At 41.5% G+C, this 115,343-nt stretch carries 87 protein-coding genes, 26 tRNA genes and 3 pseudogenes (2 of these 116 cut by a window edge); 67 read left to right on the top strand and 49 right to left on the bottom strand.

The features are described 5' to 3' along the window. The 3 genes in view from NSTC731_RS05585 to phoU are tightly spaced (at most 53 nt apart) and all read left to right on the top strand, a layout consistent with a single transcriptional unit that may run on beyond the window. Nucleotides 1–509 carry the 3' portion of a winged helix-turn-helix domain-containing protein gene (locus NSTC731_RS05585; RefSeq protein ID WP_094349166.1) on the top strand. It extends 244 nt beyond the left edge of the window, so the window shows 509 of its 753 coding nt (coding positions 245–753); the start codon falls outside the window, past its left edge; its stop codon occupies nt 507–509. Between the two features lie 53 nt (nt 510–562). After that, on the top strand, nt 563–1,882 hold the full coding sequence (locus tag NSTC731_RS05580; protein WP_445629943.1) for a sensor histidine kinase: 1,320 nt from the start codon (nt 563–565) through the stop codon (nt 1,880–1,882). Nucleotides 1,883–1,910: 28 nt separating this feature from the next. Beyond that, on the top strand, nt 1,911–2,579 hold the full coding sequence (gene phoU / locus NSTC731_RS05575; protein ID WP_445629942.1) for a phosphate signaling complex protein PhoU: 669 nt from the start codon (nt 1,911–1,913) through the stop codon (nt 2,577–2,579). Between the two features lie 95 nt (nt 2,580–2,674). On the opposite strand, the pseudogene NSTC731_RS05570 reads toward phoU, so the two are convergent. Then, nucleotides 2,675–3,574, bottom strand: a pseudogene (locus NSTC731_RS05570) (IS982 family transposase). 546 nt (nt 3,575–4,120) lie between these two features. Between NSTC731_RS05570 and NSTC731_RS05565 the strand changes: the two are divergent. Together NSTC731_RS05565 and NSTC731_RS05560 are read left to right on the top strand one after the other, a co-directional pair. Further along, nucleotides 4,121–4,750, top strand: coding sequence for a Crp/Fnr family transcriptional regulator (locus NSTC731_RS05565; protein WP_445629941.1), 630 nt, complete (start codon nt 4,121–4,123; stop codon nt 4,748–4,750). Between the two features lie 132 nt (nt 4,751–4,882). After that, entirely contained in the window at nt 4,883–6,562 is a 1,680-nt protein-coding gene (locus tag NSTC731_RS05560; protein WP_445629940.1) for an iron uptake porin, read from the top strand. 419 nt (nt 6,563–6,981) lie between these two features. On the opposite strand, the gene NSTC731_RS05555 is transcribed toward NSTC731_RS05560, so the two are convergent. The 3 genes from NSTC731_RS05555 to NSTC731_RS05545 form a co-directional block, all read right to left on the bottom strand. Further along, nucleotides 6,982–7,398 (bottom strand): hypothetical protein, encoded by a 417-nt coding sequence (locus NSTC731_RS05555; RefSeq protein ID WP_445629939.1) that lies wholly within the window; start codon nt 7,396–7,398, stop codon nt 6,982–6,984. A gap of 146 nt (nt 7,399–7,544) precedes the next feature. After that, the gene (locus tag NSTC731_RS05550) at nt 7,545–8,111 is read right to left on the bottom strand and encodes a hypothetical protein (RefSeq protein WP_445629938.1); all 567 of its coding nucleotides are present in this window, start codon (nt 8,109–8,111) and stop codon (nt 7,545–7,547) included. 433 nt (nt 8,112–8,544) lie between these two features. After that, on the bottom strand, nt 8,545–10,464 hold the full coding sequence (locus NSTC731_RS05545) for a cation:proton antiporter (protein ID WP_445629937.1): 1,920 nt from the start codon (nt 10,462–10,464) through the stop codon (nt 8,545–8,547). A gap of 326 nt (nt 10,465–10,790) precedes the next feature. Between NSTC731_RS05545 and NSTC731_RS05540 the strand changes: the two genes are divergently transcribed. Continuing rightward, nucleotides 10,791–10,863, top strand: a tRNA-Glu gene (locus NSTC731_RS05540). Between the two features lie 93 nt (nt 10,864–10,956). Here the strand turns inward: NSTC731_RS05540 and NSTC731_RS05535 are convergent. The 3 genes from NSTC731_RS05535 to NSTC731_RS05525 form a co-directional block, all read right to left on the bottom strand. Continuing rightward, nucleotides 10,957–11,544 (bottom strand): SRPBCC family protein, encoded by a 588-nt coding sequence (locus NSTC731_RS05535; RefSeq protein ID WP_445629936.1) that lies wholly within the window; start codon nt 11,542–11,544, stop codon nt 10,957–10,959. A gap of 8 nt (nt 11,545–11,552) precedes the next feature. Beyond that, on the bottom strand, nt 11,553–13,571 hold the full coding sequence (locus NSTC731_RS05530; protein WP_445629935.1) for a GAF domain-containing sensor histidine kinase: 2,019 nt from the start codon (nt 13,569–13,571) through the stop codon (nt 11,553–11,555). 984 nt (nt 13,572–14,555) lie between these two features. After that, nucleotides 14,556–14,891: a hypothetical protein gene (locus NSTC731_RS05525; RefSeq protein ID WP_094347436.1), complete on the bottom strand. Its 336-nt coding sequence runs from the start codon at nt 14,889–14,891 to the stop codon at nt 14,556–14,558. Nucleotides 14,892–15,328: 437 nt separating this feature from the next. Here NSTC731_RS05525 and NSTC731_RS05520 point away from each other — a divergent pair, with 437 nt between their 5' ends. After that, the gene (locus NSTC731_RS05520) at nt 15,329–15,835 is read left to right on the top strand and encodes an HNH endonuclease (protein WP_445632024.1); all 507 of its coding nucleotides are present in this window, start codon (nt 15,329–15,331) and stop codon (nt 15,833–15,835) included. 16 nt (nt 15,836–15,851) lie between these two features. Further along, on the top strand, nt 15,852–16,241 hold the full coding sequence (locus NSTC731_RS05515; RefSeq protein ID WP_445629934.1) for an alr0857 family protein: 390 nt from the start codon (nt 15,852–15,854) through the stop codon (nt 16,239–16,241). A gap of 175 nt (nt 16,242–16,416) precedes the next feature. Here the strand turns inward: NSTC731_RS05515 and NSTC731_RS05510 are convergent, their stop codons facing one another. Together NSTC731_RS05510 and NSTC731_RS05505 are read right to left on the bottom strand one after the other, a co-directional pair. Then, nucleotides 16,417–17,262: a polysaccharide deacetylase family protein gene (locus tag NSTC731_RS05510; RefSeq protein ID WP_445629933.1), complete on the bottom strand. Its 846-nt coding sequence runs from the start codon at nt 17,260–17,262 to the stop codon at nt 16,417–16,419. A gap of 200 nt (nt 17,263–17,462) precedes the next feature. Beyond that, the gene (locus tag NSTC731_RS05505; RefSeq protein ID WP_322678625.1) at nt 17,463–17,585 is read right to left on the bottom strand and encodes a hypothetical protein; all 123 of its coding nucleotides are present in this window, start codon (nt 17,583–17,585) and stop codon (nt 17,463–17,465) included. A 187-nt stretch (nt 17,586–17,772) separates the two neighbouring features. On the opposite strand from NSTC731_RS05505, the gene NSTC731_RS05500 reads away from it, so the two are divergent. From NSTC731_RS05500 to NSTC731_RS05385, 24 genes are all read left to right on the top strand, one after another. Beyond that, a tRNA-Asp gene (locus NSTC731_RS05500) sits at nt 17,773–17,846 on the top strand. Nucleotides 17,847–17,850: 4 nt separating this feature from the next. Continuing rightward, nucleotides 17,851–17,927: transfer RNA gene (locus NSTC731_RS05495), tRNA-Glu, on the top strand. A gap of 3 nt (nt 17,928–17,930) precedes the next feature. After that, a tRNA-Cys gene (locus NSTC731_RS05490) sits at nt 17,931–18,003 on the top strand. 4 nt (nt 18,004–18,007) lie between these two features. Then, nucleotides 18,008–18,083 (top strand) — tRNA-Met (locus tag NSTC731_RS05485). 3 nt (nt 18,084–18,086) lie between these two features. Continuing rightward, nucleotides 18,087–18,158, top strand: a tRNA-Trp gene (locus tag NSTC731_RS05480). A gap of 9 nt (nt 18,159–18,167) precedes the next feature. Further along, a tRNA-Glu gene (locus NSTC731_RS05475) sits at nt 18,168–18,239 on the top strand. A 7-nt stretch (nt 18,240–18,246) separates the two neighbouring features. Further along, nucleotides 18,247–18,329: transfer RNA gene (locus tag NSTC731_RS05470), tRNA-Tyr, on the top strand. A gap of 4 nt (nt 18,330–18,333) precedes the next feature. Next, nucleotides 18,334–18,423, top strand: a tRNA-Ser gene (locus NSTC731_RS05465). 4 nt (nt 18,424–18,427) lie between these two features. Beyond that, nucleotides 18,428–18,502 (top strand) — tRNA-Arg (locus NSTC731_RS05460). A gap of 81 nt (nt 18,503–18,583) precedes the next feature. Beyond that, nucleotides 18,584–18,658 (top strand) — tRNA-Phe (locus NSTC731_RS05455). A gap of 6 nt (nt 18,659–18,664) precedes the next feature. Beyond that, nucleotides 18,665–18,739: transfer RNA gene (locus NSTC731_RS05450), tRNA-Asn, on the top strand. Nucleotides 18,740–18,744: 5 nt separating this feature from the next. Next, nucleotides 18,745–18,817, top strand: a tRNA-Gln gene (locus NSTC731_RS05445). A gap of 3 nt (nt 18,818–18,820) precedes the next feature. Then, nucleotides 18,821–18,896, top strand: a tRNA-Gln gene (locus NSTC731_RS05440). A gap of 6 nt (nt 18,897–18,902) precedes the next feature. Further along, nucleotides 18,903–18,979 (top strand) — tRNA-Leu (locus NSTC731_RS05435). Between the two features lie 6 nt (nt 18,980–18,985). Continuing rightward, nucleotides 18,986–19,063: transfer RNA gene (locus NSTC731_RS05430), tRNA-Leu, on the top strand. 1 nt (nt 19,064) lies between these two features. Beyond that, nucleotides 19,065–19,137: transfer RNA gene (locus tag NSTC731_RS05425), tRNA-Pro, on the top strand. An 84-nt stretch (nt 19,138–19,221) separates the two neighbouring features. After that, nucleotides 19,222–19,292, top strand: a tRNA-Gly gene (locus NSTC731_RS05420). Between the two features lie 10 nt (nt 19,293–19,302). Next, nucleotides 19,303–19,374, top strand: a tRNA-Gly gene (locus tag NSTC731_RS05415). Nucleotides 19,375–19,379: 5 nt separating this feature from the next. Further along, nucleotides 19,380–19,455 (top strand) — tRNA-Val (locus NSTC731_RS05410). A 6-nt stretch (nt 19,456–19,461) separates the two neighbouring features. Continuing rightward, nucleotides 19,462–19,535, top strand: a tRNA-Arg gene (locus NSTC731_RS05405). 84 nt (nt 19,536–19,619) lie between these two features. Beyond that, nucleotides 19,620–19,693 (top strand) — tRNA-Ala (locus NSTC731_RS05400). Between the two features lie 9 nt (nt 19,694–19,702). Beyond that, nucleotides 19,703–19,776: transfer RNA gene (locus tag NSTC731_RS05395), tRNA-His, on the top strand. Nucleotides 19,777–19,783: 7 nt separating this feature from the next. After that, nucleotides 19,784–19,866: transfer RNA gene (locus NSTC731_RS05390), tRNA-OTHER, on the top strand. Nucleotides 19,867–20,003: 137 nt separating this feature from the next. Next, nucleotides 20,004–20,074 (top strand) — tRNA-Lys (locus NSTC731_RS05385). Nucleotides 20,075–20,191: 117 nt separating this feature from the next. Here the strand turns inward: NSTC731_RS05385 and NSTC731_RS05380 are convergent. Next, the gene (locus NSTC731_RS05380) at nt 20,192–21,280 is read right to left on the bottom strand and encodes a glycoside hydrolase family 3 N-terminal domain-containing protein (RefSeq protein ID WP_445629932.1); all 1,089 of its coding nucleotides are present in this window, start codon (nt 21,278–21,280) and stop codon (nt 20,192–20,194) included. 437 nt (nt 21,281–21,717) lie between these two features. On the opposite strand from NSTC731_RS05380, the gene pds reads away from it, so the two are divergent. From pds to NSTC731_RS05360, 4 genes are all read left to right on the top strand, one after another. After that, nucleotides 21,718–23,157, top strand: coding sequence for a 15-cis-phytoene desaturase (gene pds / locus NSTC731_RS05375; protein ID WP_445629931.1), 1,440 nt, complete (start codon nt 21,718–21,720; stop codon nt 23,155–23,157). Further along, a complete protein-coding gene (gene crtB, locus NSTC731_RS05370) occupies nt 23,141–24,073 on the top strand; it encodes a 15-cis-phytoene synthase CrtB (RefSeq protein WP_322660204.1) in 933 nt (310 codons plus the stop codon). The genes pds and crtB overlap by 17 nt, the downstream gene beginning before the upstream one ends. 204 nt (nt 24,074–24,277) lie before the next feature. Continuing rightward, nucleotides 24,278–24,369, top strand: a tRNA-Ser gene (locus tag NSTC731_RS05365). A 193-nt stretch (nt 24,370–24,562) separates the two neighbouring features. Beyond that, entirely contained in the window at nt 24,563–25,885 is a 1,323-nt protein-coding gene (locus NSTC731_RS05360; RefSeq protein WP_445629930.1) for an ABC transporter substrate-binding protein, read from the top strand. Nucleotides 25,886–26,017: 132 nt separating this feature from the next. On the opposite strand, the gene NSTC731_RS05355 is transcribed toward NSTC731_RS05360, so the two are convergent. Then, on the bottom strand, nt 26,018–26,839 hold the full coding sequence (locus NSTC731_RS05355) for a hypothetical protein (RefSeq protein ID WP_445629929.1): 822 nt from the start codon (nt 26,837–26,839) through the stop codon (nt 26,018–26,020). Between the two features lie 543 nt (nt 26,840–27,382). Here NSTC731_RS05355 and NSTC731_RS05350 point away from each other — a divergent pair. Then, a complete protein-coding gene (locus NSTC731_RS05350) occupies nt 27,383–27,700 on the top strand; it encodes a hypothetical protein (RefSeq protein ID WP_099102821.1) in 318 nt (105 codons plus the stop codon). Between the two features lie 237 nt (nt 27,701–27,937). Further along, a complete protein-coding gene (locus NSTC731_RS05345) occupies nt 27,938–29,665 on the top strand; it encodes a succinate dehydrogenase/fumarate reductase flavoprotein subunit (protein ID WP_445629928.1) in 1,728 nt (575 codons plus the stop codon). A gap of 82 nt (nt 29,666–29,747) precedes the next feature. Here the strand turns inward: NSTC731_RS05345 and NSTC731_RS05340 are convergent, their stop codons facing one another. Beyond that, nucleotides 29,748–29,948, bottom strand: a complete 201-nt coding sequence (locus NSTC731_RS05340) for a DUF6887 family protein (RefSeq protein ID WP_445629927.1) — start codon at nt 29,946–29,948, stop codon at nt 29,748–29,750. 118 nt (nt 29,949–30,066) lie between these two features. Here NSTC731_RS05340 and NSTC731_RS05335 point away from each other — a divergent pair, with 118 nt between their 5' ends. Continuing rightward, a complete protein-coding gene (locus tag NSTC731_RS05335) occupies nt 30,067–30,252 on the top strand; it encodes a DDE transposase family protein (protein ID WP_445629926.1) in 186 nt (61 codons plus the stop codon). A 78-nt stretch (nt 30,253–30,330) separates the two neighbouring features. On the opposite strand, the gene ctpC is transcribed toward NSTC731_RS05335, so the two are convergent. The 3 genes from ctpC to NSTC731_RS05320 form a co-directional block, all read right to left on the bottom strand. After that, the gene (gene ctpC, locus NSTC731_RS05330) at nt 30,331–31,614 is read right to left on the bottom strand and encodes a carboxyl-terminal processing protease CtpC (RefSeq protein ID WP_445629925.1); all 1,284 of its coding nucleotides are present in this window, start codon (nt 31,612–31,614) and stop codon (nt 30,331–30,333) included. Nucleotides 31,615–31,885: 271 nt separating this feature from the next. Continuing rightward, entirely contained in the window at nt 31,886–33,112 is a 1,227-nt protein-coding gene (gene ispG, locus NSTC731_RS05325) for a (E)-4-hydroxy-3-methylbut-2-enyl-diphosphate synthase (RefSeq protein ID WP_445629924.1), read from the bottom strand. A gap of 391 nt (nt 33,113–33,503) precedes the next feature. Further along, nucleotides 33,504–34,397, bottom strand: a complete 894-nt coding sequence (locus tag NSTC731_RS05320; RefSeq protein WP_445629923.1) for a pentapeptide repeat-containing protein — start codon at nt 34,395–34,397, stop codon at nt 33,504–33,506. A 137-nt stretch (nt 34,398–34,534) separates the two neighbouring features. Between NSTC731_RS05320 and NSTC731_RS05315 the strand changes: the two genes are divergently transcribed. From NSTC731_RS05315 to NSTC731_RS05305, 3 genes are all read left to right on the top strand, one after another. Beyond that, entirely contained in the window at nt 34,535–34,753 is a 219-nt protein-coding gene (locus NSTC731_RS05315; RefSeq protein WP_445629922.1) for a hypothetical protein, read from the top strand. After that, nucleotides 34,753–35,034, top strand: coding sequence for a type II toxin-antitoxin system RelE/ParE family toxin (locus NSTC731_RS05310; protein ID WP_445629921.1), 282 nt, complete (start codon nt 34,753–34,755; stop codon nt 35,032–35,034). Before NSTC731_RS05315 ends, NSTC731_RS05310 begins: the two co-directional genes overlap by 1 nt. 73 nt (nt 35,035–35,107) lie before the next feature. Beyond that, a complete protein-coding gene (locus tag NSTC731_RS05305) occupies nt 35,108–36,145 on the top strand; it encodes an isochorismatase (RefSeq protein ID WP_445629920.1) in 1,038 nt (345 codons plus the stop codon). Nucleotides 36,146–36,209: 64 nt separating this feature from the next. Here NSTC731_RS05305 and NSTC731_RS05300 read toward each other — a convergent pair whose 3' ends face one another. Continuing rightward, entirely contained in the window at nt 36,210–37,100 is an 891-nt protein-coding gene (locus NSTC731_RS05300; RefSeq protein ID WP_445629919.1) for a LysM peptidoglycan-binding domain-containing M23 family metallopeptidase, read from the bottom strand. Between the two features lie 325 nt (nt 37,101–37,425). Here NSTC731_RS05300 and NSTC731_RS05295 point away from each other — a divergent pair, with 325 nt between their 5' ends. Further along, nucleotides 37,426–38,634, top strand: a complete 1,209-nt coding sequence (locus tag NSTC731_RS05295; RefSeq protein ID WP_445629918.1) for an HhoA/HhoB/HtrA family serine endopeptidase — start codon at nt 37,426–37,428, stop codon at nt 38,632–38,634. Between the two features lie 97 nt (nt 38,635–38,731). Here NSTC731_RS05295 and NSTC731_RS05290 read toward each other — a convergent pair whose 3' ends face one another. The 3 genes from NSTC731_RS05290 to ispD form a co-directional block, all read right to left on the bottom strand. Continuing rightward, nucleotides 38,732–39,079, bottom strand: a complete 348-nt coding sequence (locus NSTC731_RS05290) for a DUF760 domain-containing protein (RefSeq protein WP_094347414.1) — start codon at nt 39,077–39,079, stop codon at nt 38,732–38,734. A 217-nt stretch (nt 39,080–39,296) separates the two neighbouring features. Beyond that, nucleotides 39,297–39,839 (bottom strand): SMC-Scp complex subunit ScpB, encoded by a 543-nt coding sequence (gene scpB, locus NSTC731_RS05285; protein ID WP_322710665.1) that lies wholly within the window; start codon nt 39,837–39,839, stop codon nt 39,297–39,299. Between the two features lie 292 nt (nt 39,840–40,131). Then, nucleotides 40,132–40,815, bottom strand: a complete 684-nt coding sequence (gene ispD, locus NSTC731_RS05280) for a 2-C-methyl-D-erythritol 4-phosphate cytidylyltransferase (protein WP_445629917.1) — start codon at nt 40,813–40,815, stop codon at nt 40,132–40,134. A 69-nt stretch (nt 40,816–40,884) separates the two neighbouring features. On the opposite strand from ispD, the gene NSTC731_RS05275 reads away from it, so the two are divergent. Then, a complete protein-coding gene (locus tag NSTC731_RS05275; RefSeq protein ID WP_445629916.1) occupies nt 40,885–41,844 on the top strand; it encodes a glycosyltransferase family 9 protein in 960 nt (319 codons plus the stop codon). Nucleotides 41,845–42,199: 355 nt separating this feature from the next. Here NSTC731_RS05275 and NSTC731_RS05270 read toward each other — a convergent pair whose 3' ends face one another. Then, a complete protein-coding gene (locus NSTC731_RS05270; RefSeq protein ID WP_445629915.1) occupies nt 42,200–42,928 on the bottom strand; it encodes a class I SAM-dependent methyltransferase in 729 nt (242 codons plus the stop codon). 578 nt (nt 42,929–43,506) lie between these two features. Next, on the bottom strand, nt 43,507–43,977 hold the full coding sequence (locus NSTC731_RS05265) for a CRR6 family NdhI maturation factor (RefSeq protein ID WP_445632023.1): 471 nt from the start codon (nt 43,975–43,977) through the stop codon (nt 43,507–43,509). Nucleotides 43,978–44,783: 806 nt separating this feature from the next. Here NSTC731_RS05265 and NSTC731_RS05260 point away from each other — a divergent pair. After that, complete coding sequence (locus NSTC731_RS05260; RefSeq protein ID WP_322660180.1) at nt 44,784–45,230, top strand: Fur family transcriptional regulator; 447 nt, start codon at nt 44,784–44,786, stop codon at nt 45,228–45,230. 225 nt (nt 45,231–45,455) lie between these two features. On the opposite strand, the gene NSTC731_RS05255 is transcribed toward NSTC731_RS05260, so the two are convergent. Beyond that, nucleotides 45,456–48,452 carry a pentapeptide repeat-containing protein gene (locus tag NSTC731_RS05255; protein ID WP_445629914.1) on the bottom strand — a complete coding sequence of 999 codons (2,997 nt, stop codon included), beginning with the start codon at nt 48,450–48,452 and terminating at the stop codon, nt 45,456–45,458. Nucleotides 48,453–48,595: 143 nt separating this feature from the next. On the opposite strand from NSTC731_RS05255, the gene NSTC731_RS05250 reads away from it, so the two are divergent. From NSTC731_RS05250 to NSTC731_RS05235, 4 genes are all read left to right on the top strand, one after another. Next, nucleotides 48,596–50,365, top strand: a complete 1,770-nt coding sequence (locus tag NSTC731_RS05250) for a DUF3685 domain-containing protein (protein ID WP_445632022.1) — start codon at nt 48,596–48,598, stop codon at nt 50,363–50,365. Nucleotides 50,366–50,515: 150 nt separating this feature from the next. Then, on the top strand, nt 50,516–51,223 hold the full coding sequence (locus NSTC731_RS05245) for a diacylglycerol/polyprenol kinase family protein (RefSeq protein ID WP_445629913.1): 708 nt from the start codon (nt 50,516–50,518) through the stop codon (nt 51,221–51,223). 684 nt (nt 51,224–51,907) lie between these two features. Beyond that, nucleotides 51,908–52,501 carry a DUF4360 domain-containing protein gene (locus tag NSTC731_RS05240; RefSeq protein ID WP_445629912.1) on the top strand — a complete coding sequence of 198 codons (594 nt, stop codon included), beginning with the start codon at nt 51,908–51,910 and terminating at the stop codon, nt 52,499–52,501. A gap of 111 nt (nt 52,502–52,612) precedes the next feature. Beyond that, nucleotides 52,613–53,176, top strand: coding sequence for a hypothetical protein (locus tag NSTC731_RS05235; protein ID WP_445629911.1), 564 nt, complete (start codon nt 52,613–52,615; stop codon nt 53,174–53,176). 554 nt (nt 53,177–53,730) lie between these two features. On the opposite strand, the gene NSTC731_RS05230 is transcribed toward NSTC731_RS05235, so the two are convergent. The 9 genes and pseudogenes from NSTC731_RS05230 to pilM form a co-directional block, all read right to left on the bottom strand. Beyond that, nucleotides 53,731–55,182, bottom strand: coding sequence for a dihydrolipoyl dehydrogenase family protein (locus NSTC731_RS05230; protein WP_445629910.1), 1,452 nt, complete (start codon nt 55,180–55,182; stop codon nt 53,731–53,733). Nucleotides 55,183–55,253: 71 nt separating this feature from the next. Then, nucleotides 55,254–56,363 (bottom strand): threonine-phosphate decarboxylase CobD, encoded by a 1,110-nt coding sequence (gene cobD, locus NSTC731_RS05225; protein WP_445629909.1) that lies wholly within the window; start codon nt 56,361–56,363, stop codon nt 55,254–55,256. A gap of 26 nt (nt 56,364–56,389) precedes the next feature. After that, the gene (locus NSTC731_RS05220; protein ID WP_010998076.1) at nt 56,390–56,674 is read right to left on the bottom strand and encodes an HU family DNA-binding protein; all 285 of its coding nucleotides are present in this window, start codon (nt 56,672–56,674) and stop codon (nt 56,390–56,392) included. Between the two features lie 702 nt (nt 56,675–57,376). Beyond that, nucleotides 57,377–58,021, bottom strand: a pseudogene (locus NSTC731_RS05215) (Uma2 family endonuclease). A gap of 59 nt (nt 58,022–58,080) precedes the next feature. Then, nucleotides 58,081–59,145 (bottom strand): annotated as a pseudogene (locus NSTC731_RS05210) (ISKra4 family transposase). Nucleotides 59,146–59,638: 493 nt separating this feature from the next. Beyond that, the gene (locus NSTC731_RS05205) at nt 59,639–61,822 is read right to left on the bottom strand and encodes an AMIN domain-containing protein (RefSeq protein ID WP_445629908.1); all 2,184 of its coding nucleotides are present in this window, start codon (nt 61,820–61,822) and stop codon (nt 59,639–59,641) included. A gap of 280 nt (nt 61,823–62,102) precedes the next feature. Beyond that, nucleotides 62,103–62,867, bottom strand: a complete 765-nt coding sequence (locus tag NSTC731_RS05200) for a pilus assembly protein PilO (RefSeq protein ID WP_445629907.1) — start codon at nt 62,865–62,867, stop codon at nt 62,103–62,105. Continuing rightward, complete coding sequence (locus tag NSTC731_RS05195; protein ID WP_445629906.1) at nt 62,864–63,640, bottom strand: PilN domain-containing protein; 777 nt, start codon at nt 63,638–63,640, stop codon at nt 62,864–62,866. The genes NSTC731_RS05200 and NSTC731_RS05195 overlap by 4 nt, the downstream gene beginning before the upstream one ends. Nucleotides 63,641–63,644: 4 nt before the next feature. After that, nucleotides 63,645–64,751, bottom strand: coding sequence for a type IV pilus assembly protein PilM (gene pilM / locus NSTC731_RS05190; RefSeq protein WP_445629905.1), 1,107 nt, complete (start codon nt 64,749–64,751; stop codon nt 63,645–63,647). Nucleotides 64,752–64,903: 152 nt separating this feature from the next. Here pilM and NSTC731_RS05185 point away from each other — a divergent pair, with 152 nt between their 5' ends. After that, nucleotides 64,904–66,202 (top strand): ABC transporter substrate-binding protein, encoded by a 1,299-nt coding sequence (locus NSTC731_RS05185; RefSeq protein ID WP_445629904.1) that lies wholly within the window; start codon nt 64,904–64,906, stop codon nt 66,200–66,202. 65 nt (nt 66,203–66,267) lie between these two features. On the opposite strand, the gene NSTC731_RS05180 is transcribed toward NSTC731_RS05185, so the two are convergent. From NSTC731_RS05180 to NSTC731_RS05170, 3 genes are all read right to left on the bottom strand, one after another. Beyond that, a complete protein-coding gene (locus NSTC731_RS05180; RefSeq protein ID WP_445629903.1) occupies nt 66,268–67,566 on the bottom strand; it encodes a bifunctional folylpolyglutamate synthase/dihydrofolate synthase in 1,299 nt (432 codons plus the stop codon). A 245-nt stretch (nt 67,567–67,811) separates the two neighbouring features. Next, nucleotides 67,812–67,937 carry a photosystem II protein Y gene (locus NSTC731_RS05175; RefSeq protein WP_322671746.1) on the bottom strand — a complete coding sequence of 42 codons (126 nt, stop codon included), beginning with the start codon at nt 67,935–67,937 and terminating at the stop codon, nt 67,812–67,814. 209 nt (nt 67,938–68,146) lie between these two features. Beyond that, on the bottom strand, nt 68,147–68,674 hold the full coding sequence (locus NSTC731_RS05170; protein WP_445629902.1) for a gamma carbonic anhydrase family protein: 528 nt from the start codon (nt 68,672–68,674) through the stop codon (nt 68,147–68,149). A 242-nt stretch (nt 68,675–68,916) separates the two neighbouring features. Between NSTC731_RS05170 and NSTC731_RS05165 the strand changes: the two genes are divergently transcribed. The 5 genes from NSTC731_RS05165 to map all read left to right on the top strand — a co-directional run bounded on the left by NSTC731_RS05165 (nt 68,917) and on the right by map (nt 74,835). Further along, entirely contained in the window at nt 68,917–69,426 is a 510-nt protein-coding gene (locus NSTC731_RS05165; RefSeq protein WP_445632021.1) for a TIGR02652 family protein, read from the top strand. A gap of 155 nt (nt 69,427–69,581) precedes the next feature. Then, nucleotides 69,582–70,025 (top strand): VOC family protein, encoded by a 444-nt coding sequence (locus NSTC731_RS05160; protein WP_445629901.1) that lies wholly within the window; start codon nt 69,582–69,584, stop codon nt 70,023–70,025. Between the two features lie 273 nt (nt 70,026–70,298). After that, nucleotides 70,299–73,151: a M16 family metallopeptidase gene (locus NSTC731_RS05155; RefSeq protein ID WP_445629900.1), complete on the top strand. Its 2,853-nt coding sequence runs from the start codon at nt 70,299–70,301 to the stop codon at nt 73,149–73,151. Nucleotides 73,152–73,254: 103 nt separating this feature from the next. Then, nucleotides 73,255–73,779 carry a plastocyanin/azurin family copper-binding protein gene (locus NSTC731_RS05150; protein ID WP_445629899.1) on the top strand — a complete coding sequence of 175 codons (525 nt, stop codon included), beginning with the start codon at nt 73,255–73,257 and terminating at the stop codon, nt 73,777–73,779. A 228-nt stretch (nt 73,780–74,007) separates the two neighbouring features. Then, entirely contained in the window at nt 74,008–74,835 is an 828-nt protein-coding gene (gene map, locus NSTC731_RS05145; protein ID WP_445629898.1) for a type I methionyl aminopeptidase, read from the top strand. Nucleotides 74,836–74,973: 138 nt separating this feature from the next. Here the strand turns inward: map and NSTC731_RS05140 are convergent, their stop codons facing one another. Beyond that, nucleotides 74,974–76,452 carry a hypothetical protein gene (locus NSTC731_RS05140; protein ID WP_445629897.1) on the bottom strand — a complete coding sequence of 493 codons (1,479 nt, stop codon included), beginning with the start codon at nt 76,450–76,452 and terminating at the stop codon, nt 74,974–74,976. Nucleotides 76,453–76,661: 209 nt separating this feature from the next. On the opposite strand from NSTC731_RS05140, the gene NSTC731_RS05135 reads away from it, so the two are divergent. After that, a complete protein-coding gene (locus NSTC731_RS05135; RefSeq protein ID WP_445629896.1) occupies nt 76,662–78,065 on the top strand; it encodes an amidase in 1,404 nt (467 codons plus the stop codon). Nucleotides 78,066–78,067: 2 nt separating this feature from the next. Beyond that, nucleotides 78,068–78,769, top strand: coding sequence for a Crp/Fnr family transcriptional regulator (locus NSTC731_RS05130; RefSeq protein WP_445629895.1), 702 nt, complete (start codon nt 78,068–78,070; stop codon nt 78,767–78,769). Nucleotides 78,770–78,874: 105 nt separating this feature from the next. Here the strand turns inward: NSTC731_RS05130 and NSTC731_RS05125 are convergent, their stop codons facing one another. Next, nucleotides 78,875–79,366, bottom strand: coding sequence for a hypothetical protein (locus NSTC731_RS05125; RefSeq protein WP_445632020.1), 492 nt, complete (start codon nt 79,364–79,366; stop codon nt 78,875–78,877). A 180-nt stretch (nt 79,367–79,546) separates the two neighbouring features. Here NSTC731_RS05125 and NSTC731_RS05120 point away from each other — a divergent pair, with 180 nt between their 5' ends. Further along, on the top strand, nt 79,547–80,446 hold the full coding sequence (locus NSTC731_RS05120) for an IS982 family transposase (protein ID WP_445628068.1): 900 nt from the start codon (nt 79,547–79,549) through the stop codon (nt 80,444–80,446). A gap of 299 nt (nt 80,447–80,745) precedes the next feature. On the opposite strand, the gene NSTC731_RS05115 is transcribed toward NSTC731_RS05120, so the two are convergent. The 3 genes from NSTC731_RS05115 to NSTC731_RS05105 form a co-directional block, all read right to left on the bottom strand. After that, on the bottom strand, nt 80,746–81,285 hold the full coding sequence (locus tag NSTC731_RS05115) for a GNAT family N-acetyltransferase (RefSeq protein ID WP_445629894.1): 540 nt from the start codon (nt 81,283–81,285) through the stop codon (nt 80,746–80,748). 171 nt (nt 81,286–81,456) lie between these two features. After that, nucleotides 81,457–82,323 carry an aldo/keto reductase gene (locus NSTC731_RS05110; RefSeq protein ID WP_445629893.1) on the bottom strand — a complete coding sequence of 289 codons (867 nt, stop codon included), beginning with the start codon at nt 82,321–82,323 and terminating at the stop codon, nt 81,457–81,459. Between the two features lie 836 nt (nt 82,324–83,159). Next, nucleotides 83,160–83,360, bottom strand: coding sequence for a heavy-metal-associated domain-containing protein (locus tag NSTC731_RS05105; protein ID WP_292785349.1), 201 nt, complete (start codon nt 83,358–83,360; stop codon nt 83,160–83,162). A gap of 985 nt (nt 83,361–84,345) precedes the next feature. Between NSTC731_RS05105 and NSTC731_RS05100 the strand changes: the two genes are divergently transcribed. Beyond that, nucleotides 84,346–84,609, top strand: a complete 264-nt coding sequence (locus NSTC731_RS05100) for a DUF3146 family protein (RefSeq protein ID WP_069070640.1) — start codon at nt 84,346–84,348, stop codon at nt 84,607–84,609. 77 nt (nt 84,610–84,686) lie between these two features. Here NSTC731_RS05100 and NSTC731_RS05095 read toward each other — a convergent pair whose 3' ends face one another. The 3 genes from NSTC731_RS05095 to ntcA all read right to left on the bottom strand — a co-directional run bounded on the left by NSTC731_RS05095 (nt 84,687) and on the right by ntcA (nt 87,595). Further along, nucleotides 84,687–85,121: a pre-16S rRNA-processing nuclease YqgF gene (locus NSTC731_RS05095; protein ID WP_445629892.1), complete on the bottom strand. Its 435-nt coding sequence runs from the start codon at nt 85,119–85,121 to the stop codon at nt 84,687–84,689. A gap of 143 nt (nt 85,122–85,264) precedes the next feature. Next, nucleotides 85,265–86,755 (bottom strand): DUF3084 domain-containing protein, encoded by a 1,491-nt coding sequence (locus NSTC731_RS05090; protein WP_445629891.1) that lies wholly within the window; start codon nt 86,753–86,755, stop codon nt 85,265–85,267. Nucleotides 86,756–86,923: 168 nt separating this feature from the next. Continuing rightward, a complete protein-coding gene (ntcA, locus tag NSTC731_RS05085) occupies nt 86,924–87,595 on the bottom strand; it encodes a global nitrogen regulator NtcA (protein ID WP_292854711.1) in 672 nt (223 codons plus the stop codon). Between the two features lie 379 nt (nt 87,596–87,974). On the opposite strand from ntcA, the gene fabI reads away from it, so the two are divergent. The 5 genes from fabI (at nt 87,975) to NSTC731_RS05060 (ending at nt 94,900) form a co-directional block, all read left to right on the top strand. Beyond that, complete coding sequence (fabI, locus tag NSTC731_RS05080) at nt 87,975–88,751, top strand: enoyl-ACP reductase FabI (protein ID WP_322671731.1); 777 nt, start codon at nt 87,975–87,977, stop codon at nt 88,749–88,751. 131 nt (nt 88,752–88,882) lie between these two features. Then, a complete protein-coding gene (hisB, locus tag NSTC731_RS05075) occupies nt 88,883–89,524 on the top strand; it encodes an imidazoleglycerol-phosphate dehydratase HisB (protein WP_445629890.1) in 642 nt (213 codons plus the stop codon). A 208-nt stretch (nt 89,525–89,732) separates the two neighbouring features. Then, entirely contained in the window at nt 89,733–90,716 is a 984-nt protein-coding gene (locus NSTC731_RS05070; RefSeq protein WP_445629889.1) for an ABC transporter ATP-binding protein, read from the top strand. Nucleotides 90,717–91,214: 498 nt separating this feature from the next. Continuing rightward, a complete protein-coding gene (locus NSTC731_RS05065; RefSeq protein ID WP_445629888.1) occupies nt 91,215–92,684 on the top strand; it encodes an SLBB domain-containing protein in 1,470 nt (489 codons plus the stop codon). 830 nt (nt 92,685–93,514) lie between these two features. Further along, on the top strand, nt 93,515–94,900 hold the full coding sequence (locus NSTC731_RS05060) for a choice-of-anchor Q domain-containing protein (RefSeq protein WP_445629887.1): 1,386 nt from the start codon (nt 93,515–93,517) through the stop codon (nt 94,898–94,900). Between the two features lie 263 nt (nt 94,901–95,163). Here NSTC731_RS05060 and NSTC731_RS05055 read toward each other — a convergent pair whose 3' ends face one another. The 6 genes from NSTC731_RS05055 to NSTC731_RS05030 all read right to left on the bottom strand — a co-directional run bounded on the left by NSTC731_RS05055 (nt 95,164) and on the right by NSTC731_RS05030 (nt 105,043). Then, nucleotides 95,164–97,392 carry a GumC family protein gene (locus tag NSTC731_RS05055; protein WP_445629886.1) on the bottom strand — a complete coding sequence of 743 codons (2,229 nt, stop codon included), beginning with the start codon at nt 97,390–97,392 and terminating at the stop codon, nt 95,164–95,166. A gap of 639 nt (nt 97,393–98,031) precedes the next feature. Beyond that, nucleotides 98,032–99,228, bottom strand: a complete 1,197-nt coding sequence (locus tag NSTC731_RS05050; RefSeq protein WP_445629885.1) for a glycosyltransferase family 4 protein — start codon at nt 99,226–99,228, stop codon at nt 98,032–98,034. A 277-nt stretch (nt 99,229–99,505) separates the two neighbouring features. Beyond that, entirely contained in the window at nt 99,506–100,717 is a 1,212-nt protein-coding gene (locus NSTC731_RS05045) for an O-antigen ligase family protein (RefSeq protein ID WP_445629884.1), read from the bottom strand. A 17-nt stretch (nt 100,718–100,734) separates the two neighbouring features. Then, nucleotides 100,735–101,835 carry a glycosyltransferase family 4 protein gene (locus NSTC731_RS05040; RefSeq protein WP_445629883.1) on the bottom strand — a complete coding sequence of 367 codons (1,101 nt, stop codon included), beginning with the start codon at nt 101,833–101,835 and terminating at the stop codon, nt 100,735–100,737. Between the two features lie 91 nt (nt 101,836–101,926). Further along, the gene (locus tag NSTC731_RS05035; RefSeq protein ID WP_445629882.1) at nt 101,927–103,360 is read right to left on the bottom strand and encodes an oligosaccharide flippase family protein; all 1,434 of its coding nucleotides are present in this window, start codon (nt 103,358–103,360) and stop codon (nt 101,927–101,929) included. 240 nt (nt 103,361–103,600) lie between these two features. Continuing rightward, nucleotides 103,601–105,043, bottom strand: a complete 1,443-nt coding sequence (locus NSTC731_RS05030; RefSeq protein WP_445629881.1) for a sugar transferase — start codon at nt 105,041–105,043, stop codon at nt 103,601–103,603. A gap of 975 nt (nt 105,044–106,018) precedes the next feature. Between NSTC731_RS05030 and NSTC731_RS05025 the strand changes: the two genes are divergently transcribed. Beyond that, nucleotides 106,019–106,921 carry a methyltransferase domain-containing protein gene (locus NSTC731_RS05025; protein WP_445629880.1) on the top strand — a complete coding sequence of 301 codons (903 nt, stop codon included), beginning with the start codon at nt 106,019–106,021 and terminating at the stop codon, nt 106,919–106,921. Between the two features lie 245 nt (nt 106,922–107,166). Next, nucleotides 107,167–113,145 (top strand): amino acid adenylation domain-containing protein, encoded by a 5,979-nt coding sequence (locus NSTC731_RS05020; RefSeq protein ID WP_445629879.1) that lies wholly within the window; start codon nt 107,167–107,169, stop codon nt 113,143–113,145. A gap of 146 nt (nt 113,146–113,291) precedes the next feature. Here the strand turns inward: NSTC731_RS05020 and NSTC731_RS05015 are convergent, their stop codons facing one another. Continuing rightward, nucleotides 113,292–114,407: a hypothetical protein gene (locus tag NSTC731_RS05015; RefSeq protein ID WP_445629878.1), complete on the bottom strand. Its 1,116-nt coding sequence runs from the start codon at nt 114,405–114,407 to the stop codon at nt 113,292–113,294. A gap of 742 nt (nt 114,408–115,149) precedes the next feature. On the opposite strand from NSTC731_RS05015, the gene NSTC731_RS05010 reads away from it, so the two are divergent. Next, nucleotides 115,150–115,343: the beginning of an aldo/keto reductase gene (locus NSTC731_RS05010; RefSeq protein WP_445629877.1), read on the top strand. 988 nt of this gene lie beyond the right edge of the window; the window shows 194 of its 1,182 coding nt (coding positions 1–194); the start codon lies at nt 115,150–115,152; the stop codon falls past the right edge of the window.

Below are 115,343 nucleotides of genomic sequence, written 5' to 3'. Positions count from 1 at the left end.
TCAATGGGCTAGATATTTGCCGTTTGCTGCGTCATCAAGGCAACCCAGTACCTATTTTAATGCTCAGTGCCAAGGGTAGTGAAACTGACCGTGTTTTGGGGTTAGAGGTGGGTGCAGATGACTACCTGACCAAACCCTTTAGTATGCGCGAGTTAGTGGCTCGTTGTCGCGCTTTACTCCGCCGCCAACGCTTAAGTAATTTACCACCAATACCAGTATTAAAATTTAAGGATGTCTCTTTAAATCCCCAAGAATGTCGCGTGCTAGTTCGCGGTCAAGAAGTGAGTCTTTCTCCCAAAGAGTTCCGTTTGCTGGAATTGTTTATGAGTTACGCCCGCCGGGTATGGTCACGAGAGCAATTACTCGATCAGGTTTGGGGGCCGGATTTTGTCGGCGATAGTAAAACTGTAGACGTTCACATTCGGTGGTTGCGCGAAAAATTAGAGCAAGACCCCAGTCATCCTGAATATATTGTGACTGTAAGAGGTTTTGGCTATAGGTTTGGATAATTAGTTGGGATAGTTGTTAGTTTTTAGTAGTCACCAAGAAACTAACAACTCAAATGCTTTTATTGGGATTTTTTTTGGGTTTAGCGGTAGGCATTGGGTTTTGGATTTGGCAACAGATTCAACTTAACCGCTACCTGGGGCGCTTACTGCGACCGTTAACCTCGCATTCTGACAAGATGGGACTGCTGCTGATTCCTGGATTGCAGCAGAAAATAGCAATGGTGAAGCAGCAGCGACAAGATTTGCAGCAGTCATTGCAAACTTACCAAGACCTGCTAGATTTTGCTCCAGTGGGATATTTGCAGGTGGATGAGGAAAATCAACTGCTGTGGTGTAATCAACAGGCACAGGAAATTTTGTATCTGCAAAGGTGGCAACCAGAACAGGTGCGCTTGTTATTGGAGTTGGTCAGGTCTTATGAACTTGACCATTTAATTGAGCAAACTCGCGATCGCCAAAAACCCCAGACGGGAGAATGGGTATTTCATCCATCTTGTGATGATGCAGCAGAGATGGCAACAATCAAATCTCTGGCTTTGCGGGCTTCTAGCTTGCCTTTACCCAATGGACAAGTGGGAGTATTTTTAGAAAATCGTCAACCCCTATTAGATATAAATCAAGTACGCGATCGCTCTTTTTCCGATCTAGCACACGAACTTAGAACGCCGTTAACTTCGATTCGCTTAGTTGTAGAAACTTTACAAAACCGCTTAGAACCGCCTTTAAATCGCTGGGTTAACCGCCTGATGCAAGAAGTTGACCGACTAATTAACTTAGTGCAAAGCTGGTTAGACCTTACCCAAATGGAAGCAAACCCAAATATGCAATTGCAAGCCAAAGCTGTAGAATTGCGATCGCTGATTGCATCTGTTTGGGAAACACTAGAACCCTTGGCACAACGCCAACATCTGTCTTTTTCTTATTCTGGCCCCGAAAATCTGTGGATTAAGGCAGATAAACCCCGGATTTACCAGGTTTTTCTGAATTTGCTAGACAATAGCATTAAGTACAGTCCTCCTTGCACAAGTATTCATGTTGAAGCGAAAATATTATCAACAAAGGATAACGATCCTGCTTCCTCAATCTTGGAAATAAATCTTATTGATTCTGGAGTCGGCTTTTCTGAGGTAGATTTACCCCACGTTTTTGAACGATTTTATCGAGGAGATAAAGCGCGAACCCATTCCCCCCAAGATAGTAACTCCATAAGAGCGATTGTCGGCAATGGATTAGGATTAGCGATCGTTGAGCAAATTCTAATCGCTCACGGTGGTTCAATCAAAGCGATGAACCATCCAGAAACTGGTGGTGCGTGGATGCAACTCCAATTTCCTGAAGTTATGGCAAACTCCCTAAGCCAAGACTATAGTTAGTAATATCTTCACCTTTGAGACAACAAGTGTGAAAGCCGTCGATAATACTCCCAATCCTCAAAGACCACAACTCGCACGCGCTATTAGGCGCTTAGAACGGGATGTATTACGCATGGGTGCTTTGGTAGAACAATCATTTCGCCTCAGCCACCAAGCGTTATTTGCTCGTAACTTAACAGCAGCTGAAGAACTTCCCCGATTAGATAAAAAGATCGATCGCTTTTATCGTCAAATCGAATCAGACTGTACGGCGATTATGACGCTACAAGCGCCTACAGCTTCAGATTTGCGCTGTTTAAGTGCCTTTATGCAGTTGGTGCGAGACTTAGAGCGGATTGGCGATTATGCTGAGGATTTAGCTGAAATTGCGATTAAAATTTTTCCTTATGCGCCTCATACGTCTTTACCCGACATTGAAGCTATGTCCCTTCACGCGCAGGCGATGCTGGCAACTAGCTTAAAGGCTTTAGGAGATTTCGATGAAGCCGGTGGACGCCGTTTAAAGCATCTGGATGATACTGTAGACGATGCTTACGATCGCGTTTATCAGACTTTAGCCCAACAACGAGATGTGCCTGGTGTAGTCGAGCCAATTATACTGCTAGCACTGGCAATTCGTTGTTTGGAACGTATGGCAGATCACGCTACGAATATCGGTCAAAGGGTAGCATATATTGTCACCGGTCAACGCTCCTAATTGATATGCTGCAAAGATCCCCGACTTCTACCCTCCAGATGTCTGTAAGAAGTTGGGGATCTAAATCCAGCGATTTAGTATAACCTGAGTTCGGGTTAAAGATAAGGAGGTAAAAGCCACTCCAGTTGAAGGCTAGGTTTCTTAGGTTGATGACAATAAGCGATTAATCCGCAAAGAACGTTAACGCAAAAATTAACGGGGCTTCGGTGTCGAGAATGTTCAATCTGAGAAATATTTTTGAGTTGATCATTAATCGTTTCAATAATTGAGCGTTTACGGGACAAAAGTTTGTCATGAAGACGCATCAGCCTATTCTTCATATTGCGACGGGGTTTAGCGAAAAATTGGATTCCGAACTCTTCCAAAAGCTGAGAAGCAAGTTTTTCAGAAACATAGCCGCGATACCTTCGGTAAGCTTCGCTAACGCCAAATATTTTGCCAAAAAGCTTACACAGTAAATCTGGTACGGGTTTACGGTCATCAATATTACCAGGAGTAAGAGTCACATTTAAGAGTTGACCAAGCTCATTGACAACAATATGAAGCTTAAAACCAAAAAACCAATCCACGGAAGTCTTGCCACGAGCGGCTAAACCTTTAAATACCTTATGCCGAGAAATCCGACGATTATGACATACCTTCAAGCAGGTTGAATCGATAAAGCCGATACCCGTACATTGTCCGAAACAATGCTTCAGATAGACGCATAAAGGTATTAAAGTTGATGGTATCCATTCAATAAATCGTTGATAAGAAGGAAGACCTGGAAACGCAGAACTCCACTGCTGTTTCACCTGATTCAAATAAAAATGTTTGAAATTCCGGTAGTGATTTTGATGAAAAGCGATGATAATTGTCATTATTTCACTTAAACACAAGCTTTTCGCTCTTACACGTTTTATTCATCCATGATTTAACAGTTTTCTGTGCCATTGAGCTTCAAACGCTTTACAGAAATCATCTACATGACAGAACAAAGCATCTAAACTAAACATAGGACAGGTTGCTGGATTTGTTGTTATTTTCAGCTTACTACCTGTCCTTTTCCTTATCCCGAACTCAGGTTAGTATAGCCGTAGCCACATGGGTTAGGACAATGTTGATTGCTAAAAGCCACGATCTAACTGGGTTTCTACTCAGCACGGGCTAAACGCCGAGCTTCGCTAACAGCACTCAGTACTTTGCTATAAGTGCCATTCCACCCTAATATCTTCATAATTTTTGCGCCTACATACTTACTTAGTCTTCAGAAAATACCAAATAATAAAAAATAAGTTAACCGAATATTTTACTAAAAGCTTACCTATTCTTAAACTTACACAATTAAAGTAGCGGATAAACAACTAAAAATTTTGGCTATATCTCACTGATAAATCCCTTAAGTAAAAGTTGTTACCATCAGAAGATTTTGAGTTAGTTCCTAGCTCTGAATTGAGAAGAATAGACTTTCAGTTAAAATAGGCAAATTTTGATACAAATTATTAGAGATTCTTAATCATTGTAAATAGCGAGATTCCCTAATAATTATGTAGTTACGGTTAATGATGTATTCCCCAATTCCTACTTCAAACTCTTCTACCGTGTCAAATGGTTCTGCTTTGGGCGGACAATTACCCCAACAGATATTTACCCGTCGGGAAGTAATTCCACCATACAATGACGTAATTTGGCGAATTGAATATGGTGCAGTTCGTACCTTAACGTGGAGTGAAGATGGCACATTCATCACTCTTGGTTATTGGGGACTAGGGGATCTGATTGGCTATCCTTTGTCTAAAGTGAAACCCTACCAGATTGAATGTCTCACGGGCGTAGAAGTAAGCATTGTGCCACCTCATTTGTGGCATCAAGATATTAATGCTTTGTTGTCTCATATTCAACAAGCAGAGGATCTACTAAGCATTGTGCATCAAAAACCAACTTCGCTACGCTTATGGCAGTTTTTAGTCTGGTTAAGTGAAAAATTTGGACGTGACATAGATAAGGGCAAGCTAATTGATTTAAATATTACCCATCAGGATATTGCTGAAGTTTTAAATACTACGCGAGTAACTGTTACCCGACTCTTACAGCAGTTAGAAGAAGAAGGAACAGTTTTACGTCACAAACGCCGCATTATCTTGCGATTACCTAATCAATTAATTAAAAACTATAGTTCAGCAGCATGTTAAATGAATTGCTTGTAATAATCACAGGGGAAAGGTATAATCGTTGCTGTGATTGTGTGTGAAATCCACAAAAAAGAAGTGTTAAAAGCATTTTCTCATGGCTGGATTATTGTAGGTGTGAGTGAAACAAAAAACATGACAAAACGATTCTGGAATCTTTTTAAGGTTAGTCCACTTGTATTAGCAGCTACATTTTTCGTTGCTAATAGTGCCTTAGCTGCTGAAGTTAACGAACAGGTAACAAATGTTGGCGAGTTATCTGAAACTCAAGAGTCTAACGAAATGAGTCAGGTAACATCAGTTTCTCAGTTTTCGGATGTGCAGCCTACAGATTGGGCATTCCAAGCTTTACAATCTCTAGTTGAGCGCTATGGCTGTATTGCAGGTTATCCTAACAGTACCTATCGTGGAAACCGTGCTTTAACCCGTTATGAATTTGCCGCAGGTTTGAACGCCTGTTTAGATCGGGTTAACGAACTGATTGCTACAGCTACTGCCGATTTGGTCAGCAAACAAGATTTAGCTACTTTACAGCGCTTGCAAGAAGAATATTCTGCGGAACTAGCAACTCTGCGCGGTCGTGTAGATGGATTAGAAGCCCGCACTTCTGAGTTGGAAGCTAATCAGTTCTCCACTACCACCAAGTTGGTTGGAGAAGCAATTTTCGCCGTGTCTGATGTTTTTGGTGACAGTAGAGCAGTTCCTGGTGGTGCTCCTACTCAAGACTTGAATTATAACACCACTTTTAGCGATCGCGTTCGTTTGAACTTACTCAGCAGTTTCACTGGTACAGACCAGTTGCAAATCCGTTTGAATGCTAACAATACCATTTCTAATGTTGGTAGCGTTGTTGGTGGTGTTGCAACCGGTACTGGTACTAACATGACCCGCTTGGCTTTTGATGGAGATACCGGCAATGGTGTTGCGATTGATAAAATCAACTATGCTTTCAACTTTTCTGACGCGGTGCGTGTCAAAGTTGATGCTAGTGGTGGTGAATTATACGAAAACGTAAACACCTTCAACCCTGACTTTACAAGCTCTGCTAGAGGCGCGCTCTCTCGCTATGGACGTTTTAGCCCGATTTACCGTCAAGGTCAAAATTCTGCTGCTTTGACTGTTACTTTAAATCCTAACAAAGCTATCAGTTTGACTGGTGCTTATTTAGCACCTTCAAGTGGTACTGGTAATATCTTTGGTGCTAATAATCCCGGTATTAATAATGGGCTGTTCGATGGTGATAACACCATCTTCGGTCAATTAACTTTCAAACCCAGCAAAGCCTTCAATATTGGTCTAACCTACGCCCGTAGTTACTTCGCTGGCAATGCAGCTAACAGTCTCTTCCAAGGAACAGGTAGCGCTTTTGCCAATAACCCCTTTGGAGTTGGTACTCGCACTGAATCCAATAACTACGGTATAGAAGCTTCCTTGCAACTTGGCTCTACCTTGACTATTAGTGGTTGGGGGGGTTATACAACTGCTGATGCTTTGACTGGTGCAAATGCGGGTACAGACGCAGATGTTTGGTACTGGGCTGGATCGCTTGCTTTGAAAGACTTTGGTGGAGAAGGCAGTGTTTTAGGCGTGATCTTTGGTCAACCACCCAGAGTTACTGGTGGTAGCATCAAAAATGTTGCCGGCAATACTACCTTTGACGACAGTACTTCTTATCACTTAGAGGGTCTTTACAAGTACAAGGTTTCCGATAATATTCAGGTAACACCTGGCTTGTTGGTAATTTTCAATCCAGAGCACAACGACGCTAACGACACTGAATACGTAGGTACTCTACGTACTACTTTCACCTTCTAAAATTACGTGAGTTCGACAGACCTCTCCCGGACAGCCTCCCTCTCCTAAAAGGCGAGGGAGGAGAGTTTTTGCTCCCCTCTCCTACTAGGCTACCGTGTATACACAAGTCCACCCTGAGCAAGTTTCCAGCCTAAAAAGATGGATTCAAATTGCCTCAAACCTCGAACGAGGGTATGCATCCCCGGAGGTCTTTGAGAGAAGTAACCAGACCATCCACCCAGGCGAGCTTTTGGATCAAGTTAGGACTTACGCACTGTACAAAATAACTATCTTATGTATCAACGTAAATACGTTGTTTCAGGCTTTTGTCAATCACCCTTGATTGGGTGCGATCGCTAAAATTTTATTGAAAAATCTAGCTATAAGCCTTGAAAAGTATACTTGTCATTTTGGCTTTTCTGTCAATGCGTAAGTCCTAATCAAGTAGCCCAGGGTAAACAACCCAGGGGATAAGGATTTTGCAGTTTTTCGCTATCACCTTCAACAGAAGATTGAATTACTCCTAAGCATTGTTGCTGCTTTTCACAAAAGGTAAGCGCAGCCGAAAGCTGAGTATTGTCGCGCCCTTCAACCATTTGTAAGGTTCGGACAGCTACGGACAAAGCCAAGATTGTCAGGCGTCGAATAGCGATCGCAGACTCTAACTGAGTAGCTTCTAAATTTAATCCTGCTGTTTTGAGGGTGGCAAAGAGTTGTTCAATCTTCCATCGCCACCCGTACCATTGAATCACTCGCAGTGCCTGTTCTAAGCAAACAACTTCGTGTGTGGTTAGTAACCGCCAATGAATCGGTTCTTGTCCTGCGGGTGGTTGGACTTCCAAAGCTTCAACAGCCAACTTGGGTTACGCTAGTGGGATAGCCAAAAACGCTTAATTTATCTGGGCGTTGAATCTCAACTTGTCCACAACGAACAATAAGCATTGCTTCTCTTGGCATTCGCTTTCGACGTGAGTCTGTAGGTATGTTAATGATATAAGTACCTTCACATGGTTGCTCCCCTTAAGTAATCGAACAGTGATTGAGATCGCCCTAACAATCGACGGTCTTGGCAAGCGCGGATCAGTAAATGATTGTTTTTGTTGGGTACAGTGGCAAATTCCTCAAATAGATCGGATTCGCGATCGCCAATGTGAGTTCCCATCTTTGCCCTACCCGCTTCAAAGCATTTCTGGCTCTCCGATGCCGATGCTAACCATTTGTAGGATTCTTTCTCCTCAATTGGTAAATTTTTATAGCCCCGTTCATATTTATCTGCATGGTCAATATCTCGGCTGCACAATTGTATGGTGCTTAATCCCAAAGTAAATCCACTCTCACCATCCAATACCAGTGTTGGATGAATATAAAACCCTACATCTGTGTTGTTTCCTACTACTCCTAATCCTGCTGGTGACAGCCTACCTAAATGAGACTGCAAGTTGATTTCGCTACTATCACTTATCGCTAATACGTGCTTTTCTGCTACACGAAGCTGGCAATCAACCGCAATCCTACGTACTAGTTCTGATACTGTGATATTTTCATTCTCCAAAAACCGATAATAACCCATCTGTTCTGCCCAATTTCGACTTATTTGCCGGATCTTTATCGATTGGTGTTTTTGTATCGCTTCATATAATGCTGCCCCCTTTTTATCAACCGAGCGTCTCCAAATGCCTTTGCTGGTATCATCGCAGCGTGAATTAAGATTGGATTATCCATGTTTTTGCTTCTCAAAAATCCTCTGCACCTACTTTACATCCGACTTGTGTATACACGGTAGAGGGGGCAGGAAGAAAAGCCCATAAATAAATTTAGGCGCTTGATTTAAGACGCATTATTTCTTGTGCGATGCATCTCGAAATAAATATTTAACATTAAGCAGAAATAAATTTATTTGTTCTGGAACCCTCTATTGCTGGGAAACTACAGCATCTTCTCCCTGCTCCTCTGCCCCTCTTCCCCCTGCTCCTCTGCTCCCCTGCCTCTCTTCCCCAATCCCCTCATCCTCCAGAAGCCTCACTAGTAGAAAGTTGAGATAATTGGGCCAGGGATAGGTCTTCAACCTCTGGTAACTTTTCTAAAGAGAGGGGAGTGGATTGGGTGGCACCAGATAAGCGTTTTAAAAGGCTAGGTCTGGGGTCATGTAACAGATAAATAATGCGATCGCCAATTTCCCAATCTTGGTTCGCTGGCATTACCTGTAAGCGTTCTGCTCGTTCTAGCAATAAGGGTATCAAAAATCCAGTCCGAATCTTTTCTTGGATGCGATCGCATTGAGTCGAGAATTCCAACTCATCTAGCGTAGTTGTCCCCAACTTCACTCGCCCATCGTTCAAATATTCATTCCAAGTTTTAATTGCTAAGTCTGGAATAAAAGCTTGATTAACTTTATTACTAGTCGAGGTACTCGCTTGCGGATCGCGGGGAAAAACAGCTAAGACGCGCGGAGGTTTAAACTCCTCAGCTGCTCTTTGAGCCAAAACAAAATTCACCTCGCCATTACTTGTCATCGCCAAAAAAGTACCTATAGAGGCAAGTCCGGCCTCTTCTAAAACCGCAGCATCTAGCGCACTGCTGGCAATTACCCGGAGATTTTGCGCCTCGGCTTGCACAAGACAATCGGGATCGGTATCAATCATCACCACGTTTTCTCCCCGTTCTTGAAAGAAACGAGCAATCACAAGACTCAAGGGATTACAACCCACAATCACTGCCCCAGTTACGTCCTTAGAGGTGATTTGCAGCCATTTAGCAACCCAGCCAGCTGTTAGCCCCTGGCAGACAACAGTCATGATAATTGTTAGGAAAACTAAAGCTTTGATGGAATCACCGCCGTTAATGCCTCGCTGTGTCAACGAAATCGCAAAAAAAGAAGCTACAGAGGCAGCAACAATTCCTCTCGGAGCAACCCAGCTTAAAAACAGTTTTTGTCGCCAGTTGAGGTCACTGTTCCAGGTACACAAGAGGATATTGATCGGGCGAACGACAAACATTAGTACCAAAACGGTGAATAAACTACCCCAACCCAAAGCAAACACACTGGCAATGGATAGGTCAGCAGCTAATAAGATAAATAGCACCGAGACGCTGAGAATTGTCAGCTGACCCTTAAAGCTGCGTAACAGACGTTCTTCCGGGACTGAGGAGTTAGCAAAGACTGCCCCTGCAACTACTGTTGTCATGACTCCCGATTCACTGCGGATCATCTGCGATAAGGTAAACAAGCTCCAAAGTATCGCTAACACCACTAAGTTTTTTAGCTCAAATGACAGAAAGGTGGCGCGTTTAAAAATCAAACTCATCAGATAACCGCCAGCACCACCAATTGCTGCTCCCACACCCAGGCGCATCAGTAAGCCGACGATCGCATTGAGCGGGTCAGCATCGCCGTTCAAAATCGTATCAAGGACAACGAAGGCGAGGATAGCCCCTACAGGGTCAATTAAAACTCCTTCTCCTTCCAAAAGTGTTGCCACTTGTCGATCTACATTGATTTGTTTGAGCAATGGGCCAACGACGGTTGGGCCTGTCACCACGACTATGGAAGCATAGAGAAAGGCTATGTTCCAGGGAAATTCACCCAGCCAGTGAGCAGCCATACTCCCGCCAAGTAGGGTAATTAGCGTTCCTTGAGTGACGAGCAATTGTAAGCTGACAGAAACTCTACCTAACTCACGCAGATCCAAGTTAAGTCCACCTTCAAACAAAATAATTGCCGTTGCGAGGGCGACTATAACTTCCAGTCCAGTGCCTAGCGAATGGGGATGCAATAGCCCTATACCATCGGAGCCAAACAAAATGCCCAACAGCAATAACAAGACGATGCTGGGTACACGAAGGTATGCAGCCAGCACTTGGGCGCTAATGCCTGCAAAGACGGCGATCGCCATCTGTATGGTGATTTCAAAAGATGCTTCCATATTGTAGATTTTGAGCGATTTATTTCAAAATCTTTTGTAAAAAACCGTAGATATCAACTCTACAGGGTACAACATCATACCCTTTGTTCCTTGCTGTCTTCAGCGTTTTTTAGATATGTGTATACTTCAAAATTCCCAGCGCCCAAGGCTGACGCACCTTGCGGCTGACTACAAAAGCATCTACAGACTTTTTTATGTGTCTCCATATCTTTGTATCTTCTTCAAGCTTTTGCTTCCACCCAGTTTAGCTGCCACAAACTTTTTTTGGCAAAACCTGTTGACAACGGCAAGGAAATTGGTTAACTTATAAAAGGTCTGAGTCCGATGCCCCCATCGTCTAGAGGCCTAGGACACCTCCCTTTCACGGAGGTAACGGGGATTCGAATTCCCCTGGGGGTACTTAAAAACAATAAAAAGCAAAAGCTTTTTTATTTGAAATGTAGCAATAAAAACCATCATTCAGAAATACATCTGAATGATGGTTGGTTGTTGTTATGTATACGGTTCTTTGCTGGCTAGTTCTTCTACACGTTGGTGAATAGCCAGAAGATTTAACCGCAAATCTTTGCTCAGACGATTTTCAATAATTCCCACTGGCATAGTGAGTTTAGGCCAAACTTGAATTGTGTAGGACAGATTTGTTCCGAAAGACTCACCGAAAGCATAAGGCTCTAAGCACCAGCTACCAGAAAAGCCTTTAAAATCTCCCTCTACCATGCGGAAATTAATAGCTTTAGGGAAGCATTCTTCCAAATCTAGAACTACCCGCGCACAAAAGTTGAAATTCAGTAAGCGTTGGGAGCCTATTTGCTCCAGTCGAATTCCACCATCGGGATGCTCGATTAGACAACTCTTAGCAAGGTTGGGGAGGAAGTCTGGTAAGGCTTCATAATTTGTCAGAACCTTCCAGATTTGCTCCACTGGATGGGGAATTTGGACTTTAGCACTGATTTGCCGCTGTCGCTCTGCTATTTTCTCAATTTGAACTTCTACCTGAGCAAGCAAATCTTCTTCTAGGTTGGTGATGTCAGTGGAAGATTGCAAGTCAGGGTTCTCTGTTGTGTTCTGTTTTTTAGTCACTTTGAGAATTATGGTTTGCTTTCGTCAGAAAATTGGGGCAGAGTCAAGGTGAAGCAAATTTCACTCTGTTCAGAATCCGAAATTGGCAGACTTTCAACAGCGATCGCTCCATTCAGATGCTGCACTAAAGACTTGACTAAAGCAAGTCCCAAGCCAGTCCCTGGAGTCCAGCGCCCTTTTCCACGACGGAACTTATCAAAGATGTAGGTCGCTTCTTCTTCAGAGATGGCACGTCCTGTATTCGTCACCTTTATGATAACTCGATCGATTTGCTGCTCGACTCGGTGAGCCGCTTCAAGGCGCACTATTGTATCAGGCTCTGAGTATTTACAGGCATTGGTTAATAATTCTTGCAGGATGCGGTCAAAGCTCTCCAGTTCAGTTTGCAGTTTCAGCGATTCTTCTGGCAAATCTATAGAAATTTTTAATCCTTTTTCGCCAAGTTTTTTCTCGAAAGATGCTGCTATATCCTGAATTCTAGTATTTAAATCTATAGATTCTAATTGCGGGGCTTCGTGAGGCGACTCTAGCTTTTGGAGTGTCAACAAGTCATTAATCAAGTTGATTTCTTTTGAACATTCTTGCTCAAGAATATCTAGATATCTACCCTGACGTTCTGGTGCTATTCCTGGCAACCGCAAGTTTTTGATTGACATCAGCATATTTGTCAAAGGATAGCGTAGGCGATCGCTCATGTTACTCAAAAATTCATCTTTGAGTTCATTAAGTTTCCGCAGCTGTTCGACATACTGCCGGGTTCTTTCATGCAATTTCGCTTGGAGTTCTAGACTACTTTGGAGTTTCGCCGTCCGTTCATCTACCAACATTTGCACTTGGCGCAATGTCTGTGACTGAATTATGGCGTTACTCACTTGAGCGCAAACCATTTCCACAAGATTTAATTCTTCTGGTTGCCAATTGCGAATCACAGCTTGCTGTAGCACCACGAATCCTAAAATTTTACCTTGACTTTCCAATGGCACTAAAAGTACCGCAGGCAATTTCTCTATCGCAAATAATGGAGCAGAGGTCAAGGTATCGTTTTGATCTGTATAGTCATCAAAGATTACTGGTTTTCCAGAATCCATGAAGGCACGTTGGCATAAACCACAGTCTGAAATCAAGAAAGACTCAGCTAAGGTGTCTAGTTTACTAGTGCCAGAATTTTGTGTTTCTCTAGCCCATTGGGCGATTACACTAGCTTTCGCTTTGGGGATTTGTTTTTTAGCTTGAGTCTTAAATAGCGGATCTGTATATTTTAGTAAGATGAGCAAACCCCGATCTGCCTGTAGAGATTCGGCTGTCGAGGCGATAACTAACTGAAGCATTTGATTCAGCTCCAAGTTGCTACGACTCAATATGGTTAATTGTTTGATCAAGCTTTGATGGTGCTTACTTTTTTGCAGGGACTGCTCTTGATGAGTAATTTGTTGAGCTTGTGCCACTCCAGAAAAAGCGATCGCGCAAGCCGACTCCACTTCTTTGAGCAATTGTTTTTCTGATTCACTCCATTCATAAGGTTGGAATTTAATCAGATTAATCACTCCATTATTATTGCCACCAAAGCGAGTGGGAATTGCCAAAACCGCTTTTATCGGTAGTGGTAAATATTGACACCCAATTACCAGACTATTCTGAATGATGGAAATGTCTTCAATAGTCAATGGTTGGGCAGCACATTGTAACACTGGCGAGTGCATAAGCAACTGTTCCATCGAAAACATTTCTTCTGGGTGTGGCAACCCTAGAAACTCATCAGCACACCAATTAGTAGTAGTTGCTTCGTCTGATGTCTCATCTGCCACTGAAACTAAGCAGCAGCAATCTACTTGAAACGCAACTCCTAGCAATTGGGCAATCTCTTGCAGCATCAAAGCCGTAGCAGAGCCATTAGCAATGATTTGGTTAATCTTTTGTACCAATTCGCGGGCAGGTTCTTCCTGATGCTGCATCAGCTTGACTTGGTAAGGTTGTAGTCGATCTATGTCATCTACGTAATGTGGCGGCGATGATAAAGGCTTTTTCATTTTTGGCACGCCCTCGGATAGTAACCCCATTGTTCTTGCACCCAACCTCTTGGCATATTCTTCACCGTTAGTTGTGTTGCTACACCCTGATAATTGACAAATTTTGTGTGAATACTTTCTCTCACCTGTTATAGCCCTTTTCTATATCAGATGGCCAAATTTCCACTACATCAAGCAAATTGCTACATTGGGACATAAGTAATAAAATACTCAAAATATCCTATAAATGCTTAAGTTAGCTTATTTTTAACTGCACTGTCTTGAAATAATTTATTAACTTTATCCTGTCTGTAAGTATACATAAACCGTAATTTCTCTGGAATCACAGCAAAATTCCCCTTTTGAGCGCGTAAAATTACGTAACTTGCTTTATAAAGCTTTATTACATTTATTGAAAAAACTAGTAGGTTTAACAAGCTACTCCTCGATCTCCGTAACTCTCAGTAAAATATCAACAAAAGTAAAGGAAACACGAGGAGGTTGTTCTTGCAGTGTAGGCTTCTCTTGTCTAGGAGAGGCTGCATCAACGAGACGCACTTGTGTTCAGACCCGATCTACATTGATAGCGTAACTATGGTAGCGAGTTCGTAAACGTCTTGTTTCCAACCTATGGCAGAAATTTGGAGTAGAGCCAATACTGCTCGGGTTTTGGATTTTTAACTCGGAATTGGATTTGGGGGAAAAGGTTACTGGGTTTAGGTTAAAGGTTTTTTCTTTCCCCTTTTCCAAAACCCGACAAGTATTGGGAGTAGAGCTTAAATTTAAATAAATTCTTGTTCACTAGGGCTTGCGGCAGTTCTAGCTAAATTGTGAATGCAGCCCAGTTATTAGTAAAAATAACTAGGCTGCATTCGTTTGAATATAAAAAAAAACCACATCTATTTTCAGAAGTATATTTTTTAAAGTAGTAAGAGCATTTTGTACTCCCTGCTGGTAGGGCGAGCTAGATGCCCTCCCTACACCAGGTTTCAAAATAGACGAAGTTTATCCAGCCAAGCTCTCGACACTCAGAGGAACCATATCGCCATTCCTCGTTAGTCCTAACAACATCGGTTCTTGGGGTTGAATTAGTTGACCTGTAAGCACACAGCGTTCTTCTTGTTGAGCTGTGGCAGCTATGCTAGCTCGAATGTCGGATCGCGAAAATCGAGGTTTCCACTCACCTGATTTTTGCTGGACATAATTCCAAAGGATATCTCGGATTAGAGCTTGATATCCCTGATTTCCAGCTATTTCTTTGAGCTTATCTTTGAGCTCCCGCTCTAGACGAATGCTGGTAACTTCCATATCGGTGGTTGGAGTGCGAGCGATCGTATGCATCAGTTTTTCTCCTTGAAGGTATAGACAGGATAGTAATACAAGTGTAGTATGTTTAAAGGAATGTTCAATAGGTGAAATTTTCTGTGAAATCTATTTACCCCATCTCTACTTCAATTTTGTGCCCTACCAATTGCCGAACCAATTGGGAATCAGCTGCTATGGAAGTGGAGTATTTATTTATGGGCGATGGTAGCCAAAATCATAGGCAAATCACAGAAGGTAATGATGATTATAAGTATGTAGCCATTAGTGCACTAATTGCAAAACCACAACTAAATCAAAAAAGCGGGGGGTACAGGCAAACCAATCCTGTACCGATATGAGACCAGAAAATTTTCCGGTCAATTCTAACCCCCGCTTCACCGAAAACTTGAAGCGGGGGTTTTTTTATAAGGAGTTAAGCTGTGACGATATCTTCCATGCGCGGCGCGAACGCAATGCAAGTGTTAGAGCAATCTGTGGTGGTGTTTTCTCAAAATTACTTGCCACTATGTCGGGTCAATATCAAGCGGGCGATTGTGCTGTTAGTAACGAACAAGGCGCAACCGCTGGGTTTTACCACAGAAGGCGGCTGGCAAGTTCACTCACCCAATTTGGTAATTGATGTACCAAAACACATTCGCTTGACAATCACTTCTAATGAGCGGATGTGGAAAATTCCGCCAGTTAATCGGCGGGAAGTGTTGCGGCGAGACCATCACAGTTGCCAATATTGCGGTAGTGGCAAACATCTAACGCTAGATCATGTGATGCCGCGTTCTAAAGGCGGTTCTCACACTTGGGATAACGTAGTCACAGCTTGTGAAAGATGTAACTCCCGTAAAGGCGATCGCACTCTGTTTGAAGCTGGTATGCAACTGCGTACCAAACCAAAAGCGCCAATCCACCCCGCGATTTCTTTTGCTGAACAGTTTTGGATAGATATGCAAGCAAACCTGGAATAACAGGAGAGCATAAGGAATGCTGAAATTAACTTACACTGAAAGCAGTTTTGATTTAGAATGTATCACTCTGTCGCTAGAAGAATGGGTAGCGCAACGAGTGATTTTAGCCCTGCGAGTTGGGCAAAGTTTGTGCATTGAACCGAGTACCGCTTCCTTTTTGCTTCCTGTTGATTTGCCAGGAGTAGAAGTACTGAGGTCTGAGGTAAAAAGAGATGACAGAGAAATCATTGCTCTGTGTGCGTGCGATGCCGAATATATGGAAGTCACCCTGCGGGGTTCTTGGCTATCAGTTAGTTCTAAGGATTCTGTTGGTGTGTTTGTTACCACGATGAGCGATCGCGCTGAGTTCTTTTTGCACAAACTTTGGCAAGAAGCTCAATCTTGTGCCTCTGTCATGAGTGAATAAACGAAATAGTCGGGTGACTCAATTTTGAATTTTGGATTTTAGATTTGTTCTCACGTTGAAATTCGGGGGTAACTCTTGGAGACGCTGCGAGAACAAACATTTTGGGATTTTGGATTACTCAATCCAAAATCCCAAATTTAAAATCTAAAATCAGGTGAGGAGAATATCTCACCCTTTATTGCGCCATTTTGAGTAGTTCAGGGATTGTCACAAATCGGTAGCCTTGCTGTTTGAGTCCGTTGATGATTTGTGGCAAAGCTTCTACAGTTCTGTGGCGATCGCCACCACCATCATGCATTAAAACAATGAAACCAGGTTTCGCGCCTTTCAGGACATTATTTACAAATGCCTGCGGTTTGGCGTGAGGATCGGTATCAGCTGAAGTTAGCGACCACATAATTACAGCATCTTTCCGGCTTTTGGCGTAAGCGGCTAGTCCGTTATTTAAAAAGCCTCCAGGAGGACGAAACAGAGAAGTTTTGACTCCTGTAATTTTGTATATCAGATCGGCTGTGCGATCGATTTCACTCTTGGCTGTGGCTTCATCCATTCGCCGATACCAATGATGCCAAGTATGGTTGCCAATGGCGTGTCCCTCGGCTACTTCACGCTTGGCTAAGTCTGGATTTGCTTCTAAAGCTTGTCCTACCCAAAAGAATGTTGCTTTAACATCATTTTGCTTCAAGATATCCAGCATTTCTAGGGTTGTTTTTGGCCAGGGCCCATCATCAATGCTGAGAGCAATAACCTTTTCGTTGTTATTGGGTTGTACCTTATAAACTGTTTTTCCCTGAAATTTATCTGGGACTGTAAAGGTAGGGTTTTCTACTTTGACTGATGGCGGTAGATGGGCATTAATTTGGCCCTTTGCTGGATCTTGAAGTGCAGTATGGATTTTGCTTATTGGCTGGTTCAATCCCGATTGTGGGGAGATACCTGGAGCAATACTACAAGCTGTAACACTAGAGGCGATCGCGACGATACTAATTATCTGTTGTCGCTTAAAGGAGTTATCTGTCACGTCAGGCTTTTAAAGATTCACACAATCATAAGCTGTAGTTTGATTTTTCAGAGAGTTTAGCAAGCTCAAATATAAGTGCAGCAGCTTGTATAGACAATTTCAAAAAAACTTTCTAAAACCCCTTGACACCTTTTGTAGTATTTTGTAGTATATTTGTAGTGAGGCGAAAGACAAAGCTTCTCAAGAGTCAAATTTATGTTCTACATCCAACTAAAGGACAGGCGTTGGAATAAACCAGAGTCCCCAGTCAACAAAACTGCTCCTACTTGCAAACCATCGGTAGTAGAGGCAATAAACGAAAAAAGTTCTAAGTTTGCACTCATCAAAACCACTGAATACATCCGTAATACACAACAGGCTTGCTACCTAGAGTTTCGGTTGTTTTCTTAACAGTTTCTAACAGTAAAAAGTAATTTTTCTGAACCTTGAAAACTAAATAATAAATGGGCAAGTTCACCAACAAAATTTGTGTTTAAAAACCTAAAATTTTAGGCACAGATTCTCAAAAATCGGGGTGTAGCTCAACTGGCTAGAGCGTTCCGTTGTCTGCGGAAATGTTGCGGGTTCAAGTCCCGTCACCCTGGTTGCAGTCCTGTAGGCGAATAGTTTAAGCCGTCAGTTTCTCAAGCTGAAGATTGCGAGTGCGAATCTCGTCGGGACTCCCAAATGGTCAGGTAGCCAAGTTGGTAAGGCGTTGGTCTGCAAAACCAATTAGCGCGGGTTCAAATCCCGCCTTGACCTCTGTCGCAGCGTAGCTTAATCAGCAAAGCCCCAGGTTCATACCCTGGTATATGCGGGTGCAAATCCCGCTGCTGCCACCAAATGCAGGGATGGTGTAACGGCAACACCTCGTGACTCCAAATCCGATGTTCTGGGTTCAAATCCTAGTCCCTGCGTCAATCATGCCCCTGTGGACGAATGGTTAAGTCGCTGTTCTTTCAAAGCAGAAATTGCGGGTTCAAGTCCCGTCAGGGGAATCATTTTGGGTCGGTGGCCGAGTCTGGTTGAAGGCGACAGTCTGTAAAACTGTTCTTTTTTGCACGCAGGTTCAAATCCTGCTCGACCCACTGTGGAGAGGTGGCTGAGTGGCTGAAAGCGTCCTCCTGCTAAGAGGAAACGGGTAGTTAATATCCGTCGCAGGTTCAAATCCTGTTCTCTCCGTTTTGAGAGTGTGGTGTAACTGGATAACATCTCAGTCTACGAAACTGAAGACGTGAGGGTTCAAATCCCTCCACTCTCGTTACATGGGAGAGATGATGGAGTGGCTGATTCGAGTTGAATTAAACCAGTCCACTGGGTAAAACCCATCTCTCCTCCTTATCCCCCGGTAGCTCAGTTGGTAGTTAGCGCCTGTCTGAAGAACAGGAGGTCGTCGGTTCGATTCCGACCTGGGGGGCTTCGTTGCCTCATAGCTCAATGGTAGAGCAAGCGGCTGTTAACCGCGCGGTTGTAGGTTCGAGTCCTACTGAGGCAGCCATTCATTGCCGGGTGGACGAATTGGTAAGTCGCATCGCTCTGAACGATGAGGTTGCAGGTTCAAACCCTGCCCTGGCAATAAAGCCCTGTGGTGTAATTGGCAACATAGCGCCCTTTGAAGGCGAAGATTCCAGGTTCGACCCCTGGTGGGGCTGCCAAACTTTGCTCTTGTAGCCCAACTGGAAGAGGCTGCCGTCTCAAAAACGGTATGTTGTGGGTTCAATTCCCACCAAGAGTACCAAAACTTGCTCCTGTAGCCCAATTGGAAGAGGTGGCAGACTTAAAATCTGTTTAGTTGTGGGTTCGACTCCCACCAGGAGTACCAACGGGATGTAATTCAGTGGCCAGAAGCCATGCTTTGGGAGCATGGAGTCGCAGGTTCAAATCCTGCCATCCCGATATACCCCTGTGACGGAACTGGTATACGTGCTGGAATCAGAGTCCAGATTTTGCAGGTTCAATTCCTGTTACCAGCTCCAGAATGCGGATATGGTGTAACGGTAGCATCTGAGTCTTCCAAACTCTAGGCACGAGTTCAAGTCTCGTTATCCGCTTTAAAAATTTGCGGGTGTGATGTAATCGGTAGCATCTGAGTACGCCATACTCAGTGCGTGGGTTCAAGTCCCTCCACTCGCTTGCGTAGTCCTGTAGCTTCAACGGTAGAGCAAGTGCCTTACAAGCAAGAGGTTGCAGGTTCAAATCCTGCCAGGACTACCAAATGTTGGGAGTGTAGCTCAATGGAATAGAGCTTCGAGCTTCTACCTCGAAAGTTGTGGGTTCGAGTCCTACCACTCCCGCCTTAACAAGTCAAAAGTCAAAAGAATGAATTTAATATTTTTCTTTCTTTTTAGTTTTTACTTTGCTCTTTTTACTTATTTGATGGGGTCATAGCTCAAATGGCTAGAGCGCCTGCCTTGCAAGCAGGAGGTTATGGGTTCAATTCCCATTGATTCCACTGATGATGGTGTCTGAAGCCAAAGTGGTCGATGCGCTGGTTTGTGGAACCAGTCATAGCGGGTTCAAGCCCCGTCAGGCACCCCTGAATGGAAGATGCCGCTGAATGGACGGCAACTGGTCTTGAAAACCAGGGTATGGGCAACTGTAGGGGTTCGATTCCTCCATCTTCCACCTATCCACCTGGAGCCGAAAAGCGAGGCGCTGTGCTGATAACACAGAAATAGGAGGGGCAGTACCTCCCTGGTGGATTTATATCTAAATGTTGGTATTACAAATCGCACCAACTCATTTCTTATTTAAATTAACTAGGGTGGTTGGCATACCGGCTGTGCAGCGGGCTTTTAACCCGCAGAAATAGGTTCGACCCCTATACCACCCACTAAACAATTCAAAATTCAAGTTGCGCTTCTAGCGCACCAAAGGTGCGACTCAAAATTCAAAATTACGGAATGCCATTCTAGCTATTAGCTAATATGCAACTTGAATGCGCGTTGGGTTATGAATAGCAACCAGCGATCGCTAGTTGAGCATGTTGCAATAATACATCTTTATCCAAAGCATGTATAGGATATTGCGGTGTTACTGCCAGTAGTTTCTCTATTCTTTCTCTAGCTGCTTCTACGACTGCTTCATCTAAGCTACCGTTACTGAGCGAATCAGCAAAATCTTCAGCAATCCGATAAGTTCTTTCAATAGATGATGAATTAATATTACGAGACACAATAAACAAGTCGCAGCCTGCATTAAATGACCGCGCTACAGTACCAGCCTTCATAAACATATCTGAAATCGCTTTCATATCCAAATCATCAGATACAACTACTCCCTCAAAGCCAAGTTCGTCTCTAAGTATGGTTTTGAGGATAGTCTGAGAAAGCGTTCCTGGCACATCAGGATCTATTTTGGGAAATAAGATATGGACAGTCATAATCAAAGGAATCTGTACTTCGATTAAAGCTCTGAAGGGTATAAGTTCTCGAAGTCGCAGGTCTTCTAGAGTTAAATTCAGTATTGGTAGCTCAATGTGAGAGTCCTTGCTGGTGTCTCCATGCCCAGGAAAGTGTTTAGCGCATCCCAAAATTCCTGAATCTCGAAGTCCAAGATAATAGTCACGAGCACCTTGAGTGGCAGTTTCGGGAGTGTTACCAAAGGCGCGCGGCCCAATCACGGGGTTGTCGGGATGAGAAAAAATATCTGCTACAGGTGCCCAAGATAAATTGATTCCCAATGATTTTAGTTCTACTGCTGTGGCTTTTGCTACTTCGTAAGCGTGCGATCGCAGCAAATAAGCGTGAGGAAAGCGGGTAATTGGCAGTGGTGTACGAATTACACGCCCTCCTTCATGATCGAGAGTGAGGAACATGGAATCACGTTCAGTATATTCTCGTATCTGCCTGTTTAAATCCTTGAAGCTTTCCAGCCAAAGCTGATACGGGGTGCCATCCAAAAAGTTTTTAGCAAAAAAGATCGCCCCAATCGGTTTTAATTCATTGAGTGCGCGTTTATCGTCATCGCTTAATGTCGTGCCGGAAATACCTAAAATTAAGTGATGTCCAAAACGCCTTAGCTCCTGCGATACACCCATAATCTTTTACCTATAAGTTGTGCGGTAAACAACTTGGTTGTTCAACCTAGAGGACATAAACATTTATCCTACACCCTTATAGGGAGAGGAAAGTTTTCTTTTAAGTAATGCCCCAGATATTTCCTGATAGCAAATACACAAATTAGCCAAGAAATCAACTACTTTAAGACAACTTTTAAAATTAGCTATTTTCAGTCAAAGGAAATACTTTTGTTTCCCTAAATCACTTGCATGTAAATATAGATAAAGTGCGTGCCGCAAAGCTATTGCCAACAATGGTATTGGCAATTTGTTTGGGCAGGTGCGCGTAGGTAAAATTCCCTTTGGCAAAAGTTTTTTGGGGAAGCGATCGCACAACAACTGCCAAATGTAACGGATTGCAACGTATAATGAAAACGATAAAACGGTTAAGAAATATTGAAGAGCAGTAGGGTTACATGCGAGTAGCGATCGCGGGAGCGGGACTAGCAGGACTTTCCTGCGCGAAATATCTTACAGACGCAGGTCACACACCCATTGTCTTGGAACGTCGAGACGTTCTAGGCGGTAAAGTGGCCGCGTGGAAAGATGCTGACGGAGACTGGTACGAAACAGGTCTGCACATCTTTTTTGGCGCATATCCCAATATGTTGCAGTTATTCAAAGAACTAGACATTGAAGATCGATTGCAGTGGAAAGAACACACAATGATCTTCAACCAGCCGGATGCACCAGGTACTTACAGTCGCTTTGATTTCCCAGATTTGCCGGCACCAATTAATGGTATAGTGGCAATTCTGCGAAACAACGACATGCTGACATGGCCAGAAAAAATCCGCTTTGGGATCGGATTATTGCCGGCCATGATTCAGGGGCAAAAGTACGTTGAAGAAATGGACAAATATTCCTGGACAGATTGGCTGCGTAAACACAAAATTCCAGAACGGGTCAATAAAGAAGTTTTTATTGCCATGGCCAAGTCGCTGAATTTCATTGGGCCAGATGAAATTTCAGCAACCATTCTTTTAACTGCCCTCAATCGTTTCCTCCAAGAAAAAAAAGGCTCGAAAATGGCCTTTCTGGATGGTTCGCCAACAGAACGATTGTGTCAGCCGATAGTAGATTACATCACCGAACGCGGTGGAGAAGTCCGCTTGAATGCCCCTTTAAAAGAGATTTTGCTAAACGCCGATGGTAGCGTCAAAGGTTACTTGATGCGGGGGTTGAATGGAAATGAAGATGAAGTTTTCACGGCGGATTTGTATGTATCGGCTATACCAGTTGATCCTCTGAAGGTGATTTTGCCAGCACCTTGGAAAGAAATGGAGTTTTTCCAAAAGCTAGATGGGTTGGAGGGCGTACCTGTAATTAACGTGCATTTGTGGTTCGATCGTAAACTTACGCAAATTGATCACTTGCTATTCTCGCGATCGCCCCTCCTAAGCGTTTATGCTGATATGAGCAATACCTGCCGTGAATACGCCAACCCCGATCGCTCGATGCTGGAATTAGTTCTAGCCCCGGCAAAAGATTGGATTGCCAAATCCGATGAGGAGATTGTGGCTGCAACTATTGCCGAGTTAGAAAAACTCTTCCCCGACCACTTTGGGGGAGACAATCCAGCAACATTGCTGAAATCTCATGTGGTGAAAACGCCCCGTTCAGTTTACAAAGCGACCCCTGGTCGTCAACAGTACCGTCCCTCGCAAACAACTCCCATTAGTAATTTCTATCTTAGCGGGGATTACACCATGCAACGCTACTTAGCCAGTATGGAAGGTGCCGTACTTTCTGGTAAGCTGACAGCGCAGGCGATTTCTGAGGCCCTCCCGGTAGCAAATTCCTCAAACCTGCAAACGCTCACCCGACCGCCCGCAACGAATGCTGCAACTGCCTGATTCCCCGCCGCGCATGAAAACGCTGGTCTCTGTAGACGAGTCATACAAACTTTGTCGGCATCTCACAGCAAAGTATGCCAAGACCTTTTACCTGGGTACTTTGCTGATGAGTCCGGTAAAACGTCAATCTATTTGGTCAATATACGCTTGGTGTCGCCGTACAGATGAATTGGTGGATGGTCCCGCATCTGCTATTACCACGCCAGAAACCCTAGACCTATGGGAACAGCAGCTGGAATCGATTTTTGCGGGGCGTCCATTAGAAAATTACGATGTAGCTTTAGTTGATACCCTCCAGCGCTTTCCGATGGACATTCAACCATTTCGGGATATGATTGCCGGTCAGCGCATGGACTTATATCGTAGTCGTTATGAAACCTTTGAGGATTTATACCTCTACTGTTACCGCGTTGCTGGCACTGTTGGCTTAATGTCAACATCCGTTATGGGTGTGGATAACACCATATATGCAGCACCGTGGCAACAGAACAAACAACCTTATGTTCCCATAGAAGAAGCGATCGCTCTCGGAATTGCCAATCAACTCACCAACATCTTGCGGGATGTGGGAGAAGATGCCAAACGGGGACGGATCTACATTCCCCTGGAAGACTTGGCAAAATTTAACTATACCGAGCAAGACTTCTTCAAAGGTGTGGTAGACGATCGTTGGCGGGCATTGATGCGCTTTCAAATTGACCGCGCCCGCCAATTTTACACCACATCCGACCAGGGAATTACTTATTTAGCATCCGATGCCCGTTGGCCTGTATGGGCAGCATCAATGCTGTACGGTCAAATTTTGGAGGCGATTGAACGCAACGATTACGATGTATTCAGTCAGCGGGCTTTCGTTCCCCAGTGGAAAAAGTTACGCACCTTGCCCATAGCTTGGATGCGATCGCAAGTCCTTTAAAAAATTAGTCATTTGTCCCTAGTCCTTAGTCCTTAGAGTTTTATAAATGACTAATGACCCTTCGGGTGACGCTCCTGCGTCGCTAGCGCTGCGCTAACGCCAGTTGCTCATGGGGGAAACCCCCAAGACCGCACTGGCTCACCAATGACAAATGACTATTGACTCTTAATGGCAAGTCTGGTAACATTGATATTCGTGAGTCATGGAGAGGTGGCTGAGTGGTCGAAAGCGGCAGATTGCTAATCTGTTGTACGGCAGGCAACTCCGTACCGAGGGTTCGAATCCCTCCCTCTCCGTTTTTCAAGTTTTGATACACGGAATAAACTCCGTGTTTAAAAATAAATACCAATCCAGACGTAAACACTTCTACTCCCAAAGATGGATGATATGATTTATGCTTTGGAGTCTTGCTAAGATCCAGCTAGTTAGAAACCTAGTTTGACTCTTAAGTTTTAGGCTTCCTAGATATCTGAGGAGTATAAGCAATTTATGAAAAAATTTAGTGCCGCCTTAACTTTAAGTATAGCTACCCTAGCAACTGGGTTTCTAGTTGGAGCTTGTGGTGATAGCAGTACGCCCAATGGCACAGCTAACAACGCAACTACCGCTACCACAGCAGCAAACTCAACTACTACAAGCAGTGCTAAAGGGCTAAAAATTGGTTCTCTGTTACCGACGACAGGCGACTTGGCTTCTGTAGGACAGCAAATGCTAGGTTCCATCCCTTTACTGGTCGATACGGTCAACGCTTGCGGTGGGGTAAATGGCGAACCTGTTACTTTGGTGCAAGTAGATGACCAAACCGACCCGAAAGCTGGAGCTGCCGGTATGACCAAACTAGCAACTTTAGATAAAGTAGCAGGTGTAGTTGGTTCCTTTGCCAGTAGCGTTTCTAGTGCAGCAGTCTCCATTGCCACACCGAATAAAGTCATGCTGGTTTCCCCTGGTAGTACCAGTACCGTGTTTACCGAAAAGGCACAAAAAGGCGACTTTAAAGGCTTTTGGGCGCGTACTGCTCCCCCCGATACCTATCAAGCACTAGCCTTAGCCCAACTTGCTAACAAAAAAGGTTTCAAGCGAGTTTCTACAGTCGTGATTAATAACGATTATGGCGTAGGCTTTGAAAAAGCATTTGTGCAAACTTTTGAAAAATTGGGTGGAACTATAGTTAATAAAGATAAGCCTGTCCGCTACGACCCGAAAGCCCAGACATTTGATACAGAAGCGTCTGCTGCTTTTGCTGGGAAGCCAGATGCAGTCTTGGCTGTAATGTATGCGGAAACTGGTAGTCTGTTCCTGAAAGCCGCTTATCAACAAGGTGTGGCCAAGGGAGTACAGATTCTGCTGACAGATGGGGTAAAATCACCTACTTTTCCCGAACAAGTTGGCAAAGGCGGTGATGGTAAATATATTTTAACAGGAGCGATCGGTACAGTACCGGGTTCCGATGGTAAAGCATTAGAAGCTTTCAACAAGCTGTGGAAGGATAAAAAAGGTGGTGCGCCAGGGGAATACGCTCCTCAAGCTTGGGATGCAGCTGCTTTATTAACATTAGCGGCGCAAGCTGCTAAGGAAAATACAGGCGTTGGTATAGCCAGCAAAATCCGGGAAGTTGCTGATGGCCCTGGCACAGAAGTTACTGATGTCTGCGAGGGATTGAAGTTACTTAAAGATGGTAAAAAGATTAACTACCAAGGAGCTAGCGGCAACGTAGATGTTGATGCTAACGGCGATGTCGTCGGTGTATACGATGTTTGGACAGTAGGAGACGATGGCACAATCAAGGTGATTGACAAAGTTACCCCTAAGTAGAAATTAGGAGTGAAGAGTGAAGAGTTATGAATTATGAATTAAGAATTAGGAGTTAGGAGTGAAGAGTTATGAGTTATAAGTGAAACATTACGAACTCTTAACTTCTAACTCATAACTCCTAACTCTTAACTTTTAAAGCCCACTGAAGTTGTAACCAACTCCTAATAACAAGCCCACATCAGTTTGATCGAAGAATCCGGCATTGATAGCAGCTGTTGCCGTAAATTGAGAAGTTAGAGGCACATCTATCCCACCAGACACCAAAAAGGCAAATTGCGAATCATCACCAGTTTTGTAAGCTGCACCCACTCCGACGTAAGGTGCGATCGCTAATGGTTCGCTAAAAGCATCTGCTGGTTTAAAGGTAAAATCGTAGGTGATCGGAAGTAGAACTGTGGTGTTATCTCCAAATACGGCTGAGGGTCGTATTGATATAGAATTTGTCAGTCCGATTTTGCTAACTACCGCAAAGTTACCGTCGCCCAAAGACGTGTCACCACCACTCAAACCAATGTTAGCAGCGACGCCCAGATAGCTACTACCACCATTGGTAGTTCTACCTAAATCAATATCTGATTGCGCCACTTTGGTAGCAGATGGTTGAGCAGGAGTTTGAGAAGTCGGTTGTACAGGTTCAGAGGTTAGCGTTGCAGATGAGGTTGCCACTGTGCCTGGAACAGGTATGGGTGTTACACTGGCGTTTTCTTGTATGGCAGCGTTAGGCGATTGCTCTACCTGAGTTAAATTTGTGACTGCAAAAGTTTCAGTTGTTTCTGTAGAGAGGTTTTGGCTAAACTCTTTGGGAGACGCTATGGTTGCGGAAGGTTCAGTTAATGCCCGATCGCTCAACTTGTTTACTGTCTGGGCGCTTACAGATAAACCGCTACTCACGAATGCAAGAGTAGCTAAACTTGGCAACCAAAAAACACCTTTACGAAGAAAAATAGTATTCACGTTCACTCCTAAAACAATGTTGCCGCGAAAAACAAAGATTTTGTTGATTTTAGTCAACAAATTCGGGCAATATTCAAAATTTAACATCAAAAAATCGGTTTTTGCATTCTGACCTTACTTGATTTCTCTAGTTAATATTTATTAGCAAAAAATTAAATTTTATAGTAATCCTGAATCACTCGCGAAAAACAAGATATCCAACGACTTTTACAAAATCGTGGATTTGTGGGTGGCAATTTTCACAAATTAAATAGAATTGATATATTTATTTGAAATATCCTGAATTTGGTAGATGACAAATAGTCTCTTTGCTTAAAATTAAGATAGTGTTTGTTAAGGAGGCGATGCCTACGGCGGGCTGCGCCAACGCGATTGCCATCTATTCCATGAACGAAAGAAGTTTATTAGTATAACTGCTTTGTTGCCAAAGGTAGTTAGATTGTGAAGTGATATTACAAAGCTTTCAAAAATATTTAGAAATTGCCTACAAGGCAAACATAGTTCTAACGTAGAACCTATTAGGAGAGACTTGAGGCAAATGTGATGAGCGAAAATAATATTCAAAAGTACCGGTTTGTCTGTACCCTGACTTTCGGTGATATCTACGGTCAAATAATTGTTTGGTTGATTACAATTACCCTAAGTTTGGCATCAGCCTTGGCGTTGATGGGTGCCAAGCGTCCCGTGTACGCATTAGCAACAGCGGGTCTCGTTGTTCTGCTATCGCTACCTTTCTTGTTGTTCGCGTTTGTCACTACCTTGTTAAATCATATTGAAGTCAGTCCTGTAGGGCCAGGAACCAAAATGGAACCCATACCAGGTAATGTCTCTCAGCAACAACCTGTACAAGCAACTAGCTAAAGAGTTAGGAGTTATGAGTAGAGACGCGATTAATCGCGTCTGTACAAGAGTTATGAGTCACTCTACCTGTGCCATAACTCTTTGTTTTTAACTTTTCACTCCTAATTTCAAAATTTGTTACAACCTCCCTGTATAGAAGCAGGGATTTTTTGTACAGATGTTATTGTTACAACGCACTAGCTGATTAATCACATCTCTACAATAGAACAGCAGTGGTTTGCTATCAGAGGGCTAATTATGCTGGAACACGATGTGATTATTGTCGGGGGCGGATTGGCGGGATGTCGCGCTGCTGTAGAAATTGCCCGCACTGACCCTAGTTTAAATATTGCTGTCGTTGCCAAAACCCACCCAATTCGTTCTCACTCGGTGGCAGCTCAAGGGGGTATGGCTGCATCGCTGAAAAATGTTGATTCCGAAGATAGTTGGGAAGCACACGCTTTTGATACTGTCAAGGGTTCTGATTACTTGGCAGACCAAGATGCTGTGGCAATTCTCGCTCAAGAAGCGCCAGATGTGGTAATTGACTTGGAACATCTCGGCGTTTTGTTCTCTCGCTTACCCGATGGGCGCATTGCCCAAAGAGCTTTTGGCGGACATTCACACAACCGCACTTGTTACGCTGCTGACAAAACCGGTCACGCGATTTTGCACGAATTGGTTAACAACTTGCGGCGTTATGGCGTGCAAGTTTATGAAGAGTGGTACGTGATGCGTCTCATTTTGGAAGAAAATGAGGCGAAGGGTGTGGTCATGTTCCATCTTTTGGATGGACATATCGAGGTGGTGCGGGCTAAGGCGGTGATGTTTGCCACAGGGGGCTATGGTCGCGTTTATAACACTACCTCCAATGATTACGCTTCTTCGGGTGATGGTTTGGCAATGACTGCGATCGCAGGTTTGCCCCTGGAAGATATGGAATTTGTGCAGTTTCATCCTACTGGCTTATATCCGGTAGGGGTGCTGATTTCAGAAGCGGTACGGGGAGAAGGCGCGTATCTAATTAACAGTGAAGGCGATCGCTTTATGGCGAACTATGCCCCCAGTCGCATGGAACTAGCTCCTCGTGATATTACCTCACGAGCGATCGCTTACGAAATTCGCGCTGGACGTGGTATTCATCTCAATGGCAGTGCTGGTGGCCCCTTTGTCTATTTGGATCTGCGCCATCTGGGCAAAGAAAAAATTATGAGTCGCGTTCCCTTCTGCTGGGAAGAAGCCCATCGTTTGGTAGGTGTTGATGCAGTAACTCAACCGATGCCAGTCCGCCCAACAATTCACTATTGTATGGGTGGTATCCCAGTTAATACTGATGGACAAGTCCGTAGCAGTGGTGATGGTTTAGTTGATGCTTTCTTTGCCGCTGGCGAAACATCTTGTGTTTCTGTACATGGGGCGAATCGCTTGGGGAGTAATTCACTGCTGGAGTGTGTAGTTTATGGTAAAAGAACTGGAGCTGCGATCGCCAAATTTGTGCAAAAACGGAAGTTACCCTCTGTTGATGAACAAAGGTATGTAACAGAAGCCCAGCAACAAATTCAAGCTTTGCTAGAACAACCAGGACAGTACCGCATTAACCAAGTTCGTGAAGCTTTTCAGGATTGTATGACTGAGTACTGCGGTGTTTTCCGCACTGAGGCATTAATGACTGAAGGTTTGCAGAAACTAGAAGAAATACAACAAAAATATCCGCAAATTTATTTAGATGACAAAGGTAGTTGCTGGAATACAGAACTCGTAGAAGCCTTGGAATTGCGAAGTTTAATGGTAGTAGGACAAACTATTTTGGCATCAGCCCTAAATCGCCAAGAAAGCCGTGGCGCTCATTTCCGCGAAGATTATTCCGAACGAGATGATGCTAACTTTCTCAAACATACAATGGCTTACTATTCACCAGCCGGAATTGATATTCAATATAGACCGGTGGCGATTACTATGTTTGAGCCAAAAGAGCGGAAGTATTAGCCAAAGATAAATTTATGTGAGAAATCGAGGGGACTACAAAAATTGTGTCCACCTCGATTCAGAATATGAAATGATTAAGTTATCAATCAGAACCTAATTGTTTCTGAATTACAGCTGTTATCTTTTCTTCCCAAGCCGGATCATTTAATTGTATTGCAGCATCGCTATGACGAGATTTTCGTCTATCCATGTAAGCATAAAAGGCTTCTTTATCATCCTTATGGTTGATAAAGTAACTCTTTAGCTCTTGGTCGCTCATTGCTGCATAGTTTACATTATTCATGGTTTCATACTACAAGATTTTACGATCGCACCTACATAATGTGAGATTTAGCAGTAAGTGCGAAGATATTTTCTGTATGTCGTAAAATTCTTACTATAAAAAACAATATATTTAAAATATGAGCGATTCACAAACTTGGTATATTGTCAAGCGTTCTGCTGGAAATTGTGAAATTATCCCTAGCGACCAAGTTGGCAACGATAATCTAGAGATTATAGAACAGTGGGGGCCTTTTAGTTCGCAAGAAGAAGCGATCGCTCGACGTGTCGGACTCATTAGGGCTGGAAAGTGCCAACCAGTTTAAGTTAGTAGTTAGAAGTTGATAGTGACGGTCTTTATTTCTAACTCCTCACTATTCACTCCTAACTTTATTCCTAACTCTTCATTTTTCTGCCGTAGGTGTGCCCTTTTCAGCAATTTTTTTACCTATCACTTCCACCGCTTTAGCGAATTGAGGGTCTGCAAGAGTCGCGAGTTTGTCACGTTCATGCAGCCACAAATCCTCCATCTGCTTTTTGCTCAAATCCACTTTCACATCTGGCGAAATGCCTTTGTGATTGATATCTGTACCATTGGGGGTATAGTAATGAGCAATTGTCACCGCTAATCCTGAACCATCTTCTAGGGGACGCACCGATTGCACTAGTCCCTTACCAAAGGTTTGAGTACCGACCAAAGTAGCACGCTTATTATCCTGCAAAGCTCCTGAGAGGATTTCACTGGCACTAGCGGAACCTTTATCTACCAGCACCACCAACGGTTTATTTGTTAAGGCTTTTCCGTTTGCCTCTTCCTTTTCTGCCTCTCCTTGGCGTTCAACAGTGGAGACAATCTTACCTTTATCTATCCACATCCGGGCGATATCTACGCTGGAGAAAAGTAAGCCGCCTGGATTACCACGCAAATCGAGAATATATCCAGCTACCTTTTTGCTTTCTAAATTTTTGATAGCGGTTTGCATTTCTTTACCAGCATTGGCACTGAACTGGTTCAAGCGAATGTAACCAAGATTGCCTGCTGGAGTTTTCTTTTCAGAAAACTTAACTGGATGGATTTCAATTCGCGCCCGTGTAATATCAAATTGTTTTATCTGTTTGTCGCGTTGAATAGTCAAGCTGACTTTCGATCCTGCTTCACCTCTAATCAAGGATACTGCCTGGTTAGTATCCATCCCCTTAGTATCTTTGCCGTCAATTTTGAGGATGATATCTTTTGCTAAAACACCAGCTTTAAAGGCTGGTGTATCTTCGATTGGCGCAATTACAACCAATTGCTTGGTTTTTTCATCTTGACTAATGGTGATCCCAATCCCTGTTAATTCTCCAGAGGTATCCACCTGCATATTCTTGAATTCCTCTGGACTCATAAACCGGGTGTATGGGTCATCTAGCTTTTTCAGCATTTCCCGAATGGACTTATACGCATCCTGGGGATTACTGTAGGACTTGCTCAAGTATTCCTTACGAACAGCCTGCCAATCTACCTGATTAAAAGTACCGTCGACATATTGGCGCTGAACAATTTGCCAAACTTCATCTACTAATTCTTTAGGACTTGCTTTAAATAAAGCCTGACCTCGCGAATGAATGCCAAGGCTAGTAACAGCGATCGTGGAGAGTGTAACTGCCGTAGCACCCAAAACAAGCCTATTTTTTGTAATCACCATAATGACAGCTGCGTCAGAGGGAAAATAATATAGTCAGTATGCTCAATCTAACACAGGCTACCACTGTACAGACCGAGTATGTATCCTTAATTTAAACAAAATACTTGACAATCCGGCGACCTTGATGGTTAAAAGATACAAAGTTTTTGGGTATGGGGCATTGAGAAGAGACAAGGTAGACAAGGAAGAGGGGGGAGATAAGGAAGAGACTTATTTAATTATTCACCCTTGTCCCCCTTGTCCCCCTTGTCCCCTTCCTCCTCTGCTCCCTTTATGGATCTACCCAGCGTTCATCTGCCTTAATCAGGTTAATTAATTCCTCTACACCTTTATCTTCTGGGACTTTTTTAATTTCTTCTCGACCACGATACAAAGAAATATAACCAGGTGTTTTACCAACATACCCATAGTCGGCATCTGCCATTTCTCCGGGGCCATTGACAATACAACCCATCACTGCAATATCTAGTCCCGTTAAGTGTTTAGTGGCTTCCCGGACTTTGTGCAGTACTTCCTCTAGATTAAACAAAGTGCGTCCACAAGAAGGACAAGCGACGTATTCCACCATCGTTTTTCGCAATCCCAAAGCTTGGAGAATGCTGTAGCAGACGGGAATTTCTTTTTCTGGTGCTTCTGTAAGAGAAACGCGAATTGTATCGCCAATGCCATCAGCAAGTAAGGTAGCAATACCAGCCGTGGATTTAATTCGCCCGTATTCGCCATCACCAGCTTCGGTAACGCCTAAATGTAACGGGTAATCCATACCCAGTTCATCCATACGCTTGGCGATGAGGCGATAGGCGGCCACCATCACCGGGACTCGTGAGGCTTTCATGGAAACTACCAAGTTGCGGAAATCCAAAGATTCACAAATGCGGATGAATTCTATAGCAGATTCCACCATTCCTTCGGGGGTGTCACCGTAAGTAAATAGCATTCTCTCAGCCAGGGAACCGTGATTTACCCCAATTCGCATCGATTTTCCTTGATCGCGCAAAGAAACTACTAGAGGTTCTAAGGTTTCGCGGATTTTATCGCCAATTTCGTCAAATTCGCTTTTAGTATACTCAGTGCGATTAATGTTTGGCTTTTCAAACACATACAAGCCTGGATTAATTCGTACTTTCTCTATGTGCTTGGCAACTTCCACGGCGATTTTTAGCCCGTTGTGATGAACATCAGCCACAATGGGTACGTCTTGGTAAGTTTTTATTAATTTTTGTTTAATTTCCCCTAAAGCTTTAGCATGAGCCATACTCGGCACTGTGACGCGGACAATTTCGCAGCCTATTTCGTGCAGACGACGAATAGCAGCTACGGAACCATCAATATCAAGAGTGTCTTCGTTAATCATTGACTGTACTACAACGGGGTAGCCGCCGCCAATAGTGACATTTCCCACCTTTACAGGGCGGGTTTTACGCCGCTTGATAGTTGTATCAAAGGTAGGTTGGCTTGATGTAGTATTTGAAGTATCTACTATGGGCAGAGTTTGCATAACCTGATTAGGTAAATTTGCTGTCGTTAAAATATCAGATTTGATAAATCTCTGTTTCCCAGATTGCCACAGCTAGCGCCTTTTTGGACGATTAATATAGAAAAAAATGGAAAACAACACAAGCAAAGAAAAAAAGAGCAATTGAGGAGTTTTGCTCATTTGTAAAGATATATTACTTAAAAGATTTTAAGTGAGTAGCTTGAGTGCGATCGCCTTATTACTGAGTTATCAATATTACTTATAATCCAGGAACGCCATGACCCAATCTGCAATACTTGTAATTCACTCAATTCCTGATAGTGCAGCTTTCATTACAACTATACTCTGTGAGTATCCAATTCCTAAGCCTCATAGGTGTAAGTGATGGAAATTAATACAAATGGTGAATAAATTATTGATCGTCATCATCAAAAGTTAATTCGTCATTATCTAAATCTAATATATAATCAATCTCTTCAGCATCTTCAACCTTATGTAGTTGATTTTCTTCAATTCTTTTTTCTGGCATAATAGTGTTGCATAAGATAGCGCCCTGCAAGTCTGTATATCTCAAATAAGTATCTCGCAAGTCTGTATTTGTGAGGTTAGCATTCCTTAAGTCTGTGTGTATTAAGTTAGCACCTCTTAAATTACTGCCACTCAGATTTACACCTTGCAAGTCAAGATTCCTGAGATTACAACCGCTAAAATCTAGTCCACTTAAGTCAGCACCGGGATATATGCGAATTACACCTGGTGGATCATTTGCTGCTGTGTCTTTAAAACCATCAGAATTATAGTAAATAGCGTCAGTTAAATTTGCTCCACAGTTATTTATTTCATTGGTATCGTCAACATATAAAACAGTACGCTTAAGATAAACTTTTTTCAGATAATGCTTAAATTTGACTACAAACCAACTATCAATATTTGCTTTTTCCCAATTAGTATCACTGAGATTTACACCCTGCAACCCGATTCCTCTTAATAGAGCTTGACTCAAATCAGCACCAGTTAAATTAGAACCTTCAAAAGATGACTGAAATGCATCGATACCTCTCAAGTTAGCACCTGTTAAATTGCATCCATCAATTCGAGTATGATCTAGGTTTACTCCACTGAGGTTAGCTTCTTGCAAGTTGCTACAAGTGATGTCAGCATAGCCTAACTTGACATTACTTAAATTCGCCTTGCTGAGGTTGACACCATACAACTCAACACCTTTTAGTTTGACACTACTTAGGTCAACTCCTGAAAAGTCTCTCTCACCTGCGGTATAGCGTTTGAGTAATTCATCACGGTTCATAAGAGCGATAACTTCGTTAAGCTTTGCTAACGCTAAATTTATTTAATAATACAAATATACTATGAAGTCAGGAAGATGAGGAGCGATCGCTCCTACTACCAGCTAAATTAGACTTATCATCAAATTCTTTGACGCCAATGCTAGAAAAAACATCTACATTCCAGAAAGCCATAGAAGCGGTAGAAGCATTAGATCCAGAAGCTCAGGCTATTCTTGTAGATATTATCCAAAAGCGCCTTAAACAACAGCGACGGCATGACTTATTAAAGGCGGTTGCAGAAGCTCGTGAAGCCTATGCTAAAGGTGAAGTACGTAGTGGAACTGTTGCTGATTTAATGGCGGAGTTAGATGATTGATGCAACTGCTTTGGAGTGCAAGATTTATTCGAGATTTTAAGCGTTTAGCCCGTCGAAACCCGCAATTACGCTCTTTGGTTGAGCAAACATTACAACAGCTTGCTGAAGAGCCGTTTTACCCTAGCTTGCGTACTCATAAACTTAAAGGGGATTTATTGGGTACATGGGCTTGTTCCATAGACTACAACAATCGGATTCTATTTGAGTTTGTTCCTCATCCCGATTCTGGGGAATTAGTAATTTCTTTGTTGACTTTAGGTTCTCATGATGATGTTTACTGAGGTAACACTAGACTTAAGAAAATTTGGGAATTGAAATCATAGATGTTATTACAGAATAAAAGCGGCTGTAATTATGAACACCCAAATAACACCCCAACTACCAATTCCTCCACACTTTAACCCCGATAAAGTCGGCGAAGTCTGGCGCGTACCTTACCAAGAACGTGCCGCCGAAGGTGAAATCTGGGCAAAACAACACAATATCAAACCTGCATCTTTAGATAAAACTCGTATTTGCCTACTGTTAATTGATGTCCAAAACACCTTCTGCATCCCTGGATTTGAATTATTTGTAGGTGGAAAATCCGGTCATGCGGCGGTGGATGATAACGTCAGATTATCTGAGTTTATCTATCGAAACTTGGGAGTAATTACAAAAATTGTACCTACTCTAGATACCCACACAGCAACGCAAATTTTCCATCCGATCTTTTGGGTGAACGCTACGGGAGAACATCCAACTCCAGCAGCGACTAGCATTACACCAGCAGATATTGAAAAAGGTATTTGGAAAGTAAACCCAGCAGTTGCTAACAGTGTTACTAATGGAGATTATGAATTATTAGAAAAACACGCTTACCATTACCTTAAAAAACTTAGTCAAGATGGGAAATATCCCCTCACAGTTTGGCCTTATCATTCTATGTTGGGTGGTATTGGTCATGCTTTAGTTTCATCAGTAGAAGAAGCGATATTTTTCCACGGCATGGCGCGTCAGAGTCAAACGCAATTTGAAATTAAAGGTGAAAATCCTTTAACAGAAAACTATTCCATTTTACGTCCAGAAGTGTTGGAAGATTTTGAACAACGTCCACTCGCTCAAAAGAACACGCGCCTGATTAAACAACTTTTAGAATATGATGCAGTAATTATTGGTGGTCAAGCTAAAAGTCACTGTGTCGCTTGGACAATTGACGATTTATTAACAGAAATTAAACAGGTAGATGCTACCCTTGCTAAAAAAATCTATCTGTTAGAAGATTCCACTTCCCCCGTTGTTGTCCCCGGTGTTGTGGACTACACAGAACAGGCAGATGCAGCATTTAAAAGGTTTACAGAGGCAGGAATGCACATCGTCAAATCTAGCGAAAACATAGCATCTTTTTTTTAACGCAAAGGATCGCGAAGGTTTCGCAGAGTAACACAGAGATTTCCTCTGCGTTTCAAAACGAACTTTATTTTTTCAAATAGCCCTTTGGATCTTCTGCTACCCAACCCAGAGATGAACTAGAACGCACTTCAAAATGCAGGTGCGGTTGAATGGAACTTGGTTTTCCACTAGTTCCTACTGTTCCCAGTAAGTCTCCTTTTTTGACTTGCTGGCCGACAGTAACTTTGATGCTGTCAAGCTGGGCGTAGCGGCTTTGAAGTCCACCACTGTGGTTAATAATGACCAATTTGCCGTAAGAACCTTGATCGCTGGCAAAGGCTACAGTTCCAGGGGCGATCGCTAGTACATTACTACCAACTGGTGCCAATAAATCAACACCACTATGGAAGAAAACTTCACCTGTCCCAGGATTTATTTGCCAGCCGTAAGCTAATCCTAAAGTTGCTACTTGTGCTAAGGGATATCCAGACAAAGATGCACGGTTTGGTGTACCTGGATCGGTAGGTAAAGGGGACTTAGTTACAACACCATTAGGCGACCAATTTACCCCCGGAACAAACACGATTCTGGGGTTTTGTTGGCAGCCATTCACCTCAAACAGGCTATCAGCACGAACTTTGTATTGTGCAGCCACTTGTCGCCAAGTTTGACCGCGAGGCACTTCGACTACAATCCCATTGTAGGGAGGAATCTGAAGCACACTACCAACAGCGGCAGGTGCACCGTTCTGCAAAGCTGGATTCATGCCAATAATAGTTGTCGGAATGAGATTGTAGCGCTGCGCTATACTCTCCAAAGTTTCGCCACGAACAACTTTATGACGTTGGAAGCGAGATAGGGCTGGAGTTGAGCAACCACTTACAGCAGCGTTAGCACTGTTTGAGTATGGCAGTATGCTTACTAGGCCCAAGGCGCTTAAGCTACAGAGAAATAGTTGACGAAAGGGTAAAGTCATGTATAAAGGTCAAGAGCGCATTAACTTTAGATTTTAGATGGGAAGAATGGGAATTGGGGAGCAGGGGAGCAGAGGGGCAGAGGAGCAGAGGAGCAGAGGAGCAGGGGAGCAGAGGGGCAGAGGAGCAGGGGAGCAGGGAGCAGGGAGCAGGGGGAGAATAACTCTAACTCATTACTCATTACTCATTACTTAGTACTCCCAATCCCCAATCCCCAATGACAAATTCCCAATCCCTAATTTCTCGTAAATTGATCTGTCCACTTGCCGTTCGCTTGACTACACTTAGAAATTAGCAACTGCATTGCTGTTCTTGAGCAAAACAATTATGAAGTTATCCTTAAAGCAACTGGCGGTTTATGTGTTTTTACTGGTAATTGGCGGTGGTGCAGGTTTGTTTGGCAGTCGCTATTTCATTCCCCAAAATCGCTCGTTCCAACAGCTAAAAAATGTAACAATGGCTTCGCCTCCAGAATCCGTAGTTCCGAATTCTCCTAACGGAGCTATTGGGCTTACTGGTGGCGACAACGTGAATTTTATTGCGACGGCAGTGCAAAAAGTTGGCCCGGCTGTAGTCCGAATTAATGCGACTCGCAAAGTAGCCAATCCTATCTCTGACGCTTTGAAAAATCCCATCTTGCGGCGATTCTTTGGAGAGGATGACCAACCAATTCCTCAAGAACGCATTGAGCGCGGTACAGGATCGGGATTTATTGTGAGCGATGATGGAGAATTACTCACCAACGCTCATGTAGTAGCAGATACAGATACAGTGCAAGTTACCCTCAAAGATGGTCGCAGTTTAGAGGGGAAGGTGGTAGGAGTTGATTCTGTGACAGATGTGGCGGTAGTGAAAATAAAAGCGAATGATTTGCCGACGGTAAAACTGGGCAATTCGCAAAACCTGATCCCAGGGCAATGGGCGATCGCTATTGGCAATCCTCTGGGTTTAGATAATACTGTCACTATCGGTATCATCAGCGCTACCGATCGCACTAGCACTCAAGTTGGTGTTCCCGATAAGCGAGTCAGCTTTATCCAAACTGATGCCGCAATTAATCCTGGTAATTCTGGTGGCCCCTTATTAAACGCCCAAGGCGAAGTGATTGGCATTAACACTGCCATTCGCGCTGATGCTCAAGGACTTGGTTTTGCCATCCCCATTGAAACCGCCGCCCGCATCGCTAATGAACTTTTTACTAAAGGACGCGTAGAACATCCCTTCTTGGGTGTTGAAATGGCAGACCTTTCTCCCATCAGAAAACAGCAGATTAATCAAGAAAATCAGCTAAATATTCAACAGGATGCTGGAATTGTGATTAAAGGAGTCACAGATGATTCCCCAGCAAAGCGTGGAGGACTGCTTCCTGGAGACGTGATTCAAAAAATTAACGGGAAACCTGTCAAAACTTCAGCCCAAGTTCAGAGGCTGGTAGAGTCGAGCAAAGTTGGAGACATAATAGCGATCGAAGTCAATCGCAGCGGTAAAGTTCAAACCTTCAAAGTACAATCAGGAGCTTATCCTGAAAAGAAGTAGTCAAAATAATTCGTAATTCATAGAGAGCGTCATTTTGAATTACGAATTAGTCATTATTTGGTCAATAATCCCAAAATCTTTGACTACTGACTATTAATTATTGACCATTAGACAAATGCTCTAACTGCATTCTTTGTTCCATCTGGCGCAGAAAATACCCCGTCATCATTGCCGACGCTAGAAGTCCAGCTAAATTCTCCCGATCTGTTGTGATTTGCACGTTGAAATTTTCTGCCGGGAGCATTCCCACTAGCCCTTGGACATTTTGCGAGATGATTTGTTTAATTTCGGGGCTGGCGGACTGAGCAACCCTAGCTAAAACATCAGGAGACTGATGCTGTAGATATTTGAGTAACTGATTAGGGTATTCCTCAGAGTGGTCGGAAAGAAGTTGATTAGGGTGTTCCTCGGAGTTGTCATTCAAAAAGTCAGGATTAAACACCATTGGCAGTTTTATTTAGCTTAATTGCTAACTCTACTCTAAACCATAGTACAAGAGTAGCGCATTCACCACGGGTATAAGTCTAGAGGAGGGGAGTGGGGCAGAAGAGGCAGGGGGCAGGGGGCAGGGGGCAGGGGGCAGGGGGCAGGGGGCAGGGAGTAGAGGAGAAAGAGGTAATTTTTATTCTTCCCCGTGTTCCCTATTCCCTATTCCCTATTCCCTATTCTCTACTTGCCACTGCCTTTAGTTCTAGTTCTAGTTCTAATTGTTCTTCCTTCTGACTTGTAGAAAGTATTTGTGGAAGTTGTTCGATTTGGAAATACTGATGAAATTTTGGGGTTACTTGGAGTGAGTAGGAGCGAGAATCGCTGTCTCGGCGTTTGCGGATGAAACCAAGTTCAACGAGTTCTGGGACGTGCTGATATACTCCTGAACCGCGTAGGTTAATCAAGTCGCTTTGGAGTATGGGACTATTAAGGGCGATCGCTGCCAAAGTTCGCAATGCACCTACACCCAATTCTACTGGTATCATCGTTTGCACTAAATCATGAAAGTCAGACCGGAGTTGCAAACTGTAACCATCTGGAGTTTCTACTACCTCTAGGGCACTATCTCGGTGGGCATAGTTGTCCATTAGTTCAATTATGCCTTCTTTGACAGTGGCGCGATCGCACGCGGCATACTCGGCGATTTCGCCGAGCGACAAGGGTTTACCCTTTAAATAGAGAATTGCTTCTATCTTCGTCGCTGTGGCTGTAATCATTTAGTCATTAGTCGTTAGTCATTAGTCATTAGTCACTTGTACTGAGCGTAGTCGAAGTATTGGTCATTAGTACATGACAACTAACAATCAACAAGTGTGTGGCATTATATCCTAAATTGTCAAAATATTTTTTGACTATTTCAAATTGGGCATTGGGCATGGAGAAGAGACAAGGTGGACAAGAAAGAGGGGGGAGACTTGGGAGAGACTTGTTCAATAAATTGCCCCTTGTCCCCCTTGTCTTCCTTGTCTCCCCTGCCCCCTGCCCCCTGCCCCCTGCCCCTCTGCCTCTTCATAAGCCTCTACTGGTGAGAATAAATTCTGCGATCGCTAAATCTTGTGGAGTGGTCACTTTTAAATTTGTCTCTTCTCCCTCGACAATTCGGACTTCGATGCCACACTTTTCAAATAAGGCGGCGTCGTCGGTTACTTCCCAACCTTGACGGACTCCTTCAGCATGGCACTGTTTCAACAACTTGACATCAAATCCTTGGGGAGTTTGTGCCGCCCATAGTTGTCGTCTGTCGGGTGTCTCTTGAATTATGCCTTGTTCATCAACAATTTTGATGGTGTCTTTGACGGGTACACCAGCAATTAAACCGGGACAGTGGCGAATGGCCTCGGCACAAGAGTTAAATAAATCTGGTGTTACCAGGCATCTAGCACCATCGTGAATCAACACTTGTTCTGCGGCTATTGGCAGAGATTGCAAGCCATTGTAAACAGATTCTTGGCGGGTGGAGCCGCCTTGAATTAATTCTACTGGTTTAGTCAGCTTTAGATCGGCAATAATTGCTTTGAACTCTGGCCAATCGCTAGACTGAGAAATAATCCCGATCCAACTGATTGTACTGGCGGCTTCTGCGGCTAATAAAGTCCAAGCAATAATTGGTTGCGATCGCACTTCTAGAAGGAGTTTATTGCGGTTACTCCCCATTCTTTTTCCGATTCCCGCAGCTGGAATTAGTAAATACACAGAATTCCTCAATCTTTAAGCTATATATTTTCCCCTAAAATAGGGAGCGAGTAAGCGTCAATAAATATTATGCGAGTAGTAGCCCTTGTACCTGGCGGAATTGGCGACCAAATTCTCTTCTTTCCGACTCTAGATGACCTGAAGCGCCATTACCCTGACGCTCAGATAGATGTCGTTGTTGAACCCCGGTCAAAGGCTGCCTACCGAGTGAGCAAATCAGTTCACGAGGTGCTGAACTTTGATTTTAATGACCGTAACAGTCTGGCAGATTGGGGTAATTTAGTGGGGACAATTCGCGATCGCGAATACGATGTTGCTATTATTGTTGAGCAAAATTGGTTGGTAGGTCTTTTACTCTGGTTGACGGGAATTCCTATACGTATTGGCTACCAAGGCAAAGGATCGGGTTTTCTTACCCATACTGTGCCGTTTAAACCATCCCAATATGTGGCAGCAGTATATCACGACTTGCTGCAACCGTTGGAAATAAATAGCCCTGTCCCAGAGTTAGCAGTAAATGTACCAAAACCAGATATTGAGTGGGCACAAAACGAACAAAAACGTTTAGGGGTTCATGAAACAGGCTATATCTTGATTTATGGCGGTTCTGGCCAGTTATTACAGGCTAAAGAACTAGATAAAATCTACCCTGTCGAGAATTGGCAGCAAATTATTCAAGCCTTCCAACAAAAGCAGCCCGATCTGCCTGTGGTGGTTATTAAGGGACTTGATGATGAGCTGTTTGTGCGATCGCTTCTGGAGTCTTCTCCAGATATTAAGGTGACTGCCCCAGATGATATTGGTAAGTTAACTGCCATAATTGCTGGGGCAAATTTGATGTTATCTACTGATAGCGCGGCACTACAGCTAAGTGTTGCAGTCCAAACTTATACCATTGCCATCTTTGGACCCAGCAATCCAGCTAAGTTGTTGCCGAAAAACGATAAATTCCTAGCTATTGAATCCCTTACGGGAAAAACGGCGGATATTTCACCAAACACAGTTTTAGAGAAAATTTGGGGTGGCTAAACCAGTAGTTTTCCCAAACTTAGATACCTAGAACAGACAGTAAGCCTCAAAACCTCTCTCTTTACAGGAGAGAGGTGAATGTATATTGCATACAAATGAAAAGCTCTATAATTTATCACTCAGCCGTTGTCACAAGTTGGGAACGGCTTTCAGTTTTTATTTAGATAAATTTATCTATTTTAGTAGTATGTCAAGAACTAATTGACCGATAAATTTCCTGTAGAGACGGCGATTTCTCGCGTCTTTCTAACAGTTAAATCCAAAATCTTTAGAGATGCGTTAACTCAGCAAGATAAAGTACAATTTCGCATCTCTACAGGTCAAATTCCTCATCTAAAATCCAAAATGGTATTAATTAGAGGCAAGCAATAAATGTCCAGCTTGCCATATATGTTCCCACAAATATACTGGGATAATCAGCATTACTATCGGAAACAAACCAATCAGGAGTCGCTTTCTGCTCTCGAACCCTCTTTTCCAAACCAATTTGTAGAGATATATTCTCGTGAACAATTTTTGCATTAGCAATTTCTAGCATTTTCTCTATTGATTTTTGTAGCCACTCTGCTCGAACAAACAAAGTGTGAGATGGATGATCGCCGTAGCAAAAAGGTACTATCAGAACAAGATATCCTTTGTCATTTAGTATTTTATTCAGGCAAAATTGAATAATTTCTTGATCGTCTTTTTTTTCTTGGGTATCTTTGTTAATGCTGTGAAATAACAAACCCGCTAGCACGACTGCATCAAATTTTTGATTATCTTCAACAAGTTCAGACAGGAAAAGCGATAAATCTTTGGTAATAAAATTTCTATTCGGGTAAGTTTTTATACATTTTTCAATAGCTAATTCACTGTGATCGACTCCTAGATAGTCACATCGAGCCGGAAGATATTTGCTTAAAGCCCCATTACCGCATCCTAAATCTAATAAAGAGAATGATTTTTCAGGAAAAGCGTTACTTAAAAAACCACCTGTCGGTGTGTATCGAGTGACATTCTCCGGGGATTCAAAGTAAGAATAATAGTCATCTTGGAAACGTTCTTCTTCAGATGTTGCACGCTCAGGTACTAAATTTGTCATTCTAAAACCCTCATTTTATCAAGCTTGTTTGATTACAAAATTGCTCTTTCAGGATCTTGTGAACTACTGAAAGTGCTTTCACGAAACAGTATAAAATAAGACCTGTATTTTACTGTATAAGAAACAGGTTTCTATTCTCAGCATATTTGCTATGGTTAATTTAAAAAATATCTTTTTAGATAGATAAAAATTTCATCCTTAGAGAATATTTGAAATATTGCAAAGTATACTATGGATCAATACGATTCAGTGAAGTTTTTGGTATTGATTTCGGCAAATAGAGGCGCGAAATTCTACTTCGTATCGGTCAATGCGCTAACGCTTCTCTACAAACGATTTAGGGCTTAGAGCTGATTCGTAAAGAAAATCTGAAGGATACTCAACTCGTTACTAGGTCTGAGTTTCAGCGAATAAGTATTTTTTTGACTCAAATTCCTGAAATCCTTGCAAGACAAGTACTTTACTTGAGTTTACAAATTAGCTCTTAACGGAACGATATTGCAATATCAGAATAACTTCACACAGTCCACTAAAACACAGGAAATTTTTTCAAAATTTTTCCATCACCTATTAGCTATTTAAAATATTTCAAAAAAAGCATCATCTAATTCATAGCCTAGAATTTGCGCCATAGACTTTAGGCGCGAGAGGCTGGGTATGTTTTGTTGTTTGAGCCAATCACCTAAAATAAAGATTTTGTGCATCAAAAATATCTCTAAGGCTTCAGGATTATACTGAATACCTTCTTGAGAACTGAACTGGTGTGGTACAAGCATGGCGGCATAACGGGCAAATTCCCCAGCTTTCCAATCTAGTAAAAATGGCAACCAGGGATATTTGGCATCTAGACGCACAAACCACAGACGCACCTCTGGAATTTCTGAGAGTTCCCGTGGGTCGCCAAGCTGGAGGTCGTAATTTACATCAAAGCGTAGCTGCTGTTCGTGGGATGCAACCCCATCTTGCAGCATTTTTTCAATCACCCCTGATGCAGGGGACAGATCCAGATTGTTAATAAAGTCATTATTGAGTGCGATCGCAATTGTCATTGATTTAGCAGCCACCTTCTTGATGCTCAACTGTAGGATCGAGAATATACAGTAGCAGCTTTCAGGGATTGACGCTACATTGACTTTGGATCGCACAAAGTCTTTTTCATAAATCAATTAGTATTTACTGATACTTTTTGCTAATAATTTCGTCAACTCATATAAGGTTTAAACACAAGTCTGACCTTGCTCAAATTTATTTGATACTTTTGCTTAATTTTCGTTGATTATCACAAATATACATCCATTAATAGCCTTGATATGAGCCACTAGCGATGGCTGCGGTAAATGCTCGCCTACGCGACTCACTTCACCGATGTTTACTAAAATCAAATATTACTTTTGTCATTGAGATAATTACTTAATATATAACTAAAGAATTACTACACTATTAATATGGTATGCCATTAGAATTAGTCTACTTGGGTAAGCCCTGCCCCAAGGTGGACATTTACAGTAATTTTAAGTTAAAGTTGTAATGAGTTTGTTTTAGATGAAGGTCTGACAAAGTAGCCGTCAACAAGCAAAAAAAATCATAATCGCCACCTGTCACTTTCACAGCATCAAAAGCCAAAACATAAGTACAGGTGAGACAGCGGTGCGCAATATCATTGCATATATAGGAATCCGCTTTGATTTGGAGAAATTATTTGCGTAGGGAGGGAACACGGAATAGGGAATAGGGAATAGGAAGAAGGAATAAATGTGTACTGAGTTTTTTTCACGCAATCAAATACGAGTCCTATATTAAATAACCAATAAACATTTAGATGGGAAAATTCTCCCAACAGTTAACAAGCTGTAATATGCAAAAACAAACAATTACTACAAGACCAATTCGTTCCTTAGAAGATGCACTTGAGCGCTGTCAAATCCTGGGTATGCGCGTTAGTCGTCAACGTCGCTTTATTCTGGAATTACTTTGGCAAGCAAATGAACATCTTGCTGCAAGAGAGATTTACGATCGCTTGAACCAACAAGGCAAAGAGATCGGTCATACTTCTGTTTATCAAAATCTAGAAGCACTATCGAGTCAAGGCATTATTGAGTGTATTGAACGCTGTGATGGGCGTTTGTACGGCAATATCAGTGACTCTCACAGTCATATAAACTGTGTAGATACAAATCAAATTCTTGATGTTCATGTGGAACTACCAGAAGATTTGATCCGCAAAATTGAAGAAGAAACAGGAGTGCGGATTACTGACTACAGTATTAACTTTTTTGGCTACCGTAATCCGCAGGAGGGGTAGGGGTAGGGGTTGGGGAGCAAGGGAGCAAGGGAGCAGGGGAGCAGGGAAGCAGGGGAGACAAGGGAGACAAGGGAGACAAGGAAGGCAAGGGAGACAGGGGGGAATTATTGAACAAGTCTCCCCCCTCTTCATTGTCTACCTTGTCTCTTATCCATGCCCAATACTTCGGCTCCGCTCAGTACAAGTGCCCCATGCCTAATGCCCCATACCCAATGCCCAATCAAATTAATTACCAAAAACTGTCTCATCATCGACATCATCATCTAAATCTACTGACAAAATTGCGCCTTCACAGCTTTCAATTAGTCCAACCGCAGGAGTTTTACTCCAATTAAGGTTTGTGTTTGGCGTGATTTTTACGGTGTTTAAGAAGGGTTGCTGCGATCCCAAATGTTTTAGTTTTTGGAACATTTCTTTAGAGAACAAAGCACCATTTTCAGCGGCCAATTTTTTATCAGTCGCAGCAAGGATGGTGTCACATAAGCAGGCGTTGGTGAGATCGGCAGAATTAAGATTTGTCCCCATCAGGTTTGCCTGTTGCAGGTTTGCGCCTGTGAGATTTGCCTGTTGTAGGTTTGCGCCTGCGAGGTTGGCATATTGTAAGTTCGCGCCTGCAAGGTTTGCCTGTTGCAAATTGGCTCCAGCCAAATTCGCACCTGTTAACTCCGCATTAGATAAATTTGTTTGCTCAAGATTTACCCCAGTTAACATCACTTGCGATAAGGAGGCTGCCGATAAATTGAGTCCAGACAGAGACTTAATTCGGGTTGCAAAAGCGCTTTTATGCAAAACCATTGTCCTAGCAATTAGCACACTTAGCACCTCTGGATTGAATTCTGTCAAATTGACTGGATTTCCACAAGGCCAAAATGGAACTTTTGTTTCTCGGTAGCAAGCACAAAGCAATAAAAATACATTCAGTCCCACCGCAGCATTCACCTGTTCAACATTCACAGGGTTTTGCAGTGCATGAAAATTAGTCAAAGCGTTGTGGGCTATCCCCTCATCTAACCAACGTCCTTGACAGTAAGCACGCCAGAAAGATAAAAGACGTTGAAACAAAACTTCAAACGAAAATTTGTGTTTTTGCTGGCGACGCAATCCGGCGATCGCTAGTTCTTCAATTTCTTGGCTAAGTATCCCGTAACCTAGTAAATTATAAATATTCTGGGCTACGCTACTGGGATCGAGTACAAAAGTGGGCGTGCCATAAGCCTCATCTTGGTACTGAGTCAGAAGTTTAAGTTGGGCAGCAACAGCATCTGCACAAAGAGATTCTCCTAACTTGAGATGCGAAAACTCAATTAAACTACTTTTTGCTGCGCTTTCGCCTGAGCTTTCTACATCCCAAATTTTAAAATAAAACCCTGGTAAAGTATTAAATTCACCAGCTAGATTAATTTGATGACGTTGCGAGTGTAAAATTTTGAGAGCGATCGCTTGCATCTGCTCGAGTAAATCTTGGGGATGACGATTAGCGAGTAAATTAGCGATCGCTTCTGGAGTCCGATGAATATGAGCCGTACCCGAACGCAGTAACATCGTCTTGATCCCACCAATTAGCGGATAACCCAACAACCATCGACTCAGACGATGATGAATTTCCCATAATAGAAAAGACTTTTGGGTATTAGCTGCTAACTGCAATAGTTCATCATCTAGCAATCCCTCGCGGTGCAAGAGGCCCAACAAATGCAGCATTAAGGGTTGACGGATAAGGGGAGATAATTCGCTTAACTTTGATTGGTTAGCAAATAACCCTGCCTGTTTTAATAATGTAAAGAAATTTTGAGCAATCGGTAATGATTGCACTTTTGCCCACTGTTGAAACCATTGCTTAAATTCGTCTACATCCAATGGCTGAATAATAATTCGCTTCAACAATAGCGGTAGTTCCGAGACGATTTCTGGTAAAGTCGTTGAGCGACTTGTCAACACAATTTTGTGGCGGTGCTGAGATTGAAGGTTCAGTAATTGTTGAATAAAAATTGCTTGTGCCCTGATACCCTGAGCAGAATGGGGCAATTCATCCAAACCATCCAGCAGCAACAGACAAGGGAGATTTTCTTGCTCTAACCAAGTTGAAAGATTAACAGCAAAGGCAGAATTTAGAGTTTCGATTAAAGTTTTACCATATTTTACATCTCGCAACCTAATTACTATAGGTATCCAAGTAGGGTACAATTCCTGTGCTACCTGTGCTGCCCAAAGTTGGCAAAAACTAGTTTTTCCATAACCCGGTTCTGACTCAATAACAGCGATCGTTTCTAAATCAGTTAACTGTTGCTGTGCCCATGTTTTTAAATCAACTGGTTTAACAGCTTTTTTATCCTGCTCAGAAATATTTTCCTCTATTGGTAAGCCTTTTTGTGGCACATAGATATCCTTAAGCGCAAAGGATTCCATTAGCAAAGGGATACTGAGGTTTTTAATCAAACTTGCACGGTAATGTTCTCGGTGCAAATCAATTTTTTCACTGACTGTAGAACCAACTTCTGGGGTAATGAAACTGGGAGATAATGAAATCCCCAAACGGAAAAATTTTTGCAGTTGGGCTAAAGGTGCAGCATTCTCGGTGACAACTACTAATATGTCACCAGGAAGTGAGTTGATTAAACGCTGTGTTAGAAGTTTAGCTTCCGGTTCCTCTGCACCATTGGCAACTAACCAAGCGATAGCAGCGTTATTTATTTGTTGCACCAGCAATGAATCTGCAACCGAAGACAGTGCTTGTTCAGCTTGAGTATCAGTTAATTTACCTGGGCTAAGAGTTTTTAGCAATCCTTGTAGTTGCGGATCTTGGAGGATGAATTTACCCACATCCTCTTTAAGTATGTGTGCTTGTATGGGTATAATTGCCCGGTCTAACCACGGTTTTTGTAAGCTTGCTTCCTGCTCTAGAATTGCTTGTAAAGCTTGAAGATAGGCAATTTGAAACGCTAACCACGTCCCTTCGTTACGTTTTAACGGTTTTTTTTGGCTGAGGCTACGCAACAGTTTTTCTGTCAGCTGGGAAATGACACTGATTTCTTCCCAAACAATACTTAAGGGCAGTTCTAAAACCTCTACCAAGGTACATATATCAAAAGGCATCAGGCTTTTGAGTTCCATATCCTGAACAATCTGGTAGGCAATACCTGCCAATTGCCCCTCAGAAAACCCTCTGATTTGATTGATTGCGATATGGCGTTCTGCCAACCAGTGCCGAATACTCAGGTTCATTTAATCACACAGTGAAAGCTGTTTATGGCAATTACGATCGATTTATCAGTTTGCGAAAACAGGTGACAATGGGGAAGACAAAGTTTTGTATCAAAGTTGTTTTCTGATTGGTAAAAAACAGTGCCGATCTAATTGAGTGGACTATGAGCGATCGCCCTTTAAAATTATTGTTAATCGACCAAGACCCAATTTTTCGTCTGGGATTACGGATAGCCTTAGAAGCAATTCCTAACTTAGAAGCGATCGCAGTTGTAGAAACTGATACCATTGCCTTGCAGATTCTAGCAGAAATTGCCGAAAAAGACCCTAACCAGGTAAATCTGGTAGTTTTAGAATTTGGCAATGGTCGCTCTACCACCAGTCAACAGCTAGGTTTACAATTCTGTCGGCAACTCAAAGCCTTATATCCCAACCTACCAATCCTGCTCCTCAGTTCTATTCAAGAACAAGGACTGCTATTAGCTGCGAAATCTGTTGGTGTAAATGGCTACTCCCCAAAAGGTACACCACTTCCTGAGTTAGTCGCCGCCATCCAAAAAGTTGCTGATGGTGGTTCTTACTGGTTCCAGGATACAGAAGCAGTAATAATTCCTAACTCCTATAGAGACGCGATTAATCGCGTCTCTACTGCCCACTCTTCACTGCCCTTTTTTAAACTGCGAAATAATTTACGTTTGTCAGGAATCGCTAACATTAATGCTACCCTAGCCGCAGTAACAGCACAATTACAAACTCCTGGACTACCAGTACTAGATCGAGCCATTCTAGCTGGACAGCGGCGAGAACTGCTAGCGGCTCGTTGGTTGCTAAATCGGTTGTTGGTTTCATCACAAGAAAGGCAAGAAAAACAGATTCCGCTTGCTGATGAGCCACCTTTGACTCCTTTATTAAGTGCTGCCATTCAGCAAAGGCAAACTGTATCACCCTTACTGAGTCCGGGAACCCTACAATCTGCCTTGTTTACATCTTGTACTACTAAACTTCAATTTTCTTTACGAAATGTCACAGATGTACCTTTAGAAATTGATATCTTTCGTGAAGATAAAAAACGGGAATTACTTTATCTAATCCTACAAAAATTAGCTGAACAGTTAGATGAACTGCGTACTTCTCAAATAGAGATAAATCAATTATATGAACTAAAAAATACTTTATTGTGTGATTTATGGCAAGCAGCAATTACAGATTTTTTTGGAAAATTTTCTCGGATTAAAATAGTTAATAAAAATATAGAAATTGTTAATTTATTGCTGAAAAATACAGAGGTTGTACAGAGAGAGATTCTCAATCAAATTCCGCTAGTTTGTGAACTTTATTCTTATCTTTTATTTCAAACAGAATTGAACATTGATAATACCTCCTATCCAGTAGTGAGCGCCGAAGCTAAATCTCAAGCATTAATGATTTTAGAGAACCTATTGATTCAGGTAGCGAATGGAGTAGTGCAACCACTGTTAAATTATTTAGCAGATGTAGAAGAGATTAAGCAAAATTTTTATGGACGCCAATTGATTTCTACAAGAGAAATTGAACGATTTAGAAATGATTTGTCGTGGAAATATAGATTAAAAAATTATATAAACGAGCCAAAAGCAGTTTTTGAAAGTCGCTATGAGCTATTTGTAATTGCGCCTCGTGGCATTGCCAATACTTCAGTTTATGCCCCTCGAAATCAGGAGTTAGTAAAACTTTCTAATATTCCCTTAGTAGTGACATTGCTCCTAGAATTTAGTGATGCGATCGCACCGCGTTTAAAATCGCTATTAGCTATTTTCGGTAGCGGTATAGTTTTTATCCTTACCCAAATAGTTGGTCGGGGTTTAGGTTTAATCGGTCGTGGTATTCTTCAAGGTATTGGTAGCGTTTCGTCAGTAGAAAAGAACTTTAGACGAAATAGCGATCGACCCAAATGAAGAAGCAGGGGGGCAAAGGGCGCAGCGAGCAGGGGGATGTGGTTCGACTACGCTCACCAACCGGGAGATGAAGGGGAATAACAATAGATAAATACTCAATGCCCAATGACAAATGACAAATACTTCGACTTCGCTCAGTACAAGTGACAAATGACAAATCACTTTATCGGACTAGCAATTTCGTATGTTTACGCTATCAGTCTGCTCGTGATTGGCGAGGGACTACGTAGGCTATTAGGTGTAAAGCCGGATTTGACCCGCAAAGTAATCCATATTGGTGCAGGGATGTGGACTTTCGGAGTCCTGCTACTGTTTAAGAATTGGGAAATCGGAATTATACCTTTTGCTACCTTTATCGGACTGAACTACTTATTTTACCGCTACCGAATCATCGGCGCAATGGATACCCAGGATAGCTCACCCGGTACGGTTTATTTCGCTATCTCAGTGACACTGCTGTTCGGGTTACTGTGGCGACCAGATGGGCCAGTAGATAGCGTTGCGATCGCTGTCGCTGGGATAATGGCGATGACCTGGGGTGACGCACTAGCAGCATTAATCGGTAAACGTTTTGGGCAGCATAAATACCAAGTTGGAAGTTCTGTGCGTTCCTGGGAAGGTTCAGCAGCAATGTTTATAACGAGTACAGTAGTGATTTTCTTGGTGCTGTTATTGCTACCTGGTTCTTTGCTAAGTCCCCTAGCAAAGCCTTTAAGTTTCGGATGGCCATTGTTGACGGCAGTGGTAACTGCTACTTTTGCAACCCTCGCAGAGGCAGTCTCGCCCCACGGCACAGATAACCTCAGCGTACCTCTAACAGCAGCGGGAGTAGTTTGGATTTTTATGCAGTGTTTTTAAGGCACTTCCAATTACCTCGTTCTCAGTCTAAAACTAGAATTTCAGCCACTTATAATATAGATTCTCAATAAAAATAGCTATTTCACTGCGATATCTGCGGCAGGCTGTGACGCTCGACGCCTCACTAAGGCTGCGCTATCGGTATCGCACTATTAATTCGGCGATTTATACCCCTTATTTTGAGCACCTAACTTTGGAGTACTGCTACTTCATACTACAATACTACTATTTTGAAGTTGGCAGTGTTCAGAAACACAATATGTTTGTGATTGAGAACACATATTTTCTGATCGAGACAACTATATGATCTTGGCCACATGGACATACAGCAAGAATACATCTTGTAACCTGACTTCCATCTTATTCCTATTAACTCCAGCGATACACAGTTATGCTTCATTTTCTGATTGAGCAGAAATTGTCAAAGCATACTTGAAAGGATTTCCCACAATTGAAAAAGGCAGAAGCCTGTAAGTATCAATTAAAACTTTAGTAGTAGGTGATTGTCCATTACTAAAACAAAATTGTGTCGAGATATGTAACACCAGACATAAAGCATTCTTGCTTCAATCTCATGCTTTTAAGCGTGGGATTAAAGCAAAAATGCCTTCATACCTCGTACCTTCTAGCTTCTAAATGCATTTTTCATCAAAAAACAACTCTAGCAACATAGGTACAATCAATATGAACTTTAAACAATTTGGTGTATTACTGTCTATATCTACAATTCTTGGACTCAACGCGATCGCGACCAAGGTTTTGGCTGACGAGCCTAGTATTACTTTTGGAGATGCAATTGGATCTGGTGGATGTAAGGTTGCCGATCAGCTTGTTGGAGAGGATGGTAGAACCTTATCGCTCATCTTGGATAACTTTAGTGCATTCAATGGTCAGCGTCAAAAGTGTATTTTACGCGTTCAAAGTTTTATTCCAAGTGGTTTCATCGTCCAAAATGTACAAGTACTGTACCAAGGAACTACTGATATTAATAGCAAGAGTAAAGGTACCAGTTTAAACAGAACTTATAGCTTTAGTGGTGGTGCTCTTGGTCAAGCTGTAGCTCCCCCTAAAACTAGCAAGTTTACATCTAGTAAAGCATTTGCGGAGCAAGATGAGATTACTGTTCTAGCTGCTACAGGTTTATGTAGTGGTGGTGGACAAGGATTATTAGGTATTAATCTGACTGCACAATCCTCACCAGGAAGTTCTATTTTCGTTGATACAGCCGATATCAATGCTGGGGATGTGATACTTTTTTTTGACCTAAAGCGTTGCTAGTAGTTGCTTTTAGCGATTCTGCGGATAGATGGTGATACACCGCACCAAATTCCAAATTCGGTAAATTCAATGAGTAGTGAGTCTAAATCCCCCACTCATTGAATCTACCGAATGTATTCTTCTTTAAAATTACAAATTTATGTTGATGGAGAGGAAGTTATGTTGAGATTGAGTGATGCACGTAATTTTTTCATATTAATGTGCTTGTTTTTTTTCTGTTATGATGCCAATTCATCTAGCACTGCTACTCCAGTAAACACCCAGCCGCGATTTTCGGTTAACAGAGGATGTAATATAAGCTTCAATCCCCAAATAAATCAGTTTACGCTTCGCGCTCCTATAACTGTAAAGGCACAATCGTCAAGGGCTAGATGTATCATTAGAATTGATACCTCTAATAGTCAAAAACAATTTAGGCTCGTGCCTTTAGCTGTAAAAGGTGTAGTCAAGAAAGCACCAGCACAAGTAGCTATTACATCATTTTTACTTGGCGATAAACCAACTCCATATCAAATAAGATATGAAAGTACTATAAATTTTGATTTGACCAAGCAAATACTTCCAACTAACTATACAACTACAGGAAAAAGTGTTTTAGGCATTAATTTAGTATTAACAACAACCGGAGGAGAATTAGAGTTGACAGATTTCAAATTTGCACTTCAACAAAAATAATAAGCTCAATTTTGAGGGATGCTCCTCAATTCTGATGACGTTGCGTTTGCGATCGAGGTGCTGTCAAGATTGGCAAAGGCAGCGAGAACTGTAAAGTCAGTATCCTTGTGGAAGTCAGTAATGATATAGGACTCATATCTGATTTTTAAACGAAATTTTAGGGACTTCCAGAAAATAAATTATCCAATTGACTCAGATCGTATTTTTCTTTCTCCCCCTGCCCCCTGCTCCCTGCTCCCCTACCTACCTTTCAAGGGCAGGCTTTTAGGCTTTCGATAAATAGTTGAGAATGTTCTCAATTATTGAACGTAGTTTTAAGTTCTCAGACAATGGTTTTGGTTTTAAAATCCCAAAAATTTGTCTAATCAAAAAAACCTGCCCCAGAAAGCCCCTACCTACACCAAGATCGGATATTTTTTGTGTTGGAAGTCCCTTAGATAAAACCCTTATTATAAAATGGGCTTTTCAGTCTCAAGATGTTTTCAGAAATCAAATTGGAGTCCTATATCAGTACCTTGTTTAAGTTATTATAGTGACAACTGCGTGCGTAAGTGCTAATTCCAATTGCGGCGGAAATGGAAGAAGCCTTCTAAAAACTCTTGCAAAGGAATGTTGGTATTTAACTTTTGCTTACTCCACTCTCTTGCAGTTCGTTCCAGAATTTCTGAGAAACTGGGGTAGGCAGGAGATAAATTTGCTATATGTTTAACTTTTATTTTTTGTGATATTCCTAAGGCAATCAAATTAATTAATTCTCCAGCTTCTGGCCCTAATATCGAAGCTCCCAAAATTTCCCCATTGCGTAGCACAATTAATTTACACATACCAGTGGTTTCATCCCGAAGTTGGGCTGCGGCCACTGTTTTAAAATACTGTCGCAAAACTAAAACTTCATCTCGACGAAATTGGCGTTTTGCCTGTGCCTCTGTCAAACCCACTTGCGCCAGCATTGGCGCAGAAAATATTGCCCAAGGAAGTGAGGAATAATTTACTCGTAATCTAGGGAAAAATAGTGCATTGTTCAGGGCAATTTTTGCTTCATAATTAGCAATATTGGCAAAGTCGTAACCACCAATTACATCTCCACAAGCATAAATGCGGTGGTTAGTGGTTTGCAGTTTATCATTTACTACTAAGCTACGCCGATGCCATTTCACACCTACTGTTGCCAAATTGAGAAATTCAAGATTCGGCTGTTGGCCAGTCGCCACTAAAATTTCATCAGTTTCAATGGCCTTATCTCCTGCTTGAATCCACTTTTTATTTTCAATTACCCTCACCTGAGTTACTGGTTTTTCGGTGAGTACGCGCACACCTTCGACTTCTAGCTGCGCCTGAAGCAATGTGGCTATCTCAGGGTCTAGATATGGAAGAACATAAGGATGCTTGACTACCAGCGTCACACTGCAACCAAACCTTGCTAAAGTTTGAGCAATTTCAATACTTTGGGGAATTCCACCGATAATTACCCAATTTTTAGGCAATGTCGCTCCCTGGAAGGATTGCCAAATATTAGAAAGGGTTAGATAGCCAGTGGCTTGTAATCCTTCAATCTCTGGAATTTCTGGACGCGAACCACTGGCTAGCAAATAAGTACGGGCACGTAGTAGGCGATTGTTAACGGCAAAAGCCAATTGAGGTGAAGATTGAAACTGACCACTGCCAACGATCGCATCGACTCCCTGTGCAGCTAGAATGGCTGGGGAATACTGTTCTTGGAGATTTGAAGCGACGCATTGAGCATACAGCATCGCTTCTTGCCATGCCATAGATATCTGGCATTCTTCTGAGGTATCAGTGTGTGTGGCATGAATACCAAAACCAGCCGCATCCTTCAACTTCTGCGCTAGTTTACCAATTTCGGTCAGAGCATGGTGATGAGTAAACCCGTAGTCTACTTTGGTTTGTACCAGGGCAACTGTAGCACGTAGTTGGGTTGCAGCAAGTGCAGCATAGTATCCAGCAAGACTGCCACCAATAATTACAACATCGTAGTCATTTGTCATTTGTCATTTGTCATTTGTCATTGGGTATTGGGCATTGGGTATGGGTGAAAATGAAAATTACCTCATTTCCCCTATTTCCCTACTCTCCACTCCCCACTCAGCACTGAGTTTAGCGCTGTTAGTAAGCGTTGGTTATCGGACTCTTGACGTACAGCAACCCGGAAAAAGCGATCGCCTAGTTCTTTAAAACTAAGGCAATCGCGGATTAAAATCTGGTGATACTTGAGTAATTGTTGCTGTAACTGGGAAGTAGATTCTTGGGACTCAACCAGTAAAAAGTTAGCAGCACTTGCTTGGGGTTGCAATCCTGGGATTTCAGCTAAACCCTGAAACAGTTGGTTTCGTGCAGGTGGTAGCCATGCCCAGGTTTGCTGCTGAAACTCCGTATCCTGGAGTGCCGCAATTGCCGCTGCTGCCGCTAGCGTGTTTACAGGCCAAGGATCTCGCCATAGCTGCCATTTAGCTAAACAGTCAGGATGTGCGATCGCATATCCCAATCGTAGTCCTGGGAGACTGTAAAATTTGGTCAGCGATCGCAATACTACTAAATTCGGATATTCCTGCACCACCGGAATCAGGCTTTGTTCCTCATTGGGCGGCACAAAATCCATAAATGCTTCATCCACCACAACCAAAGTAAATTGCTCCAGGTAGGGCAAAATAGAGTCCCGTGAAAATAGTTTTCCGGTTGGGTTGTGCGGATTATTCAGCAATAGTCCTTTGTCCTTTGTCCTTTGTCCTTTGTCAATAACCAATGACCAATGACCAGGGAAACCCCCAAGACCGCACTGGCTCACCAATGACAAAGGACACTCCAGCACATTAGCGTTGTACCCTGCCAAGGTTCGGTAGTAATCGCCAAAGGCTGGAGTGATTAAAATTGTCGCGGCTAATTGAGCTAATTCCCTACCGATTAAAGTAAGTAATTCTGCGGAGCCGTTACCCGGCAGAATCCACTCTGACGGCAATTTATGGAAGTGACTGAGAGCTAGTCTCAGTTCACTATAGTTTGGGTCTGGATAGTGCTTAATATTACCAATTTGGGACTTAATAGCAGCGATCGCGCTGTTTGGAGGCCCCAACGGGCTGATGCTAGCAGAAAAATCCAGAATAGCATCAGGGGGACAGCCAGCCAGTGCTGCTGCCCAGGCTAAATTTCCCCCGTGTGCAGGTTGCCGCATTAAAAAAGGGTTCCCGAAGACAGAACCTATGCTTTTGGGGGTGCTACCTTTTCTCTAAACAGTTTTCCTGCGGAGAAGGCAGGAACTCTCGTCGCTGGAATTTCCATTTTTTCATTTGTTTTCGGGTTGCGACCTTCACGGGCTTTACGTTCCCGTGATTCAAATGAGCCAAATCCCACCAACGTTACCTTATCACCAGAGGAAACCGCTTCAATAATCGTTTCCAAAGCAGCAGTTAAAACTGCATCCGCTTGTTTTTTGGTAACACTAGCCTTTTCAGCTACGGCATCAACTAATTCACCTTTGTTCATGTCAAACTCCTGAAGGTTTACTTGAGATTTCAGTACGGATGCAGATTAATACATCCGTACTGAAATCTTTGTTCGTGGAAATACAAAAATCATCCTTTGGGAGTATTTTTTCTCAAAACGGCTGTACATCCCATCGGCTCGACTTTTCAATGAATCATTCTAAGGTGTAGTAGCCTGATGTGGATAGATGAAACCATTAATTTATATAGATTTCAGGATTTTTTGTAATTTTAGGGTACTTGTTTCACTAAAAATCAACCCAAAAGTAGGAAAAAATACCTAGTAAATCCCGCAATTGCCAAGAAAACAGGGAAGAGATGGTCAATGTTTGTTGGCATTCATTACCGATGTTGAAGAGTTATTGCTGAGATTAAGCAATTTTTATGGAAATTGAAGGCTCAGATTCCCGATTTCTTTAAAAAATCGCAGATTTTGCTCACTTTTTATCTGATATGGAAAATCCAATACGAAATTTAACCCCATAGCAAGCTTCTTTTGTAGCGAAGAGGAAAAATTAAAGCTTTTCCCCTAGAAGGCTATCCATTAGTCACATGTTTCTTAACATTTGTGGGGCGATGCCTACGGTGGTAAACTACGCTGCAACAACTTCTTCTGGTGCATCCGTTACGCCTTTAACTGTCTCCATATACTTTGAGATTATTTATTTTTTGCAAGCCCATCATAAAAAAATGCCGGAGTGAGTCAATCCTTAGCAGAAATTTTTTGTTGTACCCAAGCTCGAAAAGCACGAGTAGTAGCAATTTCTCCATTCTTCTTCGCTTCTTGGATAAATTGAGGAATCTCCTTCACTGACACAGGCGTAAAAGTAGGGCTGGTTTTGACTTCTGAGTATTACCCACTTGCAAGTAGTGTGTAAACTCGCAACACACTGCCGTTATAACGCCAAAATTCTGGGACTCCCATTGCAGCATAAAACCTCAGCTTGTCTATTGCAGACCTGGAATATTCCACTTCCAGCACCAGGTCAGGGGGTGGATCGGTGGCGAGGTCAATATTTTCTTTATCTCGAACTAGGGCTTCATTTTGAATGTAGTAGCTACTATCTGGCTCGGCTCCCCGCTGCAAATCATCTCGCGTTAAAGTTAGCGAACCAGCGCGTCTAATTTCCCAGCCCGACTCTTCGCAGAATACACCAACAAAACCTTCAATTACACGGTTTGAGTTCTCGTGCGGCATTTGTGGGGTCATAATTTCTATCGTTCCATTATCATAAGCAAATCGGGAATTACGATCTGAACCCATTTCAGCCAGCATAGTTTTAAATGTCTGCCACCTAATGTTTTGGAGTAAAACCCTATTTTCTGCAGATGTTGTTATTGCCACCATAGTTCAGTTCTTTGCAACAAATCTTTTTCCAGTGGGAGCATCTCACTTTTGCAAAAATATCAGGTACTAAGCTGACCATTGAGATAGGCAGTTCGCAGTTGTAGCATTCGAGGTACGTTTTCCAATTTCCACTGTGCGCCAGAAATTTTTAAACGTTTACCGATCTGTTTCACAGCCGATTCCACAGCCCCAGAACCAATAGAACATAAACCTTCAGTAGAAAAATACTCATAGTTAACGATTCGTTGTGAATGCTTTTTAAGATAGGTGATGAAATTTTGTGCAGGCTTTTTTTTCAAATCGACAAATAGTGCGATCGCTAAATCGAGATACCTTGTCAAAGAAATTTCTCTGCGGCTTTAAGACGTTTGACCGCTCCACCAACCTTGTACAGATTCTCTTTGAGGTGGTACCAGTCTAAAATTTCCTGTCTAATAGCAATAGTGCCAATCTCTTTAAACAGATTCCACACTCCATCATGACCATCCCCTAAGCAAATAAGAGGAAAAACAAGACGTTGACTATTGACCCAATCTATCAAGGATAAGTTGTCTTGGAAGAATGTACCATAATAAATACCTTGTAAACGGACTGCTTTATAATCCCGCCTATAACTTTCCACACCCTTAATTTGAGAACGCAGTCGGACTTTTCCTCCATCTATGCTTACCTCTGATACACCTTGCAAAGCCTCCGGCTGATCAAACTCCTGCCGATGAACCAGTCGTTGTAAAGTGCTATGAGAGACTTTTATCCCTGTTAATGCTTCAATATCTTTTTCAGAATCTTGGAATGATTCATTCCCACTCAATAGCAAGCAGTTTTTTTCAAATAGTGGACTCAATTGGCTATAAGGCTTTAACCCTAATATTTTTGCTTGTTTATCTGTCAGTGTTATCTTTCCCACAACGCTCTTGACTATTCTTGCTCTACCTTTTTGTGTACCTGTGACTTGTTTAATAAAAAAAAGCAATTTTTGGACTTACTTGCTCTAGAACTCTGGTTCTTACTGCTTTTTCTAAACTCTCAAAGCTTGTTAGCTCTTCAGTCCTAGTATTCCGATAAAGAATCTCTGCTGCTTCCAGCAAACAGGCTTCCAGACGTTGGGAGTCTTCAGGGGTCATAGTAGTTGTACTTGCTAATCGTGTCAAAGAGTGTAATTATCTTCCTTCACTTACGCTTATATTTGCAAAAGTGAGATGCTCCCTTTTCCACTACTGTATCCCTTAATATTACTGTTAAGGCTGAACGTAATAAATCTATTTATCAATTAATCGATGATGAATACCAAGTTACTCAATTTATTTTAATGAAAATTATAAATAACATTTTTCCAAAGGGATTTTATTGACAGAGGTTTTCAATCCAAAAAATTCAATAAAATCTCAAACTTCCTCTTGTTTTTATTGTATAAAAAAAACGCCAATTTCTTAATAACTGTTATTCTGAAATGATTAGTATTCACCCACTACTGTTACTTCTATTGTAATTGGATAGTTTTATTCTAGAATGACATTTAAACTTAAACCTACTCGTAAAAAAGAAGATACCTGGCTTCTTTAAGAAGCCGGGTATCTGAGCCTTTAGCAAAGGTGATTCACCTACTCATCATCTTTATTACCTGCCAGGAACCTTCAACCCACGACGCTCAAGGATTTGCCGTACTTCTGGGCTGGGAGTGTAGTTATAGCCGTAGGAGGAGTTCTCAGAGTCATCCATAATCTGAGGTGTAAGTAACACAATCACCTCTTGACGCTGGTTTTGTCGGTTTGTACTTCTAAATAGCGAACCAATCAGTGGAAGATCGCCTAAGATAGGAATTTTGGAGACAGCTGTCCGGTCTTGGTCTTGAATAATACCACTCAGGACTAGTGTCTGACCATCTCGTAAGCGAATTAAACCAGAAGTAAGGGAGCGCTCAGACACTAAAACAATTTGTCCATTTCCTGTATCTGCTGGGGCGGAAGGAGCACTGACAGTAGGAGCAACCGATAGAGAAACGAACCCATTATCGTCAATCCGCTCAATTTTGACGTTCAAGGTTAAGCCCACTTTTTGTTTCTCAATTGTTCTTTCTGTCCTAGAACCACCAGAAGTATCTGTTGTTTGGAGGGTTATATTTCCTACTACTTCTTGGGTAAGATTGACCAGAGCCTGTTGACCTTCTTGGACAATTAAGGTTGGGTCGGTCAAAATCTTGGCATTGCCATTTGTAACCTGAGCCTGCAAGCTAGTGAGAAGAGATTTGGTAAACCTGTATGCAGGAGTCAAAGCAGCTCTTGGATCTAGAATTGTTGGTGTACTAGTAACGCTACTTCTTACTTCACTACTAGTAGGTGGTCTAGCACCGCCAAAATTTAGAGTTGCAATACCACCATCATTGCTAAAGTAGTTGTTACCAACCCCAAAAGAAAAGCTACTGTTGTAGTCCTGAATGTTCGAGAGGTTAACATCAATAATCTTGACGTTGACTACCACTTGACGACGGCGGATATCAAGCTGAGTTAGTTGAGCCATCGCAATCTCAATCAGTCTAGGAGGGCCAATTAAGGTCAGGGAATTGGTGCGCTCGTCTCCTAATGCCTGTAAACCTCTTAATAATGGACTAGAGTCTTTAAAATCAACGCGTAGAGGTTGAATTTGAGTTTCCGTTGTCGTCTGAGTTTGAGTGATGGGAGCAGCCGCATTACCCACGGCTACAGCACTAACACTGGTAATTTGTCGTTCGCGGCTGACGGCACTTTCTGCTCCTAAGCCAACCAAAAAATTCAGGGCGACTCCTACCGTAACCTGATTGAGCCGCATACTACGCATAACCATATCACGGGTCGCATTAGGTAGTTTGGCTCCGACAAAAACTGTACGACCACTGCGATTAGCTTCTAAACCACTCAAGCGCAAAACGTAGTTAAACACATCTTGCACTGGCTCATTTTCTATATCTAAAGAAATAGTTTGAGAAACTGCTGGTGCATTAGCACCGCCACCTGCCTGACCTCCACCAGCTTGCTCACCTCCTACGTAAGCCAAGTTCAAACCGGCAGCACGGGCAAGTAATGACAAAACCTCACGTACTGGGGCATCTCGCAGTACTAAACGAGGTACACGTTCCTGAGTTGCTAAGTCAACAGTGCTAGGAGAAGCATCGGTAGCCGAAATAGCAATATCTCCCACTGGGGGGGCGACGGCTCGAGGTAAGAACGGTGGAGCCTGACTCAGAGGTTGACCTGGCCCAGCAGCTTGTGCAGGTTGTCCGTCAATGGTGACTTGCGGGTTAGGAACGAGAACACCTGGATTTTGACCAGGTTGGGCTGGAGTTGTAACAGGTGGTGCTGTGGATGTGGATATTGGGGCTGTTGGCGCTGTTGGCGTTGGTGCTGATGCTGTAGTGCCTGTTGAAGGGCTAAAGCTGAGTGTAATTCCATTTGGCGATCGCATCACAGGTTGAGTGCCAGGTGCATCGTTGCTCCCAGTTACCGTCACCCGAACACTATTAGCATCAAGCTGACTAACCTCAACAGAGGCAATTCCTGGTGCTGGGTTATCTTGACGAAAGCTATTACCTTGTGGTAATCGTAATTGAGTGTTGATAACATCAGCGACTAAAGCCTTGCCTCTTTTTGTAGTGAAAACTTGGGCGCGCGATCCGGAAGAAGTTTTCAAAGCGACGTTAATTCCACCATTAACGGGATTTAACTTGACATCAGTAACTTGACTAATTTGTGCCCAAACTGGTTGAGCTGCCAAAAATACAAAAGCAGCAGTAGCTAAAATAAAACTATTACCGTGAAGCTGTTTCACAGTTCATTCCTCACCTTATAAAACCTTGTTTACAAACAATTTTGAGTAGGCACTTAGAAACCACACGCCAATTGCTTATGGGGTTTCCCCATTGGCGCTAGCCTCTCCTTTTTGGAAAAGACCATGTTGGCTTAACTACACGAGACTTTGCCCACCTACCCTACGGGAAGGCCAAGGGCGAACGTGAGTTTCAAAACCCTCAATTATTTCCTTAGTCTGTGGGAAGGGTTTGTCTACGCTTGTGTAGCCGCGAATTCTATTCGTCCTAGCTCTAATTTGACTACTTTTTCGGGGCAGCTTTCGCTGCTGCCGCTATTTCTTCTGGGCTAAGTGGCATCAATACCTGTAACTGGAATGATGTATTAATCGCTGCTGGGCCTACCTGCATCGGCGTTTTATCTAATGGGGATCTTGTCTCTGTTGGAGCCAAAGTTGCTTGATAATCTTTAACTATTAACAAAGGCTGTAACCGCTCAATGTTACGAATTATCGATTGTGTTTGTTCATAAGTTGCTGTAATCTCAGCGCTGATCGTACTGCGTTGCAGCTTGCCGTCAACCCCTAGTCCTAGACTTCCATCGGTAATCGGTTCTGGTTTTTGGGAAATCGGCACATATCTCTTCAGTTTGGCTCTGACTGCATTAATAGAAGTTGCACTATTGCCAGACTCAATTAAGCGGTTCAAATCCAACAGTAATGTATCTAAGGTTTTTTCGTTAGCAAATAAACTTAAAACCTGAACTTTTTGCTGCTTTGCCTGTGCTAGTTCGTCTTTAACTTTGTCAATCTGTTTGATATTGGCTTTTTTTTGCTCAATTTGCGCTTGCAGTTCAGAGCTTTTGGCTTGCTGTTGCTGATAGCTTTCCCAAGCTGGCATCAGCAGATTTAAAAATATATAAGCTGCTCCCGCTAAACCAACTACCCCTACCAAGATCCCAATAATTTTTGGTGTGAAAGCAATACCAAATACCACAGGTGCGGCTGGCGTTGCCGGATCGAATTCCCCACCTTGTTCGGCAAAATTTAAATCATCACTCAGCGTCATTTTGAAATGACTCCTGTTTGTTGCATATTACGAATTCGAGTTACTAACCCCACTGTGCCTTTTTTTTCCAACTCTCGAATTAATTCCGACGCTGGAACGTCGTTCATGCTCGATTGAATAGTGTATTTAACTACTTGAGGTGGCTTAATTACGACATTATTAGAAGATTGACTCGCACTTGATGTTAAGGGAGCATCTACTAACGCTGCTGTCAGAATTCTGGTTTCTGTAGGCTTTAAAAACTGAGATTGTTGTAAACTCAATAAGAAATCATTGACATCATTAAAGGAACGAGCCAATCCGTTAATTTCTAATCCCCCCGCGGGATTATTTGGCGGCTGACCTGCTGCTACTGCAATGGGTGGGATTTGCTTGATATTTTCGATTTGCACTGCCGTTGGGATGCGATCGCGCAAATCTTGCAGCATTGCTGACCAAGGACGAATCTGGTCAAATACAGTTACTAAAGCTTGGGTTTCCCCTTTAATTGCCTTCGTCTCGTCTTTGATTTTGTTAATATTTCCTATTTCTGTATCTAACCTCTTGCTTTCTTGATCTAGTTGTGCAATCTGACCATCTAATTCAACAATCTTCCCTTGCAGCAACCACCAACCAACTCCAAATAAAACCGGAAGACCTATACCTACTGCAACTCCTACATACAGTAGTGTCAAATCCCCCGTAGGAAGTTTTAGGGCTATTCCTCCTTGTTTCTCTGGCTTTTTCTGGTATGCTGGGCGGTCTTTAAGAAAGTTAACATCTAGGCTGTACATTTTATTACACCTCCCGCATTCCTAGACCTAGTACAATCGCCAAGCCAGAGCGTTGTACCTGTGGATATTTATCAGTGTCAACTTCCAAAGATAAAGATCCGATTGGATCTATTTGGGTAGTTGGCAAACTCAATCGTTGGGTAAAAAATTCATCTAGCTGTTGAAGTCCACCTCCTGGTCCGGCTAATAAAATCTGCGCTACCTCCAAATTTTCACTTTGATTCAGGTAAAAATCGATGGAACGGCGCAGCTCATCCGTTAGTTCTCCCAAGACTCTCAAGATGGCAGCCATGCCAGGATCGAGTTCGGTAACGCCAGTTTTACCTCCGTCTATGGGAGTTGCAGGAATAACCATTCCGTGTAACAATTCCATGTCTCGTGATGTAGGTAAGCTCATTGCCCTTGCTAAGGCAGTTTGCATTTGATAAGTCCCGATGGGGACTGTGCGCGAAAATTGCGGCACTCCGTTAACGATGATGGCTATTTCTGTACTATCGAACTCGATATCAACTAGTACTGCTGCTTCTTGCGGCCCAAATTGTCGCAGTTGTTCGCGAATAGTCCGAATTAGAGCAAAACTGTTAATTTCTAAAACATCAATTTGTAATCCTGCCTGCTCGAAGGTACTTATATAGGTATCCGTGATCTCCTTGCGGGTGGCAACTAGGAGTACGTGTACCTTTTCAATGCCATCTTCATCTACAAAATACCCAAGTTTCTGATAATCTACATCAGCCTCTTCACGAGGATAGGGTAAGTACAAACCTGCTTCATGGTTCAGCACCATTTCTCGCAGTTCTTTATCATCTAACTCTGCTGGCACTGGTATAATCCGAACGATAGAATCTCGTCCTGGTACACCAGTAGCAACGTGAGAAGTTTTGATTTTGCTCTCAGCTAGCGCTTGCTGGATTAATTGCGCCATTGCTGGAGGGTCATTGATTTGACCATCGATAACTATCCCTTCTGGAACTGCTACCGATGTATAGGTTTCTAATTTCAAGCCTTGACCCTGCTTGCGTAGCTGAACTACATTCACTCGTTCGGGAGCAAGCTCAATGCCTACTCCTTTTTTCGATTTGCCAAACAGACTATTGAAGCTTTTTACCACAGTTGTGCCCGCTGGACTGCTAAATTGAAAATTTAAATTTGTTGCAGTAAAGGCGTTATATATTACGTCTTTACGGGTAATTTATTTAGCCTATAATCTCAACAATTCTGTCTAAGCTTTTCACACCGATCAAGCGTAAAAATACTGGGAAAATGATTCAATTGCGAAAATTTAAACAACTTGTTGCTTTTGTACTGCTTGGCTTAATAACCAGTTGGGTTATCAGTTGCAGCACAGGTAATGTTAATACAAGTACAAAACAAGCTACTTCAGGAGTGGGAACTGTTGAGTTTTGGACAATGCAACTCCAACCTCAATTTACCGACTACTTCAAAAGCCTAATTGCGAATTTTGAATCGCAAAATCCAGGTATAAAGATTAACTGGGTTGATGTACCTTGGGCAGCAATGGAGAACAAAATATTAACAGCTGTCTCCGCAAAAACGCCACCTGATGTAGTTAACTTGAATCCGGGTTTTGCTTCCCAACTTGCCGGACGAAATGCCTGGTTAGATTTGGATGCTAAAGTCCCGAATGATGTACGTTCCTCCTATCTGCCAAATATCTGGAAAGCAAGCACGCTTAATGGCAAGAGTTTTGGGATTCCCTGGTATCTCACCACACGGTTAACCATTTATAACACTGATTTATTAAAACAGGCAGGTATCAATAAAGTCCCCGTAACCTACGCAGAATTAGCACAAGCAGCGCAACAAATTAAAGACAAGACGGGAAAATATGCCTTTTTTGTAACTTTCGTACCGCAAGATTCTGGTGAAGTGCTGGAATCTTTCGTGCAAATGGGAGTCACCTTAATAGATGCTGAGGGGAAAGCGGCGTTTAATTCAGCGCCAGGAAAAGCCGCGTTTCAGTATTGGGTAGATTTGTATAAAAAAGGTTTGCTTCCTAAAGAGGCTTTAACCCAAGGACATCGCCACGCGATCGATTTATACCAATCTGGAGAGACTGCGTTTCTAGCTTCTGGGCCAGAGTTCCTAAAAACGATCGCTAATAATGCCCCGAAAATTGCTCAAGCTTCGGAAATAGCACCTCAACTCACTGGTGACACAGGTAAGAAAAATGTCGCGGTGATGAACATAGTTATTCCCCGCGATAGCAAACAACCAGATGGCGCTGTGAAGTTTGCTTTATTTGTCACCAATAACGAAAATCAGTTAGCCTTTGCTAAAGCTGCAAATGTTCTGCCTTCTACAATCAAAGCATTGTCTGATAGTTACTTTAAAGATGTTCCAGCTAATGCTTCAACAATAGAAAAAGCACGAGTAATGAGTGCTCAAGAACTGCCAAAGGCAGAAATATTGACCCCGACATTGAAGGATTTTAATAAACTGCAAAAGGCAGTTTACGAAAACTTGCAAGCAGCAATGTTAGGGCAGAAAACTGTAGATAAAGCTGTTGAAGATGCGGCGCAAGAATGGAATCAGAGGTAAATTCGTAATGACGCTCCTGCGTCGCTACCGCTACGCTAACGTAATTCGTAATTCATAATTCGTAATTATGATTTATGAAATATATTGGTGGTTGCTAAAAAGTCGCCGACTAAATAAAGAGAACCACACAAAACGATTAAATCTTCTGTGGTAGCGGTTGTAGTGGCGGCTGTTAGTGCTGTGAATAAATCTGGATGGATTTGGCGATCGCTTAATTCGGGACAGAGGCTGTAAGCTAGATTTGATAAGTAGTCTAGATCCGCAGAAGTTCTACCGGGCCAGGGTTCTACTGGTATTGGCACCAAATAAAGGCGATCGCCTGGTCGCAGTAAGGCGGTAAAAATATCAGCATGATCCTTATCAGCAAACATTCCCACAACCCAATTGACGGGCTTATGGTTAACTGCGTCTAAGCTATCAACATATTGGCGAAGAACTTCGGCGGCGGCGGTATTATGAGCGCCATCAAGTAATAATTTATGGTTACTCCAAGTAATCCATTGCATCCGCCCCGGCCATTTAGTTTTGGCCATACCGTTAATTATGGCTTCTTCTGAAATCTGCCAACCCTGTTGTTGGAGAATTTCTAAAGCAGCTATTGCCAAAGCGGAATTTGCTAATTGAATTTGTCCGGCTAATGGCAAAGGGTATTTAATTAAGTTTGAATTTTGAATAGTTTGATATTCTGCCCATCCTGTAGCGATTTCACGGGCAGGTTGAGGCGTAAAAATCGGGCATTGTAATTCTAAGGCACGCGATCGCACCACTTTGTCTGCCTCTGGTGGTAATGGCCCAACCACAACGGGACATCCAGGTTTTAGAATACCTGCTTTTTCTCTAGCAATGTCAGCGACGGTAGGGCCAAGTTGTTGCCAGTGTTCCCGGCTAATGGAAGTAATGAGTGTAACCAAAGGTTCCAAGCAGACATTGGTAGCATCTAAGCGCCCTCCCAGTCCGACTTCTACTACAGCCACATCAACTTGCTGCTGCGCAAAATATAACCAAGCAGCCGCTGTAATTACTTCAAACTGAGTTGCCGATTCGTCCTGATGACGAATAACCGCTTGGACTTTTTCTAATAATTGACTCAATTCCTCAGAGGAAATTTGCTGTTCGTTCAGACAAATACGTTCCGTCCAATCAACTAGATGGGGTGAAGTGTAGCGTCCTGTACGATAACCAGCTTCTGTGAGTACTGAGGAAATATAGGCACAGACTGAACCTTTGCCATTAGTGCCAGCAACATGAATTACCGGGACTTGGTGATGGGGATTGCCGAGATTTGCCAATAGGTTGACAATGCGATCGAGTCCCAAATGGACACCAAAGCGTTGCAGGGGTTGTATTACAGAATCGATATCCAAGGAATGGGAGTAGGGAGTGGAGACAAGGGGACAAGGGGACAAGGGGGCAAAGGGGACAAGAGGAATAATCAATGCCTAATACTTCGGCTTCGCGGTAGTTGAATCTCGACTTACTTCGACTACGCGGTAGTTGAATCTCGACTTCGCTCGATTACCGCGCAGTCGAAACTCAGTACAAGTCGCTCGATTACCGCGCAGTCGAAACTCAGTACAAGTGCCCCGTGCCCCATACCCCATTAATGAATTTAAGCTTCTCTATCGAAAAAGCCTTGAAATTGTCTTAAAGCCGCAGCGCCAATATTAAACACTGCCCAACTAGCAGCAATGACTACTGGTGCTAAAACGATCGCTATACGAAAATCGATATCCATATCTAAGAACCCCTCTTTTAAGTAGAAATTAAAGTTTTGTCAACAGCTCTCATTTTTATTTTTAGCTGAAGTGGGCAATTTTTCCAAATCCAAATGTAAAGAATGTTTAAATTATGGGGCATTGGATATTTGTTATTAGTCATCAGTCATTTGTCATTGGTTATTAATTCTTCTCCCTTATCTCCCCCTGCTCTCCTGCTCCCCATTCTCTAAGCCTTGCTAAAACCAATATCAGTACCCTTACCAGCATGAACTAAAGCTAACTTTTGGTAGCGTTTAGCGTGTTCAATCAGTTCTGCGGCTTCAACATCTGTTACTTGCCGTAATACTTTACCTGGAATACCGACAACTAAGGACAAAGGCGGTACATTTTTAGTTACCACTGCGCCAGCACCAATAATGCTACCAGCGCCCACTCGTACCCCATCTAAAATCACTGCGCCAATGCCAATCAAACTTCCACGTTCAATGTAAGCAGAATGTACTACAGCGCGATGCCCTACGGTAACATGATCTTCTAAGATTGTTGGAAAACCAGGATCGCCATGTAAAATTGCACCATCCTGAATATTTGTGCATTCGCCAATTTCAATTTGTTCTACATCTCCCCTCACCACTGCTCCATACCAAATGCTCACTCCTGTTGCTATATTTACCGAACCCATAACAACAGCATTGCCCGCAATGAAGGCAGCTTGAGAAAAATCAGGAGATGTCCAGTAAGAAGCGGTAGACACGATAGAATATGAATATGGTACCCAGGAACACTGGAGAAACTCCAACCTTTGAGGCTGGTTGCACAACCAGGATATCACAGCGTCAAGCCTCTACGCTGAGGAAAACACTAGTGAACAATGTTCCTGCCGCAACACCGTGTCTATGCAGCAGCGAGCAAATAACCCAAAGTGGTTGAGCCGAAGTGTATAATCCAACCCACTAGTGCTGGTGAAGACAAAACTATGTTTGTACGCACTTCATGATGAATCCAGGTTTGCAGTACCCAATGTTTGGGCCGGAAATACAGTGTCCCCATTGTCGCCAGACTATTCCGGCGTTGACACTCACAGATACCTATCTGTGTCCGCGTCATGGCGCATTTGAAGCTAATCCGAAAAATGGAGAGTTAATCCATTTGCAATCGGGGCGTCATTGGCGGAGGTGGAATAATGAATGGTATAGACAACATACTCATCCTGATGGTATTCGCTTTGAAATTCACGAAGCATTAGACAAGCTCTATACCCAAGGTTTTCGAGCAACACGAGTAATTATTGCTCGACGCTATCAGGAATTGATGAGTGGCTACTTAGAACGCAGCACGCCTTGGCGTTCTGGACAACCAGAAGCTACTGCGGCGCGTTTATACGGTTTACCCGTGGAGTTTAGCCCCGATAACTCAGATGATGCCTGTTGGGAAGTGATTAATTTTGACTTGGAAAAAGAGCCTGGTGTCCCTGTACGCTACCCTTATTTCAGGTTGTTTGAGTAATGGTCAATAATTAGTGCTGAGTGCTGAGTGCTGAGTGCTGAGTTCTAATGGAGAAGAAGTTTTAATTGCACTCAATTAAAAAGTTTTTCATCCTTAGAATTTAAGTTTAAGGTCTTACTCAGCACTCGTTACTCAGCACTCAGCACTACTGTCTTATGCATCACGCTTCTATTCGGACTGCCAATATTCATCGAGCGATCGCTTTCTACGAACTTTTAGGGTTTACAATCTCAGAACGCTTTACCACAGGCTATACCCTAGCTTGCTGGATGGAAGGATTGGGCGGCAGAATTGAACTGATCCAAATTCCCGAACCAAAACCAGCCCCAGATGCCTTTGCTGACGAACATTATGTGGGATATTATCATCTCTCGTTCGATTTAACTGAGATTACACCAGATTTACCTAGCTGGTTGACAAATTTGCAAGAACGTGCATTAGTAGCTGCTGAGAGTCAACCCGAAGGATTAGAACCATTGAAGGTGCTTTTAGAACCGACACAACAGCAAATAGGCGATCGCATTTACGAAGTGGCTTTCATCGCCGATACTGATGGCTTACCTCTGGAATTCATTCGGATTTTAGCAAAACTCCCGTAATTTAGCTTTTTTATTAGCTTTGTTGCTAATATATTGTTTTTCTGTATTGTTACTGAAGTCACAGATTTTTTCGTCAGATTAAAGTGTGGTCACTCACAAAAATAAGTATGGGCGTTGCTGAATCAAGGGATGATTCTTGTAGCGTGGGCGTCTCGCCCGCCCTGAGATACAAGGGACAGGCAAGATACCCATCCCACAAAACTAGCAAAATCATCCGACAAATATGCAACGCCTAACTATGTAACTTAATTTACAGATATATCTGCTAAATACATGTATGGATGTTCCAAATTTTACTCGAAATTTTATAAATATCCCTTGCCGTTATTACTTTTAAGTTTATGGCTAATAGCTGTTTTTTTGTTGAGCGATCGACCTGCTCATAGCCAACATCCAGTTATATTTACTAACAAAGAAAAATATCAGTTAACCTTGCTAGCAAAAAGAATAATGCCCTCAACACTGACAGAAAATGTCCGCAAGACAGTGCTGGAGAATGGTCTAACTGTCCTGACAAAGGAAGTGCATACTGCGCCAGTGGTGACGGTGCAGGTGTGGTACAAGGTTGGCTCGCGTAACGAAGAACCAGGCGTGAATGGCATTGCCCACCAATTGGAACACATGATGTTTAAAGGCACTCGAAACCGTCCAATTCAATTTGGACGTTTGTTTAGTGCTTTAGGTAGTGATTCCAATGCTTTTACCAGCTATGACCAAACTGCATATTACGGTACTGTGGAACGAAACAAGCTGAAAGCGCTCTTGGTGCTGGAAGCAGACAGAATGCGAAATTCCCAGATTGAGCCGGAGCAATTAGCCAGTGAAAAGCGGGTAGTAATTTCCGAGTTGCAGGGTTACGAAAATAGTCCAGAATATCGCCTCAACCGCGCCGTTATGCAAGCGGTGTTTCCCAATCATGCTTATGGGTTGCCTGTAGGCGGCACCAAAGCTGATGTCGAGAAATTTGAAGTTGAGCAGGTAGAAAAATATTACCGCAATTTTTACAGTCCCGATAATGCTGTCTTAGTGATTGTGGGAGATTTTCAAACAGCAAATACTCTCGAAACAATTAAAGAAGTGTTTGGTAAATTACCCAGGCAGGAGGCAGGGGGCAGAGGGCAGGGGAGCAGAGGGGCAGAGGAGCAGAGGAGCAGAGGAGAAAGTCTTTCTTCCTCATCTCCCATCGTATTACGAGAACCGGGAGCAGGACGGCTGTTACAAGTTGTGTATCCGCTACCGGATGCAAATCAACCAGATGTGCCGACGCTGGATGTGATGGATTACATCTTGACAGAGGGACGGAATTCTAGACTTTATCAGGCATTGGTGGAATCAGGTTTAGCTAGTGAACTTACGGCATCCGTCACCAGTTTGCGAGAATCTGGCTGGTATGAGTTGTTGGTAACGGCTGGAGCTAAACAAGATTTGAAAAAAATTGACTCAATGTTGAGTAGTGCGATCGCTAATGTAGCAGAAAAAGGTGTGACATCTGAGGAAGTAGAACAAGCCAAAACTCAATTAACAGCGGATGTAATTTTGAGTAACCGTGATATCACCTCTCAAGCAATGCGATTGGGCACTGATGAGACAACTGTTGGTGATTATCGCTACACAGATCGCTATTTGGCAGCTGTTCGTCTGGTGAAGCCGACGGATGTTGTTGCTGTGATTAACAAATACTTGACAAAAGAAGCGCGGACAGTAGGATTTTTTGAACCAACCCAGAAGCGGATAACAGAAGTTGCTGACAAACCACACTCAGCCCAAACTACAGAAAATTTCTCTCCTGGCGCACCTGTGCTTCCTTCTGAGGTGATGAAATACTTACCACCCGTGGATTTGGCTACAGATGCGATTGCCCAAGTCTTACCCCAGGAATTTAAATTGACTAACGGATTGCGGATATTACTGTTACCCGATCGCAGTACTCCCACCGTTACCTTGAGCGGTTATATTCAAGCTGGGACAGAATTCGATCCAGAGAATAAAGCTGGATTGGCTGCTTTTGTGGCAGATAATTTGCTAAATGGTACTAAGAGCAAGGATGTTTTAACTATTGCTAAAGTCTTAGGAGAACGAGGGGCAAGTCTAGACTTTCAAACCTACCGCGAAGGTGTGCATATTGAAGGTGATAGTTTAGCAGATGATTTGCCGATACTCCTAGAGATATTAGCAGATGTTGTGAAAAATAGTACCTTTCCCAGCAAAGAGTTAGAACTGCATCGCCAACAAACTTTAACTGATTTGCAACAGGAATTAGATGAGCCATCAGAAGTAGCTAGAAGAGTATTTGTTCAGTCAATTTATCCGAAAAAACACCCCTTACATACCTTCCCCACAGAGGAGAGTTTACAGCAGATTCAGCGCCAGGATGTGATTGATTTCAAAACTAAACATTATCGCCCAGATACAACAGTGCTAGCGCTGGTGGGAGATTTCGATCTAGACAAAGTGCGATCGCTGATAAAAAATAAGTTTGGAGATTGGGAAGTTAGCGGCCAAGCACCCACATTAAAATATCCCCCGGTGGCAATGCCAAAGAAAATGGTGAGTGTCAACCCAGTTTTACCGGATAAAGCCCAAGCTGTAACTTATATGGGTTACACAGGTATTAACCGTTACGATCCTCGATTTCATGCAGCTTTAGTATTGAACCAAATATTGGGAGGCGATACCTTATCTAGTAGACTGGGTGCAGAAGTGCGCGATCGCCAAGGTTTAAGCTATGGAATTTATAGCTCCTTCCAAGCTGGGAAGAATGTAGGGACATTTTTGATTGAGATGCAGACTAGTCCTGAAGATAGCAGTAAAGCGATCGCTAGTACTCGCCAGATGCTACAGCAAATTCATCAACAAGGCGTAACTGCACTAGAAGTAGAAACAGCTAAACGCACCCTGATGAGCAACTACAACGTTTCCCTGGCAAACCCAGAGGAATTAACAGATAGAATTCTGATGAATGAGGTGTACGGACTAGATAAAGTAGAATTGCACTCCTTCACTGATAAAATCCAGAAAGTCACCCTTACTCAAGTTAATCAAGCGGCTCGTGAGTTACTCCACCCAGATCGAATCGTAGTCGTTACTGCTGGGCCATCTGTGTTAGCAGAGAAAAGTATTAGGTAGAGATAGGCACTGGGCATGGATAATATAAAGAATAGGTAAAGTGGTTTTGCCCGCTACCTATTAATTGTTATTGCTCATCAGTATTGCCTTTTGAGAATTAGTAATGAAAATTTATAACTATGTTTACGAAATTGTAATCAAATCCCTTACTTTCACAATTCATACTTGGGTGCAAATATTACGACCGAGCTACGCGATCTTAACGTTACTCCTAGCTCTAAATTTCATCGCTGCTACTCCAGCAATGGCGGCGAATAAGTCTTTTGATTTGCTCAAGCAACCAGCTACAGAAATTACAGTTAGCTTGGGTAATGCGGCTAACGAACTCAAATTTGAGCCAAATCATTTGGAATTTGAGGTTGGCAAACGCTATCAACTACGGCTTACTAATCCCAGTCAACTGAAGCACTATTTTACTGCTAAAGATTTTGCCGATGGCATCTGGACACAAAAAGTTGAAGCAGGCAAAGTAGAGATCAAAGGAGCCATTCACGAACTGGAACTCAAACCCAGTGCTGAAGCCGAATGGGTGTTTGTGCCCTTGAAATCTGGTACTTATGGCTTACGTTGTACAATACCAGGACATAGAGAAGCAGGTATGACTGGAGAGATTGCCATTAAAAATTAAAAATAATTGAGCTAAATACAACATTGAATTCAGGTGATTAAATTCTCTGCGTACCTTTGCCCTTAAATTTGCGCCCCTTTGCGTTTAAATTTGAAACCTCAATTCATCACAATTTTAGACTAAACTGTACTAACTCCCATAGTGTTAAATTAAAGATATTATTTCTCAATTAATCTAGAGAAAGCATTCATACTTCAGCGTTAAAGCACCAGTAATTATTAATCTCCCATGAACATTTTCAGTAACTTACTTTCTCAAGCGACTCAACCTGCACCTACAAAAAAACAACGCCGAGGAATTGAAATTAAATCGCCGCGTGAAATTGAAATCATGCGGCAATCATCGACAATTGTAGCAACTGTCCTCAAAGAAATTTCCGAGCTAGTAAAGCCAGGAATGACAACAGCTGATTTGGATGCTTATGCAGAAAAACGCATCCGCGAAATGGGTGCAACACCAAGTTTTAAAGGATATCACGGTTTTCCAGGTTCTATTTGCTCCAGTATTAATAATGAAGCAGTGCATGGCATTCCTAGTCCCAAAAAAGTGATTCGTGTCGGGGACGTATTAAAAGTAGATACGGGCGCTTATTACCAAGGCTTTCACGGTGATTCTTGCATTTCAATTGCTGTGGGTGAAGTGACGCAAGAAGCGGCTAAATTAATTCGCGTAGCAGAAGAAGCTTTATATAAAGGCATTGAGCAAGTAAAGGCTGGTGTATACCTGCTTGACTTAGCTGGAGCAATTGAAGATCATGTGAAAGCTAACGGCTTTAGTATAGTTGAAGAGTTTACTGGACACGGTGTCGGTCGTAACCTGCATGAAGAACCTTCAGTATTCAACTACCGTACTCGTGAGATGCCAAATGTTAAACTCCGGGCAGGGATGACGCTGGCAATTGAGCCAATTTTAAATGCGGGTTCTAGACACACGCGGACATTATCTGACCGTTGGACAGCAGTCACTATGGATAATTCTTTGTCTGCTCAGTTTGAGCATACAGTTTTGGTGACAGAGACTGGTTATGAGATTTTGACTGACCGTTCTAAGCTGTAATTGTCAGTTGTAATTATTTGTTGTTGAGAGAGGTAAAGCGTTGAAAGAGGGCGATTTACCTCTTTACTTTTTTAACACAATTTGTCAAACATTCAATAACTGCTATATAGCAATCCTATTTAATTTTTCACAAATGATTTAGGACTGTTGATTAGTCCCTGCATAATTAGTTTTGTAAATAGAAAGCATCTCTTTAGCTTGCACAAAGACAGACGTACTCTTTGGAATAGCTTCTAACAAATTAATTGCTTGCCGCCATTTATTTTGTGCTTGCTTTCGACTTAGTTGTGAATGAGGTGAATTTTTAACAAATAAATTAGCTTCTGTTGCTAGCTTGTGGGCTAATTCTAAGTTTGCTACAGCTTTCTTTTCAATTAGCACTCTTTTACTGATAGATTTATAGTTAATTTGATAGTAAGCTAATTTCTCCTTTGCCTGGTCATAAATTGATGTTTTAGCAGGAATTTTATCTAATAAAATTATTGCCTGATACCATTTGTTTTGTGCTTGTTGCCAGACTTTTAGAGGATGCGGTGGCTTTTGAACGAGAGAAGCAGCCTCCATACCGAGTTTTTGAGCAGATTTAAAGTTGGCGATGGCTCCGCCATCGTCTGCGACGAACGCACTTGTTTCTTGAGTTAAACTTAGATTTTGCTCTCTAATTTTCCAACCAGCAAAAGTTAAGATTAATAAACTTGAAGCGATAATCAAAACTGAACGTACTATCTTTGGTGTTGAAAACTTTGGTACTATTCCTAATTTCTGGCTACTGATTGCTTCTTTATTACTTTCCTGTTCAATCTTTTTCAAGGCTTGTTCTGCGTGTAGACTGAAAGTATCACCCTGAAGAATTAAAGCAGCAATTTGTTGTTGGAAATAATCACAATCATTGAGAATATCTGTCAATTCTTGAAATTTTCCATCACTTGATATGATTAATTCATGGTCATCATCTAACCACTCTAGAGCAAAACCAGATTTACCATAAAAAGCTGATACGCCTAATAAAATATTTAATAAGTTGCGACTATTTTTAATAGTATCAAAAATATAATTTAGTTTTTGTTGTAACTGTAATAATTGTTTTTGAGAATCGCTAATTGTTTCAATTTGATGTTTTAAAATATTAGATTTAGCCAAGTATAAGTCAATTTTTAAGCTGTCATTCAAGGTTTGAAATTGATTGGATATACTTAAATTAAGAATATCAGAATTTAGTTGATTTACTAATTGAACATCACTAAGAATATCAGCGGCTATCGCTTGCAAAAAATAACCCCATTCAAGCCAATCATCAATTTTTGAATGTAAATCAGTCAATGAAATTTTAGTTTCTGAATTTCCAAATTTCTCTGCGATCGCTGGATCTACTAATCCTACACCAGGTATAAATAAAACACCTACAGTACTTATTCGAGGAAGTGTAGCGATCGCAGAATTTTTGACGTTCTCAAGTCTCAATTCTTGAACGATTAATTTTTTAATATTCCGTAGCTGTTCTTGAGCATTATTAATCGGGATAATTTGTTCCATGATTTGATTAGAATCGCCAATAGTAAGTTTTAGACTCTGAATCAATGTTGGCAATTCACTAACAAGTATTTCTAGGTTAGCCATAAATACCCTTTAGGGATTTGTCGAAAGTTTATGCAGAACAATTAAAATGGCTTGAGTAAGAACGTAACCACGCCTATTGCATCTGAGTATCCTAAATGAGTGGCAAATCTCAGGAGCTATAAAATGTATAGTTCCCCGAAATCCTGCTAAAGTAACAATTTCAGTTTAAAAATCCCAGAGTAAAGACAAAATTACCCATTCACTAACCTATGAATGAAGTTGATTTAGCATTTACCCCAGCACTAGAGTTGGCGCAATTAATTCGTCGCCGGGAAATATCACCGCTAGAGTTGGTAGAAATATATTTAGAACGGATTGAGCAATTAAATCCTCAATTAGGAAGTTATTTTACGGTGACGGCAGAATTAGCGATCGCAGATGCCAAAGCCAAAACAGAATTATTAACAACTACCTCAGAACTACCGCCATTTTTTGGCGTGCCGATTTCCATTAAAGACCTCAATGCTGTAGCAGGTGTTACCTGTACTTATGGAAATCCAGCATTACTGAACAATATCCCTAATTATGATGATGGGGTTGTAACGCGGATTAAGCAGGCTGGATTTACTATTCTTGGTAAAACAGCCACTTCCGAATTAGGTTCTTTTCCCTACAGCGAACCTATGGGTTTTCCCCCAGCCAGAAATCCGTGGAATTTAGAATACACCCCTGGCGGTTCCAGTGGTGGTGCGGCGGCGGCGGTAGCAGCGGGATTGTGTGCGATCGCTCAAGGTTCTGATGGTGGTGGTTCAATTCGGGGGCCTGCGGCTTGTTGTGGTTTGGTGGGAATTAAACCATCTAGGGGCAGAGTGAGTAAAGCACCCGTAGGCGAACGCCTCGCTGGAATTGCCGTCAACGGGCCGATCGCCCGGACTGTCGCTGATGCTGCTGCCCTTTTGGATGCCATATCTGGTTACATGACAGGCGATCCTTACTGGTTGCCAGATCCCGAACCATCATTTCTCGCCGCAACTAAGACAAAACTCGGTGCTTTGCGAATTGCCTTTGACACTAGTATTTCTCCTTTGGGAGAAGCTGATGCCAACTGTCAGCAAGGTGTCCGCCAAACAGTCCAGTTATTAGAAAAACTCGGCCACCACGTTGAACAAAAATCCCCAGATTTTAGTGGTTTAGTTGAACCATTTCAAATCGTTTGGCAAGCTGGGGTAGCTGCATCGGGACTTCCTGTTGAAGCTTTGCAGCCATTGAATCGCTGGCTATTTGCACGCACAGGTTCTGTTGGAGAATACCTGCAAGCAGTTTCCCAAATGCAGGTAGTGGCACGTCAGATTGTGGCGTTTTTCGATACCGTGGATGTGCTGGTATTGCCAGTTTATCTACATTCACCTATCCGTGTTGGGGAATGGGCTTCGCTCAGTCCAGAAGAGACATTCCAAAATATTATTGAGTGGGTTGCCCCTTGTCCGCCTGCGAATGCAACTGGACAACCTGCGATCGCCATTCCTGTTGGCTTTGATAGTAAGGGTTTACCTATCAGTGTGCAGCTAATTGGTAAACCTGCCGCTGAAGCCACAATCATCAGTCTAGCAGCACAATTAGAAGCGGCTAATCCTTGGATTCATCATCGTCCAGCCTGGGCAATATCAGGCTGATCGTGCAGGCATCCTTGGAACAACTTTCGCAAATTATTGTGCTTGCAGGTTTAAAAACGGCAGAGAAGATAGGTTTGCAACCTTACACTCAGGTGCAAGGCTATCGTCAAGGAGAGATTATTCTCCATGAAGGCGATCGCTTACCAGCAAAACTCTATGCTGTTGTCAGTGGATCGATTCAAGTTACCAAAACAGCAACAACCGGGAAAGAAACAATTCTCCGTGCCTTAGCTGCTGGGGAAATTTTTGCGGCTCCTGCTTTGTTGGGAAATGGGATTTCTCCGGCAACTGTCACTGCTGAATCTGATTGTGAAATTCTTACTGTAGAGCGAGATGCTTTGTTAAAAGCTATTGACGAAAATCCTGAAATCGCCTTACGAATGCTGATGGTTTTTAACAGTCGGATTCAGCAATTACATGAAACAGTCCACGGATTAGTTTCTGAAAGAGCGATTGTTCGCCTTGCGAGATTAATTCAATATTTTGTTGTTGAATCTGGAACTGAATCTAGTCCACAAGGCGAGTGTTTAAAAGTTAAATTATCTTATTATCGGATGGCTCGAAGTAGCGGCATTACTTACGAAGAATGCGTGCGATTAATTAAAAGTCTCAAGTTAGTAATTGCTTATCGTCGGGGTGGGACGATTACGATCCTTGATGCTGAAAAATTGGATGCGATCGCATCTGGAGATTACGATCCTTGATGCTGAAAAATTGAATGCGTAGTTTACCGCCGCAGGCATCGCATCTGGAGATATAGATTAGTAGTGGCGCACATCTGTGCGCCACTACACGCGGGGGACAGCAATTCAGACTGCTACAGCTGCTCTATCTTGCTCGCGTGCAGCCACAACTAAAACTAGACATAGAGCTGCGATCGCTTTTTGCCATTCTTGCCGAACTTGCGCGTCTTCGACACCTTCAAACAACCCTACCAAGCGGGGAATAGAAGCTTCTAAAGCCAGACGAGGTACTGGACGGTGTAACTCAACCAAATGAGTTAAACTTTCTTGATTATGGACAAAACCAATTACCCATCTTGTAGTGTGATCGGGACTATCAGGAACCCGTTTGACTCCCAACTCATTTTTTAGCCAGTTGTAAAAAGGTGGTAATTCCTTAGCTAAAACTCCTCCAGCGGTGGGTAAAGTTTCCTTAAGCAAATTGGTATCTAAGCTGTTTAATTCTTGTTGCAATTCAGGTGAATTGAGAACTTTAGTTAGAGGCTGTGAGAGTATTTCCTCCAACTGAGTTTCAGAAAAATTTAAATTTTCAGCAAAAGTTAAAAGTAGCGATCGCATTTTTTTAGAATCCAAAATTAACTAATTTTTATCTGAGACTTTCTCTGAGATGGGGAGCAAAAATGTCAGGTTTTCTTCAATCTTTCAAGCATCAGGTGCATTAGTAGATAACCTGAGTTCGGGATAAGGAAAAGGACAGGTAGTAAGCTGAAAATAACAACAAATCCAGCAACCTGTCCTATGTTTAGTTTAGATGCTTTGTTCTGTCATGTAGATGATTTCTGTAAAGCGTTTGAAGCTCAATGGCAGAGAAAACTGTTAAATCATGGAGGAATAAAACGTGTAAGAGCGAAAAGCTTGTGTTTAAGTGAAATAATGACAATTATCATCGCTTTTCATCAAAATCACTACCGGAATTTCAAACATTTTTATTTGAATCAGGTGAAACAGCAGTGGAGTTCTGCGTTTCCAGGTCTTCCTTCTTATCAACGATTTATTGAATGGATACCATCAACTTTAATACCTTTATGCGTCTATCTGAAGCATTGTTTCGGACAATGTACGGGTATCGGCTTTATCGATTCAACCTGCTTGAAGGTATGTCATAATCGTCGGATTTCTCGGCATAAGGTATTTAAAGGTTTAGCCGCTCGTGGCAAGACTTCCGTGGATTGGTTTTTTGGTTTTAAGCTTCATATTGTTGTCAATGAGCTTGGTCAACTCTTAAATGTGACTCTTACTCCTGGTAATATTGATGACCGTAAACCCGTACCAGATTTACTGTGTAAGCTTTTTGGCAAAATATTTGGCGTTAGCGAAGCTTACCGAAGGTATCGCGGCTATGTTTCTGAAAAACTTGCTTCTCAGCTTTTGGAAGAGTTCGGAATCCAATTTTTCGCTAAACCCCGTCGCAATATGAAGAATAGGCTGATGCGTCTTCATGACAAACTTTTGTCCCGTAAACGCTCAATTATTGAAACGATTAATGATCAACTCAAAAACATTTCTCAGATTGAACATTCTCGACACCGAAGCCCCGTTAATTTTTGCGTTAACGTTCTTTGCGGATTAATCGCTTATTGTCATCAACCTAAGAAACCTAGCCTTCAACTGGAGTGGCTTTTACCTCCTTATCTTTAACCCGAACTCAGGTTAGATATCAAGACAAAAACACCAATTCATAGTACTTTAGGATTATGAACTGTAAATAAAAGTTGATAATCTTCCAGGCTGATTTGCCCCCTAAGATAATTTATTTGTAGCTATTCGTCTACCAGAACGCAGATACTTTTTACCCGCTGCTGCTAATACTTCGTGTTCCGTAGCTGTTTGGAAATTGAGGATAGGGTTGGTCATCTGTGCGGCCCTCTGAACTTGTCTTACCCTCAATTTCTCAGTAATTTATGATATTGTCTCTGAGGTAGCTCATAGAAGCAGTATTACTTTGCTTTCCATTCGTGGTCAAGGATAGCGTAAAGAAAGTTGTCGTACCATTTGCCTTTGATTAACTCTTTTTCTCGCAAATGACCCTCACGACGCATACCAATTTTTTCTAATACCTTTACAGAAGCAACATTCTCTGAAATACACCAAGACCAGATACGATGCATTCTCAATTCTTCAAAGCCAAACTTTAAAATTGCCTGTGCCGCTTCTGTTGCATAACCTTGTCCCCAATATTGAGTATTTAGTTCATAGCCGATATTTGCTTCCCGCATTTCTGGATCGTTTACACGGATACCACAATTGCCAATCAGCCGATTTTCTTCTTTGAGGACAACAGCTAACTGAAACTTAGTCCGGGGTTGCTCTTTTTGCTGATCGATAAACATCTGGATAAACTCACAAACATCGTTCTGTGTGCGTTGTGTCCAGTAGTTATAACGCAAATACAAAGGATCGGATTGATAGGCAAAAACCGCCTGCAAATCTGTCTCTATAAAGTCACGCATTAGCAAGCGGTGTGTTTCTAATATCATGTCTTTTTTTATAGGCAAGTTCTACCATATTTTCATTAGCCAGTGGAATAATTGACGTTGCTGAATTCAGGTATGAAAATGCTTTTGCATGATTTAAAAATCTCTGTAAAAACGTTACATGGCAACGTCTTTACACTCAGATTCATAAATTGAATTAGTAACGCCGAATAATTAAGTTGCCCGATCGATTTTTTGCACTTCTTCGTCAGATAATTTCACGTTGATAGCATGTGTTGAGTCTTCAATGCTGGAAACCTTGCTAGCACCAGGAATAGGCAAAATAATAGGCGACTTGGAACGCAACCATGCCAAAACGATATTGTACACCGATACGCCTTTTTCTTTAGCTAATTTAGCGATCGCAGAAATATCTTGCAAATCCTGATGGCGACGCCTACCACCAAAGGGACTCCAAGGTAAAAAGGTCAATCCCTGCTGTTCGCAATATTCTAATACGCCGTCATTTTCTGGCTGTCGCTGCCAAGGGCTGTATTGATTCTGCACCGAAACAATATCGACAATATCCTGCGCCCGCTTAATTTGTTCAACGGAAAAGTTAGAAACTCCTACAAACCGAATCAAACCAGCCTCCACTGCTTCTTTAACTGGCGCAAGAGATTCTTCAATGGTGTAATTAGGATCGGGAGAATGATATTGCCAAACATCGATGGGTTTAGCACCGCCCAAAGCCTCAAAACTGGCTCGAATTGTTTGGCGCAAATGTTCTGGGTTGCCGTTGCTTGTCCAGCTGCCATTGGGACGCATCAACCCGCCCTTAGTTGCTACAATTACTTGACTAACATCGCCTTTGTAACTACTAACTGCCTTGTGAATTAGCTGCTCATTGTGGTGCTTATCTGACTCATCTTTACAGTAAGCATCGGCAGTGTCAATAAATGTAATACCCAAATCCAAGGCACGATGAATAACTTGGATTGATTCCGATTCAGGAGGACGATTAGCAATTGACATCGGCATACCACCCAAACCAATTGCACTCACAAAGATACCAGTTTTTCCTAGCTGTTTGGTTTCCATGATTCTAGCTATAGCTTTCTGCCTCAATTATCTATCAGTTAGTTATTCATCAGAAATCCTCCCTAGTACTTAGACTTGAGGATAAGTGAATGTAATTCTTCTTTCTGCTATATGTGAAAATACCACATTATTTAACAGACAATCCTCATAGACTGAGGATATTTTAAAAGTGGTCAGACAATTTTGGATTTTAGATTTGGGATTTGGGATTTTGGATTGACAGTGACCCCATAGATAAATCTAGGGGCTTGCGAATTTTAGATTTTAGATTAACTCCATAGATGAATCTAGGGGCTTGTACCATCCAGGAATGTCGGTCAGACAATTTTGGATTTTAGATTTGGGATTTGGGATTTGGGATTGACAGTTGACCCCATAGATAAATCTAGGGGCTTGCGAATTTTAGATTTTAGATTAACTCCATAGATGAATCTAGGGGCTTGTACCATCCAGGAATGTCGTTCAACTGTAATTTTAGGCACTTCTATATGCCCCCTAACCTCCCTGAATAAGGGGGATTTATGGAGAACTAAAACGTTTTGTTACCGACTAAATACATTTTAAAACATCCTTTAATTTCGACCTAAGAATTTTTAATATGAGATTTAAGATTTAATTCTCTGAAAGTTATATTTGATTGTGGTCTTGGCAAACTTAATTCTTATTGATGCTTACCAATATTTAGATTTTTTGCCCTGCTGTCAGAGAACGAATAATTGCGAGCGAGTAGAGTAATATATTAATATTTACGTCCGTTTGACGGACGTAAATATCATTAGACAATTGTGCTGGCTAAAGTATTTCCTCTAAATTTCTTAGAAAACTTAGAGATTTAGTTAATAGCCCTCTATAGTGTAACCAGCAGATTGAACTATCTGTTTAATTGACTCTTCAGAAGCGGCAGCATCTACAGTGACAGTTTTAGTCTCAACGTTCACATCTACTTTGGCATCAGATTCCATAGTCTGAATAGATTTAGTTATTTTCTGGGCGCACTCATTACCTTTAATATTGGGAACTTTCAATTTAATTGCCATTATTTACCTCGTTACGCAAACTGAAATTTACCTTTAAGAAATATAATATCGATTTTGAGAGTGAGCGCACATCTTACTTGAGTTAGGGAATTGAGCATTACATAAATAGTAATAACTAATAGTTATATCTAAATCATTATTGACAAATTATTAAGGACGTAAAACTAAATAAAATGCCAAAACATATAAAGCTTTTTATGAAAATCCACTGAGAAACTACTAACTTTTAAAAAGCATTTTTAAGTTTGTGATGAGGACTCCACAAGACATTTACGCTGCTTTTTTAGGCATTGATGTTAGACATAGTTATTTTAGTAAGACTGCTCGATTGTACAAGCGTCTATGCGTAATTCACGAAATCTTTTTATCTGTAGTTTTTAATTTATTGTACACTTTAGATACTTTTGCCCAACATTTAGAGTACATATAGATTCAAAAAACAGCTATCTTGCGGCAGAAATATACTGTGGATTCCCAACAAAGACTTTCAGCAACACAATTATCATAGGAGTGTTAGACACTGCTATTTGGGTATTTACGCTAGAGACTGCTTCACATTGCGAGTGGAAACGATTTCTGAAATGTATCAGTAGTTGAAATGCGATCGCTAGAAGCAACGAAAAAATTAGCATTTCTCGTTTGATTTATTTTCCAATATCTATGACGAACTATGACCCTCGAAATAAAACTCGCTAACGCTTCTCTAGGAGACGCTAAGAGCGACCGAGCGTCAGGGGTGGTTTATTGACGCCGTACTGTACTAGTAGTTCGCTTTCGTGACGCAAGCGGGGTAAAGGGGGAAAGGATTTAAATCCCTTACCCTTTTCCCTTTCCCCTTTCCCCAGCCCTCACCAAGCATTGTTGACTTGCCAGACAGTTAACTACAAATACCCACTTTGTCAGTTTGTCTAATTGAGATATGTTTGGTAAATAAAATAAGTAGCCTACATTATCGGCTGTTATTCCACACTTGACATAAAGCATTGTGAGTGCAAAACGTCTGCCAGAAACCATTGCCCATGTCAGAATTACCCGTCAATCCTGGCAACACGGCTTCCTTGAGGGTGAAGTGAGTGCGGGTGAGTTTGAGTGGCATTTCCAGTGGCATTTTCGTCGGGGAGAACTTGCCGTCAAGCCTTCCCAAGGTCGCGCCTTAATCAAAGAACCTCTCGGTCGATTCTTAGAGCAACAAGATTACCAGCTAGAGCCTGGAGGAGACTATGCTTTTACGATTCGGGCGGAACTTTAAAAGTTAAAAGTTATTCAATTTTGGATTTTGGATTTTAGATTTTGGATTGAAGAAAAAATCTAAAATTGGCTGGCTGCTCATTCAGTAAGGCGATTTAAGTATCTTTCGATTAAGAGGATGGCAACAATGTCATCTATGGGTCTTGGAGGCTGTCGTAGACCCTGTGGCATTAGCTTGATTAGCCCTTTGGGCGGGAACATTTGCCAATAGCGATCGCGTGCTTCTAAGGTTGTGTAGCGCTCATCCACTAAAATAATACTCAACGGTTCTGTCAATTCTTGATATAATCTCTGTCTCCACTGTTTGGCTGTAGTTTGGTCGCCCATGACCATCAAAGAAATCGGAAACCTTTGGCGCAGTGTCTCAATGCTAGCGATCGCCTCTTTTGCTAACACAACTTGATGAGCGTACAGTTGCCGATCGAGTCCCATCACCGCTAAACCACACTTATCTCGACCTGGATCAAACCCCAAGATGACTGGTTGCGTTGGTGAAAATTCACGGAGATTCATAATTAATTAAAAATTAGAAATGTACCCTTACAAGGATCTTGCTACGTATAGTATCTGCTAGATAAAAAATGCAGCTACAGCAACTATTTTGACTGCTGTTCAATGTGTTTAAATCTTACTAATAACAGTGTGCAAATAATTTTTTAAGTACTAAAAATAATTTTTCCGTCAACTATCGCCACCAATTTTACTCTCAATGGTCCGGCTGTATAAGTATCCTCTGCTGCGATCGCTTTGATCTCCAAGGGTTGATTATACTGTCTTAGTAGGCTGACAAAGCGCAGAAAAGTCCCCTCTACTTGCACATTTTCGACAATTCCGGCATTACGGGCACGAAATTGGGAAGCAGAAATCAGTATTTCTAGCCGCTGCTGTAACTGATAAGATGTCATGGTTTTGGAATCAGCAGTAGTCGTGGCTAACACCGCGCCTCCCGAAAAAACCAGTTGATTCTGGGCTGTATCCGCGAAAAATTCTATCTGCTTTTCTCCCCTGACGTAATTACCAGCAGAGAAAATTCGCACGACGTATTCTTTACCATCCTCAATCTGCTTGCTTAATTGATCGACTCTATCCTGGGTCACGCGCAACAGCTCTAAATTTGCCGAATTTGCACCAGGTTCGCTTAGTTCGAGGTTGGCGTTGCGATTGGCTTCTTGTAAAAGTTGTACCACTGCTTGACGAGCGGCGGCAGGTTGAGTAACACGAATTACAGCAGCGGACAGAACTTGACCGCGAACTAAGGCCAGCTTACCCAAACGCAAGTCGCGGTAGGACTGATAATATTTTTCCAGTCTGGCAACTTCCTGTTCTAGTTCCTCCTGTTGTGCTTCCAATTCTTTGAGGCGCGATTCCCGTTTGGCAATCACTTGCTCTCGTGCTACAACTTCTAGATTACGTTTTTGAATTAGTTGATCCAGTTGAGCAATTTTTTGATCGCGCGCTTCTATGGCTTCTTGACGGTTAGCAAGTTCGCGATCGCGTTTTTCAATTGCTGTTTTGGCTTCGTCAATGGCTTTTTTCGCTTCTGCATAAAGTCTTTGACGTTCTGTCTTCAACAGTTCAACTGCCGCCTGTAGTTCCTTTCTCTGGTCGTAAACGCTTTGCAATTCAGCTATGGCTTTTTGATATTGAGTTACAACTCGATCTAGCTGACCTTGAGTGCGTTGGAGTTGAGTTTGGGTTTGGGCTTGTTGACTAATGGTGCGGTTCAGCTGGGCTTGCGTTTCCCTCTGTTTGGCGTTTGCCGCCTGCAAGGATTGATTAATTGCCTGCAAGTCTTGTTGTGCCTTTGCTTGGGCAATTCTTGCTTGATTTAACTCACCCTCTACCTGACTTTTCTGCGTTTCTGCGGTTTTTAGCTGTTCCCGCTTCTGTCTGAGGTCTGTTTGAATATCTTCTAACTCAAAGACTCCTTTGCGCAAACCTTCGTCGGCAGCGAATAAAATCCCTAGAGTTGATGCTGAAATCAAACCACCAGTAAAAATTGTTACTAGTACAGCAGTGTTTTTCGGACGAAGCTTAAAAAGTGAGAGGCGGGCTTTGCCAACTCGTGTGCCGATGCGATCGCCCACGGTGGCAATTACGCCTCCCAGAATCAGAATTGCTGCGATGAGGATGTATCCGGTGGTCATCTTTAGCTACCGAAATCCTTCCAGATACAGCCTACTACTTTTAAGCATTGTCTGGAAAGAAGTGGGAATTGGCAATAGCTGAAATTATTCAATTTTAGATTTACCTCTAGCTATTAGTGTCATTTTTCAAAATAGAACACGCGCCGATTCCCCTTTCTCCAATTGTTTTTATGTGAACTGCCTACTTAAGGTAACAGGTTTATGCACAGTAATCTTCTTTTTGTGGATAGAAATCATTTTTTTCTCACGCAAATCTCCCAGGAGCCTAGTAACGGTAACACGAGTTGAACCAATTGCCTCTGCGATCGCTTGATGAGATAACTTCAGATCAATTGTGATCCCATCCGCACAAGGAACGCCAAAATCCCGACAAAGAATTAACAAAAAACTCACCAATCTAGAACCCATATCTCGGTGAGCAAGAGTTTCAATCATCATCTCTGTCTGTAAAATGCGCGAAGACAGACCTCGCAGCATTAACATTGATAATTCTGGATTTTCCTTAAGTGCTACCTCCACCTGTTCAATTGGTGCCGACAGTAATTCTACAGGAGTAAATGCAACCGCATGGTAAAACCGATCCGATTTATTTCCTGTCAGCAATGACAATACACCAAAAACACTATTTTCCCGCAGCAACGCTACCGTTATTTCCTCTCCTGCCTCGTACACCCTGGAAAGTTTAACAGCACCTTTCAAAAGAAAATAAACTCGTTCGGCAGGATCGCCAGGAAAAAAGATCGTTTTATTGCGTTCAAACGTTTCCACAACTGGCGGAAACGCCCCGGTCGCCATCTGACGAAAAACATTTGCTAGGGCTTTATCTTGTGTCACGATCATCTCCCTTCCCCTACCCAATGCCGGAAAAACAAAAACTGATTACCTAAGAATACACCCGAAAAATGAATAAAGCACCGTCAACCTTTCTGTACTTTCCTATACTCAAACTAATCTCTTCATAACTCTTTGTTTATAATGATACATAATTGTTGATCCTTTCAGCTACTAATTGTTGATAAGTAGTTCCAATAACTATATTTAAAAGGTTTTTTGAAGAACAAATAAAGATATCTTGAGAATATCTTTATAAAAAATCCAGATTTTTGTCACGGCAAACACCCTTAGCAATATTCATTTTTGTCAATCCTGTATAAAACAAAGACTAAACGTGCCTCAGATTCTAGTATGCTCCTAATGATCGATCGCATTAACAATTTATATGCTAAATCTGACTGGAAAAAATGCCCTTGTTACAGGTATTGCCAATAACCGCTCGATCGCTTGGGGCATCGCCCAACAACTGCACAAAGCCGGAGCAAACCTGGGTATTACCTACCTGCCGGATGAACGTGGCAAGATGGAGAAAAAAGTTGCGGAATTGGTAGAACCTCTCAACCCCAGCTTATTTCTTCCCTGTAATGTCCAAGATGAAGACCAAATTAAATCTACTTTTGAGACAATCCGCGAACAGTGGGGAAAGCTAGATATCCTGATCCATTGTCTGGCCTTTGCCAGCAAAGACGATTTAAGTGGAGATTTTAGCCAAACCTCTCGTTCTGGCTTCAACACCGCCTTAGAAATTAGTACCTACTCATTGGTGCAGTTAAGTGGTGCAGCCAAACCTTTGATGACAGAGGGAGGTAGCATCGTCACTCTGACATATTTAGGTGGTGTTAGGGCAATCCCCAACTACAACGTTATGGGAATTGCCAAGGCGGGTTTAGAAATGAGTGTGCGTTACCTAGCTGCTGAACTAGGGCCGCAAAATATTCGTGTGAATGCCATCTCCGCAGGTCCCATCCGTACTTTGGCATCTTCAGCAGTGGGTGGGATTTTGGATATGATTCATCATGTAGAAGAAGTAGCTCCTCTACGACGCACCGTCACTCAGTTAGAAGTAGGCAACGCTGCGGCTTTCTTGTGTAGTGATTTGTCCAGCGGCATTACCGGACAAATTCTCTATGTAGATGCAGGATATGAAATTATGGGAATGTGACGCGATAAAGTTAGGAGTAAGAAAGTTAGGAGTTAGAAGTGAGGAGTTAAGAGTTAAAAATTTATAACTCATAACTCATAGTTCTTAATTCCTAACTGATAACTCTTAACTTTTAACTCTTTCCACTCCCCATGCAAACAACCAATCGCCAAGTTAATTCAAACTACGATCGCTTAACCCAAACCCCTCGCATTGCCACTGTTCACCGCACCACTGGTGAAACTAATGTGCAAGTTACCATCAATCTGGATGGTAGAGGAACTTGCACAGCAGCAACAGGTATTCCGTTTTTGGATCACATGTTGCATCAAATTGCCTCCCACGGGCTGATTGATATAGATGTTCAAGCCAAGGGAGACTGGGAAATTGACGATCATCACACCAACGAAGATGTAGGCATTACTTTAGGGCAAGCTTTTAACCAAGCACTAGGCGACAGAAAAGGTATTGTCCGCTTTGGTAATTTTCTTGCACCACTGGATGAAGCCTTAGTTCAGGTAGCGCTAGACTTTTCTGGACGGCCTCACCTCAGCTACGGCTTGCAAATTCCTACTCACAGGGTAGGAACCTATGACACCCAACTGGTGCGAGAATTTTTTGTGGCTTTGGTTAACCATAGCCAAATGACACTGCACATTCGACAATTGGATGGCATTAATTCTCACCACATCATTGAAGCAACATTTAAAGCCTTTGCAAGAGCAACACGGCAGGCAGTGGAAATTGACCCTCGACGTGCTGGCTTAATTCCCAGTTCTAAGGGAGTTCTATGAAAAGAGTCAAATTGGGCATTGAAAAGAGGCAGAGGGGAGAAAACTTACTACAACTTCTCTTCTCCTCTGCTCTCCTGCTCCCCTGCTCCCCTGCTTCTTCCCCAGTCCCCCATTTCGGATAATTGACACACGAGTTGTTGATGGTTATTATCAGCCTACCGGGTAATTTTTAATTGATGCCAAGCTGATAAATAGTGATTTAACCGAGATGAAATCTGTTGCAGATGACTCTAATTCTCAACTTAATACGGCAGACATTCCACCAGTAGTCCTAACTTCTGAGTTGCGAAAAGTCTATCGCACTGGTTTTTGGCTAAATCAAAAAGTCGTATCTCTCAAAAACTGTTCTTTAACGGTTTACAAAGGCGAAACCTTTGGTTTGTTGGGGCCTAATGGTGCTGGGAAAACTACCCTTTTAAAATTGTTGCTGGGAATTATTCATCCCACTTCCGGACGCGGATCGTTGTTAGGTAAACCAATAGGCGATCGCAGTGTTAAGCAACATATTGGCTATCTGCCGGAAAATCCCTATTTGTATGACTATCTCACTGGTTGGGAATTTTTACAGCTTGCTGCTGGGTTATTCCAAATTCCCCAAAGTGTCCAACGCCAGCGCATTCCCCAACTACTGGAATTGGTCGGTTTATCCCAAGCCGATGCCCGTAAAAAACTGCTGCGCCGCTATTCCAAAGGAATGCTACAGCGTGTTGGGATGGCACAGGCACTAATTAACGAGCCAGATTTAGTTTTTCTGGATGAACCTATGTCTGGTCTCGATCCGGTGGGGCGCTACCAAATGCGAGAAATTATTCTGGCGCTCAAAGCTGCTGGTAAAACGATTTTTTTCAACAGCCACGTTCTTAGTGAAGTAGAACAGATTTGCGATCGCATTGCCATTCTCGCTCAAGGTGAACTAATTTGCTCTGGTTCCCTCAATGAACTTTTAGGCGTAAATGACACATATCAAGTAAAAGGTCAAGGTGGTGACTGGGAAATTCTTAAAAAATGGATACCCACTCTCATATTTGAGCCTGATGGTTCCTGGCACGGTACACTACAAGATGGTTATTATGATTTTCTTGCCAGTCTTCGTCTTATGGAAGGTAAAATTATCGCCATTAACTTGTCACGTCAATCCTTAGAAGAATTTTTTATTCAACAGATCCAAAGAAAAAACAACCCCTTGAATTAGTCTTGTTGCCAAATAGTAAATAGTCGACTGGCTTGAAGAACAAAACCCAAAATTCTGCCTTTTTAAGTTCCTTTGCCCAACACAATCCACAAAAAATAAAATTCCGACATCTTTTCAAGCTTATTTGTATTTATTTAATGAACTTGTTCCTAATTTTAGTAGTCCCTTACTACTCATTGCAGATTTTAAATGTCATCAAATTAACTTTGACAAGAAAACTTTATTCGCGACTACTTGATTGTTGGCTAACAGACAATTTCTTGTAGAAACTGGATTTAGTTGCGTAAATCGTACATTTTTTGATATCACTCTATTCAAGCAACATTAACTTTAAGCTAACTTCACTAAAAATTTAAGTTCAATAAACAAATTTCCTCCGGAAAATAACACTTTTCTAGGAAAATAAGAGTGTCGGGGAACTTGAATATTTAGGTATAGTCAAAATAAAAATGTTTAGACAGTACTTTATTGATTGTAGTTTCAGAGTCTCAGGTAAATATGCTTAACAAAAGTTTGTCTAAATTCCTAATTCAGCCAACTGTAGGTATGGCTTTGTTAACTGCTGTCAATGCCGCTGTGTCATCTGCCAGTCTAGCTCAGGGACAACCGTTACCACCAACAACACAACCACCAATTACACAAACACAATTAGATACTAATTATTCATTAGGAGGCGGCGATCTCATCCGTGTAAATGTATTTGAAGTACCTGAATATACAGGTGAATACCAAATTCCCCCCGGTGGAGCAATCAACCTACCTTTAATTGGTAGTGTATCGGTATTAGGGCTAACAACTGAACAAGCTTCTGACGAAATAGCTAGAAGATATGCTCGCTTCCTCAAACGTCCCTTGATCTCAGTCAATCTCTTGTCTCCTCGTCCTATAAATATTTTTGTTGCTGGAGAGGTAACACGTCCTGGAGCTTACACTCTAAACTTGAGCGGAGGCGCCGGGAACAATCCAGGCGTACAATACCCCACTGTATTAGCCGCATTAACAACAGCGCAGGGGGTAACTTTAGCTGCGGATGTGACTCAAGTTCAATTACGGCGTAGAATCGGACGTTCTTCAGAGCAATCTGTCACCCTCAATTTGAAAGAACTCATTCAAACAGGCAAGTTATCGCAGGATATTACCTTGCGGGATGGAGACACTATAGTTGTGCCAACAGCAACCAACTTCAACGTTGCAGAATCTCGCAATATATTTGCATCCAACTTTGCTGCCAGTCAAACCACACCCCGCACAGTAACAATTATTGGTGAAGTTAACCGTCCTGGTTCGTATCTTGTCACCCCAGGTAATACAGATAGCCAAGTGGGCGCAACCCCTAACAGTGGCACTGCCAGTCCCACTGGTTTACCAAATGTGACACGGGTAATTCAATTAGCTGGCGGGATTACAGCACAAGCTGATGTGCGTAATCTCAAGCTACGCCGACCTACAAGAACTGGCTCAGAACAATCTATAGATATTAATCTTTGGCAACTGTTACAGAGTGGTGATGCCAATCAAGACATCATTGTACAAGACGGAGATACAATTGTTATTCCGACGGCAACTGAAATTAACCCCGCAGAAGCTACTCAATTAGCTACCACTACTTTGTCTCCTACACGAATTCAGGTTGGTGTGGTTGGCGAAGTTAAAAAACCAGGTCTAACAGACGTTCAACCAAATAGCTCTTTAAATCAAGCTATACTTGCTGCTGGCGGATTTAATGATGCCAGAGCTAGTAGTAGTGCTGTTGATTTAATTCGCCTCAATCCTAATGGTTCTGTCACTAAACGTATAGTAAAAGTGGATTTCTCCGCTGGGATTAATGAGCAAACTAATCCCATACTCCGCAATAATGACGTTGTAGTAGTAAACCGATCTGGTGCAGCTAAGACTGGCGATACCGTCAACACTGTAACTGGACCTCTAGGTATTATCCTTAATCTTCTGAACTTATTCGGACTCTAATTTAAGAGATAGATGTAAATTGGGGGCGTTGGTCAACCCTCTTCGTCCCTAAAATTGCACTATCCTTTGATCAAAAACAAGTTACACATAACAAACGCTTCACAAGACATCGCTCCTTCCAAATTGCGTTTTCTAAATGCTGCGATCCTGGTTAGGACAAGTCTGCTATAAATACTTTGACAGCCGCTCTTTTCTGATTTGCCAATGTTTTAAGCTATCTGACCACTTTTATATATCCGTCATTATAATAATTTTAAGTAATATTACTCATAAAGAAATACTGTAAACTTTAAAACTCTGACTGTAAATTCATAATGTGCATTGATAGATTTTTGAAATCTTTATTGTAGGTACTCGGATTTCTTATGATAATGAGAATCTTTTAGAAAGCAGATTTCGTAAATACTAGTTAATCACTGATTTTTAGTTATTCAGTGATTCTTATTATCATAAGAATTATTTAAGTAAATCAACTAATTGATGACAGATATACTATTTTAACCACAGATACCGCGTATACACAGTAGAATGATGTCGAATTGGAAATGACGCCATTTGTACGGTTGCTTGGTGTTCATGAATAGGGTAACTCTGGATACTGATATTTTTTATTCAGTGATTTTATCAGATGTTTGCGATTTTTTGGAACACAAGCTCAAAAGGTGGTTCAGCCATATTTACGCGAAAATGCGCAGGTTTAAACCTATAAAACCGTGTATAAACTTACAAGTGGCAGTGATACGACCGTATCCAATACTGGGTTATTAACTAAGGCTAGAGTTACTAACCGTTAACGATTGAGTTTTTGCAACATACCCTATTTTTTCCCTATGATGATTCATGGTTTCGGTTTTCTCAGTTTGAGCGCATCTCTTGTACTTCCCTGGGCATTAACAGGTCTGGTTCAAGGACAGAGAATAACAGAGTCTTTTTTTAAAGATGTTCCTCAGCCATCCACTATTCAGGAAACACCACTACCTAACCGCAAGCTGATCAGTGGTATTTCAACTGAGACAACATACTATGTTAGTGGTAACGGAAACGATAGAAATAGCGGACTCTCTACCTCATCTGCTTTTAGGACACTTCAAAGGGCAGCAAACCTGACTAATCCTGGCGACACGGTACTTATTATGAACGGGCAATACAAGAATGGGCCCAAAAACGGTGCTGTACTAAGTATTAAACGTTCTGGAACTGCAAATGCATGGATTAAATTTGAAGCATATCCTGGGCATTCTCCAAAAATTCAGCACAATACATGGAATGGGATCTCGATTTCAAATGGAGCTTCATACATCGAGATTAACGGGCTGGAGGTTATAGGGAACAATGCTAATATCACCCGTGATTATGCGTTAAGTCAGAAATATAACACATCAAATCCGCTTACTAGCGGAAATTGCATAAGCATTGAGGGAGGAAATAAAGGCCGTTCCCATCACATAAATATTCTAAACAACAAAGTGCATGATTGTGGAGGAGCAGGTATCTCAGCAATCCAAGCTGATTATGTGAAAGTGGATAATAACACTGTATACAATAACGCTTGGTACACAGTTCATGGTTGCAGTGGCATTTCCATGCTTAATAATTGGAGTTCTGACAATAACAAGGGATACAAGATATTTGTGACCAATAACAGAAGCTACAACAATCGAATGTACGTTCCTTGGATTGGTTCCGGAACGATTTCAGACGGTAATGGTATTATTGTTGATGTTTCAAAAGGATATAGAGGACGGATTTTAATTGCGAACAATCTCACCTACAATAATGGCGGTTCAGGTATTCATTCCCATGAGAGTCAGCATATCGATATTATCAACAATACGGCATATTTGAATCAGCAAAGTCCAGAAGTTCAAAAAAAGGGAAAAGGCGAAATTTATGCGGGTTATTCGTCTGATGTCAAAATTTTCAATAACATTATGTATGCTTCCCCTGGTAATGCTGTGAATAGCAATATGAAAAATGTCAACGTCAGTTATGACTACAATGTTTATCGCAATAATTCGACGATCAAGATTACAGGACCTAACGATATGATTGCAGATCCACAGTTTGTTAATGCCTCGGCTCGTGACTTTAGATTGAAATCAACAAGTCCGGCTATTAATAGTGGTTTAAAATGGAGTAGTTTGAAAACCGATTTTCTAGGCAATTCTCGTGTGTCCGGTTATGCACCTGATAGAGGAGCATACGAAAATCGGTAGCAGTTAAAAGTATGGCATTGGGTTGTAGGATAAAGTTCTTATTGATATATAGGTTTTGTCTACAACCCAATTGGAGAAGGCCAGCAAGAGCCACAAAGCAAAACAGTGAAGATATCTCTTATCCGATCTAGGAGCGCTATATCAATAATTCTTAGTCCGGTTAATTACTTATTATTTAAAACTTATAGCGTCTTTACCTCAGTCTTTATTAATAAATATTTATCCGGACTTGATGTAACTCCTAAAATAATTTTTTAGAAGCTTTATTTCTTCGCTAGTCCCTTAAGCTCTTTTTTCAACTCTCTTGGGTTAAAGTATTCGTGAGAATGATATCGATAACTACTAGATTCATTTTTATCAATGACTCCATTGACTACTAAACCTAGAACGTTGTAATTGGATCTCTCTAATATCTCTTGAGCAGCATTAGCACTATTGGAATCAATTACTCCGGGTCGAGCTACTAACAAAATACCATCAGTCATTTGGCTTAAAGTCAAAGCATCGGCTGCCAAAAGCAGTGGAGGAGCGTCAATAATTACAAAGTCATACTTATACTGGGATGAGAAACTCTCAATGAGTGATGCCATCCGTTTTGAGTCAAGCAAAGCAAGTGGGTTGGGAGGCCTAACTCCAGCAGTTAAAACATCAAGGTTGTCCATTACCTTAGATACAGCAATGTTAAATTCAGCCTGACCTACGAGAACCTCACTCAAACCAACCTCATTGGTTAATTGCCAAAGATGATGTTGAGAAGGAACTCGCATATCTGCATCTATTAATAAAACTTGACGTCCTAGTTGAGCGATCGCTGCTGCCAAATTAGCTGAAACTGTAGACTTGCCTTCTTTAGGAATTGCACTAGTTATCACAATGGTTTTAAGCAATTTATCTGAACTTAAGAATTTCAGATTTGCTTGAATCATCCGATACATTTCACTCGTTAAAGAGTGGGGAGTATCTCTGACGGCAACTGTTTGAGACGTTGATTCTGCATTTGAATCACGGGAACGAAGCTTTTTAACAGACAAAGGAACAATTCCTAGTAAAGTATATCCAAATACATCTCTAATTTCTTTAAGTGTTTTTAGAGATCTATCTCTCATCGCGAGAAAAAGTACAGTTGTGGTAGCAAAAAACAAACCGAACATGACTCCTAGCACCAAAACAATTATTTTTTTGGTTAATGTAGGATCTTCAGGCACTAAAGCCTGAGCAATAATTCGGGAACTAGGGGTATTTGTATTTTCAACTAACTGTAATTCTTGAACCTTTTTCAATAGAGTTTGATAGGTCGATTCTGCAACTTCAACTTTCCGTTCTAACTCCCGCTGGTTTTGTGCCAACTGGGGTATGAGTTTCACCCGCTGTTCATAGCTGGCACGAGAATTATATAAGGACGAGAGTCTTTGAGTTAAGCCAAAACGTTGTATTTCTGATTGCAGAAAGTTTTGTATCAGGCTTTGTCTGAGTTCTCCAATCTGCAATAGGTTCTGGGGAACTTGTGTTTGATTGCCAATAGTCTGACCAACTTGCTGTTGCAAGAGAGATTTTAAATTCGCTTTTTTTGCTTCTAGGTTAATAATTATAGGGTTGTCATCTAGAAAACGGCTGCGCTCAACTGCCAACTGCCGATCGGTCTCTTGAAGTTGTGTAAGAATTCCCTGTACTGCTGGTGACTGACTAAGGGCACTCACAGCGATCGCTTCCTGAGAATTTAGCTCTACTTTCTGCCGTAGTTGATTGGTTTGGGCATTTACCTCATCCAGTTGAGCCTTGACAGTATTCATCTCATTGTCTAGATTTCCAATAGTCGCAACAGCTGACCTTGTCTCCTCTGATAAATCTGCAATCTGATGCTTTTGTTTAAATATACGTAGCGCTACTTCTGCATTATTAACAGCAGCTTGAGTTGTAGGAAGTTGCTTGGCCATAAACTGACGAGTTGCTCCTGCCTCAGAGCGATTTGTCAGAATATCATTTTCTAAATAAAACCTCATAATTGTGTTGACTACTGCCGCTGCTTCTTCAGGATCGTGACTTTTATAAGTAATACGCAATACATCTGTCCCACCAATAATTTTTAGGTTCAGGGCTTTTAGTAGTGCTTTCACCTCCAAAGGTTTACCTTCGTTGTCTTTGAGTTGTAGTTTGTCTATTGTCCGTTGTAATAAAGCTGGGGAAGAAATAACTTCTATCTGACTGCTTATGGGATTTTGAGTTGCTACCAATGGTTTCAAATCTCCTGAGTCTCCTCCTTCAGAGGCAGTAGGGGAAAGATTATTGCCTGCTACTTTAAAACTGGGAACTCTGAATAACAGTTTTCCTTCTGCTTCATAGTCTGGCTTCAGAAATTGTGTAGATATAGCACTCAGAATAACTGTCGCCACAAATATACTGAAAGCAGGCAACCACCAGCGTTTCAATATCAATAAGTAACGATTAAGGTCTAAATCAATAGATTCTCTAGATTCCATAGATTTTTCTGACATAAATCTTCCAAAGTACAGGTCTTAAGCAAGAAACTCAAAATTGACTTATAACAGTCACAAACCAGTGCAATTGACAATACCGATTATGTATAATTTTACAATATAAAATATACTATAGACGAATACGGTTCAGTTAAAGCTTTACTCTTTATCGAAATCCTTTTTTTAACGAAACCGCCAAAGACGCAAGAAGTGTTTAAATGAAATGTATTATAGTATATTTTTAAGTAAAAATTTAGTCTCCATTGAGTGCAAATGTGTAACGGTGCTGGTACCTTTATTGAGCAAAACTTTTGTTACTTTTGGGATTTCAGGTGAGTTAACTACGTTCTAACTATAACTGCCTTACCATAAATCAACCCTTTAGTAACAGGAGGTTCAATTAAAAATTTTTTCTGCATTAGCCATCAACCACTAATATTCATTCAAATTTATTTCTGGATTATCAAAGACTTGATTTTTTCCTTGAATATTATACGGCTAGATTCCTTGTCATATGAAATATCTTAGCTAAAGCAAAAATTTCAAAGTCAAGTAAAAAATTCTTTATTTTGTCATTTTGTAATTTTTGATCGCAAACATCTACTTATTACTCAACTTACTTACTACTTAATATAGTAATTCTGAAAGTTGAAGTAGCTACCTACTTTGCCAAACTTTATCGTAAGCATCTAACAGTTTTGGAGCTTGATATTGCCATTCAAGAATTTCCTCCATTCTGCGTCGGCCCTCGGCTCCGATCTTTTGTCTACGTTCAGGAGAATCTAGAAGTTCCAAAATTTTCTCGGCAAATTCTACTTCGTCATTAGGCTTTGCATAAAGAGACGCTTCTTGTGCAGAACGTCTTCCCTCTCGCAAATCAAACTGGACAATTGCTTTTCCCATTGCCATATATTCAAGGATTTTATTCATAGTGCAGTTTTCGTTATAAGCAGATGTTGGAGAAGGTTCTACACACACGTCGCAGCTGGAAAGCCGCTCTAAAAGTTCTTCACCTTGCTTAAACCCTGTAAATTCTACAAACTCATTCACTTTTAACTCTTTGGATAAGTCCTTGAGCTTTTCTGCCATAGGGCCACTACCAATTAGCATAAAGTGAATATCAGAGCGATTTTTTTTGTGGACAATGTAATATACCATTCTTAATAGATAATCAATACCCTCTGGTTCTCCCATGACACCCATGTAACCTATCAAGTAGTTTCTACCTCTGCGGTAATTGGGGTTTGGAGGCATTCGGCGAAAGCGCGAAAGATCCGGCGCACTACGAACTACAAATACGTTCTCTGGTTTCTTGTGCCCACGCTTAAGAGCTACCTCTCGGTGTGACTCGTTCGTTGAAATTACCATGTCTGCTGTGGCATAGGTTAAGCGTTCAGCCCACCGTAATCCATAATAAAAAATATCGCGCCGACGATATTTAGCTTCATACATTTCTGGACTGAGGTCATGATGATCGAAGATAATAGATATACCATGAAATAATTTAAACCATACTGCTACCAAGAAAAGTAAATCGGGCGGATTACAAATATGTATGACATCAAAACCACGCTCTCGCCATACCCTTTGAGCTAGACGGAATTGCCAGTTAATTGCCCAACTGTATTCTCGAAGATAGCCAATGACAGAACTTTCTTCCGGTGGTAGGGGATGACGGTAAATGTGAATCTGCTCAATAATTTCGTAATCTTTTTCAAAGCCATTACCCGTAGGCGAAATTACACTAACTTCATACCCAGCTTTTTGTAAAGTAGTTGCTTCCATCCATACCCGTCTATCAAAGGGGACTGGGAGATTTTCAACAATAATTAGTACTTTTTTCGGTGATGCCATAATAATTTCAATTTTTAATTAGTTTAGTAAGTAATTATTCACTTACTCGGAAAAATGGTTGAAACCCTGAATTTATGAGTATAGGCAGGGTAAATGTGAAACGCTACTTTAGTAAAACACTCAGTTGTCAAGTCTAAAATATACCTTATTTCTGGAACTTATATTCATAACTTGGCGAAACTGGCTTAAGTAATAAATATGCATATACACATGATGACAGCTATCAGTTTTGCTGTTATTAGCTGGTTACAAGTATATTGATTAATCATCTGACTTTTTACATTTTGACTGAGAGAGATGCCGCCACATACAGTATCCAAGTCAAACTATTTGATTCCATTAAGTTAGACTCAGTGAGGCTAGATAAAAGTATATATGTCATGTGTATAAGTGGCCAAATATCAAATGCTGTTTTGCTACTACGTACCCAAGCAAATCCTTGCAGATAATTGCGCCAAAATCCAAAAAAGAAGATTGCTAAGCCCAAAAGACCCAAATCTAGGCAAAGAGCCAGATATCCATTGTGGGGGTGGCTTGGCGTCCATGCAGCTGCAAGCCAAATATCGGCAGATTCGCCATTCCATCCTTGCCAGAATCCACCATAACCGTAACCAAGCCAAGGATGTTTCCAAATCTTATCAATTACTAATGGCCACAACTCTGTTCTACCCGTTAGCGTCGCATCTTTACCAATTGCATTGAACAGGACATTCGCATTACTAGACAACCAAAAATATAAGCTTTGGCTGATAGTAGCTATCATTATTAGGGTTGGTACCATGAATTGGTAAGACCAACGCCAAATTTGAAAAGCAAAAAATGTCAATATTATGATTAATAGGTTAACTAAAGATGAACCGGAAGCAGAAAGCCGTAAGAGTAGTAGTGACAAGCCAAACCCTGCCCAGAAAAGCCAACTACGTCTTTGAATTTGATAACCAAGTATAAAAAAAGTCATACTACTTGTTACCATTCTTGCTCCCAGACCGTTTTTGTGTGTGAATACTCCACGCCACTTTGAACCATCCAAATCGCTCTGTATTCCGTATTTAGGCAAAGCTATGGCAAAAACAAAACTGAGTATTATAATAATTGCAAAGTTCCAAGCGAGTAAATGTAACTGCTGTTTTAAGCTATATCGCGAAGCAAAATATAGTCCAAATAAACTGGAATTAATCAGGGAAAAACTATTTTTTAATGTTGTTGAGGGTTCAAAAGACCAAATAATAGAAACAGCTGACAATAAAATTAAAGAATAAAGCCAAAAGTCTTTCCTAAGGAAATAAAGAGTTTTCTTCCAACGTAAAACTAGTAGTACTAAGGTAACTAGGTAGATGAAAGAATAAATAATCCGAATCACAGAGCTATCATATTCTACTAAATCACCCTGTCCTGCTCCTCCTGACAGTACAACAACAAAAACTGCCCCTGAATACATCAGCAAGCTCATAATTGTGAATACCTGTTCAAAAATTAGTATTTTTTTCATAATAAATTAACTAATATTTATTTATTTTGCATATTCAGTTCTTTATAATAAACTTGGACTGTTTGAGCGGCAATATTTGACCAATTTAAATCTTCCTGACAGCGAGCTAATGCTGCAGTTTGCATACGTTGTTGCAAATCGCGATCGCTTAACAAATAAATAATAGCATCAGCTAAAGATTGAACATCACGAGGTGGAACTAACAACCCATCTTTTTTATGCTGAATTATCTCACTTAATCCCCCTACTTCAGAGGCTACAACCAAGGTTCCCATGCCATAAGATAAGGCTGCCACTCCACTTTGAGAGGCTTCTATGTATGGTAGAACTGTTATCGTACTGCGTTGAAATAAATTACTGACTTCTTCAAGGGGGATAAAGTCATTGATAATTTCGTAACGTTTCTCATCATAACCATTAGGGAAATATTGTTTGATATTTTCTCCCCGTCCAGCGATAATCAGTTTGACTTCAGGTATACGTTCAGCAATTAAAGGCATAGCCTGAAGTAAATATTTCAATCCTTTGTATGGCCAGATGCGGCCAAAAAATAGTAACGTATTTGGCTCGCGAGTCTGACTATACTTCGTACCCCGACGCTGATACAAACTACCAAGTTCCCCATGTGGTAAAACATTGACTCGCTCTTGAGGTATATGAAATTGTTCAATTAGAATCTTTTTTAGTTGATGAGTATGGACAATCAATTGTTGGGAACGATAGAAGGCAATACGCCTAGTATACTCTGAACCGAATACAGCCATGCTATCTCCTGGGTGACGGAATATGTCGTGGATAGTTGTCACCAATGGCGGCATTTTGTTGAGTAACAAAGTCCAATCATACCAAGGATCGTTAGTTTCTTGCACATGCAAGATATCCGGCTGTATGTCTTTGATAATACGCATCATCTCGTACATCGACAATAGGTTGCGTGGGTCGCGAATCCGTGGTTTTTTAAAGCTAATTACGCGGATGTTAGGATCGAGAACATTGCTACAAACATTTGAAACTTTTTCCGGGTGAATTAGCGTTAAATCAACATATTTAACCAGACTGTTTGCTAATTCAATGGTGTAATCTTCAAAGCTAAAATGTAATAAAGCAACTTTAATCATAATTAAAATTACATCCTTCCTCTTAGATTATTTATTTCATCAGTTTTTATAAGTTTATTTTATGAGTTAATAATAATTTATTTGAAACTAATTACTGAGACCTTAACAATTTAAACCATAAAAACCGAAACCCTCCAAATGCACGAATACCTAAATAAATCACAAATAAAGTATAAACACAAGTTGCAATAATTAGAGTTAATATAAAGTTTAAACTAAGTTTTTGTAAAAATATTAATATAGGTAGCATCACAATAGTTATTATTAATGGTCGGCGTACAATTCGCCATAAATTTAATGAAAATAGGCGAGTATAGGTGAAATAAATATACTGGCTAAAACCAGAAATAGTCATCAATAATGCCATTAAAGCTGCACCTAGTAACTGATAGCGCGAAACTAATACCACACCTCCTAAGCTCCCTAATGTACTAGTAATAACTACTTCACGTAAGTTCACTATCTCGAAACCATTGGCTACCAGTAAATAAGTCAGTGAGCGTGTAAACGGCAAAAAAATCAGTGACGCGGCGCTGATCGTAAGAGCTATATTTGCTTCAGCAAAGCTAGCATTATAGAGAAAAACTAATAAATCTTTGCCAAATAATAATATCCCAAGAAACAAGGGCAGTGCGATGATGAGTAAGATTTCGATAATATTTTCAGCTATCTGCTTCTGCTTTTCTCTTCCTAGTTCTACTGCTTTTGAAAGCCTTGGAAATATTGCTAAACTCATACTGTTAGCAATAATCATAAAGGGTTGTAATAATTGTGTTATTCCGCCAAATAAACCTACTAAAAACTCATTTCCTAATAATGAAAGGATCAGTATTTGAATTCTGCCAATTACTACAGCTATTGCTTCAATAGCAAAAAATGTGCGCGCATTTTTGATTGTATTTAAGACAAAATCCCTATCAATTTGCCATTTAATTTTTACTAAGCGAGCGATAAAAATCCATTCAATTACCAAAATTAATGTTTCAGAAAAAACTAGGATCGCTCCCAAATATTCAATTCCATATTTTAGTTGCATCGCCCAAATCATGATTATTAGGCGTAAAATATAAACTGGCACTGTAGCGATCGCAATCAGATGCATCTTTTCTTTCGCTTGAAAAATTGCCTCTGTGATATTAGAAAGCGCAAAGGGGATGATCGTTAAACCCATTATGTAACAAACAATTGAGGTTTTGGTACTATAGGGAAGTAAAAATACTACAATCACCAATGCTCCATAACTGAAAAAACTAAATATTAGCTGTAAGCAAGTACCACTCATTAAATAGACTGATGTTTTTTGTGGTTCACGAGCTAGTTCTCTAGTAAACAATGTTTTTAGCCCTTGTGAAGCAATGCCTACAAAAATAAAATAGTAGCTATATGCTAGTAGATACTGTCCTAAAGCCTCGGCTCCTAGAGTACGAGCAATAGAAGCGGTTAACACAAAGGCTGTAACACTTTGTACTAACCGATTGAGTATCATTGAGAAGGAATTACTTATGAATTTGTACTTTTCTACCATTCTTATAATTCTTAATTCAGCTTAATTCTTTTATTTGGAGTCACCATGATTTTTTCGGATACATCCTTATAGATTTTTCTAGAGTGTTTTCAAGCAAAACAAGTAACTAATTACTCAGTGTAATGTAAAAAAATCTCAATTGAATCCGCCACAAATTAAACTGAAACTGCAATAAATTTATTGATTTATCCGAAAAGGAAATTCTTTAATCATAGCTGCCCAGCTATAGATTTTTCCTCGTTAGTAAGCACCATCTTTTCGCAAAACCACCATAACTGTTTTAAGGAGAATTTCAAAGTCTAACTTAAGTGACCAATTTTCGATATAGTTCATATCGAGATGAATCACTTGTTCAAAATCTAAAATATTTGAGCGACCTGAAACTTGCCAAAGACCGGTAATACCAGGTAATATTTCATGTCGAATAAAATGATGTTCAGAAAACTTTTCAACATCTCTAGTAGGTAAAGGGCGAGGTCCTACTATACTCATTTCTCCAAGGATAACGTTAAAAAGTTGAGGTAATTCGTCTAAACTGTAACGACGGAGAAATTTTCCAACACGGGTAATGCGAGGATCATCTTTAATTTTAAAGATAATCCCATCTTTTGTTTCATTTAATGCTTCTAATTCTTTTTGTAACTTTTCTGCGTCAGACCTCATTGTTCTGAATTTCCATACTTTAAACTGTTGACCATGTAAACCTATACGCGTTTGTTTGTAGAATACTGTACCTGGAGAGTCAAGTTTTATAGCTATAGCTATAGCTATATAAATGGGGAAGAATAACATTACAAATAAAGTCGCAAAACAGAAATCACAGCTACGCTTTATCCAAAAATCCTTACCTGTAATTATCGGACAATCCAAACTTAGACAAGGCATTCCCCCTATTTTGTTGAATTGTACGTTTTTATAAATTGGTTTTAATTCCATCGGTAAAATATGTACTTGTATTCCAGATGCTTGAAATAACCAGCACAAAAACATTCTATTTTTTAGCGCATCCCAAGATATAAAAACTTCTGTCACCCCTAGTTGATTAAGCTGAGTCAATGTTTGCTGACGCTGATATCTGTCTAGTGAATTGGCATTCGCAGTTCCAGATATAATGTAATGCTTTTCTTTTTTTATAAAACTCTCAATTTGCTCGCGATCTTGAGGATCGCAAATAATGAAAACAGAAGAACGAACTATTTTTTTTTGCTTGCGTAGATATTCTAGAGTAATATTTACAGCATATCTACCAGTACAAACAAAAAATATACTTAGCAACCAAGGTAATAATATTAAGTTTGGACGTGTTATATCAATAACTGGTTTATACAAAAAGCTAACTAATAGTATTAATCCATGAGCAAAAGTTAGCGATTTGATAATATTGAAATAGTCATAACGTTTTTGACCTTCTCGATAAATACCTTCGACAGCTAGCGATCCTATTTGAATCCCAATAGCTGTTAAAATCGGTAGATAATGACTCGTTGTATACCAACTAAAGTGTCCGTAAGTAGATTGATATGCTGCTAAAACCCAAGCTAGAAATAAAAGAGTACAGTCTACTAAGAATAATGTTGTTAATCTCAACCACCACGAACCCTTACGTACCGTGACAAATGTCGATGCACGTAAATCCAAAGGTACTTCACTGAATTTATTTGTTGTAATGCTTTGATGACTCATAAGTAGGAACACTTGGTGTAGGTAAAATCTGATAGGAGCTTAAATATACAAGACAATTTGGCTATCTCACTATTTTTATTTGCAAAGAAAACTTGACTTTTTAGTCTTGGTCTTAACCATTTTTTTGGGAGTAACTTTAAGTTCTCGATTAAAAATATTCTCTAGGTCGGTTTTAGTACTGTTTTACTACCGAGATACCTTGGTTTAGTTGCAGTATATAATCACATTTTAGTCTGTAAAAATTAATGAAAAAAAGATTTGTTGGTCAATTTAGATTATTAGTAGTTAAACAAAACTGCTGATGTTAAAAATCAAGCAAGTAGGCAAAATAAAAATAAAGTATGATGATTTTTCAGATCGCTAATACATCAGCTTAATTATGGATATCGCAGATATCTTGGAGAGTTTCACTTCTTTCTTCGAGGTATACAATTATTTATATAACCTCAGAAATTACTCTAGCATATTTATTTAGACTAATTCAGCTTTGAATATAAAGTTGTCTTATTATATCTGTTGTTTTTACGCATAATTACTGATTAGAAATTATATTACATAACCTATAACAAAATGCATTAAAAATTTGAATTTTGCAACAAAACTTTACATTGTTGACTTAAGTCAGTTTCAAAAACATTTCTAAATGAAGTCTTAAAAGGGCAGCAACCTTAACGATGAGGCTGTAGTTTAGATTAGAAGACTGATGTTACAAACATAGTTGGGTTTTATAGGGTTGCGTGAATTATCCAAAAAAATAAGATTATGACTTTACATTAAATTTATATAATTCAAGGCAAAATGAAGATTTTGTAAAAACTATCTTTCATCAAGTAGATTTTACTGAGATAGGATAATGTACCTTTATAATTACGTGTAAGTGTTTGTATTTATTCGGTAAAACAGAAATTTAATTTTTGGGATTCAACTGTAAGAATTTCGAGTTTCATTTCAATCAATAAAACACAGGGTGAAAGTATGGTGACTAGTAAATTAGATATAGTAGATCGATTGGGCAGGTTTTTAAACAATAAAAAGTGGCGTTTGTTGACAAATTTGCGTCTAAACAATTTAAAAGTTAATAAAATTTTACGAGCAACAAATGATTCGGAGATAGGCGAAGTAAAAATAGAAATAAGCAATTTATATTTTTCTGAAAAAGATTATAGGGATTTTATAAATTCGGATGTATTAACTAAATATAATCAACTTGATTACATCCATTCCAAGCCACTTGAATATCTAACGACAATGACTCTATTAGATTTGAAAGAAGGTGATGAAATACTAGATGCTGCTGGTGGTGAAAAAGCTGAATATATAAAGGCTTTAATGGCAGTTTCAAAGTTCAAATTGAATGCTTACTGTCAAGACTCCTTATTGGATGGAAAAGTCACAGATGGAATTAAGTACATTGGTGGATCTATTGATGCAATCCCTCTCCCAGATGAATCTTTAGATGGAATTAGCTGTCATCACTCTTTTGAACATTTTCGAGATGATTTGGATATTAAGTTTATTAAAGAGGCAGTACGTTTATTGAAAGCGGGCAGAAAACTTGTCATTGCACCGCTATTTTTAACTAACGAATATGCGGAAATCTGGAACAATAAACGAATTCAGAAGCCCAATGTTGACAAAGCAATCACAATTTTTGACAATACTGCAAGCTTTGCTGGATGGGGTGCATATGAAGGCTTTGCTAGAACTTATAGTCCTGCTGCATTTAAAACAAGAATTATTGATAACTTACCTAGCAACTGCTACGCAAAAATCTACAAGGTTATTGTAGATGGGAAACCTGTGCCAGACCTGCAAAAAAATTATCATCAACCTCTGCTCAATGCTCAAATGAAGGCACTGGTAATAGTCAAAAACTAAAGAGCAACTTTTTAGTTTGATAAGTTTTATAGCTATTTGCAATTATTTGGAGTAAAAATAATTAGTAGGGGCGCACAACATATCTGTGTGCTCCTAGTGTTTGTATCATTCAAGATTGCTATATGTTGGTTATGTGATATTAGTAGATTCTGCTCATTTTCTAGAGATAGAGAGCTGTATTTGCTCATATCTTTTTTAGTCATAAACCTTTAATTATTTATGCCCACTGGAACTTAATATAGAAAATGCAGATAAATAGTAAGACATCAGAATATAAGCAAAATGTTACCTTAAATACCTTAACTAATATCATCGACACCCAAGTTTTACAAGAATTAAATGATACCCAAGTAGTTGATAGTCAGGATCTGTGCATTCATCAAATGTTTGAGATGCAAGTAGAGCGATCGCCCCAAGCCATTGCAGTAGTATGTGAAAATAAACAACTTACTTATCAACAGTTAAATCAGCGGGCGAATCAACTAGCGCACTACCTACGTTCTTTAGGCGTTGGACCGGAAGTGCTTGTGGGTATATGTCTGGAGCGCTCCTTAGAGATGATTATAGGACTACTCGGCATTCTGAAAGCTGGAGGCGCTTATGTGCCTTTAGATCCGGCATATCCCTCAGAACGTTTAGCTTTTATCTTGGAAGACACCCAGACACCAGTATTGTTAACCCAAGAAAAATGGGTCAAGAACTTACCACCGCATCAGGCACAAGTGGTTTGTCTGGACTCAAACTGGCAAGGGAATATTCAAAACAGTCAAGAAAATCCTGTAAATCAAACTACAACTGATAACCTCATCTACGTAATCTACACATCTGGTTCTACAGGACAGCCCAAGGGTGTAATGATCCCTCACCGTGGTATCTGCAATCAACTCCACTGGAAGCAAACAACTTTTGGATTAACTCACGCAGACAAAGTTCTACTGACTATTTCTTTTAGCTTTGATCCCTCAGTGTGGCAGATATTCTGGCCATTGTGCTTTGGGGGGCAATTATTTATGGCTCGCCCTGGTGGACATCAAGACACAGCCTATCTTGTGAAGGTAATTACTGAGCAGCAAATCACAGTTCTGGCTTTAGTACCTTCCATACTGCGTGTCTTATTAGAAGAGAAGGGAATTGAAAATTGCCGATTCATCAGACACATTACCTGCGGTGGTGAAGCTTTACCTGGCGAACTTATAGAACGCTTCTTTGCCCAACTGAACTTGGACAATGTTTTACATAATTGTTACGGCCCGACAGAAGCTTCTATTGATACTACTTTCTGGAGTTGCCAACGAGACAGTAATTATGCTATTGCACCTATTGGCCGTCCGATTACCAATGCAGAGATTCACATCCTTGATGACAATTTGCAGCCAGTACCTATTGGTGAATCAGGTGAACTGCATATTGGCGGTATTGGTCTAGCGCGAGGCTATCTTAACCGTCCAGAATTGACCACAGAGAAGTTTATTTTTAACCCCTTTAGCTCTGAACTTGGGGCGCGCCTTTACAAAACTGGGGACTTAGCACGTTATTTGAGCGATGGTAATATCGAATTTCTTGGTCGCATTGACGATCAAGTTAAAATACGTGGCTTCCGAATTGAATTAGGAGAAATTGCAGCTATATTAGCTCAACATCCGGCACTGACACAGACTTTAGTCATAGCCAGAGAGGATGTTCCTGGGGACAAGCGACTAGTAGCATATATTGTTACCCGTCCAGAGCAAATTCCTAGCCAGGCTGAATTGCGTCGCTTTTTGGAAACTCAGTTGCCTGAATACATGGTGCCTAGTTTCTTTGTCTTTTTGGACACCCTACCATTAAATCCCAACGGTAAAATAGACCGCCGCGCCTTACCTGCACCGGATACATCTGATATTAAGCTGTCAACTAACTTTGTTCCACCTCAGAATTCGACAGAAGAAGTCTTGGCTGGCATTTGGGCGAAAGTTTTGCGTCTGGAACAAGTAGGCATCCACGACAATTTTTTTGAATTGGGAGGGCATTCACTGCTGGCCACTCAAGTGATGTCTAGAGTTCGTCAAGCTTTTCAAATAGAAATACCGTTGCAACTCTTATTTGAGAATCCCACGATCGCTACTTTAGCTCAAGCAATGCCTACGGCAACCCGAAGCGGGAACGCCCAAAACCAAACTCCAGAAAATGATCCCCAAAATCAGACTATTTCTCAAATAGCCAATCGGCAATCAGCACCTCTATCCTTTGCCCAACAGCGAGTCTGGTTTTTGGAGCAGTTGGAACCCAACAGCCGAGCGTATATTGTCTCCAATGCACAACGCTTAACGGGCAAGTTAAACCTGGGTATATTGCAACAGTCACTAGATGCGATCGTTGTCCATCATGAAGCATTGCGAACCAACTTTATTACATCACCTGATGGTAGCCCCATACAAGTAATTGGCACGCCTCGGGCAGTAGAACTTAAAATCATTCAGGTAACAAAAGAGCAAGTAGAATTTCTTCTCAATCAAGAGGTGCAATGCCCCTTCAACTTAGAATCTGACCTGATGCTGCGTGCTACTTTGCTCCAAGTAGACGAGCAGGAGCATATACTCTTGTTAATGATGCACCACATCGCTTCAGATGGTTGGTCAATTGGTATTCTTTGGCAGCAGTTAATAGCCCTTTATAAAGCATTTTTGAGTAGTAAGCCTTCCCCATTAGCAAAATTGCCCATTCAGTATGCAGATTTTGCTGTGTGGCAGCACCAGTGGCTATCAGGTGAGGTACTTTCCAAGCAAATTGACTATTGGAAAACCCAATTAGCAGGTGCTAACACTGTACTGGAATTGCCCACCGACCGACCACGGCCGCCAGTGCAAACTTACCAAGGAGCAGCTCAATCTCTGATGCTACCGCAGACTTTGAGTGCATCACTCACAGAACTCTCGCATCAAGAGGGTGTCACTCTATTCATGACATTGCTGGCAGCTTTTGGGACAATACTGCACCGCTACACAGGGCAAGAAGACATTCTTATTGGTTCTCCCATTGCCGGACGTAACCGTTCTGAGATTGAAGAGTTAATTGGATTTTTTATTAACACCGTTGTTTTACGGACTGATTTTACCGAGAACCCCAGCTTTCGTTCAGTGCTAAATCGAGTTCGCCAGATGGCATTAGCTGCTTATGCCCATCAAGATATGCCCTTTGAGAAACTGGTAGAAGAACTGCAACCAGAGCGAGATACCAGTCGCAACCCACTGTTTCAAGTGTGGTTTAATATGCTCAACTTAAGGGATATCCACCTGGAACTACCTGGAGTGGCTATCGAACCAGTCTCGATCCTAGAAACAGCTTCTAAGTTCGACTTAACCCTTTACGTTACAGAACAAAATCAAGGAATCCAACTTGATTTAGTTTACAACACCGATCTGTTTACTTCAGAACGGATGATGGAAATGCTTCATCAATTCCATCACTTGCTAAATCAAATTGTTGCTGCTCCAGAGAGACAGATTAGTTTGTATTCTCTGGTGACACCAAAAGCGCAACTTTTGCTGCCAGAGCCAAGGGCAGTTTTGCCAGAACCAGAGTATGAATTGACAACCACAATGTTTACCTCTTGGGTAAATCGTACCCCAGAACATTCATCACTTCGTCAAGGAATTCGTACTTGGAATTATGGGGAATTGGGCAAAATAGCTCAAACTTTAGCACAGGTTTTGTTATCTCACAAAGTAGAGCGGGGAGATGTCGTAGCCGTATATGGTACACGCAGCTTCGGGCTAATTGCCAGTATGTTGGGCGTACTCTTGAGTGGCGGTGTGTTGCTCACCCTCGATCCAAAACTTCCTAGCGATCGCCAACGCTTGATGCTACAGGAAGCTAAAGCTAAATACATATTATATATTGATGGTCAGCGTTCAGAAGACGAAAAGATATGGGAGTCTTTAACTAGCATCTGTGTTAACCCAGACACAGGAGAAGCTATAAATTCCCAAAAGACGATTATTGAAGCCGTAAATCTACCTGAAATCGCTGCCGACGATGCAGCTTATATTTTCTTTACTTCCGGCACAACTGGTGTACCTAAAGGTGTGCTGGGGTGTCATAAAGGGTTGGCGCATTTTCTGAACTGGCAGCGACAGACTTTTGAAATTAATCAGCAAGACCGCATTGCCCAATTAACTGGTCTTTCTTTTGATGTCGTTCTTAGAGATATCTTTTTACCTTTAACTAGTGGTGCAACCCTATGTTTGCCAGAAGAAGAGGATAACCTAGAACCGACGAGAATTCTGCGTTATTTGGAAAATGAGCAAATTTCTGTACTGCATACAGTTCCTTCGCTGGCGCAATTATGGTTAGCGAATGTGCCGTCAGGAATTTCTTTACGTAACTTACGCTGGTTATTCTTGGCTGGAGAACCTTTGAAAGAAACCCTTGTAGTTCGCTGGCGGGATGCTTTTCCTGAATCAGGTGAAATTGTTAATCTCTATGGCCCGACAGAGACAACCTTGGCGAAATGTTATTACCGAGTACCTGTTGACTGTAGCCCTGGTGTACAGCCAGTTGGATTACCGCTGCCGCAAACCCAAGCACTGGTTTTCACACCAAATCAACAACCGTGTGGTATCGGCGAACCAGGCGAAATTGTAATCCGCACTCCATTCCGTAGTTTGGGCTATATCAATGCCCAGCAAGAAAACCATTCTCGGTTTGTCAAAAACCCTTTTGGGAACGATCGCCAGGATTGGCTTTATTATACAGGCGATCGCGGATGCTATCGTCCAGATGGCTCTCTAGAAATTCTCGGTCGCCGAGATCATCAAGTCAAGATCCGGGGGATACGCATTGAGCCGGGGGAAATTGAAACGGTGTTAGCCCAACATCCAAATGTACTCCAGACTGTAGTTATTGCCCGTGAAGATGTTGCTGGCGATCGCCGTTTGGTAGCTTATATTATACCGAATCAAGACTCAGTAATTGCAATTGCTGAGATCCGAGGCTTCCTCTCGACAAAATTGCCACAGTATATGCTACCTTCAGCTTTTGTCGTGCTGGACACCATGCCCTTAACCCCCAACGGCAAGGTAGACCGCCGCGCCCTACCAGCACCAGACTTATCGAGGCAAGAGCCAGAAGCCAGCTTTATTGCTCCCCGCAATGAAGTGGAAAACCAGTTAACACAGATTTGGGAACAAATTTTAGGTGTCCGACCGATTGGTGTTAGGGATAACTTCTTCGAGCTAGGAGGACATTCTATCCTAGCAGTAAAACTGTTTTGGCAAATTGAAAAGACATTTAGTAAAAACCTGCCGCTTGCCATTCTTTTCCAGTCAGGTACTATAGAGGCTCTAGCCAAAATAATCTGCCAAGAAGAAGATTTAACAAGAAACTCGGCTTTAGTAAATACCTTAGACCAATCAAAATCTAGCTGGTCATCCCTAGTAGAAATTCAACCCAACGGTTTTAAGCCACCTTTCTTCTGTATTCACGGGCTGGGTGGAGAAGTCTTATGTTTCCGTGAATTAGCATTGCATTTGGGGACAGAACAACCATTTTACGGATTACAACCACGAGGGCTAGACGAAAAATACCCTCTCCATACCCGTATTGAAGATATGGCAGCGCACTACATTCAAGAAATTCAAACCCTTCAACCTCATGGCCCTTATTTTCTCGGAGGTTATTCCTTTGGGGGTACAGTTGCCTTTGAGATGGCTCGGCAACTCTATGAGCAAGGCGAACAAGTCGGCATTTTAGTTCTACTTGATAGTTGTCGTATAGGTTATAGCTGGCAGGTATCATTATTCAAGCGAGTGTTTTTGCATTTAAATAATATTGTTCAACAAGGGCCTAACTACCTTTGGCAAAAAGTTGTGAGATGGAGTTATTGGCGTAAGCGAGAACTGCAAAATACATATAACCGTTACTTGGAAGACGTACTTCATGTACCTGAAACTGACAAGCATTTAAAGATTATAGATACTAACACTCAAGCTCTTAGTGACTATATTTTTTCACCTTATCTTGGTCGAGCTATTCTTTTGCGGACAGAGGATAAAAATCGGGACGAAGCTATAGGCATAGAATACGATCCTCAATTTGGCTGGCGTGACATAGTAGTTGGAGGATTAGATATCGATTACATTCCCGGATCTCACCTTGACATACTTAAAGAACCTCATGTACAAGTGTTAGCTGAAAAATTGAGAAATTGCTTAACTCAGGCGCAGTCTCAGTCTACAAAGAATTAAAATGAAAAACCACAATGCAAAATAGTCAAAAATTTAAATGGCAACGGATTCTATTGTTGCTGTGGTGCTACTAGAAACCGTTTACCACGAATGGCAAAAGCGCTCTGGGCTGGTGTATACGTTTTAATTAGCTTGGTTGGAGAAAATTAAACAGCTACACTAATCGCAGCAGCACTTGCAGCAGCAGCAGCAGAGAAAAAAGCCGTGCTAAACAGCCACCAAGCAGCAGTTTCTGCCACCTTTTGGGTAGCTTCCGCTTGCTGTCTAGCTTGCTGCTGGCTAATTTGGTTAATGAATTGCTCTAGCTTGGCACTCAGTCGCTCGGGCTGTAGCTCTTCTGGTTCGCCAGACTTTAGAGCGATCGGCAATCCATTAGTTTGCACTTTTTGGGGTTGCTGACCCCAAATCTGCTGCCAAAAGCCTTCAAAAGAGTCTACAAACCAATTAATGTCTTGTTTTGACAAATCTGTACGACTATCGACTATATCCACAAAGGTTTTACGACCGATATTGCGTAAGTAATTCTCCTTACTGAGAGATTGCATTTCTGGTTGGGCGACTAATTTTTCAAACTCATCTTCAATTTCTAGTCGCTCTTCCTGAGATAGTTGTAGCTGGTTTAAATAATTGTCTATTGCCTTGCGGATACTGGTTCGATCTACCGCTGAACCCAGTTCGTTACGAACTGCGGTTGCCGCTGCATCTGCTGTGGAAACAACGCGATCGCCGATCGTCTTCGCACCAAAGGCTATAGTTGCTGTACCAATAATGCCTTGCAAGCCAGAAGTTGCCCGATCTAAAACAGAACTGAGTACCGAGCCTACCGTAGTAGCACTGACCCATACCAGTAAAAAGAAGTAGGCTGCCCAAATGAGCAGACCAATAATTGCTGCCAATAGCGGGTCATGTAATGGGCAAAGTTTCACCGCTAGAAAACAAGCAAGAAATAATGTAATGCTTACAGTTCCTAAGGTTCGCAACCCAACTATTATCCCAACTTGATTAATCTTATCGTCCATCAATGCTTGGCTGTTAGTATCTGATTCATGCTCTGGAGTGGAGTATGAAATTCCCAAGGCAATGAAAAAGTTAGCTAGCAGCAGCTGAAAGGCAAAGGCCAGCAACAGTCCAGCTATCAAGACTAAAAAACCTTGAGTGCCTGAGAAGAAAAGCGCAGCATCTTCTGAAGCCGTAAATTCTTGAGCGATGACAAGCTGTGCTGTCCAACCCTGCGTGCTGCACAGTCCCACTATTGTATCCATACCCACCAAAATAGTAAAATGCCAGTTTTGCTACTGTTTATTTATTGGTAATAGATTTGCTGTCGATTTTTATCTCTCTAACGGCCTAAGCTTGAATTTATCCATTTTTGATTCAATCAAGCAGAGTAAACAGCAATATCTCTTAAACGCTCAAATAAAAGACGAGGGACTTTTATCATTTGAGTGGTTTCAGGAGAAGTTGAAAAAGTGCTAGCCCATAAAAATCGCCTAACTATAGCCCAATACGGTTCAGTTAGGACTACGCAGTGCTAATAACAAGGAAAACAGGAGGATTCGTTTTAGTACTAATACTTCGGTGTTTAAGCTTTTTTGAGCGAACTTTGATACAGGTTTTTTGATAACTCTAGGATTGGTTCGATAAACACGTTTAGGCAATAAATTGAACAACTACGATTCCGTCGAAATCCTGAAGCTTACTTAGCAACTCTTGAGAAACTAATGCTCTAGCAAACTGGCGTTTTACAACTATTGATGCACGCATTAAGCTTAAACAACTCTGTCCCTCGTTTCAACCCTGACAGACTAACAGTATGAGATAATTATTCTGTGGAACTAGAATATTGGTAGGTAAAAATCCAATAACCAAAAGACCTGACCGATTTAAGAATGCGATGAATATTGCTAGTGTCACAGATTGAACAGAGGAAATGATTGTGGCACTAAAAGCTGAAATGACTATCGTTGTTAGATTTTAAGTTGGTAAGCAATCCACAATCCACTGATGCTATATAGAAGATTTGGGCGCACAGAATTACAGATGCCAGTGTTTTCCTGCGGTGGCATGAGATATCAGTTCAAATGGGAGGATGTTCCCAATGATGAAATTCCTGCTGATAACCAGGCAAATCTGGAAGCGACTATTAGAAGGGCAGTCGAGGTTGGGATTAATCATATTGAAACTGCCCGTGGCTATGG

The sequence above is a fragment of the Nostoc sp. DSM 114167 genome, assembly GCF_052692655.1.
The sequence above is the reverse complement of the archived record's forward strand: the minus strand, read 5'-3'. Positions and strand labels throughout refer to the sequence as shown.

Coding starts and splice junctions, on each gene's coding strand:
- NSTC731_RS05580 (WP_445629943.1), top strand. CDS start 563: ATGCTTTTATTGGGATTTTTTTTGGGTTTAGCGGTAGGCATTGGGTTT.
- NSTC731_RS05565 (WP_445629941.1), top strand. CDS start 4,121: ATGATGTATTCCCCAATTCCTACTTCAAACTCTTCTACCGTGTCAAAT.
- NSTC731_RS05560 (WP_445629940.1), top strand. CDS start 4,883: ATGACAAAACGATTCTGGAATCTTTTTAAGGTTAGTCCACTTGTATTA.
- NSTC731_RS05550 (WP_445629938.1), bottom strand. CDS start 8,111: ATGGGTTATTATCGGTTTTTGGAGAATGAAAATATCACAGTATCAGAA.
- NSTC731_RS05545 (WP_445629937.1), bottom strand. CDS start 10,464: ATGGAAGCATCTTTTGAAATCACCATACAGATGGCGATCGCCGTCTTT.
- NSTC731_RS05530 (WP_445629935.1), bottom strand. CDS start 13,571: ATGAAAAAGCCTTTATCATCGCCGCCACATTACGTAGATGACATAGAT.
- NSTC731_RS05525 (WP_094347436.1), bottom strand. CDS start 14,891: ATGCATACGATCGCTCGCACTCCAACCACCGATATGGAAGTTACCAGC.
- NSTC731_RS05520 (WP_445632024.1), top strand. CDS start 15,329: ATGCAAGTGTTAGAGCAATCTGTGGTGGTGTTTTCTCAAAATTACTTG.
- NSTC731_RS05515 (WP_445629934.1), top strand. CDS start 15,852: ATGCTGAAATTAACTTACACTGAAAGCAGTTTTGATTTAGAATGTATC.
- NSTC731_RS05505 (WP_322678625.1), bottom strand. CDS start 17,585: ATGAGTGCAAACTTAGAACTTTTTTCGTTTATTGCCTCTACTACCGAT.
- NSTC731_RS05380 (WP_445629932.1), bottom strand. CDS start 21,280: ATGGGTGTATCGCAGGAGCTAAGGCGTTTTGGACATCACTTAATTTTA.
- pds (WP_445629931.1), top strand. CDS start 21,718: ATGCGAGTAGCGATCGCGGGAGCGGGACTAGCAGGACTTTCCTGCGCG.
- crtB (WP_322660204.1), top strand. CDS start 23,141: ATGCTGCAACTGCCTGATTCCCCGCCGCGCATGAAAACGCTGGTCTCT.
- NSTC731_RS05360 (WP_445629930.1), top strand. CDS start 24,563: ATGAAAAAATTTAGTGCCGCCTTAACTTTAAGTATAGCTACCCTAGCA.
- NSTC731_RS05350 (WP_099102821.1), top strand. CDS start 27,383: ATGAGCGAAAATAATATTCAAAAGTACCGGTTTGTCTGTACCCTGACT.
- NSTC731_RS05345 (WP_445629928.1), top strand. CDS start 27,938: ATGCTGGAACACGATGTGATTATTGTCGGGGGCGGATTGGCGGGATGT.
- NSTC731_RS05340 (WP_445629927.1), bottom strand. CDS start 29,948: ATGAATAATGTAAACTATGCAGCAATGAGCGACCAAGAGCTAAAGAGT.
- NSTC731_RS05335 (WP_445629926.1), top strand. CDS start 30,067: ATGAGCGATTCACAAACTTGGTATATTGTCAAGCGTTCTGCTGGAAAT.
- ctpC (WP_445629925.1), bottom strand. CDS start 31,614: ATGGTGATTACAAAAAATAGGCTTGTTTTGGGTGCTACGGCAGTTACA.
- ispG (WP_445629924.1), bottom strand. CDS start 33,112: ATGCAAACTCTGCCCATAGTAGATACTTCAAATACTACATCAAGCCAA.
- NSTC731_RS05320 (WP_445629923.1), bottom strand. CDS start 34,397: ATGAACCGTGATGAATTACTCAAACGCTATACCGCAGGTGAGAGAGAC.
- NSTC731_RS05315 (WP_445629922.1), top strand. CDS start 34,535: ATGCTAGAAAAAACATCTACATTCCAGAAAGCCATAGAAGCGGTAGAA.
- NSTC731_RS05310 (WP_445629921.1), top strand. CDS start 34,753: ATGCAACTGCTTTGGAGTGCAAGATTTATTCGAGATTTTAAGCGTTTA.
- NSTC731_RS05305 (WP_445629920.1), top strand. CDS start 35,108: ATGAACACCCAAATAACACCCCAACTACCAATTCCTCCACACTTTAAC.
- NSTC731_RS05300 (WP_445629919.1), bottom strand. CDS start 37,100: ATGACTTTACCCTTTCGTCAACTATTTCTCTGTAGCTTAAGCGCCTTG.
- NSTC731_RS05295 (WP_445629918.1), top strand. CDS start 37,426: ATGAAGTTATCCTTAAAGCAACTGGCGGTTTATGTGTTTTTACTGGTA.
- NSTC731_RS05290 (WP_094347414.1), bottom strand. CDS start 39,079: ATGGTGTTTAATCCTGACTTTTTGAATGACAACTCCGAGGAACACCCT.
- scpB (WP_322710665.1), bottom strand. CDS start 39,839: ATGATTACAGCCACAGCGACGAAGATAGAAGCAATTCTCTATTTAAAG.
- NSTC731_RS05275 (WP_445629916.1), top strand. CDS start 40,885: ATGCGAGTAGTAGCCCTTGTACCTGGCGGAATTGGCGACCAAATTCTC.
- NSTC731_RS05270 (WP_445629915.1), bottom strand. CDS start 42,928: ATGACAAATTTAGTACCTGAGCGTGCAACATCTGAAGAAGAACGTTTC.
- NSTC731_RS05265 (WP_445632023.1), bottom strand. CDS start 43,977: ATGACAATTGCGATCGCACTCAATAATGACTTTATTAACAATCTGGAT.
- NSTC731_RS05260 (WP_322660180.1), top strand. CDS start 44,784: ATGCAAAAACAAACAATTACTACAAGACCAATTCGTTCCTTAGAAGAT.
- NSTC731_RS05255 (WP_445629914.1), bottom strand. CDS start 48,452: ATGAACCTGAGTATTCGGCACTGGTTGGCAGAACGCCATATCGCAATC.
- NSTC731_RS05250 (WP_445632022.1), top strand. CDS start 48,596: ATGAGCGATCGCCCTTTAAAATTATTGTTAATCGACCAAGACCCAATT.
- NSTC731_RS05245 (WP_445629913.1), top strand. CDS start 50,516: ATGACAAATCACTTTATCGGACTAGCAATTTCGTATGTTTACGCTATC.
- NSTC731_RS05240 (WP_445629912.1), top strand. CDS start 51,908: ATGAACTTTAAACAATTTGGTGTATTACTGTCTATATCTACAATTCTT.
- NSTC731_RS05235 (WP_445629911.1), top strand. CDS start 52,613: ATGTATTCTTCTTTAAAATTACAAATTTATGTTGATGGAGAGGAAGTT.
- NSTC731_RS05230 (WP_445629910.1), bottom strand. CDS start 55,182: ATGACAAATGACTACGATGTTGTAATTATTGGTGGCAGTCTTGCTGGA.
- cobD (WP_445629909.1), bottom strand. CDS start 56,363: ATGCGGCAACCTGCACACGGGGGAAATTTAGCCTGGGCAGCAGCACTG.
- NSTC731_RS05220 (WP_010998076.1), bottom strand. CDS start 56,674: ATGAACAAAGGTGAATTAGTTGATGCCGTAGCTGAAAAGGCTAGTGTT.
- NSTC731_RS05200 (WP_445629907.1), bottom strand. CDS start 62,867: ATGACGCTGAGTGATGATTTAAATTTTGCCGAACAAGGTGGGGAATTC.
- NSTC731_RS05195 (WP_445629906.1), bottom strand. CDS start 63,640: ATGTACAGCCTAGATGTTAACTTTCTTAAAGACCGCCCAGCATACCAG.
- NSTC731_RS05185 (WP_445629904.1), top strand. CDS start 64,904: ATGATTCAATTGCGAAAATTTAAACAACTTGTTGCTTTTGTACTGCTT.
- NSTC731_RS05175 (WP_322671746.1), bottom strand. CDS start 67,937: ATGGATATCGATTTTCGTATAGCGATCGTTTTAGCACCAGTAGTCATT.
- NSTC731_RS05165 (WP_445632021.1), top strand. CDS start 68,917: ATGAATCCAGGTTTGCAGTACCCAATGTTTGGGCCGGAAATACAGTGT.
- NSTC731_RS05160 (WP_445629901.1), top strand. CDS start 69,582: ATGCATCACGCTTCTATTCGGACTGCCAATATTCATCGAGCGATCGCT.
- NSTC731_RS05155 (WP_445629900.1), top strand. CDS start 70,299: ATGTATGGATGTTCCAAATTTTACTCGAAATTTTATAAATATCCCTTG.
- NSTC731_RS05150 (WP_445629899.1), top strand. CDS start 73,255: ATGAAAATTTATAACTATGTTTACGAAATTGTAATCAAATCCCTTACT.
- map (WP_445629898.1), top strand. CDS start 74,008: ATGAACATTTTCAGTAACTTACTTTCTCAAGCGACTCAACCTGCACCT.
- NSTC731_RS05140 (WP_445629897.1), bottom strand. CDS start 76,452: ATGGCTAACCTAGAAATACTTGTTAGTGAATTGCCAACATTGATTCAG.
- NSTC731_RS05135 (WP_445629896.1), top strand. CDS start 76,662: ATGAATGAAGTTGATTTAGCATTTACCCCAGCACTAGAGTTGGCGCAA.
- NSTC731_RS05125 (WP_445632020.1), bottom strand. CDS start 79,366: ATGCGATCGCTACTTTTAACTTTTGCTGAAAATTTAAATTTTTCTGAA.
- NSTC731_RS05120 (WP_445628068.1), top strand. CDS start 79,547: ATGTTTAGTTTAGATGCTTTGTTCTGTCATGTAGATGATTTCTGTAAA.
- NSTC731_RS05115 (WP_445629894.1), bottom strand. CDS start 81,285: ATGATATTAGAAACACACCGCTTGCTAATGCGTGACTTTATAGAGACA.
- NSTC731_RS05110 (WP_445629893.1), bottom strand. CDS start 82,323: ATGGAAACCAAACAGCTAGGAAAAACTGGTATCTTTGTGAGTGCAATT.
- NSTC731_RS05105 (WP_292785349.1), bottom strand. CDS start 83,360: ATGGCAATTAAATTGAAAGTTCCCAATATTAAAGGTAATGAGTGCGCC.
- NSTC731_RS05095 (WP_445629892.1), bottom strand. CDS start 85,121: ATGAATCTCCGTGAATTTTCACCAACGCAACCAGTCATCTTGGGGTTT.
- NSTC731_RS05090 (WP_445629891.1), bottom strand. CDS start 86,755: ATGACCACCGGATACATCCTCATCGCAGCAATTCTGATTCTGGGAGGC.
- ntcA (WP_292854711.1), bottom strand. CDS start 87,595: ATGATCGTGACACAAGATAAAGCCCTAGCAAATGTTTTTCGTCAGATG.
- fabI (WP_322671731.1), top strand. CDS start 87,975: ATGCTAAATCTGACTGGAAAAAATGCCCTTGTTACAGGTATTGCCAAT.
- hisB (WP_445629890.1), top strand. CDS start 88,883: ATGCAAACAACCAATCGCCAAGTTAATTCAAACTACGATCGCTTAACC.
- NSTC731_RS05070 (WP_445629889.1), top strand. CDS start 89,733: ATGAAATCTGTTGCAGATGACTCTAATTCTCAACTTAATACGGCAGAC.
- NSTC731_RS05065 (WP_445629888.1), top strand. CDS start 91,215: ATGCTTAACAAAAGTTTGTCTAAATTCCTAATTCAGCCAACTGTAGGT.
- NSTC731_RS05060 (WP_445629887.1), top strand. CDS start 93,515: ATGATGATTCATGGTTTCGGTTTTCTCAGTTTGAGCGCATCTCTTGTA.
- NSTC731_RS05055 (WP_445629886.1), bottom strand. CDS start 97,392: ATGTCAGAAAAATCTATGGAATCTAGAGAATCTATTGATTTAGACCTT.
- NSTC731_RS05050 (WP_445629885.1), bottom strand. CDS start 99,228: ATGGCATCACCGAAAAAAGTACTAATTATTGTTGAAAATCTCCCAGTC.
- NSTC731_RS05045 (WP_445629884.1), bottom strand. CDS start 100,717: ATGAAAAAAATACTAATTTTTGAACAGGTATTCACAATTATGAGCTTG.
- NSTC731_RS05040 (WP_445629883.1), bottom strand. CDS start 101,835: ATGATTAAAGTTGCTTTATTACATTTTAGCTTTGAAGATTACACCATT.
- NSTC731_RS05035 (WP_445629882.1), bottom strand. CDS start 103,360: ATGGTAGAAAAGTACAAATTCATAAGTAATTCCTTCTCAATGATACTC.
- NSTC731_RS05030 (WP_445629881.1), bottom strand. CDS start 105,043: ATGAGTCATCAAAGCATTACAACAAATAAATTCAGTGAAGTACCTTTG.
- NSTC731_RS05025 (WP_445629880.1), top strand. CDS start 106,019: ATGGTGACTAGTAAATTAGATATAGTAGATCGATTGGGCAGGTTTTTA.
- NSTC731_RS05020 (WP_445629879.1), top strand. CDS start 107,167: ATGCAGATAAATAGTAAGACATCAGAATATAAGCAAAATGTTACCTTA.
- NSTC731_RS05015 (WP_445629878.1), bottom strand. CDS start 114,407: ATGGATACAATAGTGGGACTGTGCAGCACGCAGGGTTGGACAGCACAG.